The sequence below is a fragment of the Micromonospora sp. NPDC048930 genome (assembly GCF_043197935.1).
In the GTDB taxonomy this organism is placed as follows: Bacteria; Actinomycetota; Actinomycetes; order Mycobacteriales; family Micromonosporaceae; genus Micromonospora.
This window is the reverse complement of record NZ_JBICUB010000011.1, coordinates 110,874-219,456: the sequence shown is the minus strand read 5'-3', so window position 1 is coordinate 219,456 and position 108,583 is coordinate 110,874. Positions and strand designations below refer to the sequence as shown.

Annotated in this window: 105 protein-coding genes (1 of these 105 running past the window's edge); 59 read left to right on the top strand and 46 right to left on the bottom strand. The window is 73.4% G+C overall.

The genetic code is table 11. From position 1 onward, the window contains the following. Positions 1-344 precede the first annotated feature (344 nt). Both ACGFI9_RS26845 and ACGFI9_RS26840 read left to right on the top strand, forming a co-directional pair. The gene (locus ACGFI9_RS26845; RefSeq protein ID WP_393182153.1) at positions 345-1,025 is read left to right on the top strand and encodes a LysE family translocator; all 681 of its coding nucleotides are present in this window, start codon (positions 345-347) and stop codon (positions 1,023-1,025) included. A gap of 159 nt (positions 1,026-1,184) precedes the next feature. Beyond that, on the top strand, positions 1,185-2,018 hold the full coding sequence (locus ACGFI9_RS26840; protein ID WP_393182138.1) for a mechanosensitive ion channel domain-containing protein: 834 nt from the start codon (positions 1,185-1,187) through the stop codon (positions 2,016-2,018). Between the two features lie 23 nt (positions 2,019-2,041). Here the strand turns inward: ACGFI9_RS26840 and ACGFI9_RS26835 are convergent, their stop codons facing one another. The 3 genes from ACGFI9_RS26835 to ACGFI9_RS26825 form a co-directional block, all read right to left on the bottom strand. Then, positions 2,042-3,259, bottom strand: a complete 1,218-nt coding sequence (locus ACGFI9_RS26835) for a MalY/PatB family protein (protein WP_393182135.1) — start codon at positions 3,257-3,259, stop codon at positions 2,042-2,044. Between the two features lie 179 nt (positions 3,260-3,438). Then, positions 3,439-3,801: a hypothetical protein gene (locus ACGFI9_RS26830; RefSeq protein ID WP_393182133.1), complete on the bottom strand. Its 363-nt coding sequence runs from the start codon at positions 3,799-3,801 to the stop codon at positions 3,439-3,441. 25 nt (positions 3,802-3,826) lie between these two features. Next, the gene (locus ACGFI9_RS26825) at positions 3,827-3,997 is read right to left on the bottom strand and encodes a hypothetical protein (protein ID WP_393182131.1); all 171 of its coding nucleotides are present in this window, start codon (positions 3,995-3,997) and stop codon (positions 3,827-3,829) included. A gap of 100 nt (positions 3,998-4,097) precedes the next feature. On the opposite strand from ACGFI9_RS26825, the gene ACGFI9_RS26820 reads away from it, so the two are divergent. Then, positions 4,098-4,754, top strand: coding sequence for a TetR family transcriptional regulator (locus ACGFI9_RS26820; protein WP_393182129.1), 657 nt, complete (start codon positions 4,098-4,100; stop codon positions 4,752-4,754). Between the two features lie 12 nt (positions 4,755-4,766). Here ACGFI9_RS26820 and ACGFI9_RS26815 read toward each other — a convergent pair whose 3' ends face one another. The 3 genes from ACGFI9_RS26815 to ACGFI9_RS26805 form a co-directional block, all read right to left on the bottom strand. Then, the gene (locus tag ACGFI9_RS26815) at positions 4,767-5,393 is read right to left on the bottom strand and encodes a VOC family protein (protein WP_393182127.1); all 627 of its coding nucleotides are present in this window, start codon (positions 5,391-5,393) and stop codon (positions 4,767-4,769) included. Between the two features lie 31 nt (positions 5,394-5,424). Then, positions 5,425-6,183: a DUF1223 domain-containing protein gene (locus ACGFI9_RS26810; RefSeq protein ID WP_393182125.1), complete on the bottom strand. Its 759-nt coding sequence runs from the start codon at positions 6,181-6,183 to the stop codon at positions 5,425-5,427. Positions 6,184-6,298: 115 nt separating this feature from the next. Continuing rightward, entirely contained in the window at positions 6,299-7,357 is a 1,059-nt protein-coding gene (locus ACGFI9_RS26805) for a hypothetical protein (RefSeq protein ID WP_393182123.1), read from the bottom strand. Between the two features lie 212 nt (positions 7,358-7,569). On the opposite strand from ACGFI9_RS26805, the gene ACGFI9_RS26800 reads away from it, so the two are divergent. Further along, positions 7,570-8,094, top strand: a complete 525-nt coding sequence (locus tag ACGFI9_RS26800) for a MarR family winged helix-turn-helix transcriptional regulator (RefSeq protein ID WP_393182121.1) — start codon at positions 7,570-7,572, stop codon at positions 8,092-8,094. An 86-nt stretch (positions 8,095-8,180) separates the two neighbouring features. Here the strand turns inward: ACGFI9_RS26800 and ACGFI9_RS26795 are convergent, their stop codons facing one another. Beyond that, complete coding sequence (locus tag ACGFI9_RS26795; protein ID WP_393182119.1) at positions 8,181-9,371, bottom strand: MFS transporter; 1,191 nt, start codon at positions 9,369-9,371, stop codon at positions 8,181-8,183. 188 nt (positions 9,372-9,559) lie between these two features. Continuing rightward, positions 9,560-10,453, bottom strand: coding sequence for a DMT family transporter (locus ACGFI9_RS26790; protein WP_393182117.1), 894 nt, complete (start codon positions 10,451-10,453; stop codon positions 9,560-9,562). Between the two features lie 49 nt (positions 10,454-10,502). Between ACGFI9_RS26790 and ACGFI9_RS26785 the strand changes: the two genes are divergently transcribed. Then, a complete protein-coding gene (locus ACGFI9_RS26785; protein WP_393182115.1) occupies positions 10,503-11,906 on the top strand; it encodes a PLP-dependent aminotransferase family protein in 1,404 nt (467 codons plus the stop codon). A 15-nt stretch (positions 11,907-11,921) separates the two neighbouring features. Here ACGFI9_RS26785 and ACGFI9_RS26780 read toward each other — a convergent pair whose 3' ends face one another. Beyond that, complete coding sequence (locus ACGFI9_RS26780) at positions 11,922-12,332, bottom strand: MmcQ/YjbR family DNA-binding protein (RefSeq protein WP_393182113.1); 411 nt, start codon at positions 12,330-12,332, stop codon at positions 11,922-11,924. A 245-nt stretch (positions 12,333-12,577) separates the two neighbouring features. On the opposite strand from ACGFI9_RS26780, the gene ACGFI9_RS26775 reads away from it, so the two are divergent. From ACGFI9_RS26775 to ACGFI9_RS26765, 3 genes are all read left to right on the top strand, one after another. Beyond that, positions 12,578-13,693 (top strand): WD40/YVTN/BNR-like repeat-containing protein, encoded by a 1,116-nt coding sequence (locus ACGFI9_RS26775; protein WP_393182111.1) that lies wholly within the window; start codon positions 12,578-12,580, stop codon positions 13,691-13,693. Next, complete coding sequence (locus ACGFI9_RS26770) at positions 13,690-13,998, top strand: MoaD/ThiS family protein (protein ID WP_393182109.1); 309 nt, start codon at positions 13,690-13,692, stop codon at positions 13,996-13,998. The genes ACGFI9_RS26775 and ACGFI9_RS26770 overlap by 4 nt, the downstream gene beginning before the upstream one ends. A 143-nt stretch (positions 13,999-14,141) precedes the next feature. Continuing rightward, complete coding sequence (locus ACGFI9_RS26765; RefSeq protein ID WP_393182107.1) at positions 14,142-16,115, top strand: ABC transporter ATP-binding protein; 1,974 nt, start codon at positions 14,142-14,144, stop codon at positions 16,113-16,115. Positions 16,116-16,185: 70 nt separating this feature from the next. On the opposite strand, the gene ACGFI9_RS26760 is transcribed toward ACGFI9_RS26765, so the two are convergent. Further along, complete coding sequence (locus ACGFI9_RS26760; RefSeq protein WP_393182105.1) at positions 16,186-17,202, bottom strand: alpha/beta hydrolase; 1,017 nt, start codon at positions 17,200-17,202, stop codon at positions 16,186-16,188. Positions 17,203-17,481: 279 nt separating this feature from the next. Between ACGFI9_RS26760 and ACGFI9_RS26755 the strand changes: the two genes are divergently transcribed. Both ACGFI9_RS26755 and ACGFI9_RS26750 read left to right on the top strand, forming a co-directional pair. After that, positions 17,482-18,909 carry an RNA-guided endonuclease InsQ/TnpB family protein gene (locus ACGFI9_RS26755; protein ID WP_393182103.1) on the top strand — a complete coding sequence of 476 codons (1,428 nt, stop codon included), beginning with the start codon at positions 17,482-17,484 and terminating at the stop codon, positions 18,907-18,909. A 123-nt stretch (positions 18,910-19,032) separates the two neighbouring features. Continuing rightward, complete coding sequence (locus tag ACGFI9_RS26750) at positions 19,033-19,641, top strand: dihydrofolate reductase family protein (protein ID WP_393182101.1); 609 nt, start codon at positions 19,033-19,035, stop codon at positions 19,639-19,641. Between the two features lie 61 nt (positions 19,642-19,702). Here ACGFI9_RS26750 and ACGFI9_RS26745 read toward each other — a convergent pair whose 3' ends face one another. Next, entirely contained in the window at positions 19,703-20,092 is a 390-nt protein-coding gene (locus ACGFI9_RS26745; RefSeq protein WP_393182100.1) for a DUF2267 domain-containing protein, read from the bottom strand. A 226-nt stretch (positions 20,093-20,318) separates the two neighbouring features. Between ACGFI9_RS26745 and ACGFI9_RS26740 the strand changes: the two genes are divergently transcribed. Beyond that, positions 20,319-21,248 carry a diacylglycerol/lipid kinase family protein gene (locus ACGFI9_RS26740; protein WP_393182098.1) on the top strand — a complete coding sequence of 310 codons (930 nt, stop codon included), beginning with the start codon at positions 20,319-20,321 and terminating at the stop codon, positions 21,246-21,248. A gap of 32 nt (positions 21,249-21,280) precedes the next feature. Here the strand turns inward: ACGFI9_RS26740 and ACGFI9_RS26735 are convergent, their stop codons facing one another. Next, entirely contained in the window at positions 21,281-22,270 is a 990-nt protein-coding gene (locus ACGFI9_RS26735; protein WP_393182096.1) for a helix-turn-helix transcriptional regulator, read from the bottom strand. Positions 22,271-22,363: 93 nt separating this feature from the next. On the opposite strand from ACGFI9_RS26735, the gene ACGFI9_RS26730 reads away from it, so the two are divergent. Next, positions 22,364-22,762 carry a VOC family protein gene (locus ACGFI9_RS26730; protein ID WP_393182094.1) on the top strand — a complete coding sequence of 133 codons (399 nt, stop codon included), beginning with the start codon at positions 22,364-22,366 and terminating at the stop codon, positions 22,760-22,762. A 746-nt stretch (positions 22,763-23,508) separates the two neighbouring features. On the opposite strand, the gene ACGFI9_RS26725 is transcribed toward ACGFI9_RS26730, so the two are convergent. The 6 genes from ACGFI9_RS26725 to ACGFI9_RS26700 form a co-directional block, all read right to left on the bottom strand. After that, on the bottom strand, positions 23,509-23,784 hold the full coding sequence (locus tag ACGFI9_RS26725; RefSeq protein WP_393182093.1) for a hypothetical protein: 276 nt from the start codon (positions 23,782-23,784) through the stop codon (positions 23,509-23,511). A gap of 103 nt (positions 23,785-23,887) precedes the next feature. Further along, positions 23,888-25,108 carry a hypothetical protein gene (locus tag ACGFI9_RS26720; protein WP_393182091.1) on the bottom strand — a complete coding sequence of 407 codons (1,221 nt, stop codon included), beginning with the start codon at positions 25,106-25,108 and terminating at the stop codon, positions 23,888-23,890. Between the two features lie 51 nt (positions 25,109-25,159). Next, the gene (locus ACGFI9_RS26715) at positions 25,160-25,540 is read right to left on the bottom strand and encodes a DUF2267 domain-containing protein (protein ID WP_393182151.1); all 381 of its coding nucleotides are present in this window, start codon (positions 25,538-25,540) and stop codon (positions 25,160-25,162) included. Further along, entirely contained in the window at positions 25,431-25,853 is a 423-nt protein-coding gene (locus ACGFI9_RS26710) for a DUF2809 domain-containing protein (RefSeq protein WP_393182149.1), read from the bottom strand. The genes ACGFI9_RS26715 and ACGFI9_RS26710 overlap by 110 nt, the downstream gene beginning before the upstream one ends. Positions 25,854-26,040: 187 nt before the next feature. Then, complete coding sequence (locus ACGFI9_RS26705) at positions 26,041-26,769, bottom strand: peptidoglycan-binding protein (RefSeq protein ID WP_393182089.1); 729 nt, start codon at positions 26,767-26,769, stop codon at positions 26,041-26,043. A gap of 86 nt (positions 26,770-26,855) precedes the next feature. Further along, positions 26,856-27,194 (bottom strand): hypothetical protein, encoded by a 339-nt coding sequence (locus ACGFI9_RS26700; protein ID WP_393182087.1) that lies wholly within the window; start codon positions 27,192-27,194, stop codon positions 26,856-26,858. Between the two features lie 125 nt (positions 27,195-27,319). On the opposite strand from ACGFI9_RS26700, the gene ACGFI9_RS26695 reads away from it, so the two are divergent. The 4 genes from ACGFI9_RS26695 to ACGFI9_RS26680 all read left to right on the top strand — a co-directional run bounded on the left by ACGFI9_RS26695 (position 27,320) and on the right by ACGFI9_RS26680 (position 31,132). Continuing rightward, complete coding sequence (locus ACGFI9_RS26695; RefSeq protein ID WP_393182085.1) at positions 27,320-28,072, top strand: dienelactone hydrolase family protein; 753 nt, start codon at positions 27,320-27,322, stop codon at positions 28,070-28,072. 16 nt (positions 28,073-28,088) lie between these two features. Further along, positions 28,089-28,721, top strand: a complete 633-nt coding sequence (locus ACGFI9_RS26690) for a maleylpyruvate isomerase family mycothiol-dependent enzyme (protein ID WP_393182083.1) — start codon at positions 28,089-28,091, stop codon at positions 28,719-28,721. 340 nt (positions 28,722-29,061) lie between these two features. Further along, positions 29,062-30,405 (top strand): aromatic acid exporter family protein, encoded by a 1,344-nt coding sequence (locus ACGFI9_RS26685; RefSeq protein WP_393182081.1) that lies wholly within the window; start codon positions 29,062-29,064, stop codon positions 30,403-30,405. Between the two features lie 13 nt (positions 30,406-30,418). Then, positions 30,419-31,132 (top strand): RraA family protein, encoded by a 714-nt coding sequence (locus ACGFI9_RS26680; RefSeq protein WP_393182079.1) that lies wholly within the window; start codon positions 30,419-30,421, stop codon positions 31,130-31,132. Between the two features lie 8 nt (positions 31,133-31,140). Here the strand turns inward: ACGFI9_RS26680 and ACGFI9_RS26675 are convergent, their stop codons facing one another. The 12 genes from ACGFI9_RS26675 to ACGFI9_RS26620 form a co-directional block, all read right to left on the bottom strand. After that, positions 31,141-31,767 carry a response regulator gene (locus ACGFI9_RS26675; RefSeq protein ID WP_393182077.1) on the bottom strand — a complete coding sequence of 209 codons (627 nt, stop codon included), beginning with the start codon at positions 31,765-31,767 and terminating at the stop codon, positions 31,141-31,143. After that, positions 31,764-32,990: a sensor histidine kinase gene (locus tag ACGFI9_RS26670; RefSeq protein ID WP_393182148.1), complete on the bottom strand. Its 1,227-nt coding sequence runs from the start codon at positions 32,988-32,990 to the stop codon at positions 31,764-31,766. The genes ACGFI9_RS26675 and ACGFI9_RS26670 overlap by 4 nt, the downstream gene beginning before the upstream one ends. Positions 32,991-33,003: 13 nt before the next feature. After that, positions 33,004-33,450 carry an ABA4-like family protein gene (locus tag ACGFI9_RS26665; protein WP_393182075.1) on the bottom strand — a complete coding sequence of 149 codons (447 nt, stop codon included), beginning with the start codon at positions 33,448-33,450 and terminating at the stop codon, positions 33,004-33,006. Next, complete coding sequence (locus ACGFI9_RS26660) at positions 33,447-34,373, bottom strand: hypothetical protein (RefSeq protein ID WP_393182073.1); 927 nt, start codon at positions 34,371-34,373, stop codon at positions 33,447-33,449. The genes ACGFI9_RS26665 and ACGFI9_RS26660 overlap by 4 nt, the downstream gene beginning before the upstream one ends. Positions 34,374-34,454: 81 nt before the next feature. Further along, positions 34,455-35,264, bottom strand: a complete 810-nt coding sequence (locus tag ACGFI9_RS26655; protein ID WP_393182071.1) for a TIGR02452 family protein — start codon at positions 35,262-35,264, stop codon at positions 34,455-34,457. A 43-nt stretch (positions 35,265-35,307) separates the two neighbouring features. Continuing rightward, positions 35,308-35,703: a VOC family protein gene (locus ACGFI9_RS26650; protein WP_393182069.1), complete on the bottom strand. Its 396-nt coding sequence runs from the start codon at positions 35,701-35,703 to the stop codon at positions 35,308-35,310. Positions 35,704-35,717: 14 nt separating this feature from the next. Then, complete coding sequence (dinB, locus tag ACGFI9_RS26645) at positions 35,718-36,905, bottom strand: DNA polymerase IV (RefSeq protein WP_393182067.1); 1,188 nt, start codon at positions 36,903-36,905, stop codon at positions 35,718-35,720. Between the two features lie 54 nt (positions 36,906-36,959). Further along, positions 36,960-38,459, bottom strand: coding sequence for a GMC family oxidoreductase (locus ACGFI9_RS26640; protein WP_393182065.1), 1,500 nt, complete (start codon positions 38,457-38,459; stop codon positions 36,960-36,962). 68 nt (positions 38,460-38,527) lie between these two features. After that, entirely contained in the window at positions 38,528-39,448 is a 921-nt protein-coding gene (locus ACGFI9_RS26635; RefSeq protein ID WP_393182063.1) for an NADP-dependent oxidoreductase, read from the bottom strand. A 28-nt stretch (positions 39,449-39,476) separates the two neighbouring features. Next, complete coding sequence (locus tag ACGFI9_RS26630; RefSeq protein ID WP_393182061.1) at positions 39,477-39,980, bottom strand: DUF2231 domain-containing protein; 504 nt, start codon at positions 39,978-39,980, stop codon at positions 39,477-39,479. A 56-nt stretch (positions 39,981-40,036) separates the two neighbouring features. Next, positions 40,037-42,184, bottom strand: coding sequence for a glycogen debranching N-terminal domain-containing protein (locus ACGFI9_RS26625; protein ID WP_393182059.1), 2,148 nt, complete (start codon positions 42,182-42,184; stop codon positions 40,037-40,039). Between the two features lie 48 nt (positions 42,185-42,232). Next, entirely contained in the window at positions 42,233-42,973 is a 741-nt protein-coding gene (locus tag ACGFI9_RS26620; protein WP_393182057.1) for an ABC transporter permease, read from the bottom strand. Positions 42,974-43,085: 112 nt separating this feature from the next. Here ACGFI9_RS26620 and ACGFI9_RS26615 point away from each other — a divergent pair, with 112 nt between their 5' ends. Then, the gene (locus ACGFI9_RS26615; RefSeq protein ID WP_393182055.1) at positions 43,086-43,676 is read left to right on the top strand and encodes an NADPH-dependent FMN reductase; all 591 of its coding nucleotides are present in this window, start codon (positions 43,086-43,088) and stop codon (positions 43,674-43,676) included. 69 nt (positions 43,677-43,745) lie between these two features. Here ACGFI9_RS26615 and ACGFI9_RS26610 read toward each other — a convergent pair whose 3' ends face one another. The 4 genes from ACGFI9_RS26610 to ACGFI9_RS26595 all read right to left on the bottom strand — a co-directional run bounded on the left by ACGFI9_RS26610 (position 43,746) and on the right by ACGFI9_RS26595 (position 50,020). Further along, positions 43,746-46,940, bottom strand: a complete 3,195-nt coding sequence (locus ACGFI9_RS26610) for a penicillin acylase family protein (RefSeq protein WP_393182054.1) — start codon at positions 46,938-46,940, stop codon at positions 43,746-43,748. 197 nt (positions 46,941-47,137) lie between these two features. Beyond that, positions 47,138-48,223, bottom strand: a complete 1,086-nt coding sequence (locus ACGFI9_RS26605) for an endonuclease/exonuclease/phosphatase family protein (protein WP_393182052.1) — start codon at positions 48,221-48,223, stop codon at positions 47,138-47,140. Positions 48,224-48,320: 97 nt separating this feature from the next. Then, positions 48,321-48,734: a VOC family protein gene (locus ACGFI9_RS26600; protein WP_393182050.1), complete on the bottom strand. Its 414-nt coding sequence runs from the start codon at positions 48,732-48,734 to the stop codon at positions 48,321-48,323. 152 nt (positions 48,735-48,886) lie between these two features. After that, positions 48,887-50,020 (bottom strand): N-acetylmuramoyl-L-alanine amidase, encoded by a 1,134-nt coding sequence (locus tag ACGFI9_RS26595; protein ID WP_393182048.1) that lies wholly within the window; start codon positions 50,018-50,020, stop codon positions 48,887-48,889. Between the two features lie 317 nt (positions 50,021-50,337). On the opposite strand from ACGFI9_RS26595, the gene ACGFI9_RS26590 reads away from it, so the two are divergent. The 12 genes from ACGFI9_RS26590 (at position 50,338) to ACGFI9_RS26535 (ending at position 63,572) form a co-directional block, all read left to right on the top strand. Next, a complete protein-coding gene (locus ACGFI9_RS26590) occupies positions 50,338-50,781 on the top strand; it encodes a thioredoxin family protein (protein WP_393182046.1) in 444 nt (147 codons plus the stop codon). Between the two features lie 119 nt (positions 50,782-50,900). Next, on the top strand, positions 50,901-51,341 hold the full coding sequence (locus tag ACGFI9_RS26585; RefSeq protein ID WP_393182044.1) for a DUF4395 domain-containing protein: 441 nt from the start codon (positions 50,901-50,903) through the stop codon (positions 51,339-51,341). 455 nt (positions 51,342-51,796) lie between these two features. Beyond that, positions 51,797-52,909, top strand: coding sequence for a LacI family DNA-binding transcriptional regulator (locus tag ACGFI9_RS26580; RefSeq protein WP_393182043.1), 1,113 nt, complete (start codon positions 51,797-51,799; stop codon positions 52,907-52,909). Continuing rightward, positions 52,906-53,838 (top strand): carbohydrate ABC transporter permease, encoded by a 933-nt coding sequence (locus ACGFI9_RS26575; protein WP_393182041.1) that lies wholly within the window; start codon positions 52,906-52,908, stop codon positions 53,836-53,838. The genes ACGFI9_RS26580 and ACGFI9_RS26575 overlap by 4 nt, the downstream gene beginning before the upstream one ends. A gap of 1 nt (position 53,839) precedes the next feature. Further along, a complete protein-coding gene (locus ACGFI9_RS26570; RefSeq protein ID WP_393182039.1) occupies positions 53,840-54,679 on the top strand; it encodes a carbohydrate ABC transporter permease in 840 nt (279 codons plus the stop codon). A gap of 37 nt (positions 54,680-54,716) precedes the next feature. Further along, positions 54,717-56,012, top strand: a complete 1,296-nt coding sequence (locus tag ACGFI9_RS26565) for an ABC transporter substrate-binding protein (protein ID WP_393182037.1) — start codon at positions 54,717-54,719, stop codon at positions 56,010-56,012. A 2-nt stretch (positions 56,013-56,014) separates the two neighbouring features. Continuing rightward, positions 56,015-57,148, top strand: a complete 1,134-nt coding sequence (locus tag ACGFI9_RS26560) for an ADP-ribosylglycohydrolase family protein (protein WP_393182035.1) — start codon at positions 56,015-56,017, stop codon at positions 57,146-57,148. Then, positions 57,145-58,575 carry an ADP-ribosylglycohydrolase family protein gene (locus tag ACGFI9_RS26555; RefSeq protein WP_393182033.1) on the top strand — a complete coding sequence of 477 codons (1,431 nt, stop codon included), beginning with the start codon at positions 57,145-57,147 and terminating at the stop codon, positions 58,573-58,575. Before ACGFI9_RS26560 ends, ACGFI9_RS26555 begins: the two co-directional genes overlap by 4 nt. Further along, on the top strand, positions 58,572-59,507 hold the full coding sequence (locus tag ACGFI9_RS26550; RefSeq protein WP_393182031.1) for a ribokinase: 936 nt from the start codon (positions 58,572-58,574) through the stop codon (positions 59,505-59,507). The genes ACGFI9_RS26555 and ACGFI9_RS26550 overlap by 4 nt, the downstream gene beginning before the upstream one ends. After that, a complete protein-coding gene (locus tag ACGFI9_RS26545) occupies positions 59,504-61,510 on the top strand; it encodes a formylglycine-generating enzyme family protein (protein WP_393182030.1) in 2,007 nt (668 codons plus the stop codon). Before ACGFI9_RS26550 ends, ACGFI9_RS26545 begins: the two co-directional genes overlap by 4 nt. Before the next feature lie 52 nt (positions 61,511-61,562). Beyond that, positions 61,563-62,750 carry a CaiB/BaiF CoA transferase family protein gene (locus tag ACGFI9_RS26540; RefSeq protein ID WP_393182028.1) on the top strand — a complete coding sequence of 396 codons (1,188 nt, stop codon included), beginning with the start codon at positions 61,563-61,565 and terminating at the stop codon, positions 62,748-62,750. Then, positions 62,751-63,572 (top strand): HpcH/HpaI aldolase/citrate lyase family protein, encoded by an 822-nt coding sequence (locus ACGFI9_RS26535; protein WP_393182026.1) that lies wholly within the window; start codon positions 62,751-62,753, stop codon positions 63,570-63,572. It abuts the gene before it with no gap. A gap of 111 nt (positions 63,573-63,683) precedes the next feature. Here the strand turns inward: ACGFI9_RS26535 and ACGFI9_RS26530 are convergent, their stop codons facing one another. From ACGFI9_RS26530 to ACGFI9_RS26515, 4 genes are all read right to left on the bottom strand, one after another. Next, positions 63,684-65,171: an alpha/beta fold hydrolase gene (locus tag ACGFI9_RS26530; RefSeq protein WP_393182024.1), complete on the bottom strand. Its 1,488-nt coding sequence runs from the start codon at positions 65,169-65,171 to the stop codon at positions 63,684-63,686. Positions 65,172-65,753: 582 nt separating this feature from the next. Continuing rightward, entirely contained in the window at positions 65,754-66,380 is a 627-nt protein-coding gene (locus ACGFI9_RS26525) for an NAD(P)-dependent oxidoreductase (protein ID WP_393182022.1), read from the bottom strand. Next, positions 66,377-66,910 carry an anthrone oxygenase family protein gene (locus ACGFI9_RS26520; protein WP_393182021.1) on the bottom strand — a complete coding sequence of 178 codons (534 nt, stop codon included), beginning with the start codon at positions 66,908-66,910 and terminating at the stop codon, positions 66,377-66,379. The genes ACGFI9_RS26525 and ACGFI9_RS26520 overlap by 4 nt, the downstream gene beginning before the upstream one ends. Then, on the bottom strand, positions 66,907-67,305 hold the full coding sequence (locus ACGFI9_RS26515; protein WP_393182019.1) for a nuclear transport factor 2 family protein: 399 nt from the start codon (positions 67,303-67,305) through the stop codon (positions 66,907-66,909). The genes ACGFI9_RS26520 and ACGFI9_RS26515 overlap by 4 nt, the downstream gene beginning before the upstream one ends. Before the next feature lie 68 nt (positions 67,306-67,373). On the opposite strand from ACGFI9_RS26515, the gene ACGFI9_RS26510 reads away from it, so the two are divergent. Beyond that, complete coding sequence (locus tag ACGFI9_RS26510) at positions 67,374-67,964, top strand: TetR/AcrR family transcriptional regulator (RefSeq protein WP_393182017.1); 591 nt, start codon at positions 67,374-67,376, stop codon at positions 67,962-67,964. Between the two features lie 43 nt (positions 67,965-68,007). On the opposite strand, the gene ACGFI9_RS26505 is transcribed toward ACGFI9_RS26510, so the two are convergent. Then, positions 68,008-68,883 carry an RNA polymerase sigma-70 factor gene (locus ACGFI9_RS26505; protein WP_393182146.1) on the bottom strand — a complete coding sequence of 292 codons (876 nt, stop codon included), beginning with the start codon at positions 68,881-68,883 and terminating at the stop codon, positions 68,008-68,010. Positions 68,884-69,141: 258 nt separating this feature from the next. Between ACGFI9_RS26505 and ACGFI9_RS26500 the strand changes: the two genes are divergently transcribed. The 3 genes from ACGFI9_RS26500 to ACGFI9_RS26490 all read left to right on the top strand — a co-directional run bounded on the left by ACGFI9_RS26500 (position 69,142) and on the right by ACGFI9_RS26490 (position 70,924). Further along, on the top strand, positions 69,142-69,909 hold the full coding sequence (locus ACGFI9_RS26500) for an SDR family NAD(P)-dependent oxidoreductase (RefSeq protein ID WP_393182015.1): 768 nt from the start codon (positions 69,142-69,144) through the stop codon (positions 69,907-69,909). A 90-nt stretch (positions 69,910-69,999) separates the two neighbouring features. After that, positions 70,000-70,383 (top strand): DoxX family protein, encoded by a 384-nt coding sequence (locus ACGFI9_RS26495; protein ID WP_393182013.1) that lies wholly within the window; start codon positions 70,000-70,002, stop codon positions 70,381-70,383. A 76-nt stretch (positions 70,384-70,459) separates the two neighbouring features. Further along, positions 70,460-70,924 carry a nuclear transport factor 2 family protein gene (locus ACGFI9_RS26490; protein WP_393182011.1) on the top strand — a complete coding sequence of 155 codons (465 nt, stop codon included), beginning with the start codon at positions 70,460-70,462 and terminating at the stop codon, positions 70,922-70,924. Positions 70,925-71,051: 127 nt separating this feature from the next. Here the strand turns inward: ACGFI9_RS26490 and ACGFI9_RS26485 are convergent, their stop codons facing one another. After that, positions 71,052-71,978: a LysR family transcriptional regulator gene (locus ACGFI9_RS26485; RefSeq protein ID WP_393182010.1), complete on the bottom strand. Its 927-nt coding sequence runs from the start codon at positions 71,976-71,978 to the stop codon at positions 71,052-71,054. A 90-nt stretch (positions 71,979-72,068) separates the two neighbouring features. Between ACGFI9_RS26485 and ACGFI9_RS26480 the strand changes: the two genes are divergently transcribed. Together ACGFI9_RS26480 and ACGFI9_RS26475 are read left to right on the top strand one after the other, a co-directional pair. Then, complete coding sequence (locus ACGFI9_RS26480; RefSeq protein ID WP_393182008.1) at positions 72,069-73,340, top strand: MFS transporter; 1,272 nt, start codon at positions 72,069-72,071, stop codon at positions 73,338-73,340. A gap of 91 nt (positions 73,341-73,431) precedes the next feature. Continuing rightward, on the top strand, positions 73,432-74,331 hold the full coding sequence (locus ACGFI9_RS26475) for an SPFH domain-containing protein (RefSeq protein WP_393182006.1): 900 nt from the start codon (positions 73,432-73,434) through the stop codon (positions 74,329-74,331). Between the two features lie 88 nt (positions 74,332-74,419). On the opposite strand, the gene ACGFI9_RS26470 is transcribed toward ACGFI9_RS26475, so the two are convergent. From ACGFI9_RS26470 to shbA, 3 genes are all read right to left on the bottom strand, one after another. Beyond that, positions 74,420-76,039 carry an ATP-binding protein gene (locus ACGFI9_RS26470; protein ID WP_393182004.1) on the bottom strand — a complete coding sequence of 540 codons (1,620 nt, stop codon included), beginning with the start codon at positions 76,037-76,039 and terminating at the stop codon, positions 74,420-74,422. Positions 76,040-76,085: 46 nt separating this feature from the next. Continuing rightward, positions 76,086-77,000: a hypothetical protein gene (locus ACGFI9_RS26465; protein WP_393182003.1), complete on the bottom strand. Its 915-nt coding sequence runs from the start codon at positions 76,998-77,000 to the stop codon at positions 76,086-76,088. 76 nt (positions 77,001-77,076) lie between these two features. Continuing rightward, positions 77,077-77,655 carry an RNA polymerase sigma factor ShbA gene (gene shbA, locus ACGFI9_RS26460; RefSeq protein WP_393182001.1) on the bottom strand — a complete coding sequence of 193 codons (579 nt, stop codon included), beginning with the start codon at positions 77,653-77,655 and terminating at the stop codon, positions 77,077-77,079. 142 nt (positions 77,656-77,797) lie between these two features. On the opposite strand from shbA, the gene ACGFI9_RS26455 reads away from it, so the two are divergent. The 14 genes from ACGFI9_RS26455 to ACGFI9_RS26390 all read left to right on the top strand — a co-directional run bounded on the left by ACGFI9_RS26455 (position 77,798) and on the right by ACGFI9_RS26390 (position 93,072). Continuing rightward, entirely contained in the window at positions 77,798-78,844 is a 1,047-nt protein-coding gene (locus ACGFI9_RS26455; RefSeq protein WP_393181999.1) for an ABC transporter ATP-binding protein, read from the top strand. Next, positions 78,841-79,611, top strand: coding sequence for an MlaE family ABC transporter permease (locus tag ACGFI9_RS26450; RefSeq protein WP_393181997.1), 771 nt, complete (start codon positions 78,841-78,843; stop codon positions 79,609-79,611). Before ACGFI9_RS26455 ends, ACGFI9_RS26450 begins: the two co-directional genes overlap by 4 nt. Position 79,612: 1 nt before the next feature. Then, entirely contained in the window at positions 79,613-80,416 is an 804-nt protein-coding gene (locus ACGFI9_RS26445; RefSeq protein WP_393181995.1) for an MlaE family ABC transporter permease, read from the top strand. 2 nt (positions 80,417-80,418) lie between these two features. Continuing rightward, positions 80,419-81,696: an MCE family protein gene (locus ACGFI9_RS26440; RefSeq protein ID WP_393181993.1), complete on the top strand. Its 1,278-nt coding sequence runs from the start codon at positions 80,419-80,421 to the stop codon at positions 81,694-81,696. After that, entirely contained in the window at positions 81,693-82,727 is a 1,035-nt protein-coding gene (locus ACGFI9_RS26435) for an MCE family protein (protein WP_393181992.1), read from the top strand. Before ACGFI9_RS26440 ends, ACGFI9_RS26435 begins: the two co-directional genes overlap by 4 nt. Then, the gene (locus ACGFI9_RS26430; RefSeq protein WP_393181990.1) at positions 82,724-83,707 is read left to right on the top strand and encodes an MCE family protein; all 984 of its coding nucleotides are present in this window, start codon (positions 82,724-82,726) and stop codon (positions 83,705-83,707) included. Before ACGFI9_RS26435 ends, ACGFI9_RS26430 begins: the two co-directional genes overlap by 4 nt. Continuing rightward, positions 83,707-84,951, top strand: a complete 1,245-nt coding sequence (locus tag ACGFI9_RS26425) for an MCE family protein (protein ID WP_393181988.1) — start codon at positions 83,707-83,709, stop codon at positions 84,949-84,951. Before ACGFI9_RS26430 ends, ACGFI9_RS26425 begins: the two co-directional genes overlap by 1 nt. Further along, positions 84,948-86,348, top strand: a complete 1,401-nt coding sequence (locus ACGFI9_RS26420; RefSeq protein ID WP_393181986.1) for an MCE family protein — start codon at positions 84,948-84,950, stop codon at positions 86,346-86,348. Before ACGFI9_RS26425 ends, ACGFI9_RS26420 begins: the two co-directional genes overlap by 4 nt. Then, positions 86,345-87,580 carry an MCE family protein gene (locus ACGFI9_RS26415; RefSeq protein WP_393181984.1) on the top strand — a complete coding sequence of 412 codons (1,236 nt, stop codon included), beginning with the start codon at positions 86,345-86,347 and terminating at the stop codon, positions 87,578-87,580. The genes ACGFI9_RS26420 and ACGFI9_RS26415 overlap by 4 nt, the downstream gene beginning before the upstream one ends. Before the next feature lie 23 nt (positions 87,581-87,603). Then, positions 87,604-88,452, top strand: coding sequence for a hypothetical protein (locus tag ACGFI9_RS26410; RefSeq protein ID WP_393181982.1), 849 nt, complete (start codon positions 87,604-87,606; stop codon positions 88,450-88,452). A 17-nt stretch (positions 88,453-88,469) separates the two neighbouring features. Further along, a complete protein-coding gene (locus tag ACGFI9_RS26405; RefSeq protein ID WP_393181980.1) occupies positions 88,470-88,976 on the top strand; it encodes a hypothetical protein in 507 nt (168 codons plus the stop codon). 237 nt (positions 88,977-89,213) lie between these two features. Then, positions 89,214-90,857 carry a protein kinase gene (locus tag ACGFI9_RS26400; RefSeq protein WP_393181978.1) on the top strand — a complete coding sequence of 548 codons (1,644 nt, stop codon included), beginning with the start codon at positions 89,214-89,216 and terminating at the stop codon, positions 90,855-90,857. 53 nt (positions 90,858-90,910) lie between these two features. Continuing rightward, entirely contained in the window at positions 90,911-92,041 is a 1,131-nt protein-coding gene (locus ACGFI9_RS26395; RefSeq protein WP_393181976.1) for a hypothetical protein, read from the top strand. A 71-nt stretch (positions 92,042-92,112) separates the two neighbouring features. Further along, positions 92,113-93,072, top strand: coding sequence for a hypothetical protein (locus ACGFI9_RS26390; RefSeq protein ID WP_393181974.1), 960 nt, complete (start codon positions 92,113-92,115; stop codon positions 93,070-93,072). A 117-nt stretch (positions 93,073-93,189) separates the two neighbouring features. Here the strand turns inward: ACGFI9_RS26390 and ACGFI9_RS26385 are convergent, their stop codons facing one another. Beyond that, positions 93,190-94,206, bottom strand: coding sequence for a LacI family DNA-binding transcriptional regulator (locus ACGFI9_RS26385; RefSeq protein ID WP_393181972.1), 1,017 nt, complete (start codon positions 94,204-94,206; stop codon positions 93,190-93,192). A gap of 235 nt (positions 94,207-94,441) precedes the next feature. On the opposite strand from ACGFI9_RS26385, the gene ACGFI9_RS26380 reads away from it, so the two are divergent. The 4 genes from ACGFI9_RS26380 to ACGFI9_RS26365 all read left to right on the top strand — a co-directional run bounded on the left by ACGFI9_RS26380 (position 94,442) and on the right by ACGFI9_RS26365 (position 99,604). Then, the gene (locus tag ACGFI9_RS26380; RefSeq protein ID WP_393181970.1) at positions 94,442-95,761 is read left to right on the top strand and encodes an ABC transporter substrate-binding protein; all 1,320 of its coding nucleotides are present in this window, start codon (positions 94,442-94,444) and stop codon (positions 95,759-95,761) included. 82 nt (positions 95,762-95,843) lie between these two features. After that, complete coding sequence (locus ACGFI9_RS26375; RefSeq protein ID WP_393181968.1) at positions 95,844-96,785, top strand: carbohydrate ABC transporter permease; 942 nt, start codon at positions 95,844-95,846, stop codon at positions 96,783-96,785. After that, positions 96,785-97,687, top strand: coding sequence for a carbohydrate ABC transporter permease (locus ACGFI9_RS26370; RefSeq protein ID WP_393181966.1), 903 nt, complete (start codon positions 96,785-96,787; stop codon positions 97,685-97,687). The genes ACGFI9_RS26375 and ACGFI9_RS26370 overlap by 1 nt, the downstream gene beginning before the upstream one ends. Before the next feature lie 39 nt (positions 97,688-97,726). Beyond that, entirely contained in the window at positions 97,727-99,604 is a 1,878-nt protein-coding gene (locus tag ACGFI9_RS26365) for a beta-L-arabinofuranosidase domain-containing protein (protein ID WP_393181964.1), read from the top strand. A gap of 67 nt (positions 99,605-99,671) precedes the next feature. Here ACGFI9_RS26365 and ACGFI9_RS26360 read toward each other — a convergent pair whose 3' ends face one another. Further along, entirely contained in the window at positions 99,672-101,045 is a 1,374-nt protein-coding gene (locus ACGFI9_RS26360; protein ID WP_393181962.1) for a hypothetical protein, read from the bottom strand. Between the two features lie 213 nt (positions 101,046-101,258). On the opposite strand from ACGFI9_RS26360, the gene ACGFI9_RS26355 reads away from it, so the two are divergent. Together ACGFI9_RS26355 and ACGFI9_RS26350 are read left to right on the top strand one after the other, a co-directional pair. After that, complete coding sequence (locus ACGFI9_RS26355) at positions 101,259-101,924, top strand: alpha/beta fold hydrolase (RefSeq protein WP_393181960.1); 666 nt, start codon at positions 101,259-101,261, stop codon at positions 101,922-101,924. After that, entirely contained in the window at positions 101,882-103,363 is a 1,482-nt protein-coding gene (locus tag ACGFI9_RS26350) for a low temperature requirement protein A (protein WP_393181958.1), read from the top strand. Before ACGFI9_RS26355 ends, ACGFI9_RS26350 begins: the two co-directional genes overlap by 43 nt. Positions 103,364-103,424: 61 nt before the next feature. Here ACGFI9_RS26350 and ACGFI9_RS26345 read toward each other — a convergent pair whose 3' ends face one another. Further along, positions 103,425-103,871 carry an SRPBCC family protein gene (locus ACGFI9_RS26345; protein ID WP_393181956.1) on the bottom strand — a complete coding sequence of 149 codons (447 nt, stop codon included), beginning with the start codon at positions 103,869-103,871 and terminating at the stop codon, positions 103,425-103,427. 195 nt (positions 103,872-104,066) lie between these two features. Between ACGFI9_RS26345 and ACGFI9_RS26340 the strand changes: the two genes are divergently transcribed. The 4 genes from ACGFI9_RS26340 to ACGFI9_RS26325 form a co-directional block, all read left to right on the top strand. After that, complete coding sequence (locus ACGFI9_RS26340; protein WP_393181955.1) at positions 104,067-105,296, top strand: MFS transporter; 1,230 nt, start codon at positions 104,067-104,069, stop codon at positions 105,294-105,296. A 260-nt stretch (positions 105,297-105,556) separates the two neighbouring features. Continuing rightward, positions 105,557-106,318 (top strand): DeoR/GlpR family DNA-binding transcription regulator, encoded by a 762-nt coding sequence (locus ACGFI9_RS26335; RefSeq protein WP_393181953.1) that lies wholly within the window; start codon positions 105,557-105,559, stop codon positions 106,316-106,318. A gap of 55 nt (positions 106,319-106,373) precedes the next feature. After that, positions 106,374-107,747, top strand: coding sequence for an ABC transporter substrate-binding protein (locus ACGFI9_RS26330; RefSeq protein WP_393181951.1), 1,374 nt, complete (start codon positions 106,374-106,376; stop codon positions 107,745-107,747). A gap of 58 nt (positions 107,748-107,805) precedes the next feature. Then, positions 107,806-108,583: the 5' portion of a carbohydrate ABC transporter permease gene (locus tag ACGFI9_RS26325; protein WP_393181949.1), read on the top strand. It continues 155 nt past the right edge of the window; only the first 778 of its 933 coding nucleotides appear in the window; the start codon lies at positions 107,806-107,808; the stop codon falls past the right edge of the window.

The following is a 108,583-nucleotide window of genomic DNA, read 5'->3' as shown; positions in this document are numbered from 1 at the left end:
GCGCGGCCGAACGGGCCGACTGCGCCGCCGCACCCCGACCGAGCGGGTCAGTCCCGGTGAGCTGCCGATACACCGGCCAGCCCTGGATGAAGGTCCGCACACCCATCCCGGAACGCCCCATCCCCGCCGACGGAAGCTGACCACCTGAAGATATGGGCAGCCACCCGGCGCCCCTGGGCATCAGGGGAATTTCCCCCCGGGAGCGTGGCCCGGAGCGGTGGCGGCTGGCAACGCCGAGACCGGCGAGGACGTGGCGGGGCGTCGGCCGCGCTCGAACACCGGGTCGTCGCCCTGGAACCGACCGCCGGGTCACGCAGCCACCGGCGCCTGCACCCGACCTTGGCATCGACTGGGCCGCCGAGAAGGGACAGGATGTCCCCATGGATCTTGTTGCTTCCCTGCCCGCGTTCGTCGTCGCGGTCGTGCTGATCTCGGCGTCACCAGGTCCAGCGATGGCGTTGATCATGCGCCGCGCCGCGATGAAGGGCTTCTCCGGCGCCATCCCCACGGTGCTTGGCCTGGAAGCCGGCCTCTACCTCTGGGCGCTGTTCGCCGCCGCCGGGCTGGCCGCTCTGGTGGCGGCCTCGGAGGTCGCCTTCATCGTGCTCCGGGTCGTCGGCGCGGGATTCCTGCTGTACCTGGGCGTCAAGGCGTGGCGGACAGCGTGGCGCAGCCGCAGGGCCGGTACAGGTCTGGAACTCGACCACAGCGCACCATCGAGTCGTGGCTGGGGGAAGGCGTTCGGTGAGGGTGCCGTGGTGATGCTGGCGAACCCGAAGGCCGCCGCGTTCATGATCGCGTTCTACCCGCAGTTCGTTCCCGCGGACCGGCCCCTGTTCGCCACCACGGCACTCCTCGCGCTGCTGCAGGTCGCTGTCGAGATCGCCCTCTATCTCACGCTGGCGGCGGTGGTGGGGCGTGCGGGCGCGTGGTTCCGCCGGCCAGCGGTACGCCGTCGGCTCGATGCCGTCAGTGGGACCGTTCTCATCGCCCTCGGCCTGCGCATGGCGCTCGAGGCCCGGTAATCGTGGATCGCGCCGCGGACCGGCCCGCACCACCGTCGGCGGCCGGACGGTGGTGGGTGAGGCCGCCGCGGGCGTCAGACCTCGCGGGCGTCGGGTAGGGCCCCAGGGCGACGCGGGTAGGGTCGCTGCCGGCGATCGGCTGGTGGAGGGAGCGGCACGATGTGGCGGAATGCGGCCCGGGGCAACGGCGGGACAGCACACGCTCCCGGTCCCCTCGACCCGTCGCGCCTGTTCGAGCTGCGCGTGCGGCCCGACTTCCGCAGGACGGTGGTGTTCGGGCTGGTCGCGCTCGTCGCGCTGATCGCCGGCCACGGGGTCGGTGGGGTGCACGCCACCGCGATCCGCAGCCGGCTCATCGCGTACGGCTGTGCCGTCCTCGTCGGCGTCTTCGGCGTGGCCGGCAGCCGCACCGCCGCCCGTGAGGTGCACCGGATCGCCGTGGCGCGGGCCGGCGAGGTGGCCGGCACCCCGCTGCGGCTGGTGGTGCTGCTCGGGGGATACCTGGTCTCCGCCATCGTGGTGTGCGACCTGGTCAGCCTCGAACTGAGCCAGCTTCTGGTCGGTGGCGCGATCACCGGCATCATCCTGGGTCTTGCCGCCCAGCCGGTGCTGGGCAACCTGTTCGCGGGCCTGGTGCTGCTGTTCGCCCGACCGTACGTGCCGGGGCAGCGGGTCCGGGTGATGTCCGGCGCGATCAACGGCCCGCACGTCGGTGTCATCGTCTCGGCAGGACTGCTGTACACCGTGCTGGACACCGCTGACGGGCCGCTGAACATCCCGAACTCGTCCTTGCTCGCCTCGGCGGTCGGCCCGGCACCCACCGAGCCGAACCCGGCCGAGGATGACGTCCCCGCGACGATGCCCTCCGGCGCCGTCGCGCCGCCGACCCAGGACGGCGCCGTCCTCGCCACCGTCGTCGCGGGCGCCGAAGCCGGGGTCAGCAGCGGCGACGAGGCCAACCGCGGCAGCGACCGCCGGCACACCGACGCCTGACCCGCGGTCCCCGACTCCGCCGCCTACCCGTAGACCGCCCGGCCCATGCGGGTGACGGCCTCGGTGAGGATCGCGGGCGAGGTGGCGAAGTTGAGTCGTACGCGGCCCGCCCCGCCGGTGCCGAAGACGTGCCCGGAGCTGAGGGCGACCCGCGCGCGGTCGAGGAACATCTTCGCGGGCCCCGCGACGTCACTGGCCACGCCGGGTTCGCCGGCCGGCCGCTCGGTCGCGATGCCCAGCGCGGTGCAGTCCAGCCAGGCCAGGTAGGTGCCCTCGGGGCGGTGGTACGTCACCGACGGGAGGTGCTTCTCCAGCAGCGCCGCCAGGAGCGTGCGGTTGTCGTCGAGGCCGTCGAGGAGGAGGTCGAGCCACTGCCCTCCGGCGCGGAACGCGGCGGTGTGCGCGATGACGCCAAGGTGGCTGGGTCCGTGGCTGACCTCTTCCGGCATCCGCCGCAGGTCGGTGACGGCCTGCGGCCCGGCGATCGCCAGCGCGGCCTTGAGGCCGGCGAGGTTCCACGCCTTCGACGCGGAGGTCAGGGCGAACGCGTTCTCGGCGCCGGCCACCGTGAGGTACGGGGTGAACCGTGCCCCCGGGAGCGCCAGGGGCGCGTGGATCTCGTCGGAGATCACCCGCAGGCCGTGCCGGTCGGCCAGCGCGGCTACGGCCTCGAGCTCGTCCCGGCGGTGGACGACACCGGTCGGGTTGTGCGGGTTGCACAGCAGGAACGCCGGACGGCGGCCGCAGGCCCTGGCCCGGCGGAATGCCTCGTCGAGAGCGGCCGGGTCCATCCGCAGGTCGGGCGCGAGCGGGGCCTCGATCACCTGCCGGCCGGCGTGGCTGACGAAGGCGTAGAAGGGCGGGTACACGGGGGAGCAGAGCACCACCGCGTCGCCGGGGTCGGTCACCAGTCGGAGCACCTCGACGATGCCCATCATCACGTCGGGTACGACCGCGGTGTGGTCGACGCGGAAGGTGTGCCAGCCCCAGCGCCGGGCGGCGAACTCGCCGAGCGCCTCGGCGTACGCCGTCCCGTGGGCGTATCCGGTGTCACCGAGGTCGATCGCGCGGCGCAGCGCGTCGGCCACCGGGGGAGCGAGGGGTACGTCCATCTCGGCGACCCAGAGGGGGAGCACGTCGGGCGGGTGCATGCGCCACTTCACGCCGGTGCGTTGCCGGAGTTCGTCCAGTGTGAGCAGGGCGAGCGGATTGCGGTCGACGGAGGGGGTGGGGCTGGCCATGGCGCCCACCCTAGGCGGTACGTCGACGCCGTTCCGGCCCCGAGCCGGCATGGTGCGCCGGGTGATCAAACTGGGCCGGGCGACGGGTGGGCTGAAGAAGGCCGTCGGCGCGGTCGTGTGGCCGCAGCCTCCCGCACAAGCGGACGGAGTTCGCCGGGTACGTCGATTAACCGGGATTGTCAGCCGCCCAGCTGCCAGGTCAGCCCATCGCTGCCGATCCGGCTGATCAGCAGGACGGCCAGGATGGCCAGGTCCAGGATGCCGAGCACGACGCCGAGCCGACCGCCGAGGCGGCCGAAGCGGCCACCCCGTGGGTCCCGGGCGGCACGCAGGCCGAGCACGATGGCGAGTGGCCCGAAGACGATGTTGAAGATGAACATCCCGGCGCCGCCGAGCATGAGGGCCGCGGCGGCCCGTCCGTCCAACCTGGCCGGCGGGGTGGCGGAGGGTGCGGGCCGGCCGGGCGTGCGGGGTCGTTCCTGGGGGGACGGGCGCCGTCGCCCCTCGGCGGCGGCCGAGCGTTGCTGGGTCCGGACGGACACGGTGGCTCCCTTCGGCGTCGAGAGGTCAGCCTTCGCGGGCGCGGCGGCGGGCCAGCAGCCCGGTGCGACGGGTCAGGAACAGGACCACGCCGGCCACGAACCCGGCGGCGGAGAGGCAGAGGAAGGGCTGGTCGGCGAAGGCCGTGGTGCCGATGACCAGGACGGCGAGCCAGAGTGCGGCCATCATTCCGAGCATGCTGTCCTCCTTCCCGGAGGGACCGGGTGCGTGAACACTTGTTCACTGAAGCTGAGCGTAGGGGATCCGGACTATCGGTGCACGGGTGTTTACTGGTGACGTGGCCCATACCCGAGAAGGCGCCGAGGCCCGCGGCCGCGCACAGCGCAAGGAACTCACCCGCCAGGCGCTGCTGGATGCCGCCCTGCGACTCCTGGCCGACCGGGGTCTGAGCAGTCTCAGCCTGCGCGAGGTGACCCGTGCCGCCGGCATCGTGCCCGCCGCCTTCTACCGGCACTTCGACGACATGGGCCAGCTCGGGGTGGCCCTGGTCGAGCAGTCACTGGGCGGGATGCGCGGTGCCGAGCGCATGGTCCGGGTCGGGTTGACCGGCAGCGACGAACTGATCGAGCAGTCCATGGCGGCTCTCGTCGACGACGTCCGCCGCCACCCAGAGGGCTACCGGTTCCTGGCCCGCGAGCGGTACGGCGGGGTCGCCGTGGTCCGCCACGCCATCGAGGAAGAGCTTCAGCGCGGGGCCGACGAACTCGCCGCCGACCTGATCCACGACGACCTGAACGCCACCGCGGGCTACCTACGGGAGTGGCCGGCGGAGGACCTGCGGATGGCGACGGCACTCATCGCGAACCACATGTGGCAGACCGCGGCGGCGCTGCTCGAGGTGATCGACAACCCCGTCGCGACGGCGGCCCTGCGGGACCGGGTGACCCGCCAGCTCCGGCTGATCGTGCTCGGCTGTCGCAACTGGCGTGGCTGACCGGATCCGGACCTACCGGGGCGGCGCCGCCCCGGTCTGCTCGCTCACCATGTACTCCGCGTACCAGTCTGGCCAGTTCGGGTCCGTCTTGCCGGTGCGCTTCTCGTGCTCGCCGTGGGCCGCCGCCGCCCGCCGCATCGCGCCCGCCAGGTCGCTCGCGGAGCCGAACGAGGACCCCGCGGCGTCGACCCGCCCGGGAAGCCGGCTGGTGATCTCCTGCAGCAGCCAGGTGTTGCCGTCGGGATCGCTGAACGAGGCGCGTGAGACGTAGCTGCGACGCTCGGGATCCACGCCCGTGACCGGGCCGTCCGGGCCGGCGTGGTACACCTCGCTCACCGCGACACCAGCACCGACCAGCGTGTTCCGGGCCGCCTCGATGTCGGAGACGATGAGGTACTCCTTGGCCGAACCGGGTGCGGCCGCCGTCAGGTTCGGGCCGAACTGGACCGAGCACCCGGAGCCGTGCGGGGTGAACTGGATGACGCCCGGCGGCGTCCGGTCGAGCCGCCACCCGAGGCGTCCGTAGAACTCCTTGGCGCGATCGACATCCGAAACCGGGATGACGACCACCTCGAGCTTCATGTCGATGCTCTGGATGCTCGTCGTCCCGGTGTCGTCGCTCCGGACAGTCGGGCTCATCGTGGCCTCCCTCTGCCGTCACCAGCAGCTCTCATCGCGGTTCGGCGGCCACCTCGACCGCCGTGGCGCCGGTGATGGCCCGGTTCCCGTCGCGCTGCGCGTACCCGACCACCGCGGCCTGTCGAGGATCGAGATCCGGGGGCGTCTCCAGTTCCACCCGTCCGCGCTCGGTGTCCAGGCCCACCGACGTGAAGGCGCGCACCACGTTGTCCTGCCGCAGGGTCCGCCCGGCGTTCTCACCCCGGGCGACCTCGCTCACCAGGCCGCGTTCCACGACCGCGACGTTCAACACGGTTGGCGCCAGCGGCCGCTCGGTCTCGTAGTCCACCACCACCCGGTGCCGCCCGCCCGCGCCGTCGGCGGCGTCCGCCACCGACAGGGCCAGCGGTGTCGTGGCCGCCGTGGTCAGGGCGGCCGCGATCGTCGTCGCCGCCCGTCGGCGGTCGGAGCCGACGAACTCGACGGTGCCGTTGACGACCATCTGCGGGGTGTACAGCTGCCCGGAGCCGAAGGCCCGCGCGTACGCCTGCTGCCGGGCGCTGTACGCCGCGTCGCCGAACGGGTCGGGCCAGCCCAGGTAGTCCCAGTAGTCGACGTGAAATCCGAGGGCGAAGACGGGCTGCCCCTGCCTGCGGGCGTCGCGCTCGATCTCGGACAGCACTTCCTCCGCCGGCGGACAGCTCTCGCAGCCCTGCGAGGTGAACATCTCCACGACGGCGAAGCCGGCGCCCGCCGGTGGCGGATCTGGCGGCGGGAACCGGTTCGACCCGGTGCGCGATCGGTCCGTCATGGCGCCTCCCCTCCGTCAGCTACCGGCGGCCCTCCGATTCCCCGTTCCGCCGCGACCATGCCTCATCACCCCGTCGCCCGCGGCGGCGCTGGGCCCCGCGGTCGCGTGCCACCCGTCAGGCCGGTACGCCTTCCCCGGCCGCGGTGCGCCGTCGCGTCAGGCGGGGGCGCAGGCCGACCAGGAGCGCCGCGACGACGGCCCACAGCGCGAGCGTGATCAGCGGACCCGCCGCGTGCGCACCGTGGAAGTAGCTCAGGTCGGTGATGGCCCGCACCGCCGCGCCCGGTGGCAGGAGCGGGGAAACCACCCGGGCCGCGGCCGGCAGCAGATCGACGCTGGTGGTGGCGCCGCTGGTGGCGTTGCCGACGGTGAGCAGCAGCAGGGTGGCAACCGGAACTCCGATGGGCCCGAGGTAGGTGCCGAGCAGTTTGGTGGTGAAAGCGGCCGCGGCCGCCAGCAGCGTGAGGGTGAGGACCAGCGGGACGACCGGGGCCGGGACCGCTCCCAGGACGGGGCCGGCGATGATGGCTGCCACGCCGCCGATCGCCACGGAAGCCCCGGACAGCAGCCAGAACCGGTGGCGCAGGCGCAGGAGGCCGGCCAGGTTGAGCGCGTTGGAGGCGAGGACGAAACCGGCCAGGGTCACCCCGAAGGCCATGTAGAAGCCGGCCAGTCCCCGGGCGTCGAAGTGGGTCAGGGGGACGACATCCTCGATGGTGACGTGCTTGCCCGCACCGCTGGCGTAGGCGCCGACGAGATTCTTCGCGGCCGCCGTGGTGGAGGCGCCGTCCGCCCCCGCGATCTGCAGGCGGAGCTGGCCCGAGCCGTCGGTGCTGAGCGCGGCGACGACGTCGTGGTGTTCCAGTGCGCGGCGGGCGGCGGCCGGGTCAGCCGCCGGGCGGACCTCGACGCTGTCGCCGAGGGCCTGCCGTACCTGGCTGGGCAGGTCCGGTCCGGTCACCGCCATCGGGACCTGATGGGGCTGGGGGTCGCGCTGCAGGCCGACGTAGCAGCCGATGAACGCCGCCACGATGATCAGGGCGGTCAGGGTCGGCTGGAGCCAGGCCCGCGTGGGCGGCCGGCCGCCCGGGGCCCGGCGGGGCGTACGGGAGGGCTCGGCTGCTGCGGACGGTCTCTGCTCACGCTCGGGAGCGGAACGAACTGGCGTTTCCATGGCAGGGCTTTCTGGTAGGAGGCGAGGAGAGTCAGGCGGCGGCCGCCCAGGCGGGGCGGGATGCGGGACCGGTTCAGAACGACCTTCGCGAGCCGAATGACGGGCTGAGGCCATCGGCGAGCGCGCGGCGTGCGTGGATGCGCGCAGGAAGGCGGGTGCGTGGCCACGCCCCACAATACGAGCATATGCTCGTATCGGCCGGAGCGGCAAGGGTGACCCGAGCGGTGCCCTTCGGATTCCGGACACGCGCACATATCGTGTACAACAGTGGAGGAAAGGGGATCGTGATGGCGGCGTCGACGGACCTCGACGAGGTCTGCAACTGCCTGGCACTGCGCCGGGCCGCCCGGTACCTCACGGCGACCTACGACAAGGCCCTCGGCCCGGTGGGCCTCCGGGCGACGCAGTTCACCATCCTGAGAAAGCTCAGCGCGCAGGGGGAGATGACGATCAGCAGCCTCGCCGACCTGATCTCCATGGACCGTACGACGATGGCCACCAACCTCAAGCCGCTCGCGCGGGAGGGTCTGGTCACCGTCGAGCCGTCGACGGCCGACCGCCGCGCACGGATCGTCGCGATCACGCCGGACGGCCGCGCCCGCATGGCAGCGGCGCTGCCACTGTGGCAGGCCGCGCAAGCCCGCTTCGAGGAGAGGTTCGGCGCCGACGAGGCGAGCCAACTGCGCGCGTCCCTCGGTGCCGTCCTCCGTACCGGCTTCCAGCCCTGGGCCGAATGAGGCAGCGGTCCACCCACTGCTGTTCCTGGCCGGTCAGCCGGCGGCCCGCTCGATTTCCCCGCTCCTGCCAGCCCGGCCGCGACGGGTCAGCCGGGTGACCTCCCGCCGGCCCTGCTCAGTCCGGCCAGGGCGACCAGGGCGAGCAGGATGACGGCGACGGAGTACTCGTTGGCGGTCCGGGGCAGGCCGCCGCCGTGGACCACGAGGTAGCCGGCGATGACGGTGGGCAGGCCGAAGCCGACGTAGCAGACGATGTAGAGCAGGGAGAGCACGCCGGCGCGTTGGTGCGCCTCCGCGAGCGGCAGGACCGTCTTGAGGCTGCCCTGGAAACCGCCACCGAAGCCGATACCGCCGAGCGCGAGGCCGACGAAGAACCCGGGGATGGATCTCGCGGTGACCGAGAGCAGCGTGATGATCATGCCCAGGATGAGTGCGGTGATTCCGGTGAGCATCACGGCCCGCGCCGCGGCGTTGCGCAGCAGGACGATGGCGGCGGACCCGAAGAGGGCGAAGACGAAGACGACGAGGCCACCGGCCACGATCGAGGAGTTCATGAGGGCGCGCACGAGCGCCGGGCCGAGCGCGGCGAAGAAGCCGGCCAGCGCCCAGACCGCGAAGACCACCGGAGTCACGACCAACAGCGCCCCCCGCACGGCGCGGGGAGCCTTGATTTCCGGCCGGAGGCTCTGCAGCGCTCCCTTCATCGGCGTGACCGTTTCCGGCATCAGCGCGACCGCGAAGCCCTGGATCAGCAGGATGGCGAGCAGGACGACGTACACCAGTCGGGTGGGCGCGGGCAGGAACTGGATGAGCAGCGCCGAGAGCAGGGCACCGACCCCGGTTCCGATTCCGGGGGCGATCGAGTTGGCGAGCGTCCCGCGGGAGCGGTTGATGTCGAGCATCGCGGCACCGACGGCTCCGGTGGCGGCGCCGGCCGCGAGCCCCTGTACGACGCGGGCGGCCAGCAGCGCGGGCACGCCGTTGGCGAAGATGAAGATCAGCAGCGAGATCACCTGGATCGCGATCGCCACGAACAGGACCGGCCGCCGCCCGACATGGTCCGACAGCCTGCCGAACGTGAGCAGCGACGCCAGCACCGCGACCGCGTAGACGGCGAACACCGTCGTGGTCGTGACCGGCGAGAAGTGCCAGCGCGCCTGGTAGATCCCGTAGAGGGGGGTCGGGGCGGTCGACGCGGCCACGAAGGACACCAGGATCGAGGCGAGCAGGAACAGGGAGCCTTGCGGCGTGAGACGCCTCGATCGGACCATGGTCATCAGACGTGCTCCTCCGGTGAGCTGCGGGCGGCGGCCCGGCCGGGTCGGCCTGGACACCCGCCGGCCGACCGGCCGCAGCCGAGTACCCGATGCGCCCCCTCGCACGCGACACGCACCGGCCCGGTGCGCCGGTCCGCCGCGCGCCGGCGGCACCCGGCTCCGGGCGACCCGGGTGGGTGCCTGCCCGGTCAGGCCCGGCGCACCGCAGCCGCCGGGGCACTGGTGCGGGTGCGGGTGCGCTGGATCAGTACGACGCAGGCCAGCACCACCAGCGCCGCCGCGACCGAGGCCGGGGTGACCGCCTCGCCGAGCAGCAGCGCCGACCAGGCGAGCGTGAGCACCGGCTGCGCGAGCTGGATCTGGCCGACCCGGGCGATGCCACCGCGGGCCAGGCCGGCGTACCAGGCGAAGAAGCCCAGGAACATGGAGACCGCGGTGAGGTAGCCGAACGACGACCAGGCGACCGCGTCGGCATGCGGAGGGTTGGCGACCGCGGCGAGGATCGTGACGGGCACGGTGACGGGCACCGACAACAGCAACGCCCAGCAGATCGTGACGGCGCCGCCCAGTTCGCGGGCGAGCGCGCCGCCCTCGGCGTACCCGAGGCCGCAGAGCACGACCGCCGCGAGCAGGAACAGGTCGGGCAGGGACAGGGCGCCGTGCACCGTACCGCTTGCACCGAGGAAGAGGAGCACCGCCAGCAGTCCACCGGCGCTCGCCACCCAGAACAGCAGCGGCGGGCGCTCGCCGGCCCGCAGCACCGCGAACACGGCGGTCATGGCGGGTAGCACGGTGATGACGACCGCGCCGTGCGCGGAGGTCTGGGTGAGCAGCGCCAGCGAGGTGAACAGCGGGAAGCCGACGACGACGCCGAGCGCGACGATCGACAGCCGCCGCCACTGGCCGCGACCGGGTCGCGGCGCGCCGGTGAGTCGTAGGTACGCCCAGGCCAGCAGCGCCGCGCCGGCGGCCCGGCCGAACGCGACGAACCACGGGTCGAGCTGCTGCACCGCCACGCGGGTGGCCGGCAGCGACATGCTGAAGGCGAGCACACCCAGCGCACCGAGGGTGAGGCCGACCAACCGATCGGCCGTTATCGTGTTCGGGACAGTAGCGCTACTCTGATCTCTCATGAATGACGGTAACGCAGCGGATCGCGTTATCCAAGATCTGCGTCGGGCCGCGGCCGCCGCGGCCCCCGGCACGCAACTGCCCTCGGTACGCGAGCTGACCGCCCGGCACCAGGCCTCGCCGGTCACCGTCGCGGAGGCGATCCGGCAGCTGGTGGCCGAGGGGCTGATCGAGGCGCGACCCGGCAGGGGCACCTTCGTGGCCGCCAAACCGGACGAGCTGCGGGCCCCCGACCTGTCCTGGCAGACTGTCGCGCTCGGCCCCGGCCGGCCCGGCGAGGAGGAGATGCAGGCGCTACTGGCGTTGCCGCCGGCGGGCGCGATCCCGCTGTCCGGCGGCTACCTCGACGCGGATCTGCAGCCCGCCGCCGCGCTCGGCGCCGCGCTCGCCCGTGCCGCCCGGCAGCCCGCGTCCTGGCAGCGCGGACCGGCCGAGGGGCGCCCGGACCTGCGCGCCTGGTTCGCCCGGGAGGCCGGAACCGGGCTCCGCGCCGACGACATGGTGATCTGCCCGGGCGGACAGGCCGCGCTGTCGACGGCGCTGCGCGCGCTCACCGCGCCCGGCGACACCCTGCTTGTCGAGTCGCCGACCTATCTGGGCGCACTGGCCGCCGCCCGGGCCGCCGGCCTGCGGGTGGTGCCCGTGCCCGCCGACGCCGACGGCGTACGACCCGACCAGCTCGCCGCCGCGTTCGCCCGCACCGGCGCCCGGCTGTTCTACTGCCAGCCGCTCTACGCCAACCCGCACGGCGCGACCCTCGCCGTTCACCGCCGGGCACGGGTCGTCGAGGCCGTACGCGACGCCGGGGCGTTCCTGATCGAGGACGACTACGCCCGCGACCTCACCATCGACGGGCCGGCCCCGCCACCGCTGGCCGCCGACGACCTCGACGGGCACGTCGTCTACCTGCGCTCCCTGACCAAGTCGGCCGCTCCCGAGCTGCGCATCGCCGCGATCGGCGCCCGTGGCCCCGCCGGCGCCCGGCTGCGCGTCGCCCGGCTGCTCGACGACTTGTTCGTCGCCGGGCCACTGCAACAGGCCACGCTCGAGCTCGTCACCGCTCCCGCCTGGGCGCGGCACCGCCGCGCCCTGCACACCGCGCTCCGGACCCGCCGCGCGGCGCTCCTGACCGCGCTCCGCCGGCACCTCCCGGAACTCGCCCAGCAGCCCGTCCCGCGCGGCGGCCTGCACCTCTGGGTCCGCCTGCCCGACGGCACCGACGACGCCGCGGTGGCCGCCGCCGCGGCGGCCGAAGGCGTCATCGTCTTCCCCGGCCGCCCCTGGTACGCCGCCGAACCACCCGCCCCACACCTGCGCCTCACCTACGCCGCCGCCCCACCCGACCGCATGGACGAGGCCGTCCGCCGCCTCGCCCGCGCCCTCCGCGCGGGAACGAATCCCTAGCCGGCGGCAGCGGGGCTACGCGGGCCGGTCGACCAGGGCGACCAGCTTCTTCGGCGCCAGCACGCAGTAGCTCTCCGTGAGCAGTTCGGCGACCTCAGCCCAGTCGACGCCGTCGTCGAGCACCATGCCGACGACGTCGGCGCCCCAGCCCGGCTTGAAGAAGGGGTGGCCGCTGCCGACCAGTCCGGCGATCTCGTCGCCGGGCGACCGGAACGTCAGCACGCAGATCGGCTCGTCGGTCGCGGCAGCACGGGCGTAGGCGGCCTGGTGGTCGGGGTCGACCGTGAGCACGTGGGCGAACGTCCGGGTGCGGATCCGCCAGCGCGTCCCCACCCACGCCGGCTCCTCGTAGGTCTCCGGCAGCCCGAGACAGACGGGTCGGAGCCGGTGGAGGATCTCGGGCGGGACGTCTCCAGGGCCAGTCACGCGCCGGACGTTACCCGGCCCCTCCGACAGGATCCGCCCGGCGGAAACCGGACCCGCCCGTTCGTCCACGTCCCGGCCGGGCACGGCGTGTCGGTCGGGCGGTGGTGGAAAAACTGCTCGATTGTCGGTCCCAGGGGTGCCGAATCGTCGTACCGGAGCAGTAAGACGGACGGAGACCGATGAGTTTCGGCGTGGTGGACGGTCTTTCCCCACGGCATCGTCGAACGGAGCGGAGGGATGAGGACATGAGCGGTGTACGAGTGCTGGTCGGCACGCGCAAGGGCGCGTTCGTGCTGACGTCGGACGGCAGGCGGGAGCAGTGGACGGTCGAGGGGCCTCACTTCGGCGGCTGGGAGATCTACCACCTCACCGGGTCGCCGGCCGACCCGGACCGGCTCTACGCGTCCCAGTCCGGCGGCTGGTTCGGGCAGCTGATCCAGCGCTCCGACGACGGCGGCAAGACCTGGAACACGGTGGGCAACGACTTCGCCTACTCCGGCGAGGTCGGTGAGCACCTGTGGTACGACGGCACCCCACGCCCCTGGGAGTTCAAGCGCATCTGGCACCTCGAGCCGTCGCGCGACGACCCCGACACCGTGTACGCGGGCGCGGAGGACGCCGCCCTCTACGTCACCACCGACGGTGGCCAGAAGTGGACCGAGCTGACCGCCCTGCGGACGCACCCGACGGGGCCGCGGTGGCAGCCCGGCGCCGGCGGCATGTGCCTGCACACGATCATCCTGGACCCGGCACACAAGGACCGGATCTACGTCGCCATCTCCGCGGCGGGCGCGTTCCGCAGCGACGACGCCGGCGCCAGTTGGCTGCCGATCAACAAGGGCCTCCGCTCGGGAGAGATCCCCGATGAGGACGCCGAGGTCGGTCACTGCGTGCACCACATCACCCAGCACCCGTCCCGGCCGGACACGCTGTTCATGCAGAAGCACTGGGACGTCATGCGCAGCGACGACGCCGGTGCCAACTGGCGCGAGGTCAGCGGCGACCTGCCGTCGGACTTCGGGTTCCCGATCGCGGTGCACGCGCACGAGCCGGAGACGATCTACGTGGTGCCGATCAAGAGCGACTCCGAGCACTACCCGCCGGAGGGCAAGCTGCGCGTCTACCGCAGCCGTACCGGCGGCGACGAGTGGGAGCCGCTGACCAGGGGCCTGCCGCAGTCCGACTGCTACGTCAACGTGCTGCGGGACGCGATGGCGGTCGACGCGCTCGACCCGTGCGGGATCTACTTCGGCACCACCGGTGGCCAGGTCTACCACTCGGCCGACGGCGGTGACAGCTGGGCGCCGATCGTGCGGGACCTGCCGGCCGTGCTCTCCGTGGAAGCCCAGGTGCTGCCGTGATCCGGGTCGTCCTCCCGGCCCACCTGAAGAACCTGGCGCACGTCACCGGCGAGGTGCGTCTCGAGGTGACCGGCCCGGCCGCCGGGCCGGTCACCCAGCGCCTGGTGCTGGACACCCTCGAGGCGCGGTACCCGATGCTGCTCGGCACGATCCGCGATCGCCACAACGGCAAGCGCCGCGCGTTCATCCGCTTCTACGCCTGCGAGGAGGACCTGTCCAACGAGTCGCCCGACGCACCCCTGCCCGAGCGGGTCGTCGCCGGCGAGGAGCCGTACATCATCCTCGGGGCGATGGCCGGGGGATAGCCGAACGCGGTTCACCAACTCTGGCGCTAGGTGACCGGATGGCTACGCACCGATACTCTACGGTCGATGTCGGCCCCCGGGTGGTGGCGGCGGTCGGCAACCGAGGTGCCACGGAGCCTGGTCGACCTTGAGGAGGCGCCGGCATGACCGAAACCGCCATCCCCGACGAGCATCGCACCACCCCGCGACCGTCCACCCCGGCCCCGACCGAGTCGGTGCTGCCGGAGCTGCGGGAGATGTGGTGGGAGACGGGAGTGCGGGCCCGGGCCCAGGCCGGCCTGCTCGCCGTCTTCGCCGAGCTGCCCCGGCTGGTCTGGGCGGCGTACCGGATCAGCTGGCGGGCCGACCGGACCCGTACCGCCGTCGTGGGGGCCGCGACCGTCGGCGCCGGCGTGATGGCCGCGTTCGGGCTGCTGGCGACCCAGCAGGTGCTCGTCGAGCTGTTCGCCGGCGGCCCGACCCGCGACAAGGTGGTCGCCGCACTGCCCGCCCTCGCCGCCCTGGCCGGGGCCACCGCGCTGCGCGCCGGCATGGGCATCGCCACCGGGTACGCGCAGAACGGTCTCACTCCCCGGGTGAGCCGGGAGGTGGAGCGGGGCCTGTTCGAGACGAGCACGGCCGTGCGGCTGGAGGCGTTCGACGCGGACGCCTTCGCCGACGACATGGAACGCGCCTCCCGGGGCACCGACTCCGCGATCGGGCTGGTCCAGGCCGCGACGAACCTCGCCGCCGGCCTGGCCGGCCTGATCGCCGTGGCGGTCGCCGTCGCGGTCATCCACCCGCTGCTGCTGCTGGCCCTGCTGGTCGCCACCATGCCGAAGGCCTGGGCGTCGCTGCGGGCGGGCCACCTGCGTTACCAGACCTACACCGCCGGCTCGGTACGGCGACGCCGGCGATGGCTGCTGCACCGCCTGATGGCCGAACGCGTCTCGGCCCCGGAGCTGCGCTCCTACGGGCTGCGCCGGTTCCTGCTGGACCAGTACGACCGGGTCATGGGCGTGGAGACCGGCATCCAACTCGCCCTCGCCCGCCGGGTCACCACGACCACCGCCGTGGGGTCGATGATCAGTGGAGTGGCCACCGGTGCGCTGTACGTACTGCTCGGGCTGCTCCTCGTCGACGGGCAGATCCCCCTGGCCGCCGCGGCGACCTGCGTGATCGCCCTGCAGTCCGCGCAACGCTCGCTCGGCGTCGCCACCTTCCAGGTCGACCAGGTCTACACCGAAGGCCAGCACTTCAGCGACTACACCGGCTTCATGAGCCGCGCCGTCGCCTACCTGCCGGAGCAGGCCGGCGAGGCCGCACCGGCGGAGCCGCTGCGCGAGCTGACCGTCCACCACGTCAGCCTCCGTTACCCCGACCGCGACACCCCGGCGGTCGACGACGTGAGCCTGACCATCCGGGCCGGCCAGACGGTGGCCTTCGTCGGGGAGAACGGTTCCGGCAAGAGCAGCCTCGCCGCGATGATCGCCGCCCTGCGCCGCCCCACCGACGGTGTCATCTGCTGGAACGGGCGGCCGCTGGCCGACTGGGACGGCGACGGGCTGCGGTCCCGGATCGCCGTGGTGACCCAGGAGTACCACAAGTGGCCGTTCACCGCCGCCACGAACATCGCCATCGGCGACGTGGACAGCGACGCCCGGCAGGACCGCATCGAGGCCGCCGCCGCCCGGGCCGTCGCGCACGACATGATCGAGAACCTGCCGTACGGGTACGAGACCCTGCTCGACCGCACCTTCGCCCACGGGCACGACCTCTCCGGCGGGCAGTGGCAGCGGATCACCGCCGCCCGCGGATTCCTCCGCGACGCCGACCTGCTGATCATGGATGAACCGTCCTCCGCCCTCGACCCGCGCGCCGAGGACGCCCTGTTCCAGGCGATCCGCGACCGGCAGGGACGGGCCACCACCATCCTGATCACCCACCGGCTGGCGAACGTCCGCCACGCCGACCGGATCTTCGTCCTGCACGAGGGCGCCCTGGTCGAGGCCGGCAGCCACGACGAACTCCTGGCCGCCGGCGGCCGCTACGCCGACCTGTTCACCCTCCAGGCCGCCGGCTACGACGCCACCGCGAACGGCGGCCCCCCACGGCAGCGACCGCCCGGCGCGCCGTGACGGGGACGCCGATCCCGCCCGCCGGCGCCCCGCTGGTGACCCGGCTGGTCCCCAGCGGGGCGCCGGCACCCTACTGGTCGAGGGAACCGGTCGCGACGCCGCGCCCGGTCTCGAGCGCGTCCAGCAGCATCGGCAGGGCCCGGTGCAACTCCCGCTGCCAGTACGGCCAACTGTGGGTGCCCGGGCCGTAGAAGTCGGTCCGCACGGCGACGCCCTGCTCGCGCAGGTGCGCGACAAAATCGACGTTCTCCTGGTAGATGAGCGCCTCCAGGCCGCTGGTCTGCCCCGGCGGATCGAACGGCCCGCCGGCGGTGCCGTCGCCGCTGGCCACGAAGAGCGCGGTATGCCGCAACTGCTTCACCAGGTAGTACGGGTCGTGCTCCGCCCAGATGTCCCGCTGCGCCACCGGGTCGCCCCACAACGCGTACGGGTCCAGGCCGGTGCGGCCGAAGAACGGCAGCCAGTACGACGGGTCCCGCGACGGGTGCACGACCCCGCTGAAGGACGCCGCCGCACGGAACATGCCCGGGTTGCGGGCCGCGTACGACATCGCCCCGAACCCGCCCATCGACAGGCCGGCCACCACCCGCTTCGGGCCCGCGCCGTACCCGCGCTCGATGATCTGGCGCACCTCGCTCAGGTGGAACGTCTCCCAGGCCGGGGCCCCGCCCTGGCCGGCGTTCCACCAGTCGCTGTACCAGCCGGCTGCCCCGGCCTCGGGCATGACGACCAGGACGTCCCGGAGTTCGGGGAGGCTCGCCACGTCCGTGGAGCGGGTCCAGCTCACGTACGAGTCGCAGCAGCCGTGCAGCAGGTAGAGCACCGGCCAGTGGTCCCCGGCCGCCCGCTGCTCCCACCCGTCCGGCGTCAGCAGGCGCACGGTGGCGGCCCGGCCCAGTGCCGGCGACTCGATCGTGAGATCGACCAGCCGGGGGCCGACGGCCGCCTCCTGGACCACGTACGCGCCATCGGACGCCCGGACGGGGGCGACGTCGGCGGTCGCCGCGGCGGCCGGGGCCGCCGGCCCGGAGAGTCCGGCCATCGCGAGCCCGACCCCGACCACGATGCCGACGAATGATCTCCTCATGACTCCTCCTGACTGGGTAACTGGGCGGTCGTCATGGTTCATGTCGAAACACGTCGATCCTCGCCCGCCGGCGCGATGAGGCGGGGCGGCCCGCCGCAGGCCAGCGGTGAGCGCACAGGCGTGAGCGGCGACCGGCGGGTGCCGCTCGACGAGCGGAGCCATGAGCCCCGGCCACACCCGTCCGTCGGACCGGACGGGGCCGCCGGTCCCGGCCGTTTCCGCTAGTGCGGTGTCCACTAACGTTCGCCGGGTTGGTGGCCGTGCGGTTTTGTCGTACGGGTGGTGTTGGGTCGGGTTGTGGCTCGTCGTCGGGATCCGTCTGCGCCTCGGGTGGTTTATCGGACGGGGCGGGTGGCGTTGCGGGTGACGTCGGGGCAGCGGCGGCGGTGTTTCGGGTTGCTGCGTTCGGCTGGTGACGTGTGGGCGTGCGTGTTGGAGGTCAACACGTGGCGGCGCCACCGCCGTGACGCCCCGCTGAGTGGCTATGAGGAGTTGTGCCGGGAGCTGTCCGGGGCGGTGTCGGGGACTTTCGGCGAGCTGGATACCACGGGTGCCCGGTCGGTGTTGCGGCGCTTCTCCGACGCGTGGTTCGCGGCGGCGAAACGCCGTAAGGACGGCGACGTGTCGGCCCGGTTCCCGCGTCGGCGGCGCGGGTTGATGCCGGTGCGCTGGTACCACGGCACGTTCACCCTCGACGGGCGTCGGGTGCGGATCCCGGTGGCGAGAGGCTCATCGCCCTTGTGGCTGCGCCTGGCCAGGGAGGTGCCGTATCCGGTCGAGCAGGTCCGGTCAGTCACCCTGCTGTGTGAGGGTGGCCGCCTGTTTCTGGACGTGACCGCCGAGGTCCCGGTTACGACCTACCCGCCCGGTGAGGGGCCAGCCCCGGATCGGGTGGCCGGCGTCGACCTCGGGATCATCCACCCGTACGCGGTGGCCGGCCCGGACGGCGCCGGCCTGCTGGTGTCGGGGCGGGCGATCCGCGCCGAGCACCGGATGCACCTGGCGGATACGAAGGGCCGCCGCCGGGCGACGGCGGGGTGTGCGCCCAAGCCGGGGCAGCGGGGGTCGCGGCGGTGGCGTAAACACCGCCGCCGTGCCCGGCTGGTGGAAGGCCGGCACCGGCGTAGGGTCCGCCAGGCCCAACATGAAGCCGCCCGCACGGTGGTGTCCTGGGCGGTGGCGCAGCGGGTGGGTGTGCTGCACGTCGGGGACCCGCGCGGGGTGCTGGACAGTGACGCGGGACGGCGGCACAACCTGCGGCTGCGCCAGTGGCAGATCGGCCGGCTCCTGCAGGTCCTCACCGACAAAGCCGTCCTGGCCGGCATCACCGTCCACCTCGTCGACGAGCGCGGCACCTCCTCCACCTGCCCCGCCTGCCGGCGGCGGGTGCCGAAACCCCGCGGCCGGACCATGTCCTGCCCGCACTGCTACTTCTCTGGGCACCGTGACCTGGTCGCGGCCGCCACCATCGCCACCCGCAGCCCGGGCGGCGGACCCACCACCCCCACACCTGTCGTGGTGCCCGGGGTGGTCACGCACCGTCGAGCCGGACGACACCTCCCCGGTGCCGGCCAGTCCCGACGTGACCCCCGCCGCCCCCAACAAGCGGCGCGAGGATCAGGTGGCCCGCGGAGGCCCGCCCCACCAACCGGTCGGGAGTCGCTCGCCACACGGCGAGGATCCACAACGACATCGGAAACCCGGTGAACGTTAGTGGACACCGCACTAGCCTCCACCGTGGCGGCTGCCCTACCTCCGGGACGGCGTTCGACGAGCCACCGGCCGAGGCAGGCCGTCCAGGACGCACTCTGCGATCGGGGGAGAAGCACGATGAGGAAGATCGTCGCCGGCCTGTTCATCTCGCTCGACGGCGTCGTCGAGGCGCCCGACCAGTGGCACTTCCCCTACTACAACGACGAGATGGGCGCCGCCGTCGACGCCAGCCTCGGTACCGCCGACACCCTGCTGCTCGGCCGCCGCACCTATGACAGCTTCGCCGGGGCCTGGCCGGAGCGGGAGGCGGCCGGCGGGGAGGACGCGCCGTTCGCCAAGAAGCTCGGTGACGCCCGGAAGATCGTGCTGTCCCGCCGGCCGCTCGAGTTCACCTGGCGCAACTCCGAACAGCTGCGGGGCGACGTCGTCGAGGCGGTGACCGCGCTGAAGAACGAGCCGGGCGGGACCATCGGCATGAGCGGTTCCATCTCGGTGGTACGCCAGTTGCTGGCCGCCGGGCTGCTGGACGAGCTGAACCTGCTCGTGCACCCGATCGCCGTCCGCACCGGCATGCGACTGTTCGACGAGGGGGAGCCGCCGATCCCGCTCACCCTCGTCTCGGCGCAGCCCTTCGCGACCGGGGTGCTGAACCTCGTCTACGCCCCGGCCCCGCCGCCCGCCGAGGCCGGCTACGACGACGCCAAGGTCCACCTGCCCCGGTCGTAGCCCGGGGTGCCGGCGGTCCTCGGGCCACGCCCGGCCTGAGCTCAGCGGGTCCGGTGGCGGCTCAGCCGGACACGCCGGGCCGGCCGAACAGGGGCGCGTAACCGGACGGCAGTTGGGTCAGCACGTCGTTGAGTTCCCCGCCGGAGACGGCGTCGGCGATGGTCGACAGGACCGCGCTGGCGTCCCACTCCGCGGTGCGTTCCGTCGCGCCGGTGCCGTCACTGACCTTCTTGAGGAACTCCGTCACCCCGAACCGCCGGCCGCCGCCGTCCGCCGAGCCCAGGACGTCGCCCAGCTCCGCCGGCAACTGCGCCCCGAGCTGGCGCGCCTCGGCCGGCTCCAGCCGTTCGGCCAGACAGGTCACGACCACGCTGATGACCTGCTGCGCCTCCGCCGCGTTGTCGTACTCGCCCCGTTCCCGGACCCGCGCCACGAACTCCTGGTACTTCATCGCTTTCCCCCGAAACAGCCCACGCCCCACCGGCGGCCAGGGCCGGCCCGGTCGGTGCGCGGAGCGACGCCAGGCGTCCCACGACGCCACCGCGAGGGTGATCCTGACACGTCCCGCGCCGGAGCGTGCCCGCTTCGGCGGTTCCGCCGGGCCTTCACGCACGTGGGCGCCGTCGGCCGACGGTGAACCGTCCCGCGTGGCGCGGCGGCGGATAGGGTCGGAACCCGTGCGGACCAAACAGGAGCTGAGCGACGTCATCCGGCGCGACCGGCGCGCCGCGCTGGTGGTGAATGCCCACTCGCGTCGCGGCCGCCGGCTCTACCAGCGGGTCCACGACCGGCTGCGGGCGGCCGGCGTCACCCTGCTGCGGGCGTACCCGGTCGAGCAGCCCGCCGAGCTCGACCGGGTCCTGGCCGAGGCCGCCGACCTGGGCCCGGACCTGCTGGTCGTCGGCGGCGGCGACGGCACGATCGGCAGCGCCGCGCGGTTGCTGGCCCACCGCGACATCGCCCTCGGTCTGCTGCCGCTGGGCACCACCAACAACTTCGCCCGGACCGTCGGAGTGCCACTCGACCTCGACGCGGCCGTCACCGTGCTCACCGCCGGCAAGGTGATCGACGTGGACCTGGGCCTGATCGGCGACCTGCGGTTCACCAACCACGTCGGAATCGGGCTCTCCGCCGACATCATGCTCAGCGCGCCGCCCCGGTTGAAGCGGATCGTCGGTCGGCTCGCGTACCCGGCGACCGCCCTCGGGCTGCTCGCCCGGCACCGGCCGCTGCGGGTCACCGTCCGCGCCGAGGCGCGGGAACATGCCTTCACCACCCACCAGGTGTACGTGGCCAACGGCGGGTTCCACGCCGGCCGCCCGATCACCGCGGACGCCAACGCCGACGACCGGCTGCTGGTCGCGTACCCGGTGGGCGGGCCGACCCGGCGTGGCCTGCTGCGGGCGACGGCGCGCAACGCGGCGACCGGGCACCGGCGCACCCTGGGGGACGAGCCGTTCCTCGCCGTCCGCCAGCTCTGGTTGGAGACCGACCGGCCGGCACGGATCGAGGTGGACGGCGAGCCGTACGGGGAGACCCCGGTGCGTATCGGCCTGGACCCGAACGCGTTGCGCCTGATGGCGCCCGCGGACAGCCCGGACCGCTAGGTGTGCCATCTCATGGCATTGGTTCCTCGCTGTCAGGCTCGGCGGGCATAGAACGTGAGGCGATCGGCGAGCGCGATGACGAGGTCGCGGAGTTCATCGGGGCGCTCGATGACGAACGGCCGGTTGAGTGCGGCGAGTACCGGAGGCAACCAGTCGAGCCGCTCCGCCCGCAGCTCGACGCGCAGCCAGCGCTCGGTCGCCCGGTCCTCGCCGGCCGCGGATTCGTGCTCCTCCAGGCTCGCGACGCTGGCCGGAAGGTGGGCGCGGATCTGCTCAACTGTCCCGTGGACCCGCAAGGTCACCTCATGTTGGTACTCGGCCGTGGCGAACCCTGACAACACGCGCTGTGCCGGACCGGGACCCACTGGCGCTTCGAATGAGCCGGGCAGGGTCCGCGCGTCTGCGATGCGATCGAGCCGGAAGGTTCGGTCCTCGCCGATCTGGGCGTCCTTGCCCGTGACGTACCACCGGCCCGCATGGGCGACGATCCCGTACGCGTGCAGCGTGCGTTCGCTGCGCCGTCCGTCACGGTCGGTGTAGCGGATCGAGACCGGTCGGTGGTGGCGCACCGCATCGGCGATCGTGAGCAGGACCCCAGCGTCCGGGGTGTCGAACTCGCCGGGCTGATCCGTGAAGGCGAGAGCTGCCAGGAGTGTGTCGAGCCGACGGGCGATGTGCTTGGGCAGCACCCGCCGGATCTTCGCCGATGCCGTCTCGCTTGCCGTGTGCTGCGTCGTCGTCAACCCTGCTCGGCGGCCCGCGACCAGGCCGAGCAGCACGGCCAGCGCCTCGTCGTCGCTGAGCATGAGCGGAGGCAGGCGGTACCCGGGGGCAAGCCGGTACCCGCCGTAGCGGCCGCGCACCGATTCCACGGGCACGTCGAGGTCGATCAGCTGGTCCACATACCGGCGCACGGTGCGCCCTTCGACGCCGAGCCGGTCGGCGAGTTCGGCCACCGTCCGGGTGCCGCCCGACTGCAGCAGCTCCAGGAGTATCAGCACGCGGCCGGTGGGTCGAGGCATGTCCGCAGCCTAACGCGAATACAGGACCGATTCTGTCCACTATTTCTCCTAGCCTGCGACGTGCACGCCTCCAGCACAGCCAAGGAGATTCCCATGGACTTCGTCTCGATCCGCATCATCACCAGCGACGTAGCGCGCCTCGTCGACTTCTACGAGCGAGCCACAGGGGCGCGGGCGACGTGGGCCACCGAGGACTTCGCCGAACTCAAGACCACGGGCGCCACCGTCGCGATCGCCGGCACCCGCACGGTCCCGCTGTTCGCCCCGGGCTCTGCCCGCCCGGCGGACAACCACAGCGTGATCATCGAGTTCCTCGTCGAGGACGTGGACCGCGTTCACCAGAACCTGACCGGCTTCGTCACCGACTTCGTCAACGAGCCCACCACGATGCCCTGGGGTAACCGGTCGCTGCTGTTCCGCGACCCCGACGGCAACCTCGTCAACTTCTTCACCCCCGTCACCCCGGCGGCCATCGAAAAGTTCGCACGCTGACGCCACGCACAGCCGCTCACGCGGGAGCCCTGAGATCCCAGGGCTCCCGGTGAACGCGGCCGCCGAGTCCAGGAGCGCCACCAGCAGGGGACTTCGGAACGCATCGCTGACCCCCGAAGGACGTCTGCGCTTGTGCCTGCGGATCGACGCCGGACGTCCGATCGCGCGCGTCGCTGCGGGAGCCGGGATCTCCCGCCGCTGCCTGGCCAAGTGGTACGCCCGCTGGCGCGCACGACGAGAACGGCCTGCTCGACTACTCCTCCCGCCCCGCCACCAGTTCCGCCCGCACCCCTGAAGACATCTCTGACCTGGTGGAGGCGCTGCGGCGGCAGACCCCGCACGGACCAGCCCGGCTCGCCGCCGACCTGCAGCGGCTGCAGGGCGTCACACGCGCGCCGGCGACCGTGCACCGCATCCTGGTGAGGCGAGGACTCAACCGGCTCCGGGACCTCGATCCACCGACCGGCGAGCAGCTGCGCGAGGTCATCCGCTACGAGCACGACCTGTTCCACGTCGACATCAAGAAGCTCGGACGCATCCCGACCGGCGGCGGCCGGCGGATGCACGGCCTCAGCACCGAGTCCGCCCGCGCCTCCAAACGCACCGGTCCCGGCACCGGCAAGGTCGGATACACGTACCTGCATTCGGCGCTCGACGACCACTCCCGGCTCGCCTACACCGAGGCCCTGGACGATGAGAAGGCCGTCACCGCGCGGGGCCGGAACGTCCGCCGGGACCCGGTGGCGTCAGTCCCGGCGGTCCTCGTCCGGGAGGGGAATCTCCTGGTTCTGCTCCACCGCGTCGGCCGGGGTGAGGTCGTCGCGTACGGCGTGGGCCAGGTCGGTGCGGTCGCTCGGCGGCGCCAGCACGCCCTGCTCCGCCAGGTCGGCCTCGGACGCCTCCGGCACCGCGTCGGCCACCGTGTCCGGCGGGCCGACCACGGTCTCGTCCTGCTGCTGCTCCAGGGCGTCGGCGTCCGGCGGTCGGCGCAGCGGATCGGCCTGCTCGTCCCAGTCGGTCATCGCAGCTCCCTGCGGCTCCGGTCACGTACGCGGACGCGTTGCGTACCCGCCGCCGCGCCGGTCATGCGCGCCCGGCCCAGGTGGCACCGACCAGCCGGGGGGGTCAGAGCCGGCCGTACTGCTCGCGGAGCGTCGCCTCGACGGCGGCGAGGATGCCCGCCGGGCCCCCGTCGGCGCTGACAAGCACCACCACGTCACCCCGGTGGGCGACCGCGTCCACCTCGGCCCGGCCCTGCTCCTCGGCGCTGACCGCGGTCGCCCCCGGCAGGTCGGGGACCGCCGTCCCGCCCGGGCCGAGCACATCCAGGTAGGACTGCTGGAAGTCGTCGGCCGACTCCGCCGAGTCGAACCGGAGCAGGGTGACCGTCACCGTCGCCGAGTCGGGCCGGGTCCACGCGGTGCCGGCGGCGTGCCGGACGTCGCGCAGCTGCGCGGTCAGCAGCAGCGCGCGTAGGTCCCCACCGAGCGGCACGATCCGGGCGGCGTCGACGCGGTCGTTCGCGGCGGCCGGGGTGGCGGGCGTCGAGTCGGCGGGGCGGGCCACCAGCAGCGCGGGCAGGTTGCCGTGCCGGTCGGCGGGCCGGTGGGCGAGCTGCCAGATCACCGCCCCGAGCAGGGTCAGTCCGGCGACACCGGCCAGGACGGCCGCCGTCACCGCCCCCGGTCGACGCCACCACGGCACCCGCTCCGGCGCCCGGGCCCAGCCCGGCCGGGGAACGACGAGGGGACCCGGGCCGACCAGATCCTGCTCCTCGGCGGTTGCGGTGGTGGCGGCGGCCGGTGTCGGCGCCGCCGGATCGGGCGCGGCCGGGGCCGGTGTCGCCGTGACCGCCCAGACGGCCCGGAACACCAGCAGCAGCCCGAGCAGCGCGAGCCACGTGCCGGCCAGGAACTCCGTGTCGGGCTGGCCGGCCGGCGGGAAGCCGCTGGTGCGCACCGCGACGCCACCGGGCAGGAAGGTCAGGAACGCGGTGGCCGCGGCCAGCACCCCGGCGGCGATCCGCCCGGCCCGCCGCCACTGCGGCCGTACCCCGGCGGCGACCAGCAACGCCAGCAGCAGGACCCAGCCGACGTACAGGGGCGCCCGGGCGCCCGCCAGGTCACTCAGCGCGTACGTCCGCACCTCCGTCGACGGCACGCGGCCGAGCAGGCGGTCCTCGACGCTCTGCCCGGGGCGTACCGCCACCCAGGGCAGCGCGTGCGCGTTGGCCAGCATGATCAACCCGAGGATCGCCGTCACCACGGCTCCTGCCTGCCGGCGGCCGAAGCCGCCGGCGGGATCGGTGCCCGGCACGGTCGGGTCGACGGCGGAGGTGATCTTCACGGCGCCCATGATGGCAGCGCCGTGAGATTCCCGCGACCCCGAAAACCGGCGTCAGCGGGTGCGTTCCACGAACGGCGCGGTCTGGTCGGCGACCTCGCCGAACTCGCCCGGAAGCTGGGTGACCACCTGCCCGTACGCCTCCGGCGAGACGGCCTCGCGCAGGACGTCGAAGACGGCCGTCACGCCGTCCTTCGCCTGCGTCACGTCGACGTCGGCACGCCCGCTGACCCGTTCCACGAAGACGTCGAGCCCGAACCGCTCGGCGGTCTCCCCGGAGGCGAAGGCGTACGGCCGCAGACCCGCGGGGAGCTGACCGGCCAGGTCACGCGCCTCGCCGCCGTCGATCCGTTCCGCCAGGGTGGTCAGTGTCGCCCGGGTCAGCGCGGTCGCCTGCTCCGACGAGGTCCCGGTACGCTTCGCCACCAGGCCGATGAACTGGTTGTCGTCCATCGTCAGGGCCCTTCTCTCGGCTGGATGCCCGGACTTCCCCGTCAGCGCGCCGGCAAACGGGGAGCAGCGCGTGCAGGGCGACCAGGGGCACCACGCCGGCCGGGTACCAGAGCAGGTCGACCGGGTCGAACTGCACCCCGAGCACCAGCCGGGCCAGCACACTGCGCGCCGACAGCGCGGCCGGCACCTCGGTCAGCTGGAAGGTCTCCATCGCCCCGCACCAGGCGATCGCCACGAGTCCCGCCGGCACCGGCCGCGTCCGCGGGCGCAGGAGGAGTACGCCCGCGTATGTCATCGAGGCGTAGAGGGCCGTGCCGGAGTACTGCTCCAGCGGCCCGTCGGCCAGCGCCCGGACGGTCAGCGCCACCGCCAGGAACCCTCCCGCCGCCAGCAGCATCAGCAGCCGGAACCGGATCATCCCGCCGATGCTACGGCGACGGCGGCCCCGGGGACGCCCCGAGGCCGCCGTTTCCTTCGCCGGATCAGCGGTAGATGTGCACCGGCACGCCGACGCCGATGACCGACCAGAGTCGGTTCATCGCCGGGATGGGCACCCGGACGCAACCGTGACTGGCCGGGTACGCCGGCACGGACGTGGCGCCGTGCACCGCGTACCCCCGGTAGAAGTAGTTCGGCCGCCACAGCAGACCGAGGTCGCTCTGCCGCCAGCCGTCGATCCGCCGCTGGATCGTGTAGTTGCCGGTCGGGGTCGGGGTGCTGGCCTTGCCGCTGGAGGCGTCCAGGATCCGTACCACTGACCCCCCGCGCGCCAGGTACAGCACCTGCTTGCTCAGGTTGGCCTCGAGCGAGTAGCTGGTGTGCGTGTACTTCGGCCTCGGCACGACCGGGTGGTCGAGGGCGGCCCAGGTGCGCGGACCGACGATGCCGTCCCGGACCAGGCCGTTGACCTTCTGGAACGCGACCACGGCGTGGAAGGTGGACGGGCCGAAGATCCCGTCGACGCCGCCGACGTCGTAGTGCAGCGCGGTGAGCCGGCGCTGCAGGGTGGTCACCGCCGCGCCCCGGGACCCCTGCTTGAGGGTCGGGTGGCTGGTGGCGGCGAGCGTCACCGTCGTGACGGTGCTGGTGGTGGGCCCGGCGGCCGACGCCGGGGTGGCTGCCACGGCAAGGCCGGCGGCCACGAGGAGGGCCATCCCGAGCGCGGCGCGGGTGCCGGGGTGGCGGGTGGTGGGTGGTGAGACGCGAAGCATGGCCCCTCCCTTCGGGGATTCCTGCCTCGACGGTAGTTCCCGAAATCGAGGGTGTCTGCCCGTACGGGTCGTTTGTGGAGGGAAAGTCACGCGACCCGGGGAGTGGGCAGGATCGCCACGCGGTGTGCGGTTATGTCGCCGGTACGCTCCACCGACGGGGTGACGACTTCGGCCGTGCCCGCGACGGTGGCCGGGCCCGACCCGGTGTCGCCGTCGACCGGCGGGACGGCCGTGCCCGCCTGCCGCACCTCGGCGAGCAGGACCAGGAGCCGGTCCACGTCGTCCACCGGCATCCGGAAGGAGCCGCGGCACACGGTGCCGCTCCACAGCGACAGCACCACCGCGCCGCGGTCCGGGTGGAAGCTGACGCGCATCGTCCGGTCCTCGCCGCGCAGGTCGGTGAACAGGTCACCGAAGCTGGGCATCGGTCGCACCTCTCCCATCCACCCAGCATGCCCGTTCGGCGCGCCGGCGGAAAGGCCTCGACGTGCCGGCCCCCGGCAGCGGGAGTAGCGTGCGATGCGGTGCGCGCAGCGCGAGGAGGCCGGGAGTGCAGACGACGACCGTGGACGTGCCGACCGGCGACGGGGTGGCCGACGCCTACCTCGTCCGACCGGACGGGGACGGCCCCTTCCCGGGAGTGCTGGTCTTCATGGACGCGTTCGGGCTGCGCCCCCGGATGGCGGAGATGGCCGAGATTATCGCCGCACGCGGCTACCTGGTGCTGGTGCCCAACCTGTTCCACCGGTTCGGGCGGACGCCGCTGGTCGACCTCTCCGGGCTCGGCGACGAGGCGCAGCGCGGCGCCCTGTTCCAGCAGATCTCCCCGATGATCGGCGCGCTGACGCCGGACGTGATCGCCCGGGACACCGCCGCCTACCTGGATTTCCTGACCGCGCAGCCCGGCGTCGCGCCCGGCCCGGTCGCCATCACCGGCTACTGCATGGGCGGCACGAACGCCCTGCGGGCGATCGAGGCGCACCCGGACCGGATCGCCGCCGCGGCCGCCTTCCACGCCGGGCGGGTGGTCACCGACGCCTCGGACAGCCCGCACCTGGGCGTCGGCGCGGTCACCGGAGAGCTGTACTTCGGCCACGCCGACCAGGATCCGTCGATGACCGCCGAGCAGATCGCGACCCTGGAGAAGACCCTCGACGCGGCCGGGGTCACCTACACCTCGGAGGTCTACCCGGGGGCGCGGCACGGCTACACCCAGGCCGACACGCCGATGTACGACGAGCAGGCCACCGAGCGGCACTGGCACGCCCTGTTCGACCTGCTCGACCGCACCTTCCGCCGCTGACCCGCGGCGACCGTCCATGACCTCCGATCTGCTTCCGATGATCGCGGCCGAGCGACGTCGGATCGCCGACCTGATCGATTCGCTCACCCCCGAGCAGCTCGCCACGCCCAGCCTGTGCGGGGAGTGGACCGTGCAGGAGGTGGCCGGCCACCTGGCGGTGCCGTTCCTCGTACCGCAGTGGCGGTTCCTGCCGCTGATCCTGCGCTCCGGCTTCAGCCTGCACGCGGCGAACGCGCGGCTGGCCCGCGAGGTCGGCCGCCGGCCGGCGGGCGGGCTGGCGGCGGCGCTGCGATCCCACGCGGAGCATCCGCTGCGACCACCCGTGGTCGGCCACCCGGGCCAGCTCACCGACCTGCAGGTGCACGGGCAGGACATCCGCCGCCCGCTCGGCCTCCCCGGCGACCTGCACCCGGATCCGCTGCGGGTGTCGCTGGACTTCCTGGTCGGCGGTCGGGCGATCGGCTTCATCGACCGGCGGTGGATCGCCGGGCTGCGCTTCGAGGCCACCGACCTGGACTGGTCGGCCGGCGCCGGGCCGCTGGTCCGGGGCCCCGGCGAGGCGGTGCTGCTCGCGCTGACCGGCCGACGGGTCGTGCTGCCCGAACTCACCGGTGACGGCGTCGCGGTGCTGGCCGGACGCGGGACCTGACCGTACCCGGGACGGCGCGACCGCCTCACGTCGGCGCCTGGCTTCCGCCGCCGGGTACGCCCGCCACCAACCTGGACGAGCTGCCCGCCGGGTCGGCGCCGATCGCCCTGCGACTGGGGCCGCCGGTTACATATCAGGTCCCCGAGGACGGGGAGGGATATCCGGCCAGCATCCGCCGGATCTTCCCGAAGGAGCTGCAGCAGGCGGTCACCGCCGGTTCCGACCCGTCCGTCCGGGACCGGCTGCGGGAGCGGCTGCGCAGCCGGGCGACACCCGAACCCTCGCCTAGCTGAGCACAGAGGGGACGATTCACCCGCCCCAGCGCCGGGTAACCGCCGCCATGGCCGACGACCGCCGTACCGCCGACAGCGTCCGCTCGCCACTGGACCGGGTCGCCGCGCGGGGTGGTCGGACGCTGGCCCGGGTCCGTACGCAAGGTGGCGCGGCCGGGCGGCTGCGGCTGCGTCAACTGGAGATCACCACCGTCATCGCCGTGCAGTCGGGGCTGGCCGCCGCGCTCGCCGCCCTGCTCGCGCAGCGGGTGCTCGGGCCGGGCTCGCACGTCTTCGCGCCCGCCGCGGCGGTCGGCACCATCGCCACCGCCATCGGCCAGCGGGCCCGGCGTACCGTCGAACTGCTCGTCGGCGTCGGCCTCGGCATCGTGGTCGGAGACCTGCTGCGGTTCCTGCTCGGCACGGGGTCGTGGCAGACCGGGGTCGTGGTCACCCTGGCCATCGCCACCGCACTGCTGGTCGCCGGCCGCGGCGGTGCCCTGGTCGGCCAGGCCGGCGGTACGGCGGTCCTGATCGCCACCCTCGCCCCGGTCGAACCCGGCCTGGAGCTGCCCCGGATCTTCGACGCCCTGGTCGGCGGCGCGGTCGGCCTCGCCGTGGTGGCGCTGCTGCTGCCGGTCAATCCGCTGCGGGTGCTGGACCGCGCGGCCGAGCCGGTGTTCGCCGGCCTCACCGCGCGGCTCGACGCGATCGCGCACGCGCTGACCACCCGGGACGCCGACGCCGCGGTCCGCACACTGGAGGACCTGCGCGCGCTGGACGCCGACATCGGGCGGCTCAACGAGGCGGTCAGCGGCGCCGACGAGGTGGTCACCCTCGCGCCGGCCCGCTGGCGTCGCCGCGACCAGTTCCACCGGTACGCGCGGGGCACCAAGCACCTGGAGCGGCTGATCCTGTACGCCCGCTCGGTGGCCCGCCGCTCCGCGACCGCCCTGCAGTACGGCGAGCCGATCCCGCCGCAACTGCCCGACGCCGTCACCCGGCTCAGCGAGGCGGTACGCGAGCTGCGCCGGGAGTGCCGCGCCGGAGGCGAGGACCTGTCCGGCACCCGCCGGCTGACCCGGGAGAGCGCCGAGCTGGCCGGCCGGGCGTGGGCGCAGGGCGTCCGCACCTACGGCGACGGGATGGTCACCGACCTGCGTACCGCCGACAGCGAGCTGATCCGGGCCACCGGGTGCGACCCGGAGGACGCCAACCGGATGGTGCGCCGCGCGGCCGGCGCGGGGGAGGCGGAGCTGCGCCCGCCGGCGCGGGCGCGGATGCTCCGGCCCCCGCGGCACACCCCCCGAGAGCGGCACCGGACCCGGATCGTCCGACGCGCCCACCGGCACCGAACCGCGACCGCGGGCCACGGTCCGGAAACTGGCCCCTCCCGCGGCCGCCCCCGCTGACTACCGTCGGGCCATGACCATGGACCCGGACAAGCTGCGCGAGCGGTTCGCCGCCCTGACCACCGCCCACGTCGCCGACGCCTGCCTGCGGGCGGGCGTGCCAGTGCGCTGCGCACCGGCCGCGGTGCGGCCGGTGCTGCCCGGCGGGCGGGCCGCCGGGCGGGTGCTGCCGACCCGGCATGTCGGCAGCGTCGACATCTTCCTCGAGGCGATCGACCGGGCCGCGCCCGGCGACGTGCTGGTGGTGGACAACGGCGGGCGGGGCGACGAGGCGTGCGTCGGCGACCTGGTGGTGCTGGAGGCGCAGGCCGCCGGCCTGGCCGCCCTGGTGGTCTGGGGGCTGCACCGCGACAGCGTGGACATCCGGGCGGTCGGCCTGCCGGTGTTCAGCCTCGGCGCGACCCCCACCGGCCCGCAGCGCCTCGACCCCCGCCCCGCCGAGGCGCTCACCTCCGCGCGGGTGGGGCCGTGGACGGTCGGCTCCGACGACGTCGTACTGGCCGACGAGGACGGGGTGCTGTTCGTGCCGGCGGACCGGGTGGCGGAGCTGTTCGACCTGGCGGAGGCGATCCGGGACACCGAGCGGCGGCAGGCCGAGCGGATCCGGGCCGGCGAGCCGCTGCGGGCGCAGGTCGGCTTCGGGGCGTACCTGGCCGCCCGGGGGGAGAACCCGGCGTTGACCTTCCGGGAGCACCTGCGCGCCGTCGGCGGCGCGATCGAGGAGTGATCAGCGGGTCAGGCCCCCCGGGCGAACAGCGCGAGGCGCACCCGGTTGGGGCTGTTGGTCTTGGTCATCAGGCTGGTGATGTGGGTCTTCACCGTGGTGACGCCGATGTGCAGCCGCTCGGCGATCTCCGTGTTGGACAGCCCCTCCGCGACCAGGTTCAGCACGTCCTGCTCCCGGGCGGTGAGCCCGTCGACCGGCCGGGGCGTCTCGGCGCGCGCGTGCACCGCGCGCTGGACCAACCGCCGCAGCACCTCCTGACTGAACGGGCTGTCGCCGCCGGCGGCCCGGCGGATGCCGTCGAGCAGGTCGGCGGGCGGCGCGTCCTTGAGCAGGAACCCGCAGGCGCCCGCGGTCAGCGCGGGGTAGAGGTGGTCGTCGTCGCCGAAGGTGGTGAGCACCAGCACCCGGGTGGCGGGGCGGTCGGCGAGGACGCGGCTGGTGGCGGTGATCCCGTCGACGCCCGGCATCCGCAGGTCCATCACCACCACGTCGGGCCGCAGCCGCGCGGCGAGGGAGATCGCGTCCCGCCCGTTGTCGGCCTCGCCGACGACCTCGATGTCGGGCTGGGCGTCGCAGAGCATGCGCAGGCCCGCGCGGATGAGGTGCTGGTCGTCGACCAGCAGGACGCGGATCATGCCGGCTCCGTCGCGGCCGTCGTCGCGCGCTGGCCGGGTGCCGTCCTGGGCGGAGACTCGGTGCCGACCGCGGCCGGCAGGACCGTGCGTACCCGCCAACCGGCGCCGGTCGGGCCGGCCTCCAGTTCGCCGCCGAGCACCTCGACCCGTTCCCGCATGCCGGTGATGCCGTGGCCGCCCCCGGAGGGGACCGCCGCCGGCACCCACCCCCGTCCGTTGTCCGAGACCTCCCAGTGGACGGCCCCGTCGACCACCGACACCGCCAGCCGCGCCCGGGCCGACGTGCCGGCGTGCTTGGCCACGTTGGTCAGTGCCTCCTGGGTCAGCCGCAGGATCGCCATGCCGCGCACCGCGTCCAGCGCGCCCACCGCCGCGTCGACGTCGGCCTCCACGGTCACCCCCGCCTGGCGGGCCCGGTCCACCGCCGCGTCGAGCGCCGCCGGCAGCGCGGACGGCTCGATCGCGGTCAGCGCCGCGTCCCCGCGTACCCCGTCCGGGTCGCGCAGGACCGCGACCAGCCGGCGCAGGTCCGTCAGGGCCGCGCTCCCCGTGGCGTGCACGTCGTCGAACACCTCACCCACCCGTGGATCCAGATCCGTCAGCACGTGCCGTGCCACGCCGACCCGCAGCACCATCGACGCCACGTGGTGCGCGACCACGTCGTGCAGCTCGCGGGCGATGGCACTGCGCTCGTCGGCGCGCGTGGCGCGGCTCTCCAGCTCGCGGCGGCGCTGCTCGGCCGCCGCCCGCTCCGCGGCCTGCCGGCCCAGCTCACGGGTGGTCCGGATGACCAGCCCGAGCAGCAGCGGCACGCCGACCTCCACCGTCAGCCCGAAGACCCCGGAGGCGACGCGCCGGAGCGGATCGCCGATCGAGTCGGTCAGGTCGACGGCGGCCAGCAGCCCGGCAGCCAGCCAGATGGTCCGCGGCCGCCGGGCCTGCATGGTCAGCTCCAGCAGCGCGTAGCTGGCGCCGACCTGGTTGATCGTCGTGTCGTCGATCACCCAGAAGGCGACGGCCAGCAGCGTGGCCTGCCCGAGCAGGTTGAGCAGCGGCCGGCGGTGCAGGGCCAGCGCGCCGGCGAACGCGAGCACGGCCAGGACCCACTGCGCCGCCGCCGGCGCGCCGTCGTCCGGATGGCCGAAGACCAGGTAACCCACGCCGCTCAGGTCCAGCAGGAGCATCCGGGCGAGGGTGTCCCGCGCGTCGAACAGCCGCCCCATCCAGCCCACCCGATCAGCCTAGGGGGTGCGGCGCCGCGGCAGGAGCCGGCGCCCACCGGGCCCGGACTCCGAGGTGGACGGCGAGGCCGAGCGGTCCGAGCAGGATCGTCAGCAGCAGCACCGGCGCCATGACCAGCGCCGGCACCCCCCGTTCCCGGCTGTCGAGCCACATCCAGCGGCCGACGAACAGGTCGAACCCGACCATGTGCGCCCAGGCCGCCGCCGCGCCGTCCGCCGTGCCGAGCAGTTCGCGGACGCCGTCCAGGGTCGGCGAGGTCACGGCCGGCAGCACGTCGCCGAGCGCGGGGAGCACCAGGACCGCGTAGATCGCCAGGACCGGGGCCACGATCAGCGGCGAGCCGATGACCCTGGCGGTCACCGACCAGCGGGGCGCCAGGATCATCAGGACCCAGAACGGCGCGGCCACCGCGAACGTCAGGCCGAACAGCGTGTCCGTCATGCCGCCAGCACCAGTTCCGGTCGGCGCCGGCGGGCCAGCACCACGCCGGCGGCGGTCGCGGTGCCGGCCAGCAGGGCCGCCGCGACGGACAGGGTGAGCGCGTCGGGTCGCAGCAGCGGCTGCCCGCGCAGCGCCTGCCAGGTGAACAGCACGGTGAGCGCCCCGTACGCGACGCCCGCGACGACCAGCAGCCGCACCCGGGTCGCCTCGTCCAGGCGGGTGCCCCACCGGCTCAACAGGATCGCCAGCAGCGGCAGCGCCTGCAGCGCGTGCAGGCCGACGAAGTGCCCGATGCGCAGGTCGCCGCCGGTGGTGCTCCAGCCGACCAGCGGCAGCCCCGGCCCGCCGTCCGCGACGCCGACGCTGTGCGCCCCGGCCACGCCGTCGATCCCGGTGTCCGCGCCGGCCACCATCGGTATCGCCACCAGCATGCCCAGCAGGGTCAGCCCGAGCCCCAGGCCGACCGCGTACCGGCCGGGACGGTCGGCGATCCGCTGGCGTACCACCACGATGCCGATGACCAGATGCGCGACGAACAGCACCATGATGGCCATGCCCATCGTCCGCCACAGGGCGGCGTTCAGCGGGGTCGTCTCGTTGAAGTGGCTGGTCGTGCCGCGCAGCACCTGCCCGACGATGATCACCATTTCGACCACCCCCGTCGCGACGACGACGGTGCCCGCCCACTCGGCGGCCCGGCTGCGCCGGGCCAGCAGGGAGAGCATCCAGGCCAGAGTGGTGCCGTACACCACGAAGGAGATGGCGAACTTCAACGGCTTGAGCCAGATCGGCACGCCGGTGAGCACGCGCGGGTCGGTGAGGACCCCGACGGCCGCCACGACGGCGAGCACCGCCATCGCGGCGACGAAGAGCATCAGGGGGCGGTGCCAGTGGGCTGCCCGACGCAGTACGGAGGTAGTCATGTCTGTAGATGCTCGCCACCGCCCGCGCCGATCGCGCCCGACCGGAGGCCCCGGTTGCGGCCCGGGGTCGGAGCCCGTCTCCTACCCGGGGAGGAGGCGGGCCGCGAACGCCGCGTACGTGGGGCCGTCGGCCCGGTCCAGCACCGCGAAGGTGACCTGGTCGAACCAGCCCGCCGCGTCGGCCAGGGCCAGGTCGAACGCCTCCGCCACGGTCGCCGGGTCGTTGCGGAACACGCCGCACCCCCACGCGCCGAGCACCAACCGCCGGTGGCCGTACGCGGCGGCGACGGCGAGTACCCGCCGGGCCCGGGCCCGCAGGGCCGGCGGCACCCGGTCGACGTCGTCGGGCTGGTTGCTCCGCACCGCCCCGAGGTTGGGGGCGGCCGCGGTCAGGAAGGACACCGGGTGGGTGGCGTCGAGCAGCCGTCCCTGGTCGTCCCGGAACACCGGCACCCGGGGCGAGTGGATCACCCGGTCGCTGTAGCACAGGTCCCGCTGCTGGCGGTGGAAGTCGTAGAACTCGGGCACCGAGGCCAGGCAGGGGAAGAGCGCGGAGGCGCGGGCGATGCTCTCCTCCTGCGCCTGCGCCCCGGTACGGAAGCCACCGCCCGGGTTCTTCGCCGACGCGAAGACCAGCGCGGCGACCTTCCCGCCGGCGGCGAGCCGGCGGGCCGCGAGGAGGGTGCTCTCGCCGGTCACCTCGATCCGGGGCGGTCGGCCGCCGACCGGCGGGGTGTCCAGCGGCTCGTCGGGCAGGTGCAGGCGGGTGCCGGCGACCGCGGCGCGGACCGGGTCGGCGAGGTGGACGGTCTCGCCCCGGGCGTTGACGTACGTGCCGGCGTCGAGGATGTCCAGGGTGTCGCGGGCGATCGCCCGCAGTCGGGTACTCATGGTCCGCTGATTGTGCGGCGGCGGCCGGCTGCCGGACGACCGCTTATTCGGCGGGCAGGTGCTGCACGATCTGGATCGGGTTGCCGTCCGGGTCGGCCGTCCAGGCGATGAGCAGCCGGTCCAGCCAGACGTGCGGGGCCGCGATGGCCGGCGCGCCGGCGGCGGTCAGCTTCTCGTACGCGGCGGCGGTGTCGTCGGTCCAGAGGATGACCGCCGCCCGCTGGCCGGACGGCACCGGGTCCAGCCCGTGGTCGTCCCGGGTGGACGCCACCGACGCGATGCCGATCCGGTAGTCGTCCAGCATCAGGTCGACGTGGATCGGCTCGCCCTCGGCGGGCACCCGGAAGACCTCGGTGAAGCCGAGCCCGGCGTAGAAGGCGGCCGCCCGGGTCACGTCCTCGCTGAACAGGATCACCTGCGGCGTACGGAAGATCGACATCGTCGGACGGTATCTCAGTCCGGCAGGCGGGGCATCTCCAGTCCCGGGTCCCGGCCGAGCAGCACCGCCCGGGTCAGCGCCGCCGAGCCGAACCGGTCCCGGACCGCGTCGACGGCGGCGTCCAGTTCCATGCCCGGGTCGCGGGTGAGCGGCAGCGTCAACTGCACGTGTCCCTCGTCCAGGTTGCCCACCGACACCCCGATCAGCGTCACGCCCCGGGCCTCGATCTCCGGCAGCGCCGCCCGCAGCAGTGCCCGCGCCGCGTCAAGCAGCGGGCGGGTCTGTGCCGTCGGCTTGCCGAGGGTGTGCGCGCGGGTGGCCCGGGTGTAGTCGCCGAACCGCAGCCGCAGCGTCACGGTGCGGCCGGTGCGGCGGGCCGCGCGCATCCGCCCGGTCACCCGGTCGACCAGCCCGGCCAGCACGGCGTCCAGCTCGGCGGGGGAGTGGGGCCCGCCGCCGAGGGCGTGCTGGGCCCCCATCGAGGACCGCCGCCGCCCGACCTGCACCGCGCGGGGGTCCCGGTTGTGCGCCAGCGCGTGCAGGTGCCGGCCCGCCCCGGGCCCGAGCAGCGACACCAGCGTCGGCTCGTCCAGCCGGGCCACCTGGCCCACCGTCCGGATGCCCCGCTCGCGCAGCTTCGCGGCGGTCACCGGGCCGACGCCCCACAGCCGCTCCACCGGCAGCGGGTGCAGGAACGCCAGTTCCCGCTCCGGCGCGACGACCAGCAGGCCGTCCGGCTTGGCCACCCCGCTGGCCACCTTGGCGAGGAACTTCGTCCGCGCCACGCCCACGGTGATCGGCAGGCCGACCCGCTCGCGTACCTCCCGGCGCAGCGTCACCGCGATGTCGGCGGGCGGACCCACCAGGCGGCGCAGCCCACCCACGTCGAGGAACGCCTCGTCGATGGAGAGCCCTTCGACCAGCGGGGTGGTCCGGCGGAAGATCTCGAACACGGCCCGGCTCGCCGCCGTGTACGCGGCCATCCGCGGTGGCACCACCACCGCGTCCGGACAGAGCCGCCGCGCCTGCCGGCCCCCCATCGCGCTGCGCACCCCGCGCGCCTTCGCCTCGTAGCTGGCCGCGAGGACCACGCCGCCGCCGACGATCACCGGCCGGCCCCGCAGCCGGGGGTCGTCGCGCTGCTCGACCGAGGCGTAGAACGCGTCCAGGTCGGCGTGCAGGATCGTGGCATCGCTCGACACCCACACATGTTCGCACATGTGTTCGACAACCGGCGCTGACCTGCCCGTTCCTGCTCACCGTGCGGCGAGCCAGGCTGCGATCCGCTCGGCCACCACGATCGTGGACAGGTGGGTGTTCGCCGACGGGATGGTCGGCATCACCGAGGCGTCGGCCACCCACAGGCCCCGGATCCCGTGCACCGCGCCCCGCGCGTCGACCACCGCACCGCGACCCGGGTCGGGCCCCATCGCGCAGGTGCCGACCGGGTGGTGGTACGAGCCGACCCGGCTCCTGATCGCCCGGATCAGCCCGACGGTGTCCCCGTCCTCGACCGCCGGGCCGGGCGCGAGTTCGGCGCCCCGCACGAACCCGGCCAGCGGCGGGGTACGGCTGAGTCGGCGGGCATGCCGGACCGCCTCGACCATCCTGGCCAGGTCCTCCGGGTGCCGCAGGTGCCCGACATCGATCCGCGGTGCAGCGGCCGGGTCGGGGGACCGTAGGCGGACCGACCCGCGTGACCGCACCGCCAGCAGCCCGGCGACGACACCGAACACCCGACCGCTGGGGCTGCCGCCGTCCTCGAACGGCCCGACGGCGAACAGGTGCAGGTCCGGCGGTGCGTCGGGCGCCGCGCGGCTCGAGCGCAGGGTGAGCATCACCTGGAACCCGGGCCCCGAATCGTCCGGGCGCGCCGGCAGGTCCACCGCCACCAGCGGGTGGTCGACGAGATTCCCGCCGACCCCGGCGAGGTCGACCGCCACGGGGATGCCGACCGCACGTAACTGGGCCACCGGACCGATGCCGGAGCGCAGGAGAACCGCCGGGCTGCCGTAGGAGCCGGCCGCCAGGACGACCGTCTCCGCCACGACAGGGTCGCCGCTGGCGAGCCGGACACCGCGCACCGCGGACCCGGACAGCTCCACCCGGTCGACGAGGGCGTCCGCTCGGACGGCCAGGTTGGGCCGCTCCCGTGCCGCCGCCAGGTACGTCAGCGCGGTACTCATGCGCAGCGCGCCGTGGACGTTGCGGGGCGCGGCGCCGACGCCGAGCGCACCCGGCCGGTTGTGGTCGTCGACCAGCGGGTGACCGACGGCGACCGCGGCGTCGAGGAAGGCCCGCTGCAGAGTTGCCAGCTCCGCCGGTCGGCGGATCGGGACCGGGCCGTCGTGCCCGTGCCATGGCCCGCCGACGTCAGCATCCGCCTCGACGGCCCGGAAGAGCGGCAGCAGCTCCCGGAACGACCAGCCGGCGTTGCCGTGCCCGGACCACTGGTCGTAGTCCGCCGGCCAGCCCCGCAGCGCGAAGCAGGCGTTGGTCGCCGAGCAGCCACCCACCAGCCGTCCGCGGGGCAGCGAGATCACGCGTCCCAGTTCGTCCGGCTCCGACACGAAACCCCAGTCGTGGTCGGTGGTCGGTCCGGCGGCGTCCGCGATGTCGGCGGGGAGGTCCGGCACCGTCGGGTAGTCCGGCCCCGCTTCCAGCAGGAGCACCCGGCGGTCTCCGTCCTCGCTGAGCCGGGCCGCGCACACACAGCCGGCGGTACCGCCGCCCACCACGACGACGTCGTATGCCACCACCGCCCCCGAATCGTGACGCTTCCGCCAGCGCCCAACCGGGGCCGAACCTGTGGCGGTGTGGCCGGTCAGGGCACCGTGACGGCCAGCTTGCCCAGCGCGCCGCTGAAGTCGGCGAGCGCCTGTGGCACCTGGGTCAGGTCGTACCGGGCGGTGACGGGGACCCGCACCCGCCCGGCCGCGACGTCGTCGGCGAGCCGGTCCAGGGTCTCCCCGGTCGGGCTGCCCATGATCGAGGTGGCGGCGGGGTGCTGCTCCGGGCCGAAGCCGATGGTCGACGCCAGCCGCCCGTCGGCGGCCAGCAGCCCGGCCAGCGGCGCCCCGTCGCCGGCCAGGTGCACCACCGCCGACACGCCGTCCGGGGCGACCGCCCGGACCTGGGCGGCCAGGTCGCCGGTGTAGTCCACCACCTCCTCGGCGCCCAGGTCCCGGACGAAGTCGGTGGCGGCGCCCGGGCGGGCCGTCGCGACGACCCGCGCCCCGGCCGCCCGCGCGTACTGCACGGCTAGCGCGCCGACCCCACCGGTCGCGCCGGCGATCAGCACGGTGTCCCCCGGCCCGGGGGCGACCGCGCCCAGCGCGTCGAGCGCGGTGGCGCCGGCCAGCCCGAGCGTGCCCGCGGCCGACAGGTCGAGCCCCCGCGGCAGCCGGGTGATCCCGTACCCGTCGCCGATCGTCAGGTACTCCGCCCACGACCCGTCGCCCAGGTACGACCGCATGACCACCCCGAACACCGGGTCGCCCACCCGGAACGGGCTGGTGACGCCGCCGATCGCCTCGACCTCGCCGGCGAAGTCCTTGCCGAGCACCACCGGGTACCGGTACTCCAGCGCGCCGCGCATCATCCCGGCGGCCGCCTTCTTGTCGAAGCCGTTGACCGAGGACGCCCGCACCCGCACGAGCACCTCCCCGGGACCCGGGCTGGGCCGGGCCAGGTCGTCCCGGAAGGCCGGGGCCGCCCCCTCCGCGTCCAGCGTGATCGCCCGCACGGACCCGCTCCCTCCCTCGCCGCGGCCGTCAGACGCCGCGGGCGCGGGGCCGGCCGGCGGACCGGCGCAGCGAGCTGGGCGCGTTGACGCCCGCCTCGTCGCTCACGCTCACCCCGAGCCGCTCCACCAGCTCACCGCCGAGCCACCCGGTCACCCCGGCCAGGATGATGCCGGCGAAGCTGCAGATCAGGGCCAGCGCGTTCGGGTCCCAGTTGTCGGCGGCGCGGCGCACCAGCCAGCTCACCGCGAACAGCAGCAGCACCACCACGTTGCCGGTGCCGTGCACCGCGCCGACCCGCTTGGCCCGGGTACGGGCGGGGATGGCACTCCAGTCGATCAGGCCGAACACCCCGGCGACCAGCCCGCCGACGATGCCGGCGCCCATCGTGTACGCGGCCGAGATCTGGAAGCCCGTCCGGTCGGTGACCAGGTACAGGATGTCGAAGATCACCGAGGTGGCGAGCAGTCCCAGTGGAAACACGATCAGGATGGGGTGGATCCCGTGCCCCATCGCCTTCGCGCGACTCTCCATGCCGATCCTCCTGTCTCCCGCCCCAGGCCGGGGCCGGGTTCCCCACCGCGCCCGGACTACACCTGCCCGGTGGAGGAGATCGCCTGCCGCGGGGCCCGCCGGACCACCGCCAGCCGGTCGCCGCGCGCGCTCACCGAGGTCCGCCCGCCCCGCCGCCGCCGTACCGTCAGGTCGACCGTGGCCCGGCCCACCCGTACGCCCTCCAACCGCAGGTCCGGCAGCCACTCGGGCAGATGCGGATCGACGAAGATCGTGCGCAGCGGCGCCGCCGGGCGCAACGCCAGCAGCGCCTGGACCAGGGCGACGACCGCGCTGGCCGACCAGGCCTGCGGGGAGCACGAGTTCGGGTAGACCCCCGGGTGCGGGTGCGCCGGGTCACGGGGCAGCCCGCTGAGCACCTCCGGCAACCGGTGCTCCTCGAACAGCCCCGCCGCGGCGAACATGCCCTCGGCCAGCCGGTGCAGGTGCGGCCAGCAGCCGTACCGGGCCAGCCCCAGGCCGATGGTGCCCGCCTCCACCGGCCACACACTGCCCCGGTGGTAGCTGAACGGGTTGTACGCCGGGTGCTCGGCCGACAGCGTCCGCACCCCCCACCCGCTGAACATGTCCGGCGCGAACAGCCGGTCGGCCACCCGCACGGCGGCCGCGGCCGGCACGATGCCGGTGGTCAGCAGGTGCCCGTCGTTGGAGTTGGTCGAGCGCACCGGCCGCTTGTCGGGTCCCAGCGCCATCGCGTAGCAACCCCGGTCGGGCAGCCAGTACGCCCGGTGGAACCGGCGGCGCAGCGCCCGGGCCCGGGCCAGCAGGGCCACACCCCGGGCCGGATGGCCGGTCAGCGTGAACACCGCGGCGGCGTGCCGCAGCGCGGCGTACCAGTAGCCCTGCAACTCGCTGGTGGCGATCGGGTTGGGCACCACCCGCCCGTCCTCGTCGACGATCGCCGTGTCGGAGTCCTTCCACCCTTGATTCTTCAACCCCGTTCGGGACCGGCAGTGGTACTCGAGGAAGCCGTCCCCGTCGGGGTCGCCGTACCGCTCGATCCAGGCCAGCGCGCGCCGCGCGGTGGGCAGCAGCTCCCGTACGGTGTCCAGGTCGCCGGTCCAGGCCAGGTACTGCCCGAGGAAGACCAGGAAGTCCGGCGCGGTCGACCAGTCGCCGTAGTAGCCGTCGAACGGGTTGAGCCCGAGCACGGAGACCGGCCCCTGCCGCGCCTCGTGCAGCGGCTTGCCCGGCTCCTCGTCGCGCCAGTCGTCCAGCCGCCGTCCCAGGTGCCGCGCGTTGAGCCGCAGGCTGTCGCCGAGCATGGTCGGCCCGGCCAGCAGCGCCTGCCAGGACGCGGTCATCGTGTCCCGGCCGAAGATCTCCTGGTAGATCGGCAGCCCGGCGATGGGCGCCGCCGGCCCCTCCGGCTCGCCGAGCGGCAGCACGGTCAGGTCGTGCGTGGCGCACCGCCACGCCGCCGTCACGTCGAAGTTGCTGCTGCTCAACCTGGCCAGCTCCCCGACGAGCCGGGTCCGGGCGCGGGCGGCGGGGTCGTCGGGCTCGGCGAACGTCGCCGGGGGAGCGGTCAGCCGCGTTCCGTCGAAGATCGGCTCGACCAGCAGCTCCACGCGGGTGCTGCCGCGTGGCGGCACCGCCACCGCGACGGTGAACGCCCCCTCGGCGTACGTCACGGGAGCGTCGGCGCGGATCCGCACCGCGACCGCCCGGTCGAGGTCGTCGCGCAGGTAGGTCAGGCGCAGCTCGCCCGCCGCCGGGTCCCACCCGGCGCCGACGTCGCCGACCTGCAACCGGCGGCCCGTCTCCGCCTCGCTGGTGTCGGCGAAGTCCGCCGCGACCCGGATCTCCAGCCGGTACTCCAGCAGCTGGGAGGCGTAGCTGGCCACGGTGAGCCGGGTCCGCAGCCCCGCACCGACGAACCGCTCGGTCAACAGGTACGCCGCCCGCGACGGCAGTTCCTCCCCGTCGCCCAGCTCCGCGTACGACAGCTGGGCGTGGCCCCGCACGTTCGCCGTCGCGAACGGGACCGGCTCCCGCCCGTCGACGGTGATCCGCTCCCGGCTGAGCACCCGGGTGTTCCGCGCGAAGAAACCCTGCGGGTCCGTCCCGCCGATCCGGCCCCGCACATCGGTGACCAGGGTGCTCCACCCGCTCGCCACGTAGAGCAGGTCGGGCCGGACGCGCAGGTTGCGGACCCTGGTCATCGGGCGGCCTCTTACCCGTTGGCCGTCCCGGTACACCCGGGCCTCCCGTCAGTCGGCGGCCCGCGCCCGGACGATCAGCTCCACCGCGACGGCGATCGCCACCGCCTCCACGGCGAGCAGGGTCAGCAGGATCAGCAGCTGGGTCGCCCCGGCCCGGATCGGGCCGGCGCCGCCGAGCAGCACCCCGACGAACGCGCCCGGCAGCGTCACCAACCCGACCGTCCGGGTCTGGTCCAGCGCCGGGACGAGGGCCTGCCCGGCCGCCGGCCGGCAGATCTCCAGCGCGGCGTCGCGGGGGAGCAGCCCCAGGGCCAGGCCCGCCTCGTACTCGCCGTGCCGGGTGCGCAGCTCGTCGAGGGCACGCCGGCCGGCGAGACTGGTCGCGGTCATCGCGCCGCCGATCAGGATGCCGGCCGTCGGCAGCACCACCAGCGGCGTCGCTGGCAACGCCCGGCTGGCCAGGAGTACGCCGAGACTGGGCGCCACCCCGGCGGCGATGGCGAGCGGGGCCACCGCCCGCGGGCCGGCCGGCCCGATCCGGCGGTCCGCGGTGACGCTGGCGACGACGTACATGAGCAGGACGAACAGGGCGGTGCTCCACCAGGCGCGCAGCACCGCGACGATGATCAGCGAGACGGCGCCGAGCTGGACGGTGGCCCGGGCCGCCGCGGTGAGGACGGTCCGGCCCCGGCCGAGCCCACTGAGCCGGAGCACCGCCGCGCCGGCCAGGGTGAGCGCGGTGAGGGCGACGACCAGGGTCGGGCCCACCGGTACCGTGCCGCCGCTCACCCGATGATCGTATTCGTCACCGCAGCCGGCGAGCCGGTCTCCGTTGGAAGCCGCGCCGCCGGGGTATCCGCCGACGGCTCCGTAGACCGCAGGGCACGGAAGGAAGCACGGAATGACTAGAATCGGCATCATCATCGGCAGCACTCGTCCCGGCCGCAACGGGGAGACGGTGGCCCGCTGGGTCCACGACATCGCCTCGAAGCGCGGCGACGCCGACTACGAACTCGTCGACATCAAGGAGTTCAACCTGCCGCATCTCGACGAGATGGCGCCCCCGTCGCTCGGGCAGTACACCCAACCGCACACCCTCCGCTGGGCCGAGAAGATCGCCTCGTACGACGGGTACGTCTTCGTCACGCCGGAGTACAACCACTCCACCTCCGGAGCGCTGAAGAACGCCATCGACTTCCTCTACGCGGAGTGGAACAACAAGGCGGCGGGGTTCGTCAGCTACGGCAGCGTCGGCGGCACCCGGGCGGTGGAGCACCTGCGCCTGGTGGTGGCCGAGTTGCAGATGGCGGACGTACGCGCGCAGGTGGCCCTCTCGCTCTTCCACGACTTCGAGAACTTCAGCGTCTTCAAGCCCGGCGCGCACCAGGTGGATGCGGTGAACACGATGCTGGACCAGCTCGCGGCCTGGAGCGGCGCGTTGGCGACGCTCCGGGCCGGCACGACGATGGCGACACCGCAGTCCGGTACGTGACCCCACGGCGTGGGCGGCACCGACGGGGGCGCCGGAACGGCGTTCCGGCGCCCCCGTACGGCGCCCTCGTCACCTGGCGTACACCTCGAACTCGTAGAGCGAGAAGCCGTAGGAGGTGGCCCGTTTGACCCCGTACATCCGCACGTAGCGGGCGGTCACCGGGGCGAAGGTCATGTTGTCCACGCCGCCGTTGCCGGCCGTGGTGCTGAACGCGGTCTGCCAGGTGCTGCCGTCGGTGGAGACCTCGATCCGGTACGCGCTGCCGTACGCGGCCTCCCAGCGCAGCACCACCCGGTGGACCGTGCGCGCCGACCCGAGGTCCACCCGGATCCACTGGTTGTCGTTGTAGCTGCTGCCCCAGCGGCTGCTCAGGCTGCCGTCGACCGCCTTGTCCGGGGTGTAGCTGGTGAGGAACTGGGTGCTGGAGGCCGTCGCGGCCCGCCCCTGGGCCAGGTTGGTGACGTCGTCGCCCCGCCGGGCCGGGAAGGAGACGACCTGCTGGTAGGTGGGGCGGTTCTGCCAGGCGATCAGCGGGTGGGTGATGCCGCCGAGCCCGGACTGGGCGATCGTGTCGGCGCACCACTGGTCGCCGGCCCCGCAGTGCGAGTCACCCGGGTAGACCGTGGTGGCGGGCAACGCGGCGGCCTGGCCGAGCGCGTCGAGCAGCGCCTGCCGGCAGGCGCTCAGGCTGCCGTTGCCGCAGTACGTGCGGCCGAGGCCGCCGGCCACCGGCTCGCCGAGCACCGCGCGGATGTCCTTGTCTACGTAGCCCCACCAGCCGTACTGGAACGACGAGCCCTTGTGCGGCTGGCCGTGCAGCGCCCAGACGGCGGTGCCGTCGCGGCCGCCGTTCTGGCCGCCGGAGGGCGCCTCGTTGACCTCGATGGCGTCGACCAGCGCGCCGTAGAGGTCGCCGCCGAGGCCGGGCCGGAACTGCGCGGCGGCCAGCAGCGGCCACCAGGCGTCGAAGATCCGGATGGCGTCGGCGTGCTGGTAGACCTTCGACCCGGGGCTGGTCTCCACCCGGCGGGCGCCGGCCTGCCGCCAGGCCTGGAGTTTGCTGACCGCGTCGGCCAGGGCCGGGTCGGTGACGGGCTGGCTGGTCAACACCCGCAGCAGGTTGCCGAGCACCTCCTGGCCGCGCAGGTCGGTGACGGCGGCGTCGGCCATGATCCGGACCACCGCGGCCCGGTCGAGCTTGCCCTGGGCGAGCGCCGCGCGCACCCGGCCGTCGAGCAGGTCACCGCGGTGCACCGCGCCGAAGCTGAAGTTGCCGTCGGCGGCGCCGTAGTCCTTCGCCTGCTTGTTGTTCCAGCTGACGTAGTAGTCCTGGTTCACCGACTGCGGGTGGGCGCTGGTCGGGGTGTAGGTGGCGGTGTTCGTGTCCGGATTCCAGCCCTGCCACTCGTACGCCGGGTCGGCCCGGGTGGGCAGGTTCGGGTCGGCGCCGGACGGTCGGACCGGGTTGGACCCGGAGTTGTAGTACGCCGCCTCGGTCGAGTTGACGTAGAACCAGTTGAACGCGTACCCGACGTCGGCCGCGGACTGCTGGAACGCCGCCGCGGAGCCCATCGCCGCCGGGTCGTTGTACGCCTGGAAGCCGATCGCCGAGTCGGCCTCGTGCCGGTACGTCGAGCGCAGCTTGGTGAAGGCCACCGGCTGCCCGTTCACCAGGCCCCGGTAGGAGACGAGGCCGTACTTCGTGCGCAGCGCGCGCAGCGTGTACGAGCCGGCCGGGGTGGAGTCGGCCAGGCTGGGCGACCAGGAGTTGGTGTGCTCGATGACCTCCATGGCCAGGCACTGGCCGTGGTAGAGGTAGCGGTTCGACTGGAGGGTCGGCGCGCTGCCGTCGGTGGTGCACAGCGGCGCCGCGTACGTGTCGGTGAGGTCCTGGCTGGCGGAGGTGGCGCTCCAGGCGTAGTCCTGGCCGCGGCCGAGCAGCACGTAGAGGTTGAGGCCGGCGAAGGCGGCACCGCGGGCGCTGACGCCGGGGCCCTGCAGCTCCTGGAGCATGAGCAGCTGCGGGGCGAAGTAGCCGGTCTGCGGGCCGAACACGGCGATCGGGTTGCCGCTGGTGGTGTGCCGGCCGGAGACCACCACGGCGTTGGACATGCCGTGCGCCTTCACCCCGGCGAGCCCGCTGAGCAGCCCGGTGGTGGTGGTGCCGCCGCTGCCGAGCGTCGCGGTGCCGGCGGAGCCGGTCTGGTTGTAGACCAGCGGCTCGGCGGTGACGGTGCCGGCGTCGGGCAGGGCCACGCTGGGCGCGTTGTCGGGGGCCGCGCCGTACGGGAAGCTCTGCCCGTCGTGGAGGGTCAGCACGGTCTCGGGGTCGTTCTGCTGCCGGAACGCCTGCCACACCCGGTCGCCCTCGGTGGCGCCGTACTTGGCGCGGGCGGCGATCCGGACCAGCGCGGACTGGATCTCCGAGCCGCCGCCTCCGCCGAAGAGCCCGCCGATGACGCCGGCGGTGGCGATCAGGTCGGTCATGGTGAAGTGCGTCGGCTTGCCGGCGCCGGTCAGCACGTACTCGCCCGGGTAGTTGTCGTCGGCGATCGACTTGTCGATGTAGGCGTTGACGCCGGCGATGTAGGCAGCGACATCGTCGTAGAGCTGCTGGCCCCGGGTGCCCTTCTGGCGCAGCGCGTCGACCTGGGCCTGGAGGTCGGCCTCCGTGTACGGGGAGTTGGCCCAGATGCTCTGTTCCAGATCCCGGTTGCCGGGGGCGCCACCGGCGAACGAGGTGAGGGTGCCGCGCCCGGCGTGCCGGAGCAGGTCCATCACCCAGAGCCGGTCCTGGGCCCCGGCGTAGCCGGCGCCGTACATGGTGCCGGAGCGGGTGGTGCCGGTGATGTGCGGTACGCCGGTGGCGGAGTCGCGCACGATGGTGACGTCGGAGCGGGGCTGGATCCGGCTCTCCACCTGCGCGTCGGGGACCCCGAACGAGGCGTCGTTGTAGAACCGGGCGATCTGTTCGTCGGTGAGGCCGGCGTAGTTGTAGACCAGGTTGGCGTACTCGTCGAGCTGGTCGCTGGAGTGCGCCGGGCGGGTGCCGAGGGCCTGGTGGGCCAGGATCGCGGCGAGCGTGGCGTTGCCGTTCTCGCCCGGGGGCAGGATGTCGGCGCACTGGCCGAGGCAGTAGTCGTTGGGGGCGAAGGTGGTGGCGGCGAGCGCCGGTGACGGTGGGACGACCGTCAGGGCGCTCGCCGCCGCGGTGAGGGCCGCGGTCAGGGCGGCGAGCCGGCTACGGGTGGTGGGACGGGGCATGGCGGATCCTCCGGGGGTGCGGAGTCGGGCCGGGGTCACGCCCGGCTGCCGCTGTGCCGACGTCTCGCCCTCCGCGCCCGGGCGTCACACCCGGAGGTGAGAGTGACTCATATCTACCTGCGGGTAATGATTGATGGAGTTCCATGCATCGGGATAGGTGCCGTTCACCACGCGCCAATGCCGACGTTTCGCCTCGATCAGGACAGTGCGAGCACCGCCTGGTGACCCAGGTGGTCCGACGCCCACCGGCCGTCGGGGGTCTGCCGAGAAGTGCCGAACACCTCGCTGGCCACCGGCGTCACCGGGCCACGGAACAGCACCATGTCGATCCGGTGCTCGACGTCGTCGGCCGGCTCGGTCAGGTCGTCGCCCAGCCCGGCGGTGTAGCCGGGGTCGCCCGGGTGCAGGATCGGCCAGCTGTCGACCATCCCGCCGGCGACCAGGGCGAGGTAGGCGAGCCGGTTGTTCGGGTCGGGCAGTTCGGGCCCGCTGTTGAGGTCACCGACGAGGAGCAGCCGCCCCGGCACGTCGAGCGGCCCGCGCAGCAGTTCCTGCGCCTGCAGCAGCCGTACGCCGGGGTGGAACGCCTCCAGGTGGGTGTTGACGAACCGGAAGGTGTCGCTGCCCAGCACGGCGTCCACGGCCGTCCAGCCCCGGGTGCTCGTGGCGCTGCCACCGGTGGCGGCGAGCGGGAAGACCAGGTTGTTGACGAAGTTGGCGGAGGAGGTGGCGGTCACCTTGACCCGACCGCCGTGCCGCACCAGGATCACGTCCCGCATCGTGAGCCGGACGTCCCGCAGGTACGGCGCCCCGGCCGGGGCCTCCAGGTCCGCCTCGTCGCGCACCACGGCGACGTCGTACGGGTGGCCGGACTCGGCCAGCTCGGCCATCAGGAGCGCCAGGTAGTCGTACCGGACCTCGGTGGCCGGGGCCGGGTCGCCGATCGGCCCGGTCCGCCACAGTGCCACCTCCTGGAGGCCGACCAGGTCGGGCTTGCGCTCGCGGATCTCCTCGGCGATCAGCCGCGCCCGGGCCGGGAAGTCGACCAGGTCCACATGGCTCAGCAGGGCCGCGTTGGCGGCCAGGAACGCCGGCAGGGTCGGCGCGGCGATCGACGGCGTGAGGTCTCCGCCCAGGTAGAGGTTGCGGGTCAGCACGGCGACCTTGGGCCCGGCCTCCGCGTGTGCGGGCGGGGCGATGAGCCCCAGGCTGGCCACCACGACGGCGGCCGCGGTGGCCAGCCTGACCAGGCGTCGACGAGGTGAGCGGGTGCTGCCGTCCATGGCTGAGGTCCTCTCCGGCCGGGTCCGCGGATCTGCGTACGCTAGCGCCGGTGGGACCACCGTGGACACCGCCGTTCGGGCGACCCGCTCCGGGCGGTCAGGCCTGCGGCTGGCTGATGTTGACCAGCCAGGCGATGCCGAACCGGTCGACGCACATGCCGAACTCGTCGCCCCACACCTGCTTCTCCAGCTTCATGGAGACGGTGCCGCCCTCGGAGAGCCGCTGCCAGTAGCCGCGCAGCTCGTCGCCGTCGTCTCCGCTGAGGCTGATCGCGATGTTGGTCCCCGGGTGGTATTCCATTTCCGGCGGGGTGTCGGACGCCATCAGCGTGTATCCGCTGTCGGTCTCCAGTTGCGAGTGCATGACCTTGTCGGCCACCGACGGATCAGGGTTGCCGAACTCGCCGAAGGTGCTCAGCGTCAGGTTGCCGCCGAACACCTGCTGGTAGAACTCCATGGCCTGCCGCGCGTTGTCGCGGAAGCTGAGGTACGGGTTGAGCCGAGACGCCATTGTGCGACCCTCCTTCGTCCTTGACGAGGGCCATCGTCGCAGCCCGGTACGACAGGGACAACGACGCGTGACGGGCGAGTCGCATTGGGTCTCGGACGGGATGCGGTGGAGGTGGCGCCGTTGCCACCTCCACCGCCTTCCCCGCCGGTGCGTCAGTCCATCTGGAACGACTGACGCACCACACCCCCCACCAGGGCGCACCAGGTGGTGGTGCTGACCTTGCCGTTGGCGTCCAGACCGTGCAGTTCCTGCAGGTCCTTGAGGGCCTTCTTGGTCACGTAGTCGTACTCGCCGGTGAGGGCGACGTCGGCGTAGCCCTTGGAGTTGAGCATGAACTGCACCGCGGTGACCGGGATCCCGGTGGCGTCCTTGTCCAGCTCGGGCGCGAGGGTCTCCCAGGTCGGCGCGGTCAGGGTGGCGTCGATGTCGACCGGGATGCCGTTGCGCGCCTGCCAGTCCTGCACGGCGGCGACGGTGGCGGCGTCGAAGACGCCGGTGACCGGGACGGTGTAGCCGCGGAAGGTGAGCAGGTACTGCGCCACCTTCACCACCGGGCCGCCGACGAAGCGCCAGATGTCCGGCCAGCGGCGGGCCGGCACGTCGGCCAGGTCGGTGCCGAGCTTGGCGAAGACCCGGCGGCGCAGGGCCGGGAACTCCCGGTAGAACATCGCGCCGGGGCACAGGGTGGCGCGAAAGTCCCAGTGGCCGAAGATGTCGTGGGCGTGCAGGCCGTACTGCTGGCAGATGGTGGTGCAGAGCTTCACCAGGGTGGTGAGCAGCTCCTCCGGCGGCGTCTCGGTGACGTACGTGCCCTCGTTCTCGATGCCGATCGCCCGACCGTTCTCGCCCGGGCAGTGCGCCGAGATCATCTGGCGGTCACCGGCCCGCAGCCGCTCCAGACTGCCGTGCCGGCCCTCGGTGACGTAGCCGCCCCGGCTGACCGTGAAGTGCTGCCCGGTGTCCGACCAGTGGTTCACGTCCATGTGCAGGTCCTGGCAGTCGCGGGCCAGCTGCTTGGCGTGCTCCTCGGAGTAGTCCGTGCTGTTCGGGAACGCCATGTGATGCACGATGATCTTGTTGGTGGGGATCGCGCTGATCGACAGCGGGTCGGCCGGCGGGCGGGCGCCCCACTCGTCGCAGCTGATGATCCAGTCCAGGTCCGCGCCGGGGTCGGCCTGCGCCGCGGCCGGGAAGGCCAGCTCGCTCCCGACGACCGCGACCGCGGCGGCGCCGAGTCCGGCCCGCAGCAGGGTACGGCGGTCCAGCTCGGGGTGGTCGAAGTGCATGTCATCTCCTTTGTGGCCAGCCAGGGCGGCCCACGACGGCACGCGGCAACGGGCGGCGGCCCGTCCCCGGCGTCCTGAAAAGGAACTCCAAGAACCGCGCGTGGTGTGGAGGATATTGCCAGGAGGGGTCGAGCGCTAGAGGGTGAGCCGGATCGATGCGGACGGTGCGCAGTGGAGCGCCGACCCTGCCCGGCCGATCCGCCGACCCACCGATCCCGCCTGTCAACCGAGCATTCCGATCCGATGGACAGGTGATCTGCGTCCGACCCGCGGGACGGCCGGGTCGGGGCGGCCGCTCGCTGTGGCACCCTTGACCGGTGCGAAGCCCCAGCGTGACCGGCGTGCTCGTGGTGCTGGCCGCGATCGCGCTCGCCGGTCTGCTCGGCTGGTGGTGGCGCCGCCGCGACGGCCGGCTACGCGCCGTCGCGCCCGGTGACGATGTGGCGGGTGCCGCGCTGGCCGGGGTCGGCGTACCGGCGGGCGCCGTCACCCTGGTGCAGTTCTCCGCCCCGGTCTGCGCGCCCTGCCGGGCCACCCGCCGGGTGCTGGAGGAGGTCCGGGCGGATGTGCCGGGCGTCCACCTGGTGGAGGTCGACGTCGAGGAGCACCTGGACGTGGCCCGGGCGCTCGACGTGTGGCGGACCCCGACCGTGCTGGTGGTCGACGCGGCGGGACGGGTCGTCCGGCGTGCCTCCGGCCTGCCGGCCCGCGACGACCTCCGGGCGGCGCTCGCCCCGCTGGTCACCGGGGTGCGGCCGTGACCGGCGTCGCGTTGACCCGGCGTCGGGTGGTGGACCACGGCCGGCTCGCGGCGAGCCTCTGTGCTCGGGTCCGTCCCGCCTGACCGACCGACCCTCGCTTGCCCAGAAACGGAACGCGCATGTTGCTCGACCCCCGCGGGCCGCGGTTCGCCGCCGTCCTCACCACCGTCGTCCTCGCCGTCGCCCTGATCACCGGCTCGGGGTTGCTGGTGCTCGCCCAGGCCGTGATCTTCGCGGTGACCGCCGCGAACCCCCGGCTGGGCCCGTACGGCCTGCTCTACCGCACCCTGGTGGCGCCCTGGCTGGGGCCGCCCGCCGAGCTGGAGCCGGCGGCCCCGGTCCGCTTCGCCCAGCTCGTCGGCCTGGTCTTCGCCGGCCTCGGGGCGGCCGGCTGGCTGGCCGGCGTACCGGCGCTCGGGCTGGCCGCCACCGGCGCCGCGCTCGCCGCCGCCTTCCTCAACGCCGCCTTCGACCTCTGCCTCGGCTGCGTCAGTTACCTGGCGCTCTGCCGCCTCGCCGGCCGTCCCCTCGCCGCCCGGGTGCCCGGCCCGACCCGCTGACCCCGGGCGGTGGCGCCCCGCCGGCGCCACCTGCTGGCCGTCGTCCCTGCGTGTCGATGGGCCGCCGTGCGCCGCGTCCTTGCCGCCGGTCGCGCCGGTCGTGCCGGCCGTGGCGCGGCGGGAGCAGCGGCAACTCCTCGCGTGCCCGGTCGGCCGCCGTCCGCCGCGTCCTTGCCGCCGGCCGTGCCGGCCGTGCCGTGCCGTGCCGGGAACAGTGGCAACTCTTCAGCGACATGTCTCAGAGACATGTTTATGCCTGTCAGACATGTCGCGCTGAAGGAGTGGGCCCGGGAGACGGGCTCACGGTCCGTAGCGCGAGGCATCTCGACGCGGACGAGCAACGGTCCAGCTCACGCCCGCTTGGAAACGTTTTCGTAACGAGCCCTTGACCTGACCGTCGAGTCGGGCGCAGACTCCCGGAAACGTTTACAGCAGATCAGTTGGAGGTGCCGGGCGTGGGTCGTAAACGTTTACAGGAGTCGGCCGACGGCCGGCCCACCGTGCACACCGTCGCCGCCCGCGCCGGCGTCTCCATCGCGTCCGCCTCGCGGGTCCTCAACGGCGTCGGCGGCAGCCCGGAGACCATCCGTAAGGTGCGCGAGGCGGCGGCCGAGGTCGGGTACGTGCCCAACGCCATCGCCCGCTCGCTCCAGTCCCAGCGCACCGGCCTGGTCGCCCTCGCCGTCGAGGACATCGGCAACCCGGTCTACGTCGAGATGATGCGGGCCATCGAGTCGGTGGTCGCCGCCTCCGGCCGGCAGTTGCTGGTGCACGCCACCGGCGGGCAGATCGGCAACGAGACCGCGCTGCTGCGCCGGCTCGCCCACCGCTACGTGGACGGGATGATCGTCTCCCCGATCCGGGTCACCGACGACCACCTCGCCGCGCTGGTCGACAGCCCGGTACCGGTGGTGGTGGTCGGCCAGCTCCCGGCGGACGCGCCGGTGGACAACGTCCGCACCGACTCGCGTACCGGCGTGGGGCTGGCCGTGGACCACCTGGTCGCGGCGGGACGGCGGCGGATCGGCTTCGTCAACGGCCCGCTCGACACCGTTCCCGGCGCCGCCCGCGACGCCGGTTTCCGGGCCGCCCTGGCCGCGCACGGCATCGACCTCGACGAGCGCCTGATCGAGGTCGGCGACTTCCGGTACGCGGCCGGCCGCGCCGCCACCGAACGGCTGCTCGCCCGGGCCCGCCCCGACGCGCTGGTCTGCGCCAACGACCTGATCGCCGTCGGCGCGCTGCACGCCCTGCTCGCCGCCGGCCACCGCGTCCCCGAGGACGTGGCCCTGGTCGGCATGGACGACACCGAGCTGGCCCGGATGATGTTCCCGCAGCTGTCCAGCGTCTCCCTCGGCTCGGCCGAGCGTGGTCGCCGCGCCGCCGAGCTGCTGCTGCAGCGGATCGCCGACCCGACGCTGCCGCCGCGCCGGGAGCAGGTCGCGCCCAGCCTCGCCGTGCGCGCCTCCAGCGCCGCCGTGCCCGACGCCGCGCCGATGTTCCTCCCCGCGACCGGCCCGGCCGGCGCGGACCTGCCCACGCCGCGTACCCCGGAGGTGACGGCATGACCACGGTGGCCGAACGGCCCGACGTCGCCCGCGCCGGCGGGCCCCGCCCGGCCCGGTCCCGCTCCGACCGGCTCGGCATCTACCTGCTGCTGCTCCCTTCGCTGCTGCCGATCGTGGTGCTGTCGGTCTTCCCGCTGGTGCGCGGCATCTACCTCGGCTTCACCGACGCCCGCGCCGGGCGCAACGTCGAGATCAGCTTCACCGGGCTGGCCAACTACCGGGAGCTCCTCGGCGACGAACTGTTCTGGAACTCGTTCAAGATCGGCCTGCTCTGGGCGGTCGGGGTGACCGTGCTGCAGTTCCTGCTCGCCCTGGGCCTGGCCCTGCTGCTCAACCAGCAGCTGCGCTTCCGCGGCCTGGCCCGGGTGCTCGCCGTGGTCCCCTGGGCGATGCCGCCGGTGGTGGTCGGCATCCTGTGGAAGCTGGTCTACCACCCCGACGCCGGCCTGCTGAACGAGTTCTTCCACCGGGTCGGCGCGGACCCGCTCCGCACCAACTGGCTCGGCGACTTCAGCACCGCCCTGCCCGCGGTGATCCTGGTGGGCGTCTGGGCCGGCATGCCGCAGACCACCGTCGTACTCCTGGCGGGGCTGCAGGGCGTGCCGCGCGAGCTGCACGAGGCGGCCGCAGTCGACGGGGCCAGCACCTGGCACCGCTTCCGCAACGTCACGCTGCCCGCCATCGCGCCGGTGATCGTGGCGATCACCTCGCTGGACTTCATCTGGAACTTCAACTCGTTCGGCCTGGTCTACGTGCTCACCGCGGGCGGGCCGGGCGGCAAGACCATGCTGCCGATGCTGTTCGCCTACGAGGAGGCGTTCCGCTACGGCAACTACGGCTACGCCGCCGCCCTCGGCAACGTCATGGTCGTGATCATCGTCGCGCTGCTCGCGGTCTACCTGCGACGGCGACTGAGGGAGGCGAACTGACATGTTCGGAAAGCCGACCCGCACCGGGCGGACCCTGCAGTACGTCGCGCTGACCGGCTACCTGATCTTCCTCGGGTTCCCGCTGGTCTGGCTGCTGTCCACCGCGTTCAAGCCGCCGCGGGAACTGGTCCAGCTGCACCCCACGCTGATCCCCAGCAACCCCACGGTGCAGAACTTCGTGCAGGCCTTCACCGAGCAGCAACTCGGCCGGGCCGCGCTCAACAGCCTCCAGGTGTCGCTCGCCTCGGCGGTGCTCACCGTGCTGGTCGCGCTGCCCGCCTCGTACGCCCTCGCCCGGTTCCGCACCCGGCTCGGCACCGTCGCGCTCGGCTGGGTGCTGCTGTCGCAGCTGTTCCCGTTCGTGCTGCTGATCATCCCGATCTTCCTGATCCTGCGGCAGGTCGGGCTGGCCAACACGCACGCCGGACTGGTGCTCATCTACGTGGTCTGGGCGCTGCCGTTCGCACTGTGGATGCTGCAGGGCTTCGTCCGCAACATCCCGCGCGACCTGGAGGAGGCCGCCGCCGTGGACGGCGCCACCCGGCTGCAGGTGCTGCGCCGGGTGGTCTTCCCGCTGCTCGCGCCGGGCATCGTGGCGACCGCGCTGTTCTCCTTCATCTCCGCCTGGAACGAGTTCTTCTTCGCCCTGGTGCTGGTCAAGACGCCCGAGCTGGCGACCCTGCCGGTCGCCCTGGCCCGGTTCGTCGGCATCGAGGGCACCGCCCGGCTCGGTCCCCTGGCGGCCGGCTCCCTGCTGGCCACCCTGCCCAGCCTGATCTTCTTCGCGTTCATGCAACGCCGGCTCTCGTCCGGGTCGCTCGCCGGCGCGGTCAAGGGCTGAACCACACCCCCAACCCACCACCAAGGAGGAATCCCCCATGCTCCGTAGCAGATTCCGTCGACTCGCGGCGGCCGCCGCAGTCGCGGTCGTCGGCCTCGGCGCCCTCACCGCGTGCGGTGACGGCGGCGGCGACGACGAGGCGTCGTCCGGCCCGGTCAAGCTGCGCTTCCTCAGCCTGGCCTGGCAGAAGGAGTCGCTGCAGGCCAACAAGGACCTGGTCGCCAAGTGGAACAGCGAGCACCCGGACATCCAGGTCGAGTACGTCCAGGGCGACTGGAACTCGATCCACGACCAGCTGGTCACCTCGTTCGAGGGCGGCGACGCGGCCGACATCGTGCACTACGAGGCCTCGGCGATCGGCGAGTTCAGCAAGCAGGGCTACCTGACCGACGTCTCCAAGCTGCTCAGCGACGACTTCAAGAGCCAGATCGACCCGGGCGTCTGGGACACCGCCACCTTCGACGGCAAGGTCACCGGCGTGCCGTTCCTGCTGGAGTCGCAGGTCGTCATCGCCAACAAGAAGCTGCTCGACGCCGCCGGCATCGCCGTGCCGCCGGCCGACGGCGGGTGGACCTGGGACGAGTTCCAGGCCAACGCGCAGAAGCTCACCAAGCCCGGCCAGTACGGCGTGGCCTGGGCACTCAAGTCGCCCACCAACCGGGTGCTGAACCTGGCCCTCAACTACGACGGCAAGTTCTTCTACACCGAGGGCGGCAAGACCGAGGTCAAGGTCGGTGACGCGGAGAAGGAGGTGCCGAAGCGGATCCACGACATGCTCTACACCACCAAGTCGGCCTCCCCGGAGGCGCTCGGCATGAGCGGCGCGGACACCCTGCCCGGCTTCTTCGGCGGCAAGTACGCCATGCTCCCCGGCTCGGTCTCGCTGCGTCAGCAGATGGTCGAGCAGGCGCCGGCCGGCTTCGAGTGGGTGACCCTCCCGCCGGTCAAGGGGCTGTCCAGCAAGCAGGCCGCCAACCCGCAGACGCTGTCCATCTCCGAGGACAGCAAGCACAAGAAGCAGGCCGCGCAGTTCATCGAGTGGTTCCTCAACCCGACCAACATGGCCGCCCTCGCCAAGGGTGACTGGCTGGTGCCCACCGGCAAGCAGGCCAACCAGGAGCTGGTCAAGCTCACCGAGGGCAAGCAGGGCTGGGACGTCGCCGCCGACAGCGCCGCCGACCTCACCGTCGCCCCGTTCCAGAAGGCCGACGGCTACCCGGAGTGGAAGACCAAGTACGCCACCCCGGCCCTCCAGCAGTACTTCGCCAACAAGATCACCCTGGACCAGCTCGCCACGCAGCTGGTCGACGGGGGCAAGCAGGTTCTGAGGTAACCATGTCACTCTTGCTCGACACGTCGGTCGGTTGCCTCGTCGGCGCCGCGGTGGGCGACGCCCTCGGCGGCGCCACCGAGACGGCCCTGCCCGAGCAGATCCGTGCCCGCTTCGGTGGCTGGGTCGAGGGGATCGTCGGCCCGTACCACAAGGACTGGGCCACCGCGCGGCCACTCGCGCCGTACCACAAGGGCGACGGGCACATCACCGACGACACGTTGATGACCCACGCCCTGGTCCGGGCGTACGCGGCCAAGCGGGACCACCTCGACGCGTACGACGTGGTGGAACTGCTCGTGCCCGACCTGATCGAGCGGGTGGTGTACATCCCGGACCTGGAGCGGGAGGGGGTGACCTTCCACCGGCTGGCCGCGGCCGAGCGGTGGCTGGTCACCCGCCTGCACCACGCGCACGCCGACCCCCGCGAGGCCGGCGTGGGCAACATCGTCAACTGCGGCGCCGCCATGTACATGGCCCCGGTCGGCATCGTCAACGCCGGCGACCCGGCCGGGGCGTACGCCGAGGCGGTGGAGATCGCCGGGGCGCACCAGCACAGCTACGGGCGGGAGGCCGCGGCGGTGTTCGCCGCCGCGGTCGCCGCCGCCGCGAGCCCCGGCGCGGGCGTCGACGACGTGATCGCCGCGGCGCTCGACCTGGCCCGCGACGGCACCCGCGCCGCCATCGACGCGGTGGTCAAGGAGGCCCGCGGGTACGACGACTGGAAGGCGGCCATCCCGGCGCTGCGCGCCGCCGTCGCCCCCTACGACACGGTGGGGGAGGAGTACCGCAGCCCCGGCCTGGGCGCCCGCCGCCCGAGCCGGCTGCACGCCATCGAGGAACTCCCCGTGGCGCTGGGCATGCTGGTGGTGGCCGGCGGCGACTACCGCTCGGCGGTGCTCGGCTCGGTCAACTACGGCCGGGACGCCGACTCCACCGCCACCATGGCCGGCGCGATCGCCGGCGCGCTCGGCGGCGCCGCGGCCGTGCCGGCCGAGTGGTCGGACACCGTCGCCGCCGCGTCCCGCACCGACCTGGTCGAGCCGGCCCGGGTGCTCGCCGAGGTGGCCACCGAGGTCTTCCAGCGCGACCGGGACCGCTTCGCCCACCGCGCCGAGCGCTTCGGCGGCCTGACATGAGCGCAGCGGGCGACGCCCACGGCGCGCCGACGGGTGCCGGCGCGCCGGCACCCGCCGGCCGCGAGCTGCGCCTGACCTGGGTGCAGCCGGAGGACCTGCTGCCGCACGAGCTGGCCGCCAGCGCCGACGAGGGCCGCGACGTCAGCGACCTCGCCGAGCGGTGGGCGGCGGCCGGCGGTGACGTCACCGCCCCGGTCAGCGGCGCCTCACCGGTGCCGGCGTCGCCCGAACTGCGCGCCCTCGCCGTCGCGCTGCTGGACGCCGCCGACGCCCGGCCCGCGCCCGACGCGGCAGCCGAGCCGGCCGACCTCGACGCCGTCCGCAAGAGCTGGCCGGACGCCTGGCAGCTGCCCACCCGGGTCGACCGGGACCGGCTGCACGGCGCCTGGCTCGGCCGGGCCGCCGGCTGCCTGCTCGGCAAGCCGGTGGAGAAGATCCCCCGTCACGGGATCCGGGAGATCCTCTCCGCCACCGGCCGGTGGCCGCTGCGCGACTGGTTCACCGCGCAGGGGCTGCCGGCCGAGGTGGCCGCCCGCTGGCCGTGGAACCGGCGCAGCGCCCCGACCAGCCTCGCCGAGAACATCGCCGGCATGCCCGAGGACGACGACCTCAACTTCGCGCTGCTGGCCCTGCGCATCCTGGAGACCCACGGGCCCGGCTTCACCAGCGCCGACGTGGCCCAGGCCTGGCTGGACTGGCTACCCGCCGGGCGGGTCTTCACCGCCGAGCGGGTCGCCTACCGCAACCTGCTGCTCGGCCTCACCCCGCCGGACACCGCCCGCCGGCACAACCCGTTCCGGGAGTGGATCGGCGCGCAGATCCGCACCGACGTGTACGGCTGGACCAACCCCGGCCGCCCCGACCGGGCCGCCGAGGCGGCCTGGCGCGACGCCGCGGTCAGCCACGTCCGGGCCGGGGCGTACGGGGCGATCTGGGTGGCCGCCCTCGCCGCCGCGGCACCCGTCGCCGGCACCGTCGACGAGGTGCTCGACGCGGGCGAGTCGGTGCTGCCCCCGGGCAGCCGGTTCACCGCCGCGATCCGGGAGGCGCGCGCCCTCGGCGCCGGCAGCGACGACTGGGAGAGCATCGTGGACACCCTCTACGCCCGGCACGGGCACCTGCACTGGGTGCACGTGCGCAACAACGCCGCCCTGGTCGCCGCGGCCCTCGCGTACGGGCGGGGGGACCTGGAACGGTCCATCTGCGCCGTGGTGAGCGGCGGCTGGGACACCGACTCCAACGGCGCCACCGTAGGCGCGGTCACCGGGGCGCTCACCGGCGCCGCCGGGCTGCCCGGACGCTGGGTCGCCCCGCTGCGCAACCGCCTGGCCAGCAGCATCGCCGGCTTCGACGGCATCGGCTTCGACGAGCTCGCCGACCGTACCCTCGCCCTGGCCCACGCCGCGGCCCAGCGGAGCGCGGCATGAGCGCCCGGGTGGTGGTGGTCGGCAGCGCCAACCTGGACCTGGTGGTCACGACGCCGCAGCTGCCCAAGCCGGGCGAGACGGTGCTCGGCGACGACTTCCGCACCGTGCCCGGTGGCAAGGGCGCCAACCAGGCGGTCGCGGCCGCCCGGGCCGGCGCGGACTGCGACTTCGTCGGCGCGGTCGGCGCCGACGAGTTCGGCACGCTGCTGCGGGACAACCTGGTCGCCGCCGGCATCGACGTGCGGGGCCTGCGCACCGTCGACGGGCCGTCGGGCGTCGCGCTGATCGCCGTCGACCACGCGGCGGAGAACTGCATCGTGGTCGCCCCCGGCGCCAACGCGACCCTGACCGCCCTCGACGACGCCGACCGGACCGCGGTCGCCGCCGCCGACGTGCTGCTGCTGCAACTGGAGGTGCCGCCGGCGGCGGTCGGCGAGGCCGCCGGCGCGGCCCGCGACGCCGGCACCGCGGTGGTGCTCAACGCCGCCCCGGCCCGGCCGCTGCCCACCGAGCTGCTCGACCTGGTCGACGTGCTGGTGGTCAACGAGCACGAGGCCGCCGTCGTCGCCGGGGTGTTCACCGACGAGCCCGCCGCGCTGCTGGACACGCTGGTCACCCTGGTGCCCCGGGTGGTGCTCACGCTTGGCGCGCGCGGCGCCGCGTACGCCGACCGGGACGGCACCCGGATCGACGTCCCGGCGCCGAAGGTCGACGCGGTCGACACCACCGCCGCCGGCGACGCGTTCACCGGCGCCCTCGCGGTCGCGCTGGCCGAACGCGGCGGCCTCACCGCCGACACCGCCACCGCGGTGCTGCGCTGGGCCTGCGCCGCCGGCGCAGCCTGCGCGCAGCGTCCCGGCGCGTCCACCGCGCTGCCCGAGCGGACCGCCATCGAGGCGCTCTGCGCCGCCACCTACGGAGGGGCCAAGTGAGCGAGCGACCCATTGCGCTCAGCAGCGGGGCGCCCCGCGCCGCCGCCGAGCGAACCGTGAGCTTCAACCCGTACGTGCCACGGCCGATCGACCGGCCGACCGAGGTCCCGCTCGGCCCGCACGCCGACCTGACCACCCTGGACGAGGCGAAGATCTTCGCCGCCCCCGACGATCCCGCCGACTGGCCCGTCTGGCGGGAGCAGCTCACCCGATGGCGCGCCGCGGCCCGCGCCCGGCTCGGCTACACCGGCGAGCACTACGACGAGATCGCCGGGGACTGCTTCACCGTCTGCCTCGCCTGGCTCTGGGACGAGACCCTGTACGACCACGACCGGGGCGTGTTCACCGTGGAGGCGTTCCTCGACGCCGCGCGGCGCGACTTCGGCGGCTTCGACGGCATCGTGCTCTGGCACGCGTACCCGGTGATCGGGCTGGACGAGCGCAACCAGTTCGACTGGTACCGCGACGTGCCCGAGCTGCCCGAGGTGGTGCGCGCGTTCCAGGCCCACGGTGTCCGGGTGTTCGTCGACTACAACCCGTGGGACACCGGCACCCGCCGCGAGCCCGGCGCGGACGCCGAGGAGGTCGCCGCGCTGGCCGCCACCCTCGGCGTCGACGGGGTCTTCCTGGACACCCTCAAGGAGGGCGCCGGCGAGCTGCGCAAGGCGCTCGACGCGGTCCGCCCCGGCCTGGTCCTGGAAGGGGAGAGCCGGGTACCGCTGGCCCGCATCGCCGACCACGCCATGTCCTGGGCCCAGTGGTTCGCCGACTCGGACACCCCCGGCGTGCTGCGGGCCAAGTGGTTCGAGCGCCGGCACATCCTGCACCACACCCGCCGCTGGCACCGCAGCCACCTCGACGAGCTGCACTCCGCCTGGCTCAACGGCTGCGGCGTGCTGGTCTGGGAGAGCGTCTTCGGCGTCTGGGTCGGCTGGAACGACCGGGACAAGGCGGTGCTGCGCGCCATGCGCCGCATCCAGGCCAGCCACGCCGCGTGGCTGCGGTCCGAGGACTGGGTCCCGCTCGCCGACCACCCCGGCACCGGCCAGGTGTACGCGTCCCGCTGGACCCACGACGACCGGCCGCTGTGGACCGTGGTCAACCGGGGCGCCGACCACGACGGGCCCTGGCTGGTCACCGACCCCCGCTCGGAACGCTTCGTGGACCTGGTCACCGGCGCCGAGCTGACCGTCACCGAACTCGAGGACGGCCGGGTCGCCGTCGGCGGGCCGCTGCCCGCCGGGGCGATCGCCGCCGTGGTCGCCACCGACGCCCCGGTGCCCCGGCACGCGCCGCCGACCGGCGACCCGTCCTTCCCGGCCCGCTCCGCCGTCCGCAGCCGTACCCCGCAGGCGCGGCTGGCCGCCCTGCCCGACGGCATGGCCACCGTCGAGGCCGGCCGCCGCGAGCTGACCGTCCGTCACCGGGTCCGGGAGACCGGCCTGTACGGCGAGGCCCCCTACGTCGACGAGTGGAAGCCGCTTCCGCCCCGGCTGCACCACACCGGCACCCTGCACCGGACGGTGTCGCTCGGCCGCTTCGCCATCGACACCCACGAGGTCACCCACGGCCAGTACGCCCGCTTCCTCGCCGCCACCGGCTACCGCCCCGTGCGACCGGAACGGTTCACCGCCGGACAGGGCCGGGTCGACGCCCCGGTCACCGGCGTCGACCTGGCCGACGCCCGTGCGTACGCCGAGTGGGCCGGGCTGCGGCTGCCCACCGAGGACGAGTGGCAGGTCGCCGCCGAGGCGGGACTGCTGGTCCGGCGCGAACCCCTGGTGTGGAACCTGACCGAAAGTGAACACAGCGACGGGCGGACCCGGTTCGTCATCCTCAAGGGCGGCTGCGCGTACCGGGCCGAGGGCTCCGACTGGTACCTCGACGGCGGCCCACAGCCTCCCGAGGTGTCGGTGAAGCTGCTGCTCACCGGCGCCGGCCTCACCCGCTCCACCTCGGTCGGCTTCCGCTGCGCCGCCGACCTCCCGGAGGAGGCACGGTGAGCGCGAGGAGTGAGCTTGCGAGCCCCGCAGTCGTGAACGGAAGGCAAGCACGGTGACCGCCCCGCTGCACGGCATCAAGGTGGTCGACCTGGCCACCCTCTTCGCCGGCCCGCTCGCTGCCGCGTTCCTCGGCGACTTCGGCGCCGACGTGATCAAGGTGGAGCATCCGGCCAAGCCCGACCCGTCCCGCGGCCACGGCCCCGCCAAGGACGGCATCGGCCTGTGGTGGAAGGTGCTCGGCCGCAACAAGCGGACCGTCACCTGCAACCTGTCCGACCCGCAGGGCGCGGCGCTGCTGCGCCGGCTGCTCGCCGACGCCGACGTGCTGGTGGAGAACTTCCGCCCCGGCACCCTGGAACGCTGGGGCCTCGGCCCGGACGAGCTGCACGCGATCAACCCGCGGCTGGTCATCGCCCGGATCAGCGGCTTCGGCCAGATCGGCCCGTACGCGCCCCGGCCCGGCTTCGGCACCCTCGCCGAGGCGATGAGCGGCTTCGCCGCCGCCACCGGGGAACCGGACGGGCCACCCACCCTGCCCCCGTTCGGCCTCGCCGACTCGGTGACCGCCCTCGCCGCCGCGTACGCGGTCATGCTCGCCCTGCGCGGCCGGGACCTGACCGGCCGGGGCCAGGTGGTCGACCTGGCCATCATCGAACCGATCATGGCGATGCTCGGCCCGCAGATCACCTGGTACGACCAGCTCGGCTACGTCCAGCCCCGGCTGGGCAACCGCTCCAACAACAACGCTCCCCGCAACACCTACCGCTGCGCGGACGGGCGGTGGGTGGCCGTGTCCACCAGCGCGCAGAGCATCGCCGAGCGGGTCATCCGCCTGGTCGGCCGGCCCGAGCTGGTCGACGAGCCCTGGTTCGCCACCGGCAGCGGCCGCGCCGCGCACGCCGACGAACTCGACGCCGCGGTCGGCGCCTGGGTGGCCCAGCGGGACCGCGACGAGGTCGTCGCCGCCTTCGAGGCCGCCCAGGCGGCCGTCGCCCCCGTCTACGACGTGCGCGACATCCTCACCGACCCGCAGTACGCGGCGCTCGGCACCGTGGTCACCGTCCCCGACGAGGAGCTGGGCGAGGTCCGCATGCAGAACGTGCCGTTCCGGATGTCGGCCAGCCCCGGCGAGATCCGGCACGCCGGCCGCCGCCACGGCCAGGACACCGACGCGGTGTTCCGCGCGCTCGGCCTGTCCGACGACGAGCTGGCCACGCTGCGGAAACAGGGGGTGATCTAAGTGCTGCTCACCTGGCTCTACGTGCCTGGCGACCGGCCCGACCGGTTCGCCAAGGCGGTCGCCTCCGGGGCCGACGCGGTGATCCTCGACCTGGAGGACGCCGTCGTCGCCGGACGCAAGGCGTACGCCCGCGAGGCGGTCGCCGAGTTCCTGACCGAGCCGCAGCCGGTGCCGGTCCAGGTCCGGGTCAACGAGCTGGCCGGCCCGGACGTCGACGCCGACCTGACCGCGGTCGCCGGGGCACCCGGGCTCGCCGGGCTGCGGCTGCCCAAGGTGGAGTCGGCGGCGGCCGTCGCCGCCGTCGCCGCCCGGGCCGACGCCCCGCTGCACCCGTTGATCGAGTCGGCGGTGGGGCTCGAGTCCGCGTACGCCATCGCGGGCGCCCACCCGGCGGTGGCCTCGCTCGGGCTCGGCGAGGCGGACCTCCGCTCCGACCTGGGCGTCGCCACCGACGAGGGCCTGCTCTGGGCCCGCGGCCGGATCGTGGTCGCGGCCCGCGCGGCCGGCCTGCCGCCGCCGGCCATGTCCGTGTACGCGAACGTCACCGACCTCGACGGCCTGGCCGCCTCCTGCGCCGCCGGGCGGCGGCTCGGCTTCCTCGGCCGGGCGGCCATCCACCCGCGCCAGCTCCCGGTGATCGCCGAGGCGTTCCGCCCGGCCGACGGCGAGGTGACCCGGGCCCGGGAACTGCTCGCCGCGGTCGCCGAGGCGCAGACCCGCGACTCCGGCACGGTGGTGCTGCCGGACGGCCGGTTCGCCGACCGGGCCATGGTCGCGGCGGCCCGCCGCGTGGTCGACCTCGCCACCCGCTACGCGGCCTGACCAGGCCGTCGCCCGCACACGGACGGCTCCACGGGGAGGCCCGGGCCACGGGCTTGATCGCCGATGTGACCCGGGCCTTCTTCCTACCGTCGCCGAGCCGAGCCAACGACCTCAGGGCCCGGCGCTCACCACACCGCTCTCGTCGACGAGGAACTGACCGCTCGCGGCCCCGTTGAAGGTTCCACTCCTGATCCACTCGATCAGCGCCGCCTTGAGCGTGGCGTGCGGACCGGCCCAGGGGGCACCGGGAGTGCCACCGTAGGGTGTGCCCGAGGCCGGGGTGCAGCGGTGCCCGGAGCAGCCTTCGAGGAGCAGCGCGTGGCTCGCGCAGGCCACCTTCACCAGCACCTTGTTCGTCATCGAGGTGGGGAGGGCGCCGTAGATGGTGCTCGCGTTCGCCACCGACGTCGTCGTGTCCTCGACACCGTGGACGACCAGCGTGGGTGGCGTCAGCTGTCCGGCGACCATCGTGTTCCAGCCGTAGCTGGAGAAGACCGGGCTGCGGGCCAGGCCGGTCGGGTGCGCCGGGTCGGTCCCACCCCATTGAAGGCCCGTGGTCTCTTCCTCCAGCACCTGTGTCCAGAGCTGACCGGGACTGCCCGGGACGACATGACCGGTGCAGGCGGTCTCGCGAGCTGCCGGCATCTGCCAGGTCGCGGCGACACCCGCGGCGTCGTAGACGTGCAACGGGAAGGTGGCCCAGCCCGACGGCGGCGCGATCTCCTCGGTCGAGTTGTTGAGGAACAACGACGACAGGAACACGATGCGGTTGACCTTCGCGATGTACTGGTCGGTGTGGGGGAGGAGCGGGTTCGGGTTGGCCGCGTACAGCGTCCGGGCGATGTGCTGCCCGCCCGCCGAGTAGCCCACCAGGGTGACCTTGCCGTCCGAGGGCTGCGCCCGTGCGATGGCGTCGTCGATGACCTGCCGGATGTCGCGGACGAAGGTGTCGACCCGGGCGAACCGCAGGTGACTGGAGTGCGCCCGCCGCTGTCCGCCGAGCGGGTTGGTGAACAGCAACGTCGGCGTCCCCTGCTGATCGAGGGGGAAGGCCGGAACATGGGTACGGTCGCAGCCCTCGGCGTACAGACAGGTGCCGTCCGACTCATAGGGCCGCAGGCTCGCGTTGCCCGGATCGTTCAGGCCGTGGTCGAAGCGCGTCGAGCGCCCGTAGCCGAGCAGGTTGGGGGCGAAGGTGTCGACTCCCGCCCGGGCGAGTGCCTTCTGCACGCTGAGCTCTACGCCCTCGGGGGTGGGCTGGCGCAGGTCGAACACGGGCGGCCCGTACACGCTGCGGCCGTGGATCAGCACCGCGGCCCGGTTGGGCACCGAGTGGCACTTGCCGTGGGCGTACACCGGCTGCACGCGGTGCACCTGCAGCTCGGCCGAGAGCCCGTCGAACTGTGCGTCGGGCATCAGCCCGGCAGGCACCGTGAACGGCAGCCAGTGATCGCTGACCTGCACGTCGGTCGGCGCCTTGTCACAGGCCGCGGCCAGGGAGACGCCGGTGACGGCGGCCACGGCATTGGTGGCAGTCAGCGCGGTTACCGCGAGAATGGTGACTGCCGCCCTTCCCAGTGCGCGTTGTGGTCTGGACATGGGGACTCCTTACCTCGGTGTGGCTGCGCGGGCTCGCGCAGCCGTGACACCTGCCCGCGCCTCGCTCGTTCGCGAGGGCGGGGCGCGGGCATGCGAGCAGGATGAAATGGGCCGCGACGGGCGGCCGGCGCTCGGTTGCGTGAGATCGGATGTTCCTGGGATGCGAAGTGTGCATCCACCAGGGGGTGATGCGGCTTCCGCGGATCGGGTCACGATGCGCGCCGAGCGGCATCCGTGGTCAGCGCCCTCCGCCGGTTATGGAGCCCGCGGAAGGTGTGGCCGACGCTGACGGCGTCACTGATGCTGCTCGCGTCGCTATGACAAGTCAACGCCGGAACTTCGCACCAACTGGCTGATGGGGTGCCAGTGGCCAAGTGCTGCATTCGGGTCAAGAATGAGAAGGTATTGACTTTGTCGCTTCTCTGATCTCTGCCCCCAATGGACAGAAATGCGGAAATGGCCCAACAAAGCGCCACGGCGAGACAAGCTGCCAGCTCAATCCGAAATCTTGTCAGGCTGTCGTCGAGGTGTCCATCTTGGCGGCCCGGTCTCCCGGACATTGGGCAGGCGGCGACGCCCGGCTCAGTACGCGACCGCGACCACCCGCCCCGGCGCCGACTCGACGCAGCGCAGGACGACGTCGGACAGGTCGGCCCGGGATAGGCGCAGGCCGCCCCGTACGTTGCGGTCGACCGCCGTCCGGTACGTGCCGGTGGCCGGCCCGTCGGTCAGCCGTGGCGGGCGCACCAGCGTCCAGTCGAGCCCGCTGCCCCGGACGATCTCCTCGGTCCGTCGCATGTCGGCGAACGAGTGCCGCAGCAGGGCGGAGAGCAGCGGCTTGAGCAGGAACCGGACCAGGGGCCCGTCCCCGGCCGTGGTGTGCCCGGCCGCGGTGACCACGACCAGCCGGCGTACCCCGGTGTCCCGCATGGCGGCCACGACGGTGGCGGTGGCGTCGCCGCGGACGGTGGTCGGCCCGCGGACCGCGCCGGGTCCGAGCAGCGACACCACGGCGTCGCAGTCCCGCACGGCGGCGGCCACCGCGGCCCGGTCGGTGACGTCCGCCGGCAGCACGGTGACGCCGGGGGCGACGACCCCGAGCCGCGCCGGGTCGCGGACGACGGCGACGACCTGGTGGCCCGCGGTGGCGGCCCGCGCGACGAGCAGCCGGCCGGTGCCTCCGCTGGCGCCGAACACCGCGAGCCTCACGGCCGGCCCCGTCGGCGGACGGTGACGACCACCAGCAGGAGGACGAAGGCGAGCAGGGCGGCGCCGGTACGGACGTTGTTGAAGATCTCCCAGCGGTGCAGGATCGCCGCGTGGTCCGGGGGAGCGCCCTCGACCGCCCACACCTTGATCTTCGCGTTGATCGGCACGTTGCCGAACCGGGTGACCACGAACGAGGCCAGCACCAGGGTGGCGGCGACGGCGGTCAGCCGGCGGGCCGTGCCCCGGGACAGCACCGCGAGCACGGCCAGGCTCAGCACCGACAGCCCCATCAGGGACTGCATGACGGGCCCGTTCATCCGCATCAGCGCGACGTGGAAGGTGAGCCGCACCTCCAACGGCACCGCCTGGAACGCCTGCACCACGTTGAGCGCCCCGTAGCCGAAGGCACCGGTCAGCAGCCCGGTGCTGAACAGGGCGACGGCCGTGACCAAACGTCGCCGGGCGCCGTCCCGGCCGTCGTCGCGGGTGACCGCCGCCGCGTCGGCGGTGGCCTGGGCCGGGCGGGTCACCGCCGCTCCTCCGCCCCGACGATCCGGGTGAGCTGGTCGATCCGGCGGAGCCGGCCGTCCGGGGCCAACCGGCCGAACATGTGGATCTCGGTGACGACGGGGCGGCCGCGTGCCAGCGCGATCAGCGTGTAGCGGGCCGCCACCTGGTCGCCGCAGACCAGGGTGTCGTGGACGTCGACCTCGCACTGCGTCACGGTCCGCCGGACGGGCCGGGCGTGTGCCGTCAGGCGCTCCCGGTCGAGCTGCAGCCCGTCGCTGTACCAGGCGATGTCGGGGGTGTGGTAGCGGTCCGTGACCACGCCGGGATCCTCGTCGCCGAACGCCATCTCCTGCACGTACGACCGCAGGTAGTCCGCCAGGTCGTCGCGCGGGGTGGAGGGTGTCTCGGTTCGCATGGCGCCCCTTCGATCGTTAACTCTGACAGTGATGTCAAGGCTAGAGGTCTTGGGTAGCCTTGACAACCGTGTCTGAGCAAACTTCTCCCGAGCGTCGCCGCCGGGTCCGCGCGGAGGCCCGTCGCAGCATCGCGGCCATTCTGGACGCGGCCATCCAGGTGCTCGGGGATCGGCCCCAGGCCACCATGGAGGACGTCGCCACCGCCGCCGGCCTCTCCCGGCAGACCGTCTACGCGCACTTCCCGTCCCGCGAGGCGCTGATCACCGCCGTCTACCAGCGGATGACCGACGAGGTCCTGGCCGCCCTTGACGAGGCCGACCTCGACCAGGGGCCGGCTGCGGAAGCGTTGCTGCGCCTGCTGCGGGTCAGCTGGGGCGCCTTCGACCGCTACCCGACGCTTCCACCGCCGCCCGGCGCGGCGGACGTCGAGCTGCACCAGCCGATCTTCGACCGGCTCACCCGCCTCATCCGCCGTGGGCAGCGCGCCGGCGAGTTCGACCCCGACGCCACACCCGGCTGGCTCTTCGCCGCGACCATCGCGCTCGGCCACGCCGGCTGGGCGGAGGTCGTCGCCGGCCGGATGTCCGCCGCCGACGCGGCCGCCGCGGTGCAGGCCAGCATCCTGCGGGTGTACGGGGCGAAGCCACCCGCCGCCTGACCCCCTCCCGGGCCGGTCGGCGTCATCCGACCGGTGTTCGGCGTCAGCGGCTCACCGCGATCTCCCGCTCGACCCGGGACAGCTTCTCGGGATTGCGCACCGCGTACAGCCCGGTGATGAGCCCCTCGTCGATGCGCACCGCGATGACGGCGTCGACCTCGTCGGTGAACCGGAGAATCAGCGCCGGGTGGCCGTTGACCTGCGCCGGCTGCAGCGACGCCGCGGCGAGCTTGCCCAGCCCGGCGGCCAGCAGGCGGGCCACCCGCTCGGCCCCCACGACGGGCCTCGGCACGGCCTGCACGACTCCGCCACCGTCACCGAGGAAGACGACGTCCGGTGCGAGCAGGTCGAGCAGGTGCTGCAGGTCGCCCGTCTCGACCGCCCGCCGGAACGCCTCCAGCGCGTCCCGGGTCTCGGCCGGAGAGACGGCCCCGCGCGGTCGGCGCGCCGCGACGTGTGCCCGGGCCCGGTGGGCGATCTGGCGGACCGCGGCGGGGCTCTTGCCGACGGCTTCGGCGATCTCGTCGTAGGCCAGATCGAATACCTCGCGCAGCACGAACACCGCCCGCTCGGTCGGCGCGAGCGTCTCCAGCACCAGCAGCATCGCCATCGAGACGCTGTCGGCCAACTCGACATCCTCGGCCACGTCCGGCGCGGTGAGCAGCGGCTCGGGCAGCCAGGGGCCGACGTAGGACTCCTTGCGGCGGCGCAGCGTACGCAGCCGGATCAGCGCCTGGCGGGTGGTGATCCGGACCAGGTACGCCCGCTGGTCCTGCACGGTGTCGAGGTCGACGCCCACCCAGCGCAGCCAGGTCTCCTGCAGGACGTCCTCCGCGTCGGCGGCGGAGCCGAGCATCTCGTAGGCGACGGTGAACAGCAGGTTGCGGTGGGTGAGGAACGCCGCGGTGGCGGAGTCCATGCCGTCCCCGCACGTGAGCGTCTCGGCCGTGTCCGTCATTCGCTCGCTGCGGTCGCTCATAGCTGGCTCCTGCCTGTTCGCCTTCGATCCTGCACCCACCAGACACCGGTCCCCGCCACCGTGTGACACCCGGGATCGGTGGCTCGCATCACACCACCGGGCTGTCACACGGCCCGGAGCGCTGGCATCTCCATGGCCGTAGGCACGCCGCGCGAACGATCCGCGCGGCAGGCAACTCCCACGAGCAGGAGCCTGGTTGTGAACGAGCAGACCACACCGCGACCGATCGCCTTGATCACGGGGGCGAACAAGGGGATCGGCCGCGCGACCGCCGAGCAGTTCGCCGCGCTGGGCATGACGGTCCTGATCGGTGCCAGGAACCCGCGGCACGGCGAGGAGGCCGCCGCGGCGGTACGCGCGGCCGGTGGCGACGCGCACGCGGTCACCCTGGACGTCACCGACCCGGCCACCGTCCTGGCGGCCGCGAGGCGGGTCGAGGAGCGTTTCGGTCACCTTGACGTGCTGGTCAACAACGCCGGCATCTCCGGTGCCGGCCAGGCCGCTCCCTTGGACGTCCGCGGGCAGGTCCCGAGCAGCGCCGACCTGGACATCGTCCGGGCGGTGTTCGAGACCAACGTCTTCGGGGTGATCGCGGTGACCAACGCCATGCTCCCGCTGCTGCGGCGGTCACCGGCGCCGCGCATCGTCAATCTGAGCAGTGACGCCGCCTCGCTGACCCTCACCAGCGACCCGGACGGCCGGTTCGCGGGGCTGCCCCCGGTGGCCGCGTACGCGCCGTCCAAGACCGCGCTGAACGCGCTGACCGTGCAGTACGCCAACGAGCTGCGCAAGGACGGCATCCTCGTCAACGCCGCCGCCCCCGGCTTCTGCGCCACGGACATCAACCAGCACACCGGGCACCGCACCGCCGCGCAGGGCGCCGAGGTCGTGGTGCGCCTGGCGACGCTCGGCGCGGACGGACCCACCGGCGGGTTCTTCGGCGAGGACGGCCCGATCCCCTGGTAGCGGTCCGGTGAGCAGACCGACCACCGGGCCGAATCCGCCCCGGACACCCGATTCGACGGAAATCGCCGACTACCCTGCAAGGAGAACCTGATGAACCTCGCACTGTGGATCGTTGCCGGACTGCTGGCCGCTGTCCTCCTGGTCAGCACTTCAAAGATGGTCGTGCCCAGGGAGAAGATCGCCGCCGTGGGCCACGCCGGGGAGTGGGTCCTGGACTTCAGCCCCGGCGCCCTCCGGGCCATCGGAGCGCTCGAACTCCTGGCTGCGGTGGGCCTGATCCTGCCCGCCGTACTCGACATCGCGCCGGTGCTGGTGCCGGTGACCGCTGTCTGTGTGGCGTTGCTGTTCGTCGGCGCGGCGACCATGCGCCTGCGCCGTGGCGAGAAGGTGACGATCGTGCCCGACCTGATCTATCTCGCCCTGGCCGTCTTCCTGGCCTGGGGCCGCTTCGGCCCCGAGTCCTTCACCGGCTGACCGAGCGCGGCCTCCGGCCATCCCCGACCCGCGACAGACCCAGGCAGCCGTGAGCAACGACCTTAAGGAGAAACCCATGAGTGACTTTCAGAGCATCGCGGATCGCGTCGAGATCGAGGCGCTGCGCGGCGAGTTCACCGACGCGGTGATGATGCGCGACTACGACCGGGTCGCCTCGCTGTTCACTCCGGACGGCGCGCTGCGGATGCCCAACATCCCGGTCGAGCTCCGCGGCCAGGAGGCGATCCGCGCGTGGGGCGAGCGGGTACCGGAGCTGGTGGACTTCCTGGTGCAGAACACGCACCCGGGCACGATCGCTCTCGACGGCGACACCGCCTCCGGCCGTGCGTACATGTCGGAGCTCGGGCGCGCCCGCGACGGCCGCGGCGGACTGAACTACGCCATCTACCACGACCGCTACCGGCGCACCGGCGACGGCTGGAGGTTCACCGAGCGCGTCTACGAGGTCCGGTACGAGGACAGCACGCCGCTGGCGGGCTCGCCGCCGCGCCGGGCCGCCGACCCGGAGCGGGGGCGGTGACCACCGGCGGTGTCCTCCTCGTGCCGGCGCCCGCGGCGACTGGGCCCACCTCGGGGCTGGCGGTCGGCCGCACGGCCTTCGCCTCGCCCACCGCCGGTTGGGCACCTCTCGGCGGGCCGACGGCGGCTCAGGACGGCGCTGCGGCCCAGTTCGGTGTCCACCTCCCGGTGCCGCCCGGGGGCGACGCCACGGCGAGGTGCCGGCGGAGGGCGGTGAGCCCGGGGTGCTTGTTGTCCTCGCGCCAGAGCAGCGAGTGCGGGTAGACCGGGGTCGGGTCGCGCAGCGGAACGCGCCGCAGTCCGTACTGCGTGGGCCAGAGGAGCCGGGCCTGCGCGCCGACCAGGGTGGCCACGGCGGGGGAGTCGGCGATCACGTCGAACAGGGCCTCGGTGCCGAAGTTCGGCCCGTCCCCGTCGATGGTCAGCCCGAACGCGGCGGCGAGGTCCTCGTAGTAGGCGGCCCACTCGGTGCCGGTGGCGATGCCGGGTATCCAGATCCGGTGCCCGACGAGGTCGGCCGGCGTGACCGCGGGGGCGCCGGCGAGCGGGTGCGCCGGACCGGTGAGGAGTTGGAGCGGTTCGTCGAGGACCCGGGTGGCCGCCACGCCGTCCGGGAGCGGCCCGGTGACGGCCCGGAAGGACGCGTCGATCGTGCCGGACCGGACGGCGGAGAGCGCCTCGGCGATGTCGACCAGGGCCACCACGTCCAGTGCGATCCCGGGGTACGCGCGGTGGAAGTCGCGGAGCAGGCCGGCCGGGGCGATCCGCCGGCCGATCACGTCGACGCGCAACGCGCGGCGGCCGGGGCGTACCGAGGCGGCGGCCCGCTCCTCGGCCAGCAGGAGGCTGCGGGCGTGCGGCAGGAACGCCTGCCCGTCGATGGTGAGCCGGGCACCCCGCGCGGTACGGGTGAACAGGCGTACCCCGAGTTCCTTCTCCAGGGCGGCGACCCGTTTGGAGACGGCCTGCTGGGTGATCGACAGGTCGGCGGCAGCCTCCTGGAACTGCCCCGTGTCCGCCACCGCGACGACGGTGCGTACGGCGTCGAGGTCCACGGCCACCGACCCTAACCGCACAACCGGTCGTTGTGGCTCGCCGGGGGAGCGGTTGTTTGATCAGCGGCCCGGCCGTTCGCTTGGCTGCCCGTGGTCGACGTCGGGTTGTTCGAGGGACGGGTGGCGATGGGGCGGTCGCTGGGGCGACGGTTCGGGTGGCTCTGGGCCGCGTACACGGTCAGCACGGTTGGCAGTTGGCTGGCGTTCGACGCCTTCCCGCTGATCGCGGTCGTCGTGCTGCACGCCGGTCCGACCGAGGTGTCGGTGCTGGCCGCGGCGGGCCTGGCGGTCGGGGCGGTGGTCGCGGTGCCGCTCGGCCCGTGGGTGGAGTTCCACCGCAAGCGGCCGGTCATGGTGGCGATGGACCTGACCCGGTTCGCCGCGGTGCTCAGCGTCCCGGCCGCGTACGCGCTCGGCCGGCTCTCCTTCGCCCACCTGCTGCTGGTGTCGGTCGTGGTCGCCGCGGCCGGCATCGCGTTCCGCGCGGCGTCCGGCGCCCACCTGAAGGCGCTCGTGCCGTCGGCGGACCTGCTCGTCGCGAACGCCCGGTTCGAGTCGACCACCTGGACCGCCACGGCGCTCGGACCACCGCTCGGCGGCGCCGCGATCGGGCTGTTCGGCCCGGTGACGACCGTGCTGGCCGACGCGGTCAGCTACCTGCTCTCGGCGGCCGCGATCCGCGCGATCGGCGGGCGGGAGCCGCGGCCCCGGCGGGCCGACCCGGCGCGGTCGCGCGCCGGCGACCTGCTCGGCGGCTGGCGGCACATCCTGACCCACCCGACGCTGCGCCCACTGTTCCTCAACGCGGTGCTGGTCAACGGCCTGATCCTGGCGACCTCGCCGCTGCTGGCCGTGCTCATGCTCGGCCCCCTCGGGTTCGCCCCCTGGCAGTACGGCCTGGCGTTCGGCGCGCCCTGCGTCGGCGGGCTCATCGGCTCGCGGCTGGCCCGCCGGCTCGTCGCCCGGTTCGGCGCGTACCGGGTGCTGCTGGTCGCCGGGGCCGCGCGGGCCGGCTGGTCCGTCTGGCTGGCCCTCGTCCGCCCCGGCCTCACCGGGCTGGTCCTGGTGATCGCCGTGGAACTCGGGCTGATCACCTGCATGGGGGTGTTCAACCCGGTGCTCGCCACCCACCGGCTCGCGCACACCGACGACCGGCTCGTCGCACGTACCCTGTCCGCCTGGTCGGTCGGCAGCAACGCCGCGGTCGCCGCCCTGACCGCGCTGTGGGGGCTGCTGGCCGCCGTCACCGGCGCGCGTGCCGCGATCGCGCTCGCCGGTCTGCTCCTCCTGGTGACCCCGGTCCTGCTGCCCGGCGCCGCCCGGGCGGCGCGGCGCGAACGGGAACTCGTGCCCAGCGCCTGACCGGTGCGGGTCGGGATGTGCAGGCGTGAACGCCGGCGGAACGGGTAGGCGCGCCGCCGGGAGGCGGGTGCCTCCGGGATCGAGGGGGACCATGGGAGCCGCCGTCGCCATCGCGCTGGTCATCGTCGTCGTGCTCGTGGTGCTCGTGCTGTCGTTGAGCATCCGGCTGGTGCAGCAGTACCAGCGGGGTGTGGTGTTCCGGTTCGGCCGGGTGCTGGAGCGCATCCGGCAGCCCGGCTTCCACCTGATCATCCCGGTCGCCGACCGGATGGTCCGGGTGAGCATGCAGACCACCGTGATCGGGGTTCCCGCACAGGGGGTGATCACCCGCGACAACGTCACCCTCACCGTCGACGCGGTCGTCTACTACCGGGTGGTCGACCCGGTGAAGGCGCTGGTCAACGTCCGCGACTACCCGTCGGCCGTGCTCCAGGTCGCGCAGACCGCGCTGCGCTCGGTGATCGGCAAGGCCGACCTCGACACCCTCCTGAGGGACCGGGACCGGATCAACGCCGAACTGAAGGCGGTCATCGACGCGCCGACGGAGAAGCCGTGGGGCCTGCTCATCGAGCGGGTCGAGGTGAAGGACGTCTCGCTGCCCGAGGGCATGAAGCGGTCGATGTCCCGCCAGGCCGAGGCCGAGCGGGAACGCCGGGCCCGGGTGATCGCCGCCGACGGCGAGTTCCAGGCGTCCCGCCGGCTCGCCGACGCCTCCCGCGCGATGGCGAACACGCCGGGGGCGTACCAGCTGCGGCTGCTCCAGACCGTGGTGGACGTGGCCGCGGAGAAGAACAGCACCCTGGTCATGCCGTTCCCGGTGGAACTGCTGAAGTTCTTCCAGGAGTTCGCCGGGCGGGGCCGTGCCCAGGCGACGGCTCCCGGCGGGCCGGGGCCGACGGAGCAGGCCACGCCGGTGGGACCGGTGCTCGGCCCGGTCACCGAGAGCGTGGCGGCGGCCGCCGAGGGGGACGGGCGCCGACAACAGCGGTGACGGGACGGCGGTACGTACCGGCCGGGCCGCCGACGGGAACGGCCCCCCAGTCGAGCGGGTGCCGCCGCGGGGGCCGGGCGGCGGTGGATCAGGCGCCGCCCGGAGCGGCCACCGGCGTAGCCACGCCGCGCTGCTCCGGCACGGCCACCGCCGCCGGCTTCGGCAGGGTGAAGACGAACCGGGCGCCCCCGGTGTGCTCGTCGTCCAGCCGCAGCGTCCCGCCGTGGTACTCGACGATCTTCTTGCAGATGGCCAACCCGATCCCGGTCCCGTCGTAGCTGCCCCGAGGGTGCAGCCGCTGGAAGATCAGGAAGATCTTGTCGGCGTACTGCGGCTCGATGCCGATGCCGTTGTCCGCCACGGCGAACGACCAGCCGGCCGCCTCCTCGGTGACCTCCACCCGGATCCGGGGCGCCCGGTCGCCGCTGCGGAACTTCACCGCGTTGCCGATCAGGTTCTGCCACAACATGGTGAGCAGCGTGGGATCGCCGTGCACCACCGGCAGCGGGTCGCTGACGATCTCCGCTCCGGCCTCGGCGATCGGCCCGGACAGGTTCGACTCGGCCTGGGCCAGCATCTCGGCCAGGTCCACCTCCCGGTCGTCGCCGTACACCCGGCCGATCCGGGAGAAGGCCAGCAGGTCGTTGATCAGGTTCTGCATCCGGGTCGCCCCGTCGACCGCGTAGCCGATGTACTGGCGGGCCCGCTCGTCGAGCTGCTCCGCGTAACGGCGCTGGAGCATCTGGCAGAACGACGCCACCTTGCGCAACGGCTCCTGCAGGTCGTGCGAGGCGACGTACGCGAACTGCTCCAGGTCCTCGTTGGAGCGGCGCAGCTCGGCGGCCTGCTGTTCCAGCGCGTCCCGGTGCCGCCGGCTGGTCTTCAGCGCGTCGACGACCCGCTGCCGCATCGTCTCCACGTCCACGGTGAGCCGGGCGATGTCGGCCGGACCCTCCGGGGAGAGCCGGTGGTCGAAGTCGCCGCGGGCGACCTGCCGTACCGAGTCGCCCAGCCGGCCCAGCGGGCGCAGCACCGTCACCCGGACCAGCGCCGAGATGACGATGCTGGACAGCAGCAGGGTCGCCAGGATCGCCACGAACAGCACGTCGCGCAGCGCGCGGGCGTGGTCCAGGTCGGCCCGCCCGGCCGCCTGCACCCGGTCCAGCCGCGCCTCCAGGGCGGTCAGGGCGTCCCGGGCGGCGTCGGACGCGAGCCGCGCGCGCTCCACGATCGGGGCCAGCTCCGTCGGCGTCGACCCGGCCCGGCGGGCCGCGATCAACCGGGTCGGGTAGTCGGCCCGCCAGCGGTCGGCGAGCGCGAGCGCCCCGTCCAGCTCACGGCGGGCCTCCGGCTCGTCCGCGAGCAGGTCGCGGGCCCGCCGCGCGGTCGCGCCCTCGGCGGCCACCCCCTCCTCGTACGGCCGCAGCAGCGCGGGATCGCCCGTGATGACGTACCCCCGCACCGCCGCCACCTGCTCCAGCAGACCGCTCTCCAGCCGGCTGACCGCCGTCCGGGCGGGGGAGATCCGGTCCGCCAGGCGGTTGGAGACCGCCGCGGTGTGCGACAGCGCCGCCGCCCCGACCGCACCGCCGGTGAGCACCAGCACGGTCATGGCCATCATCATCACGCTCAGCCGCCGGGTGGTCGTCATCCGCGACCGTCGGCCCTCGGTGGCGGTCCCGCCCGCCGCGGGTGCGCTGCTGCTCACGGCAGCACAGTAACCGAGTGCCGGGAATGTGGCGCGGAACGTCGTGTCAGTCGAGCAGGCCGCCGCCGGTGGGCAGCGGCAGCCCCGGCAGCAGCGGCGACAGGGACGGCAGCGGCAGATCCGGCAGCGGCAGCAGCGGCCCGCCGCTGCCCGGTGAGCTGCTCGGGCCGGTGGAGGTGGTCGACCCGGAGGGCCGCGGCCGGGGGGCGGACGCCCCGCCCGACGAGGGACGGGCGGCGGGGGTGGTCGGGGTGGCGGGCGCGGACGGGCTCGGTGCGGTCGACGGCAGCGGCGCCCGGGCCGCGGCGAGGTCCCGGGTCAGCGCGTCCAGGTCGGCCCGTAGCCGGGCGACGGTGGCCCGGTCGGTGACGTCGGCGAGTTCCCGGCGGGCCTGCTCGACGAGCTGTCCCGCATCGTCCAGGCGGCCGTCGGCCAGCGCGGCGCGGGCCCGGGTGATCAGCTCCTCGACGTCGCGGACCTCAGCCTGCTGCGGATACAGCACCTTGGTCAGCGACCAGAGCGGGCTGCCCGGCCCGGCGGTGCGGCTGCTCACGCCGAGCCCGGCAGCCAGGGCCAGCAGCGCGACGGCGGCCGCCGCGAGGCGTACCGTCCAGGGCCGGTGCCGGCGGGCTGACCGCGCGGCGGACAGCGGAGTCGGCGCCGTCACCTCGTCCTTCGCCGCCGGCTCCGGCAGCGAGCCGGTGGCCGGCGCGCGCCCGGCGCTCGACGCGGGCAGCGGGACGATCGCGGTGGGCGCGGCGTCCGGCGCCGCCGGCCGCACCGGGGCCGGGGCGGGAAGGTCGTCGGTGAGGTCGGCGTGCCAGGCGGCGAGCAGCGCGGCCACCGAATCGCCGGCCGGCGCGGGCTCGCCCCGGCCGAGGGCGTCGAGCAGCAGGTCGTCGCGGGCAAGGACGTCCAGGTCCATCGCCTCCTCACCGCCGCCCGGCGTGCGCTCGCTCATGTCGTCGCCTCCCTACGGTCGGCGACGCCATGAGGCACCGACGCACTGAGCTGGCCGATTCGCTCGCTGCGCTCGCTCATGCCGCCACCTCGTCAAGGGAACCCTCGGCAAGGGTACGGAGCCGGGTCAGCGCCCGGGACTGGGCCATCCGCACGGCGGCCGCCGTCATCCCGACGATGGTGCCCACCTCATCGGCGGAGAGGCCCACCGCCACCCGCAGCAGGATGATCTCGCGCTGGACGTCGGGCAGCCGGTCCAGCAGGGCGGACAGCCGCCGGGCCAGGTCCGTCGAGACGGCCTGCTGCTCGGGCCCGGGCGCCGCGTCGGGCTGCTCCAACGGGACGTCGGTGGGGGTGACCGCGGCGTCCCGGACGGCGGCGCGGTGCGCGTCCGCGACCTTGTGCGCCGCGATGCCGTACACGAACGCGGCGAAGGGGATGCCCTGCTCCTGGTAGCGGTGCAGCGATCGCAGGACCGCGAGGCACACCTCCTGGGCCACGTCGTCTGCGGTGGTGTACGCCCCGCTGACCCGCCCCAGCCGGGCTCGGCAGTATCGCACCAGCCCTGGACGCACGTCGGTGAGCAGCGCCGCTGTCGCCGCACGGTCACCGTGGACGGCTTGCCGGACCAGCTCCGGATCGACTGCTCGGATCATGAGGTTGCGAGACACCTTCGTTACCGACGGGTTAAGCGCACCGTACTGAAGCCGAGGGGTTTCCGCACCTATTGCGTTCGGTAGTGGGCCGGCGCCGCAACGAAGTCGACAGGAACGTGTTGCGAACGGGAGCTCTCCCGCGATGTCTCTGTCGAACGAGGCGATGGGAGGGTTGATGGGCGTCGAGGTGGCCGTGCAGGGGCTGACCAAGTCCTTCGGTGGTCAGCCGGTATGGTCCGACATCTCCCTGACCCTGCCGGCGGGCGAGATCTCCGTACTGCTGGGACCGTCGGGCACGGGCAAGTCCGTGTTCCTGAAGACACTGGTCGGCCTGCTGCGGCCCGACCGGGGGGACATCTGGATCGAAGGGCAGAACCTGCCCCGCCTGTCGGAGCGGGCCCTGTACGAGGTGCGCAAGCTGTTCGGCGTGCTGTTCCAGGACGGCGCCCTGTTCGGCTCGATGAACATCTACGACAATGTGGCCTTCCCGCTGCGCGAGCACACCCGCCGGTCCGAGTCGCAGATCCGCGCGGTGGTCACCGAGAAGCTGGAGATGGTCGGCCTGGTCGGGGCCGAGAAGAAGCTGCCCGGCGAGATCTCCGGCGGCATGCGGAAGCGGGCCGGCCTGGCCCGCGCGCTCGTCCTCGACCCGCAGATCATCCTCTTCGACGAGCCGGACTCCGGGTTGGACCCGGTCCGCACCGCCTACCTCAACCAGCTCATCATCGACCTCAACCAGCGCACCGAGGCGACGTTCCTGATCGTCACCCACGACATCAACACCGCCCGGACCGTGCCGGACAACATCGGCCTCATCTACCACGGGCACCTGGCCATGTTCGGGCCCCGCGAGATGCTGCTGTCCAGCACCGAACCGGTGGTCCGGCAGTTCCTCAACGCCCAGCGGATCGGCCCGATCGGCATGGCCGAGGAGAAGGACGCCGACGAGTTGGCGGCCGAGGCGGAGTCCGGGGTGGAGTTGCCGCCCCTGCCGCCCATCCCGCTGCAACTGCCCCCGTCCGACGGGCTGCCCCGCCGCGCGGAACGTCCACCGGGACAGTGGTGCCGCGAGCACGGCGTCACCCCGCCGCCGGGCTCCTTCGCGGGCCGCTCGGACGGCGAACGGCCCACCATCGACCTGGGTGCGCACCTCGCCGCCGACGGCCGCCAGCGGGAGGTGGCCGGATGAGCGCCCCCGTCTCCGCGGTACGCGGCTCCGGCGAGTTCTTCGCGTTCTGCGCGGACACGCTGCGCGGGCTGGGCCGCCGGCCGGTGCAGGTCCGCGAGTTCGTGCAGCAGGCGTGGTTCATCAGCTCGGTGTCGATCCTGCCCGCCGCGCTGGTGTCGATCCCCTTCGGCGCGGTCATCGCGCTCCAGCTCGGGTCGCTGGTCCGCCAGCTCGGCGCGCAGTCGTTCACCGGCGCCGCCTCGGTGCTCGCCGTGGTCCGCGAGGCCGGCCCGATCGTCACCGCGCTGATCATCGCCGGCGCCGGCGGCTCGGCGATCTGCGCCGACCTCGGGTCCCGCAAGATCCGCGAGGAACTGGACGCCATGCAGGTGCTCGGCATCGACCCGGTCCACCGCCTGGTGGTGCCCCGGGTGCTCGCCTCGATGCTGGTCGCGGTCCTGCTCAACGGGCTGGTCAGCGTCGTCGGGGTGAGCGGCGGCTACGCGTTCAACGTGGTGCTCCAGGGCGGCACGCCCGGGGCGTACGTGGCCAGCTTCCAGGCCCTCGGGCAACTGCCCGACCTGCTCGTGGGCGAGGTGAAGGCGCTGCTGTTCGGGGCCGCCGCCGCGCTGGTCGCCTGCTACAAGGGCATGCACGCCAAGGGCGGACCGAAGGGCGTCGGCGACGCGGTCAACCAGAGCGTGGTCATCACCTTCATGCTGCTGTTCGCGCTGAACTTCCTCGTCACGGCCGTGTACTTCCAGGTCGTCCCGCAGAAGGGAAGCTGAGATGACCCCGCTGCGGCACCTCGACGACCTCGGCGGCCAGCTCGCCTTCCACCTGCGCGCCCTCGGCTGGGCGCCGCGGACCCTGCGCCGCTACAAGCGCGAGGTGATCCGCCTGCTGGCCGAGATCAGCTTCGGCTCCGGCGCGCTCGCCGTGCTCGGCGGCACCGTCGGCGTCATCTGCTTCCTCACCTTCTTCACCGGCACCGAGGTCGGCCTCCAGGGCTACCAGGCGCTCGACCAGATCGGCAGCAGCGCGTTCACCGGCTTCGTCTCGGCGTACTTCAACACCCGGGAGATCTCCCCGCTGGTGGCCGCGCTGGCCCTGTCCGCCACCGTCGGCTGCGGGTTCACCGCCCAGCTCGGCGCGATGCGGATCTCCGAGGAGGTCGACGCCCTGGAGGTGATGGGCGTGCCCTCGCTGCCGTTCCTGGTCACCACCCGGATGATCGCCGGCTTCATCGCGGTCGTCCCGCTGTACGTGATCGGCCTGCTGGCCAGCTACCTGGCCACCCGGACCATCGCGGTCGGCTACTTCGGACAGTCCGCCGGCACCTACGACTACTACTTCCACCTGTTCCTGCCGCCCGAGGACGTGCTCTGGTCCTTCGCCAAGGTGCTGGTGTTCAGCGTGATCGTCGTGCTGGTGCACTGCTGGTACGGCTACACCGCCCAGGGTGGCCCCGCCGGCGTCGGCGTCGCCGTCGGCCGGGCCGTCCGGACCGCCATCGTCGCGGTGAACGTCGTCGACTTCTTCCTGTCCCTGGCCATCTGGGGCGCCACCACCACCGTCCGGATCGCGGGGTGACCATGCGACACCGTGTCCTCGGCATCGTCTTCATCGCCCTGCTCACCGCGGCGCTGACCGCCTCCGTGCTGCAGTACCGCAAGGCGTTCACCCCGGTCGACCGGATCACCCTGCGCGCCGACCGCGCCGGCCTGCAACTCCTCGAGGGCGCCGACGTGAAGGTACGCGGCGTGGTGGTCGGCGACGTGCGCTCGGTGCGCAGCGACGGCGGCGGCGCGGTCATCGGGCTGGCCCTCGACCCGGCCACCACCGACCGGATCCCCGCCGACGTGACCGCCCGGCTGCTGCCCAAGACCCTCTTCGGCGAGCGGTACGTCGAACTCGTCCCACCGGCGAGCAGTACCGCCGGGCCGATCCGCGACGGGGCGGTGATCGACCAGGACCGCAGCCGCACCGCCGTGGAGCTGGAACGGGTGCTCGACCAGGCGCTGCCGCTGCTGCAGGCCATCCGCCCCGACCAGCTCGCGGCCACCCTCGGCGCGATCTCCACCGCGCTGGAGGGGCGCGGCGAGCAGCTCGGGGCGAACCTCGCCCGGCTCGACGCGTACCTGCGGCAGCTCAACCCGCAGCTGCCCACCATCGCCGAGGACGTCCGCCAGCTCGCCGCCGTGCTGGACAGCTACGACGCCGCGCTGCCCGACCTGCTCGCGCTGCTGCGCGACGTCACCGTGACCGCCGGCACGGTCAGCGACCAGCGCGCCCAGCTCGCCGCGTTCCTCGCCGACACCACCGACACCGCCGACACCACCCGGGTGTTCCTCGACCGGCACGGCGACCAGCTGATCCGCCTCGGCCAGGTCAGCCGCCCGGTGCTGGAACTGCTCGCCACCTACGCCCCCGAGTACCCGTGCCTGGTCCGCGGGCTGGTCGCCCTGCAACCGCGGGTGGAGGAGGTGTTCGCCGGCGGCCGGATGCACATCACCCTCGAGGTCACCCGCGACGGCGGCCGGTACGAGCGGGGCCGCGACGAGCCGACCTACGGCGCCCACGACGGCCCCAACTGCCGGCACCTGTCGAACCCGCCGGTGCCCGCCCCGGAGGTGCCCGTCGCCGACGGCTACGACTACGGCGGCACCCGCACCCGTCCGCTCCTGCCCGTCGGCCTGCCGGCCGGCCCGGCGGCGCCCGCCCCGATGGGGCAGGCCGGCACCACCGAGGAGCAGGCCCTGGTCAAGCCCCTGGTCGCCGGGCTGACCGGGACACCCCCGGTGGAGGTTCCGGACATCGCGGTGCTGCTGTGGGGGCCGCTGCTGCGCGGAGCGGTGGTGAACGCCCGATGACCGGGAAGACGACCTCCGCACTGGTCAAGCTGCTGGTGTTCGCCGCCGTCACGCTGCTGGCGACCGGGCTGCTCGCCCAGACCCTCGGCGCGTTCCCGCCCGACGGGGTCACCTACCGGGCCCGGTTCACCGACGTCACCGGCCTGCTGGCCGGCGACGACGTGCGCATCGCCGGCGTCCGGGTCGGCAAGGTCACGGACATCGCCGTGGTCGACGACACCGTCGCCGAGGTCGCGTTCACCGTCGACCGGGACGTGCCGGTGGCCACCGGCGTCCGCGCCGCCGTCCGCTACCGCAACCTGGTCGGGCAGCGCTACCTGGCGCTCACCGAGGGGCCGGGCGACCGCCGCCCACTGCCCGCCGACGGGCTCATCCCGCTCACCCAGACCAAGCCGGCGCTGGACCTGACCGTGCTGTTCAACGGCTTCCGGCCGCTGTTCACCGCGCTCAACCCCGACGACGTCAACAAGCTCGCGTACGAGATCATCCAGGTCCTGCAGGGGGAGGGCGGCACCGTCGCCAGCCTGCTGCGCCGCACCGCCTCGCTGACCAACACCCTCGCCGACCGGGACGCCGTGATCGGCCGGGTCGTCACCAACCTCAACCAGGTCCTGGGCACCCTGGCCGGTCACGACCGCGAGCTGGACCAGAGCGTCACCCAGCTCCAGCAGTTCGTCTCCGGGCTGTCCGCCGACCGCACCGCGATCGGCGACGCCCTGGTGAACCTCGGCGAGCTGACCGACACCACCGCCGGGCTGCTGCGCCAGACCCGCCCGCCGCTGGCCGCCGACGTCCGGGCCCTCGGCGACCTGGCCGGCACCCTGGACCGCAACGCGGCCGTCATCGACTCCACCCTCGGCCGGCTGCCGCAGCGCTACGAGGCGCTGACCCGCGTCGCGTCCTACGGCTCCTGGTTCAACTTCTACCTCTGCGACTTCGACGGTCGGGTGGCCGTCGCCGGTCAGCCGCCCCTGACCACCCCCGGCGTCAGCGCCACCGCCGCCCGCTGCGCCACCGGAGGCAGCCAGTGAAACCCTTCCGCGAACGCAACCCCGTCGTCGTCGGCGTGGTCGGCCTGGCCGTGATCGTCGCCGCCCTGCTCGGCGCCTTCCAGCTCGACCGGATCGCCGCGCTCACCGGCCGCACCTACCAGGCCGCCTTCCACGACGCCAGCGGGCTGGCCACCGGCAACGAGGTACGGGTGGCAGGGGTCCGGGTCGGCGTGGTCACCGCCGTGGAACTCGCCCGCGAGGCCCCACCGTACGTGCGGGTCCGGTTCCGGGTCGACGACGACGGCGTACGCCTCGGCCGGGACACCGGCGCCACCATCCGGATCAAGACGGTGCTCGGCCAGAAGTACCTCGCGCTGTCCCCGGCCGGGCCGGGGAAGCTGCCCGAGGACGCCCAGATCCCGCTGGCGCGCACCGCCGCCCCCTTCGACGTCGTGCAGGCCGTCACCGGGCTCGCCGACACCCTCGACAAGGTCGACACCGACCAGCTCGCGCAGGCCTTCACCGTCCTGTCGGACACCTTCGCCGACACCCCGGCCAGCGTCACCACCTCACTGACCGGGCTGTCCCGGCTGTCCCGTACCGTCGCCAGCCGCGACGCCGAGCTGCGGGCGCTGCTCGCCCGCGCCCGCACCGTCACCGGGGTGCTCGCCCAGCGCGACGAGGAGTTCCGCAAGCTGGTCACCGACGGGGAGAAGCTGCTCGCCGAGGTCAGCCGCCGCCGGGACGCCATCCACCAGCTCCTCGTCGGCACCGACCAGCTCGCCACCCAGCTGTCCGGACTGGTCGCCGACAACCGCACCCAGCTCGAACCGGCGCTACGCAAGCTGCGCGACGTGGTGGCCATCCTGCAACGCAACCGCGACGACCTGGAGCAGACCATCCGGCGGATGGGACCGTTCGTCACCGCCTTCGCCAACGTGGTCGGCAACGGCCGCTGGTTCGACTCGTACGTCGACGGGCTGCTCCAGCCGTACCTGCCCACGACGGGAGGACGCTGATGCCCGGTCCCATCCAGCGCTGGCGACGCCCGCTCGCCGTGGCCACCGTGCTGCTCACCGCCATCGCCGCCGGCGCGGTGGCGTGGCGCCACGAGACACCCGAGCGGCGGGTCGTCGCGTACTTCACCCGGGCCGTCGGGGTGTACCCCGGCTCGGACGTCCGGGTGCTCGGCGTCCGCGTCGGCGAGGTCGAGAAGGTCGTCCCGCAGGGCCGCACCGTCCGCGTCGAGATGCGCTACGACCCGGCGCTGCGGGTGCCCGCCGACGCCCAGGCGCTGATCGTGCCGCCCAGCGTGGTCAGCGACCGGTACGTGCAGCTCACCCCGGTGTTCACCGGTGGGCCCAGCCTCGCCGACGGCGCCGAGATCCCGCTCGCGCGGACCGCCGCGCCGATGGAGATCGACGACATCTACCAGGCGCTCGACGAGTTCAACAAGGCCCTCGGACCGGAGGGCGCCAACGCCGACGGCGCCCTGTCCGGCCTGGTCGCCACCGGCCGGGCCAACCTCGACGGCAACGGCCAGCACCTGCACGACACCCTCGACGGCCTCTCCCGCGCGTTGACCACCCTCTCCACCGGGCGCGGCGACCTGTTCGGCACGGTGGCCAACCTGCAACGCTTCACCACCACCCTCGCCGAGAGCGACGCGCAGGTACGCCGCTTCAACCAGCAGCTCGCGGACGTGGCCGAGCAACTCGCGGGGGAGAAGGAGGAGCTGGCCGCCGCCCTGCGCAACCTGGCCACCGCGCTGGCCGAGGTCACCACCTTCGTCCGGCAGAACCGGACCGCGCTCACCGGCAACGTCACCGCGTTGGCCGACATCACCCGCGTGCTGGTCCGCCAGCAGCAGGCGGTCATCCAGATCCTCGACGTGGCGCCGCTGGCCCTGGGCAACCTCAACCTCGCGTACAACTCGCGGTCGGGCACCCTCGACACCCGTGACAACGCCCTGGGCCCGTACGACCCGGTGACCTTCGTCTGCTCCCTGATGGTGGCCCAGCTTCCCGCCGCCGAGGTGCCGGCGAAGTGCACCGCGCTCGCGCAGACCCTGCACGCCCAGGGCCTGCCCCTCACCGATCAGCTGCGCAAGCTGCTCAAGCTGCCGCCCGGCGCCCCGGTGGCCGGCGGGTCCTCACCGGGGTCCGCAAGCTCCCCCGGTGCGCCGACCGCCGACGAGGCGCCGGGCGGCTCCTCCATCACCAGCGACCCCACCCTCGGCGGCATCCTGCGAGGCCCGGCATGAGCGCCCGTCGGCTTCGCCTGCTGGCCGCCGCGCTGACCGTGGCGCTGCTGCCCACCGGCTGCGGCCTGCCCGACATCGCCGACCTGCCGCTGCCCGGCGGCAAGCCGGCCGGCGCGGGCTACACCGTCACCGCCGAGTTCGCCGACGTGCTCGACCTGGTGCCCCGCGCCGCCGTCAAGGTCGACGACGTCACCGTCGGCACGGTGGAGAAGATCTCCCTGTCCGGCTGGCACGCCCGGGTCCGGCTGCGCATCGACCGCGCGGTACGGCTGCCCGCCAACGCCACCGCCGCCGTACGCCAGAGCAGCCTGCTCGGCGAGAAGTACGTGACGGTGTCGCCGCCGCCCACCGAACCGGCCCGCGGGCGCCTCGCCGACGGCGACCTCATCCCGCTGTCCCGCACCAGCCGCGGCGCCGAGGTCGAGGAGGTCCTCGCCGCCCTCGGCCTGTTGCTCAACGGCGGTGGCCTGGCCCAGATCCGGACCATCAACGAGGAACTGGGCCGTGCCCTGGCCGGCCGCGAGGCGGACCTGCGGGACACCCTGACCCAGCTCGACACGTTCATCGGCGGACTCGACCGGCAGAAGAACGACATCGTCCGGGCCATCGACGCGCTCGACCGGCTCACCGGCCGCCTGGCCCGGCAACGCCAGGTCGTCGGGGACGCGCTCGCCGCCCTCGACCCGGGCCTGACCGTCCTGGCCGGCCAGCGCGCCCAGCTGACCAGGGCGCTGACCGCCCTCGGCCAGCTGGGCACGGTCGGCACCCGGGTGGTCGAGCGCAGCCGGGAGGACACCGTGGCCGGCGTGAAGGCCCTGCAACCGATCCTGGAACAGCTCGCCCGGGCCGGGGACGACCTGCCGAAGTCGATGGACTTCATGCTGTCGTTCCCGTTCCCGCCCAACGTCACCGGGGCGATCGTCGGCGACTTCGTCAACCTCTCCGTCACCGCCGACCTGGACGCGGCGAGCATCCTGTCCAACCTGCTGGCCGCCGCGCCCGCCCCGGCCCCGCGGGCGCCCCGCACGACGACGCCGACCGGGCCCCGGCCGCCGGTCACCGGCCCGGCGGTCCCCGGCGGCACGCCCGGCGTCCCGCTGCCCGAGCTGCCGCTGACGTGCCTGCCGGACCTCAAGGACCTCCTGACCCCCTGGACGCCGCCGAAGGAGTGCGGGCTGCCGGAGGGGTGCCAGCTACTCAAGCCCGGCTCGACGGTGCCGATCGGGGGCCTGCTGCTGCCCACCGGTGTGGTGCCGCCCGGCACCGCGTTCCCCGCCGGCACCGAACTGCCGGACGGCACCGTGCTCACCGCCGACTGCGTGCTGCCGGTCACCGGCGCCATCACCGGCCAGATCGGCGGCCTCACCGAGGTCCTGGGTGGAGGGCTGATCCCGTGATCGGACGGACCGCGAAGCTCCAGTTCATCGCCTTCGTGCTGGTGAGCGTCCTCGGCGTCGGCTACGTCGGGATCCGCTACGTCGGCCTCGGCGACCGGCTCCTCGGCGCCGGCTACGTGCTCCACGTCGACCTGGCCCGCGCCGGCGGCCTCTTCGCCAACGCGCCGGTCACCTACCGCGGCGTGCCCGTCGGCCGGGTCACCGCCGTCGGCCTGCACGGCGACGGCGTCCGCGCCGACCTGCGCATGGACCGGGGGGTACGGATCCCCGACGCGCTGCGGGCCGTGGTCACCCAGCGCTCGGCGGTGGGGGAGCAGTACCTCGACCTGCGTCCCGACCGGGACGGCGGCCCCTACCTCGCCGCCGGCGCGGTCATCCCGGCCGACCGGACCGGGCTGCCGCTGGCCCCGGAGGCGCTGCTGACCAACCTGGACGCCCTGGTCCGCTCGGTCGGCCCGGACGACCTGACCGTGCTCATCACCGAGTTGGGCACCGCGTTCGAGGGCAACGAGCAGGCCCTCGCCCGGATCCTCGACTCCGGCGACGCCCTGCTCGCCGAGGCCGACACCCGGCTGCCCGAGACGCTCGCCCTGATCCGGGACGCGCGTACCGTGCTCACCACCCAGGCGGAGTCCGCGGCCGCGCTGCGCCGCTGGTCGGCCGGGCTGGCGCAGCTCGCCGCCACGCTCCGCGCCGCCGACCCCGACCTGCGCCGGCTGCTCGCCGCCGGGCCGCCGGCCGGCGCCGAACTGCGGGCCCTGCTGCGCGGCCTGGAGCCGGACATCGGCACGCTGCTCGGCAATCTGGTCACGGTCAACGGGATCGCCGCCCGGCGGCTGCCCGGCATCGAGCAGCTCCTGGTGGTCTACCCGATAGCGGTGGCCGGCGGGTTCACCGTCACCCCCGGCGACGGCACCGCCCACCTCGGCCTGGTGGTCAACGTCAACGACCCGCCGTCCTGCGTCTACCGCGGCGGCGGCACGAAGTGCGGCGCGAACGACCGGGCCGCCGGGGCCAGCGTCCGCGGGGCCGGCAACGCGCCCCGGCCCGGTGGCAGCGATCCGGCGCCGCCCGGCCCGGACCCGGCGGCCGGCACCGGGTACGACCCCGCGACCGGCCTGGTGCTCGGCTCCGACGGCCGCCCGTTGCAGTTCGGCGGCACCGGCGGCCAGTACCGCACCGCCGGTGACCAGTCCTGGAAACAGCTGTTGCTCGCCGGCCTGACCCCGTGACCGGCGTACCGGAGGAGGTGGCGGTGCCCAGCCGCAGGAACACCACACTGAAAGTGATCAAGGGCGCCCTGTCCGGTGGCCCGGCCCCGGCGCGCCGCCGCCTGGTCAGCCGTCCGCTGCCCCGACCGGCCGAGCCGATCGAGCAGGTGCTGGGACGCCTCGACCGGGAGCCGGTGAAGGACCCCGTCGAGGCGGGCGACCTGACCGTCGTCGGCGACCCCGCCGAGGTCGAGGACCTGCCCGACCCGCACCGCGGGCCGGCCACCGTGGACTCCGACGCCGAGGCGGACGCCGGCCCCGAAGCCGATTCGGACGCCGAGCCGGACGCCGCCGTCGACGCCGGCGGGAAGACGAGCCGCTCCGCCCCGGCCGCGCCCGGCGCTCCCGCCCGCGGCCGCGCCCTGGTCGCGCTGCTGGTCGTGCTGCTGGCCGCCGCCCTCGCCGGCGCCGGCGTCTACGGCCACCGCTGGTACGTCGACCGGGCCACCGACCAGGCCCACCGGGAGGCCGTCGCCGCCGCCCGGCAGGCCGCCGTCAACTTCGTCTCGGTCAGCGCGGCCAGCGTCGACCGGGATCTGCAGCGCGTCACCGCCGGGGCCACCGGCGACTTCAAGGACGAGTTCACCCGTGGCCAGGCCCAGGTGCGCGCCGCCGTGGTGGAGAACAAGGTGCAGTCGCAGGGCAGCGTGCTGCGCGCCGGACTGGTCTCCGGGGACCGCCGGCACGCCGTGGTGCTCGTCGCGGTCGACGCCACCGTGAAGAACGCCAAGGCCCCCGACGGCCGCCCGTCGCACTACCGGATCCAGCTCGATTTGGTACGGGACGACGACTCCGGCGAGTGGCTGGTGTCCAAGCTCCAGTTCGTCGGCTGACCGACAGGAGACAAACCATGCGTGTTCCCTCCGTGCTGCGCCGCCGCCCCGCCCGGCCGCGCCCCGTACCCCTGCTCGCCGTCGCGGTCGTGCTGGCCGCCGCCGTGGCCCTCGCCGCCTGGTACGGCGACCACCGCGCCGGCCAGCGCGACCAGGCCGTACGCCAGGCGCTGGCCACCGCGCCGGCCGCCGCGAAGGCCCTCTTCTCGTACGACTACCGCACCTTCGACGACAGCGTCGCCAACGGCCGCACCTTCGCCACCGGCGCCTTCGCCGAGGAGTACGCGCAGACCACCGCCGCGCTCAAGTCGACCGCCACGAAACAGCAGGCGGTGGTGCTGGCCGAGGTCTCCGCCACCGGCGTGGTCAGCGCCGACCAGGACCGGGTGGAGCTGCTGCTCTACCTCAACCAGTACCGGCGCAACGTGACCACGGCGGGGGAGAAGGTCGACCAGAACCGGGTGGTGCTCACCATGGTCCCCGTACGCGGGGAGTGGAAGGTGGTCAAGGCCACCGCCATCTGACCGGGGGTTGCCCGGGTCTGCTACCAGTGGCGGCGTGTCCGTAACCGACCACGCGCCGACCGCTGCGCCCCGCCCCGATGCGACCGTCCCCGAACCCGGACGGCACCCCGAGTCCGGGGTCGCCGACCGGACAGCGGATGCGTCCGTTGCGCCGGTGGACGGCAGGTCCACCGCGACCAGAATGATCAGCGACACGGGGGTCGACACCCGTCCCCGGATCGCCGTGGAGTGTTTCGCATGAGCGGCTGGCAGCTGTCCGGCTACACGCCCGTCCGTCGGCTCGGCGCCGGGGCGTCGGGCAGCGTCATGCTCGCCACCCACGACGCCACCGGCACACCGGTCGCCATCAAGTACCTGGTCCGCGCCATCGGCGACGACCCGTCCTTCCGGACCGCCTTCCGACAGGAGGCCCGGCTGCTCGGGGAGATCGACGATCCGCACGTCTCCCGGCTGTACGAGTACGTCGAGTCCGCCGAGGGCGCGGCGATCGTCATGGAGCTGGTCAACGGGGTGTCGCTGCGGCAGATGCTGCGCGAGCACGGCCCGACCACCCCCGAGTCCGCGCTCTGCGTCCTCAAGGGATCCCTCGCCGGGCTGGCCGCCGCGCACGCCCACGGCGTCGTGCACCGCGACTACAAGCCGGAGAACGTGCTGGTCACCGGCGAGGGGCTGAGCAAGCTCGCCGACTTCGGCATCGCCATGCCGATCGGCGAAGGCTCCGACACCACCGTCTCCGGCACGCCCCGCTACATGGCGCCGGAGCAGTGGACCGGCGCCCCGGCCGGCCCCGCCTGCGACATCTACGCGGCCACCGCCACCTTCTTCGAGTGCCTGACGGGCCGGCCGCCGTACGAGGGGCAGAACCTGTTCGCCCTGCGCGAGCAGCACGCCTCCGCGCCGATCCCCACCGACCCGGCCCCGGTTCCGGTGCACGAGCTGCTCCGGCACGGCATGGCCAAACGACCCGCCGACCGACCGCAACCCGCCCAGGTCTTCCTCGACCTCCTCGACCGGGTGGCCGGCGACGCGTACGGCCCGGAGTGGGAGGAGCGCGGGCTGCGCGAGCTGGTCCGCCGGGCGGCGCTGCTCGCCGCGCTGTGGCCGTTCCCGGACGGCGCCGGCGGGGCCACCAGCCTGGCCAGCACCGCGCTCGGCACGGGCACCGATCTGGCGCGCAGTCGGCGGGGTCTGCTCCGCCGTGGTCGGAAGCGCAGCGCGTTGGTCGGCGGCGCCCTCGTCGCGGCCCTGGTGGCCGGCGGCACCGGCTACCGCTACGCCGCCCACGACGACCCGGCGCTCGCCAGCGGCCCCGGCCCGGCGGCCGCCGACCCGACCGGGACCCCGGGCGCCACCCCGACCGATGTCCCGACGTCGACCCCCACGCCGAGCGCCTCGCCCACCCCCACCCCGTCGGCCAGCCCGACCGCCATGCCCAGCCGGTCCCGCTCTGCCGCGCCGACCCGCCCACCGGTACGCACCAGCTCGCCACCACCCCCGACGACCAGCACCACTCCGCCGCCCCCGCCCGACGTCACCGCCCCGACCGTCGGCGGCGTCAGCGCCAGCCCGAACCAGCTGTCCCCGGGGGTGTGCTCCTACGGCTACCGGAGGAGCACGGTCAGCGCCACGGTGACCGACGACCGCAGCGGCCCGACGGCGCTGAAGGTCAGCTTCCGGTACACCCTGGAGGGCGTCACCTCGACCGTCCCGATGAACTCGACCGGGCAGGGCGGCTTCGAGGGAACGCTCGGCCCGCTGCCGACGCCGAAGGACGTCACCCGGATCCCGATCTACGTCACCGCCGTCGACGCCGCCGGCAATGCGGCCACCTCCGCGTCGCCGACGTACGTGACGCTCTACCGAGACTGCCCGATCGGCTAGGAGAACGACGTGCCCGCTGCCCAGAGCCCCATCACGATCCAGGGACGGCTCGCGTGACCCGCCCGGAGGAGCCCACCGAGGCGCTGCCCACCCGGGCGATGCCGCCGGTCACCGACCCCGGGGCCACCGTCGACCTCGACCGCACCGTGGCGCTCGGCGGCGCCGGACCCACCGCGCACCTCGCCGCCACCGACGCCACAATCCACCTCGGCGCCGCTCCCCATCTCGACGCGTCGGACGCGACCGTCCACCTCGCCGGGCCTGACCGCACCGCGGACCTCGCCTCGCCCGACGCAACCGCCTACCTCGGTACGCCGGACGCCACGGTGCACCGGGCCGGACCGGGCCGGACCGCGCATCTCGGCGCGCCGGACGCGACGGTGCACCTGGCCGGGGCCGACCGGACCATGCACCTGGGCTCGCCGGAAGCGACGCCGAACCCTGGGGCGACCGACCGGACCGTCACCTTCGGCCCGGCGGACGCCGCCACCACGCACTTCGGTCCGCCCGGCACCGCCTCCGCGCCGCCCGGCACCGCCTCCGGGCCGGCCACCTCGGCGTTCGGCGGTCCCACCGTCGCCCCGACCGGGCCGGCCACCTCGGCGTACGGCGAGCCGACCGGCGCGTACCCCCAGGGCGCGGCGCAGCCGGGGACGGCGGGCGTCCCCGCGCAGCCGGCGCCCGGCGGCGAGGTGCGCTTCGGGCCCGGCGTGCCGGCGACCCCGCCGGACGCCCCCGCCTGGCCGACCGCCGCCCCGGCGCGGCGCCCGCGCCCGCTGTGGCGCCGGGTGGTGTCGGTGCTCTCCACCCTGCTGACCCTGGCGCTGGTCGCCGTGGTCGGCCTCTACCTGTGGGAGCGGCTGCGCCCGCTCGAAGTGGAGGGCGTCACCGTGGCCGTGCCGCAGCCGGCCGGCGACCGCTGCGACGTCACCGTCGACGTGGTCGCCACCGTGCGCACGAACGGCCGCAGCGGGGTGATCCGCTACCAGTGGTTCCGCTCGGACGCGCCACCGGGCGCCCTGCTCAGCGAGCGGGTCGGCCGGGGCCAGCGGAGCGCCACCCTGACCCTCAGGTGGACGTTCAGCGGCGCCGGCGCGACCACCGAGACCGCCACCGTCAACATCATCGAGCCGTCGCCGGTGCAGGCCGGTACGCAGGTCGCCTACCGCTGCCGGCGGGGCTGACCGGGTTTCCCGGACGGGCGGGTCGGGTACGTCCGAAACGGACCGACCTGACCTGTGCGTGGAGGCCTTCGATGAGAGACAACTTCGGGAACGCGGTGGGCGACGCGTTCCGTTCGGTGATGCTGTTCCTGCCCAAGGCCGTCGCCTTCGTCGCGATCCTGGTGGTCGGCTGGCTGATCGCCAAGGCCGTGCTGAAGATCGTGGACAAGGTCCTGGAGCGGGTGCACTTCGACAGGGCGGTGGAGCGGGGTGGCATCAAGACCGCCCTGGCCCGGTCCCGGTACGACGCCAGCGACATCGTCGCCAAGCTGGCCTACTACGCGGTGCTGCTGGTCACCCTGCAGCTCGCCTTCGGCATCTGGGGCCCGAACCCGATCTCGGACCTGATCGCCGGCGTGATCGCCTGGCTGCCCCGGGCGTTCGTGGCCATCGTCATCGTGGTCGTGGCCGCCGCCATCGCCAAGGCGGTCAAGGACATCATCTCCAGCGCCCTGGGCGGCCTGTCCTACGGCCGGATCCTGGCCAACATCGCCTCGGTGTTCATCCTCGGCCTCGGCGTGATCGCCGCGCTCAACCAGATCGGCGTGGCCACCACGGTCACCACCCCGGTGCTGATCGCCGTCCTCGCCACCGTCGGCGGCATCCTGGTCGTCGGGGTCGGCGGCGGCCTGGTCCGGCCGATGCAGAGCCGCTGGGAGAATTGGCTGGCCCGCGCCGAGGAGGAGTCGCGGACCATCGCCACCCATGCCCGCGCCTACCAGGCGGGCCGGCGGGACGTCGAGGCGCGGCTGAGCGAGCCCTCCAGCCCGTACGCCGAGGCCGAGCTGACCCAGCCGGTCGCCCGGGACACCGACGCCGACCGCACCCAGGTGGTCGCCCCGTCCGGTTCGGCGGCGCCCACCGCGCAGCCGTACGCCGAGTCCGAGCGCACCCAGCCGACCATGCCGCGCCAGCCCGCGGCCGAGCCGGCGGCGGACAACGAGGCCACGATGGTCCTGCCGCCGGTGGACGCGGAGAAGTACCGCCGCTGACCGTCCGTGTCACGACCGGGGCGGGCCCGACCGGGTCCGCCCCGGTTCACGTCGAGGGGCCGAGGTCGACCACCGCCGATGGCCGCACCGGGTGGCCTCGCCCGAGGATCGTGCCGATCACGCCATCTCGGTGGAGTGGCGGGTGACGAGTCGGCACGGCAGCCGCCGCACCCCTTGCTCCAGCGGGTGGCCCTCGATCGCCCGTAGCAGCTTTGTGGCGGCGACGTGCCCGAGTTCGCTGAGGTTGAGGTCGACCGTGGTGAGCGGCGGACGGCTTGCCTCGGCCATCACCTCCCAGTTGTCAACTCCGACGACCCCAACCTCCTCCGGGACCCGGCGGCCCGCCTCGCGCAGGGCGTCCAGCACGCCGCGGGCGATCTGGTCGCTGCCGCAGAAGACACCGTCGAACGGCTCGCCGCTGCGCATGAGGATGGTGGCCGCCTCGCGGCCCCAGCGTTCGCTCCACTCACCGACCAGCGGTTGGCCCAGCACGAGCGGCGCGCCGGCATCGGCCAGGGCGGTTCGGGTCCCAGCGATGCGGTGCCGCGTCGCCAGGTGCCGCTCGGGGCCGGTGACGTGGGCGATGCGACGCCGGCCGGTGGCGATCAGGTGCGCCACCGCGAGGATGGCACCTTGCTCGTCGTCGTGCACCACGGAGAGGTCTTCGGGGTCTTCGGACTGAGCGAGGGCATAGACGACCGGGACCGGCAGGTCGCGGCCGAGCGACGGCCGCGGGTCGCTGGCCCGGCCGGTCACGATGATGCCGTCGACGCGGCGGCCCAACAGCGTACGCAGGTAGTGCTGCTCGCGGATGGGGTCGCCGCGCCCGTCGCAGAGCAGGACGGATATCTGCCCGGCACCGAGCGCGTCCTCGGCGCCGAGCATGACGGGGATCGTGAACCGGCCGAAGCTGTCGGTGGTCAGCACGCCCACCGTGTACGTGCGACCATCGATCAGGCTGCGGGCCAGCAGGTTGGCCTGGAAGCCGAGCCGCTGTGCGGCGTCCAGCACCCGCTGGCGGGTCTCCCGGCGCAGTTGGCCGTTGCCGTTGAGGGCCTTGGAGACAGTGCCCGGGGAGACACCGGCGAGGGCCGCCACGTCGGACACGGTGACCGTGCCACGTCGCTTCGTCACGGTTGCCCTCCCCGCTCGCCCAACTCCGGTCCCGCGTGCTCCGGCGTGTCCCGCTCAGCATGAAGGATGCGGAAAAGTTTCCGCAATACCTCGACCATAACTGATGCGCTGCACGCCGTTGACGTGCATGTAGCACGCGCTTAGTCTCGGAAAACCTTAGCCGTGAGGCCGGGCTGATACGGAAATGTTTCCGGCTGGCGGCGCGAATCCTGGTTCCCGACTTCAGGGAGAAGGCATGGCACCTCGGAGGGATCGGCCCATCCCGCGCGCCGGGAGCCGCCGGCGCCGCCTCGCCGGCGTCGTGGCCGCGATGGCTGCGACGGCAATCGTGCTGGCGGGCTGCGGCGGCGGGTCGAGCGGCAGCGGCACGCCTGACGGCGGCGCGACGCTCACCATGTGGGCGCGGTCGGCCATCGACGTCTTCAGCAAGCGCCTGGTCGACGAGTACAACAAGACACACAAGAACAAGGTGAAGCTGACGATCATCCCGAGCGACAGCTACCAGCAGAAGGTGGGCGCGGCCGCCGGCTCCAACAGCCTGCCCGACATCCTCGCCGCGGACGTCGTCTACGCCCCCAACTACGTCAAGCAGGGGCTCTTCCGGGACATCACCGCCGACATCAAGAAGCTGTCGTTCTACGACAACCTCGCCAAGGCGCACATCGAGGCCGCCAGCCGCGACGGAAAGATGTACGGCGTACCGAACAAGGTGGACTCCTCGCTGTTCCTCTACAACAAGGACCTCTACAAGAAGGCCGGCCTCGACCCCGAGCAGGGTCCGAAGACCTTCCAGGACGTGTACGAGCACGCCAAGGCGATCCGGGCGCTGGGCGCCAACACCTACGGCTTCTACTTCCCGGGCAACTGCTCCGGCTGCAACGCCTACACGATGTTCCCGTACGCGGTCGCGGCCGGGCACCCGCCGTTCGCCGACGACGGCCACAAGGCCGATTTCGACAATGGTGCGTTCGGCGAGACGCTGCGGCTCTACCGGAAGATGGTCGAGGAGAAGATCGCCCCGAGCGGGGTGAAGACCGACGACGGCGCCAACTGGACCGCTTCCTTCCTGGCCGGCAAGGTCGGCATCCTGCCCGCCGGCTCGTTCCTCTTCGGCGACCTGACGTCGAAGGCGAAGTTCGACTGGGGCGTCGCCGGGCTGATGGCGCCGGACGGGAGCAGGACCGCCACCTTCGTCGGCGGGGACGTGCTCGGCATCACCGCATCGTCGAAGCACGCGACCCAGGCCTGGGACTTCGTCTCCTGGACGCTGGGGGAGCAGGCGCAGGTCGAACTGGTCGCCAAGTACGGCGACCTGCCGGCCCGCACCGACCTGGCGGGCAATCCGTACTCGTCGAAGGACCCACGGGTGAAGGCCACCGTGGAGGGACTGGCCAACGGCTACACCCCGGCCGTCCTGCCGTACGGCGAACTGATCAACAACTCCAACGGACCGTGGCTGGTCGCACTGCGGGAGGGCATCTTCGGCGGCGATCCGGCCAAGGCGCTCCAGCAGGCCCAGTCCCAGATCCAGTCCAAGGTGGACGCGTCGTCGTGACAGTTGGCGGGTGGGCCGGCGCGACGTCGGGCTACCCGCCAACCGCATCGGACAAGGTCCCGGAAGGAGAGGAGGAGAGCGGATGGCGACGATGACCGCCGAACGGCAGGCGGTGGACGCCCCGACGCCTGCCCCGGCGACGCGTGCCACCTCGCGGGTGACGCGGCGACCGCTGACCGGCATGCTCTTCGTGGCGCCCACCGCGGTAATCGTCGCGGCGCTGTTCGTGGTGCCGCTGGCGGTGCTGGTCTACATGTCGTTCGCCGACTGGCCGCTGATCGGTTCGCCGACCCCGAACGGCCTGGAGAACTACCGGAAGATCGCCGACGACGAGCTGTTCCTCGGGGCGATCACCTTCACCCTCGTCTACACCGCGATCACCACCGTGGTGGTCTTCGGAGTGTCGTTCGTCCTGGTATGGATCTCGAACAGTCCGCGGCGTGGGTCGACCTTCTACCGGACCGCGTTCTTCCTGCCGTACGTCGTCGGCACCGCTGCCGCGGCGCTCATGTGGTACATCGACCTGAACGACCAGATCGGGGTCTTCAACCAGATCCTCCAGGCCGTGGGAATCACCGACGGGCCAGCCGGCTTCCTCGACACCCCCGCCAAGGCCACCTTCTCGGTGGTGGCGATGGTGGTCTGGAAGTTCATCGGCTTCCAGGTCGTGGTGCTGCTGGTCGGCCTCCAGTCGATCCCCACCGAGCTGTACGAGGCGGCCCGCGTCGACGGCGCGTCGACCTGGCACCGGCTGCGGTACATCACCATCCCGTACCTACGGCCCACCCTCGCGCTCCTGCTGATGCTCTCGATCACCGGGTCGCTGCTCGCGTTCGACCAGTTCATGGTGCTGACCCGGGGTGGGCCGGACAACGCCACCGTCACCCTGGTCTACGCGGTCTACAACGCCGCCTTCAGTTCCTTCGAGCTGGGCAGCGCCGCCGCGCTGTCGATGGTCCTGCTGCTCGCCCTGGTCGTGCTCAACATCGTGCAGCTTCGACTGCTTCGAAAGCGGGAAAGCTAATGGCAACGATCAACCTGAACCGCCCGGACCGGCGGCGCTTCGCTGGGCCCCGTACCAGCGGCAAGCTGGCGCGGGCGGCCTCGACCGGCGGCTTCCACCTGATCAGCGGCGTGCTCACCCTCGCCTTTCTCTTCCCGCTGCTGTGGGCCCTGCTCAACTCGGTGAAGGGTCAGGCCGAGGCCAACCAGCAGCCGCCGACCTGGTTCCCGCGGACCTGGTCGCTGGAGAACTACCGGGGCCTGGCCAGTTACGGAGAGGGGATCGGGACGTACCTGTTCAACAGCCTGGTGCTCTCCGGGCTGACCGTCGCCGGCACCGTCGTGGTGTGCGCGCTCGGCGGGTACGGCTTCGCCCGGTTCGAGTTCCGCGGCCACAAGCCCCTCTTCGGGCTGACCCTGGCGATCCTCATGGTGCCGTACGCGACGATCCTGCTCCCGCTCTACATCGTGCTCGGCAAGCTGGGGCTGCAGAACAGCGTGGTCGGCCTCGCGCTGGTGCTGGTCATGTTCCAGCTGCCGTTCGGCATCTTCCTGATGCGCAACAGCTTCGAGTCGGTGCCGCGCGAACTGGAGGAAGCGGCGATGGTCGACGGCTGCTCGACATTCGGCGCGATGCGCCGGGTGGCCCTGCCGATCGTCATGCCCGGGCTGGTGACCGTGGGGCTGTTCGCGTTCCTCGCCTCGTGGAACGAGTTCCTGGCGCCGCTGATCTTCCTCAACGACGGCACCAGGTACACCTTGCCGATCATGCTGGTCAATGTCCGCTACGGCGCGTACGGGATCGTCGACTACGGGGCGCTCCAGGCCGGCGTGGTCATCGCGATGGTGCCGTGCCTCGTGCTCTACCTGCTGCTCCAACGCTTCTACGTCAGCGGCATCGTCAACGGCGCGCTGCGCGGCTGACCCCTTCGTTCCCTCACCCCTCTGCAAAGGACGCCGACTGTGACCTTCGCCAGCACCGACCGCGCGGCCCGCGCCGAGTTGCCGTTGGGTGCGATCCGGCCCACCGGCTGGCTCCTCGACCAGCTCCGGCTCCAGGCCGCCGGCCAGACAGGGCAGCTCGACGAGATCTGGCCGGACGTCGGCATCGACAGCGCCTGGCTCGGCGGGACCGGCGAGGACTGGGAGCGCGGACCCTACTATCTCGACGGCCTGCTGCCCCTGGCGCACCTGCTGGACGACCCGACGCTGCTGGCCAAGGCGCAGAAGTGGATCGAGGCCATCCTCGCCAGCCAGCGTGCGGACGGCCAGTTCGGCCCGGCCAGCAACGACGACTGGTGGCCGCGCATGGTGGCGCTCAAGGCACTCACCCAGCACGCCGACGCGACCGGCGACGACCGGGTCGTACCCTTCCTCCAGCGCTACTTCCGGTACCAGCTCGACCACCTGCCCGGCCGGCCGCTGGCCAGCTGGGGTCGGATGCGCGGCGCCGACAACGTGCTGTCGATCCTCTGGCTGCACCGGCACACCGGCGAGGGCTGGCTGATCGACCTGGCCCGCCTGATCCTCGACCAGACCGCCGATTGGCAGGCGCACCTGGTCGGCGGCCTGACCCCCGGGCCGACCAGGATCAACTCGCACCTCAACCACGGGCCGAACGTCGCCATGGGGCTGAAGACGCCGGCCGTCCACTTCCTGCTCGACGGCGACGAGGCGCACCGGCGCGGCACCGTCGAGGCGCTGGCCAACCTGGACCGCCTGCACGGCCAGGTGCACGGCACCTTCTCCGGCGACGAGTGGCTCGCCGGGCGCGACCCGCATCACGGCGTGGAGAGCTGCCAGGTCGTCGAGTACCTGTTCACCCTCGAGCAGATCGCCCGCATCTTCGGCGATGGTCGGTACGGGGACCTGCTCGAACAGGTCGCCTTCAACCTCCTGCCCGCGCTCGCGGACCCGCACATGCTCGCCCACCAGTACCACCAGCAGGCCAACCAGGTGCTGGTGTCGGTCGCCCAGCGGGACTGGACCTTCAGCGGCGACGATGCCAACGTCTTCGGCCTCGAACCGCACTTCGGCTGCTGCACCGCGAATCTGCACCAGGGCTGGCCCAAGCTGGTCCGGTCGCTGTGGATGGCGACCCGCGACGGCGGGCTGGCCGCGGTCGCGTACGCGCCGTGCACGGTCAGCGCGGCCATCGCCGGCACCACGGTACGGCTGGACGTGCAGACCTCTTACCCGTTCGAGGAGACCATACGGATCACGGTCGCGGCGGACGAGCAGGTCGAGTTCCCGCTCCTGCTGCGGGTGCCCGCCTGGTGCTCGCGGGCCACCGCGACCGTCAACGGCGCTCCGGTGCCCCTGGAGATCGACGGTACCGGCCACGCCACCGTACGGCGCCGCTGGTCGACCGCGGACGAACTGGTGCTGACCCTGCCACAGGAGATCCGGATCGTGCCCCGCGACCGGGGCGCCGTCGGGCTCCAGCTCGGCCCGCTGGTGCTCGTGCACGCCGTCGCCGAAGCCTGGCGCCCGGTGCCGGGCGCGCCCGGTCTCGCCGAGTGGGAGATCACCCCGCGCAAGTCGTGGAACTTCGGCCTGCGACTCGGCCCCGGGCGCGACGTGTCGCAGCTGCGGGTCAGGCGCCGGCCGGTCGGGCCGGTCCCGTTCGCGGTCGGCGCGGCGCCGGTGGAGGTACGTGCGCTCGGCTCCCGGTTGCCCCAGTGGCAGTTGGCGCTGAACTCGGCCGGGCCGCTGCCGGAAAGCCCGCTCGCCTCGAACCTGCCGATCGAAGAGATACGTCTGCTGCCGTACGGATCAGCCCGGCTGCGCGTCGCCGAACTGCCGGTCATCGAACCGGCCCGGCACGTGACCGGTGACTGACGCCGTCGGCTCTGGTTGGCGCCGTCGCGCGTCGCCCCGAGCCATCGACACGGAGGGGTGCTGGACCTCAGTCTTCGAATCTGACGGCGGGGTGGCGATGGCCGTGCTGCGCGAAGAACCGGTCGAGTTCCGTCAGCGACAGCGGCTCGGGGATCGGGTGCCGGGCGGGTATGGCGCGCAGGGCCGACTGGTAGCGGAAGAAGGTCGCGAGGTCGCGCGGGTAACGGTCCGGATCCACTCCGGCGAACGATCCCGCCACCCGGGCATGGTCGAGCACCGCCTTCCACCGGTCGACGCTTGCCAGTCCCACGGATTCCACCCCGTGACTGAACAGCATGAGGTGCAGATAGTCGTAGGCGTCCGACTGCTGGAGATAGCGGGTGAGGGCATCTGCCGAAGGCTGGACGGGGAAGGTGCTCCAGTACGGCACGCACCCGGTCCGAAGAGCCCACCAGGGCTCGACGAGCATGAACGACTCCACCAGCAGGCGGTCGGCCGGCAGGCCGCGCCGTCGGTACCACCAGCGGTACAGATCCGCGATGAGCGGGCTGAGGTCCTCGGGGTCGTCGAAGATCAGTCGCCGTACCTGATAGCCGTGCCGGCGGGCGAACGCTCGGGCGTGGTCACGTAGCGCCGGTTCGAACCCCCACTCCGCCTCAGGACTCTCGCCGTCGGGCGCCGGCGCCTCCCATCGGGTCTGCTCGATTCCGTAACCGCGTAGGTATGCGGCTATCCGGGGATCGCCCTCGTGGTACTGCGACGGCTGAAGTCCGCCAACGGCACCGAACTGGAAGACGTGTCGTTCGCCGACCCGGGTGGTGGGCCATCGCCGGGTGCACTCGGCGAGCAGGAGAACGCCGCCGGCGTCGAGTCTCTGGGTGAGGAACCGCTCGTACGCGGGTCCGAGCCGGGTGCGTTTGACCCGAAAGTAGGCCATCCGCTGCGACGTCAACCGATCCTGGTTCGGATCATGCATGTGGTGCAGGACGAAGTGGGGGTTGTGGGCCAGCAGCGCCTGGGCGGTGGCGTCGAAGGCGTGTACGGCGCGCATCGGATCATCCGGGGGGACCTGCCGTTGACGCAGCGGGAGCAGGAGCGTCTGGGGCAACCACGCCATACCGAGGGCCGCGCACAGATGCACGAGCGCTCCACTGGACGAGCCGACGGCGACCGCCGGATACCGACGCTGCGGGTAGAGACCGGCGATAGCGGCGGCGACGTCCTCGATGTCGAGGGCCGCCAGGTGCGCGGCCGGCCGCGCCTCGGCTCCGCTGGCCAGCCGGTAGATCGTCTCTCTCAGCCGGACCGGAAGCCGGTTCGCGGCGACCGCGAGCGGACGCAGCAGGCGCCCCGCCGGGCTGCCCAGTGGTGGGGTGCCGCGGTGGTGCAGGTAGCGGGCGGTGGCCACCACCATTGCCGAAGCGGAGTCGAACGCGGCCACCTCGCGGGGCAGTTTCATCTCACCTCCCGCCGGCGTCTACCCCGAAAGTCGTCCGGTACGCACGGTTCCGTCCGTGACGGTCGGGTAAGCCCGAATATGCGGAAGAAGGGGCACCCGTACGCGCCACCGTTTCCGACGGACGTGACGACCTCGTATCACGACGGTCGGCTGGGTCGGATGCGCAGCCGGGCGGTCGGCGAGCCGCGATCGGATGTGCCCGAGCTGGTGCTCGTCCAGGGCATGGGGGTGGCCGACTACCTGATGCCGGGGCTGGGCGCTCTCGGCGAGTGGACCCGGGCTCACCTCGTCGAACTACCCGGATTCGCCGGCAGCGGTGACCCGCCGCACGAGCTCAGCGTGGCCGAGTTCGGTGCTGCGGTCGCGGAGTGGCTCGCCGCCCGGCGACTCGGCCCGGTGGTGCTCGCCGGCCACTCCAGCGGCACTCAGGTTGCCGCGCAGGCTGCGGTGGGCCATCCCGATGTGCATGGTGTCGTCCTGGCCAGCCCCACGGTGGATCCGGTCGCGCGGGGCCCGCTGCGTCTGTTCATCCGCTGGCGCCTGGACGGGCGCCGGGAGCCACCGGGGCTGAGCCAATCACATCGGCCCGAGTGGAAGCGGGCAGGGCTCGGGCGGATGCTGCACCTCGCACGCGCACATCTCGACCACACGATCGAGGTACCAGTGCGCCGTCTCGAGGTTCCGCTCCTGGTCATCCGCGGACGCGACGACGTGATCAGTACGTCCCGGTGGGGCCGCCAGTTGGCCGCCGCACCGCCCACGGGCGAGTACCTCGAAGTCGCCGGCGCCCACACCTTCCCGTGGCTCGACCCCAAGGCGTGGTCGGAACCGATGCGTCGCTTCGCGACCAGGCTCGACTGATCGTCATCGGCCCGCGGAACCGTGCGCGGTGTCCTGTCGGCGTAGCCGACCGCGACCGTGTCACAGGAGGTGCGGGTGTCGGCCAGCCAGGTAACACCTCAACCGGCACTTTCACCCATTTCACCGAGTTCGTACCTGCCCGGCTGAAGAATGAGTCGGTGACCGATGGACGGGCCGGTGGCCGGCGGACCGGACGTGGCCGGCGAAATCGGCAAACCCCTGGTCAGAAAGAGGTAAGGGCAGGCAGCGCCGCGGGAGATACCCGTCGGGCGAACTTCCTGGAGTTGTTCTTCGACCTGGTGCTGGTCTTTGCCTTGTCGGGAGTCGTCTCACGGGTCGCGCCGGACCTGTCCGCCGACACCTTCACCCGGCGGTGGGCGGGGCTGTTGTACGTCCTCGTGCTGGTCCTGCCGATGATGTGGCTGTGGACCACCACCGCCCACATCACGAGCCGCTTCGACCCGCGCCGGCCGGCCGCTCAGGCGATGGTGCTGTTCACCGCACTCGGCGTGGTGTTCATGGCGTCGTCGTTGCCGTACGCGTTCGTGGCACGCGGCTACGCGTTCGCCGTACCGTACGTGGTTCTTCAGGTGGGGCGACCGTTGTTCCTCATCTCGCTCCGGCGGGATCGTGCGCAACGAGCCCTCTACACGCGGTCGGCGATCTGGTTCACCGTATCGGCCGTACCGTGGCTGGCAGGCATCCTGGCTCAGGGCGGGTCCCGAGTTGGTCTGTGGGCGCTGGCCATCACGATCGACCTCGTGGCGGCCCGCTTCTCCTGGCCGGTGCCCGGCATGAGCCGGCAGTCGGACAGTGCCTGGGATCCCAGCAAGACCCATCACCTCGCCGCCCGGTACGAGCAACTCCTGCTGATCGCACTCGGCGAGACCGTGCTGTCACTGGGGATCACCTACACCAACACGCCGGTGTCACTGGTCACGACGCTGGCTATGGTGGTCGGCTTCGCCACCACGGTGCTCCTGTGGCGGATCTACTACTACCGGGCGGGGCAGGTGCTGCCCGAAGCCGTCGACTCAGCCGGAGACCGGGTCAGAGCCGGCCGGAACGTCGGGCGTGCCCACGTGCTGATGGTCCTGGGCATCGTGCTCGTGGCGACCGGCTACGAGATCGTCGTGACCCACCCGGGCGGCCACGTGCGCCCAGCCTGGCTGGCCACGATCCTCGGCGGGCCGATCGTCTTTGTCATCGGCCGGATCGGACTGGAACGGGTGGTCTTCAACCGGGTCTCCCCGAGCAGGCTCATCGGCATCGCGGCCTTGACGGCCGTGGCACTGCCGCTGGCCTTCACCACCCCGTTGATCGCGGCGGCAGTCGCCCTCGTGGTACTTCTCGGTATGGCCCTGGCCGACGCCCGACACGCCTGGGGTCTTCCACTGGAAGCCCCATCGCCGGCCACCGCCCGGCCGAAGAGAGGCTGACCCCGCAGAGCCACTGGCACTGGCCAGCTAGCCCCGGTTTTCACCCGAGGCAGCCAGGGATTCAGGTCGGCTGCCCCTCCAGCAACGCCTTCAATCTCGCCAGGTCCTTCCGGTTCGCGCGGCGCATCGCGCCGGCGAGAACGGGTGCGGCGATCGTCGCGAAGCCGCTCGGCTCACCGCGGTTGCGCAAGGTCATCCGGGTACGCTCCGCGCCCTGCGGCGCCCACTCGTAGGTGGTCTCCATCGGGAACGGGCCCTCGGCGGTCCGCATCACGAGCCGCTCGTCGGGCACCAACTCGACGATCTCGTACGTGTAGGCCAGCCGCCGCCCGAGGAAGTGCGCCACGAAGGCGACCCGGGAGCCGACCCGCGCCGGCGGCGGCGTCCGCCACTCGACCGACCTGATGTTGACGTACCAGGCGGGGGCGTTGGACGGGTCGCCCGCGTACGCGGCCACCTCGCCGACCGGGCGATCGATGGTCACCTCGGACAGCACATCCACCGGCATGACATCCCCCTTCGGTCCGGTCGCTCCATCGTCGCAGCCGGCGCGCGGCGATGTCGCGGGGCCGCACGATCGGTCAACGCCGGTTAGCATCAGGCGCATGACCTGGCGATGTTGATCCTGCCCTAGAGGTCGAGGCCGCGGGCCGCCGCGGACGCCGTACGTCCGGTGTCCGTCTCGTCCCCGTGGGAAGGCCTCATGATCGTCACTCCTACGCGCGTAGCCGCGACCCGCCGGCTGGCGGCCACGCTCTACGGCTACGCGTTCCTCACCGACTTCGTCCTGCTCTACCCGTTCTACGTACTGCTGTTCGCCGACACCGGGCTGTCGGTCGGGCAGATCTCCTCGCTGTTCGTCATCTGGTCGGCGACCGGCATCGTGCTGGAGGTGCCCTCCGGCGCCTGGGCCGACGCGGTGTCCCGCCGGCTGCTGCTCGTCCTGGCCCCGCTGCTGCCCGCGGTCGGCTTCGCCCTCTGGGTGCTCGTCCCGTCCTACCCGGTGTTCGCCGTCGGCTTCGTGCTCTGGGGTGCGGGTGGGGCGCTGCGCTCCGGCGCCCTGGAGGCGCTGGTCTTCACCGAACTCGACCGGCTCGGCGCCGCCGACCGGTACGCCCGCCTCATGGGCCGGGCCCGCACCGCGGACGTGGCCGCCGCGGCGGCCTCCGGGGCGGTGGCCGGGCCGGTCTTCGCCCTCGGCGGCTACCCGGCGGTCGGCGTGGCCAGCATCGGGGCCTGCCTGCTCGCCGCCGTCGTCGCCACCCGGTTCCCGGAGCACCGCCCGGCCCCGGCCGAGGCGCCCGCGCCGGTCACCGTCGGACCGGGGACGGTCGACGGGGACGACGAGCCCGGGTGGCTGGCCAGCCTGCGCGCCGGCCTGGTCGAGGCGCGGGCCGACCGCACGGTACGCGGGGCCCTGCTGCTCGTCCCGGCGGTGACCGCGGTCTGGGGCGGGCTCGACGAGTACACCGGGCTGCTGGCCCGGGACACCGGCGTCGCCGAGGCGACCGTGCCGCTGCTGCTCCTGCTGCTCTGGGCGGGGATGTCCGCGGGCGGGCTGCTCGCCCCGGTGGGGGAGCGGCTCACCGCCGTCGGGTACGCGGGCCTGCTGGTGCTCGCCGCCTCGGCGCTGGCGGCGGGCGCCCTGGCCGGCCGCCCGATGGGGTTCGTGCTGCTCGCGGTGGCGTTCGCGGCGTTCCAGCTCGCCACGGTCCTCGCCGACGTGCGGTTGCAGGCCCGCATCACCGGCGCGGCCCGGGCGACGGTGACCTCGGTGGCGGGGATGGCGACCGACCTGACCATCGTCGCGTTCTACGCCACGTACGGGGTCGTGGCCGGTGCCACCGGCAACGGGGTCGCGTTCGCGCTGGCCGCGGTGCCGTACCTGGCGGTGGCGCTCTGGCTGGTGGCGCGCCGGCCGGCGGCGCGCTGAGCGGCCCGCTGCCGGAGCCGGCCGGCTCCGGCAGCGGGCCGGCCGGTGCCCGACCGGGCGGTCCGGGTGGAGATCGGGCACGCCGCTGCCGCAATCGGGCGGCCGAAAAGCGAGAGATGCGCCGTCCATTCCGTTTTCCGCTGCCCGTTCGGTGCCGGAACCCGGCAGCAAATACACCGCATTACCCCAGATGTGACCGTCGTCACGCCCGTTTGCCGGTGTTAGAAAAAGAGGCACGAGCGCGCGGGAGGAGGTGCCAGGTGGACGCGGTAGAGCGCAGACACCACATCCTCACGCTGGCTCGGCGCCAGGGCGACGTCGACGTGCAGAAGCTCGCCGCCGACCTGGGCGTCGCACCGGAGACGATCCGGCGTGACCTCAGCCTGCTGGCACAGCAGGGTCTGGTGCGCCGGACCCACGGCGGCGCGTACCCGGTGGAGACCGCGCGCTTCGAGACGACGCTGGAGAGCCGGACCACCCGGTTCGTCGTGGAGAAGCGGCGGATCGCCGCCGCCGCGGTGGAGCACCTCGGCGACGCGGAATCGGTCTTCATCGACGAGGGCTACACGCCGCAACTGATCGCCGAGGCCCTGCCCACGCACCGGCCGCTCACCGTGGTGACCGCCTCGCTGCACACCGCGGCGGCGCTCGCGGCCTCGCCCAGCCTCACCGTCCTGCTGCTCGGCGGCCGGGTGCGAGGCCGCACCCTGGCCACCGTCGACCACTGGGCCACCGCCATGCTCAGCGGCTTCGTCATCGACCTGGCGTACGTCGGCGCGAACGGGATCTCCCGCGAGCACGGGCTGACCACGCCCGACCCGGCGGTGGCCGCCGTCAAGGCGAAGGTCATGGCGGTGTCGCGGCGGGTGGTGTTCGCCGGGGTGCACACCAAGTTCGGCGGCCACAGCTTCTGCCGATTCGGCGACGTCGGGGACGTCGACACCATCGTCACGGACACCGCGCTGCCGGCGTCCGAGGCGCACCGTTACTCACTGCTCGGCCCCGTGGTGCTGCGCGTCTGAGCGTCCGGGCCGACCCGTCTCCTCCACCACCACACCACCACCATGGAGGTTCGCTGTGTCCAGAACACGGTCTCCTCGCCGATGGCACGGCACACTCGCCGTCGCCCTCGCGGTCGGCCTGACCGCGACCGCCTGCTCCGGAGCCGGCGGCGGCTCCTCGTCGGGCGGCGGCAGCGGCGGCAAGACGATCACCGTGCTGATGGTCGGCAACCCGCAGATGGAGGACCTGGCCAAGGTCACCGCCGACAACTTCACCAAGCAGACCGGGATCACCGTGCGGTTCACGATCCTGCCGGAGAACGAACTACGCGACAAGGTCACCCAGGACGTGGCCACCCAGGGCGGCCAGTACGACGTGGCGACGATCGGGGCGTACGAGGCGCCGATCTGGGCCAAGAACGGCTGGCTGCACGAGCTCAGCTCCTACGCCGACGCCGACCCCGGCTACGACGAGGGCGACCTGCTCAAGCCGATGGTCGCCTCGCTCTCCGGCCAGGACGGCAAGCTCTACGCGGCGCCCTTCTACGGAGAGTCCTCCTTCCTCATGTACAACAAGGAACTCTTCGCGGCCAAGGGCCTGACCATGCCGGAGCGGCCGACCTGGCAGCAGGTGGCCCAGTTCGCCGCGAAGCTCGACGACAAGAAGGCCGGCGTGGCCGGCATCTGCCTGCGCGGGCTGCCCGGCTGGGGCGAGCTGTTCGCCCCGCTGACCACCGTCGTCAACACCTTCGGGGGCACCTGGTTCGAGAAGGACTGGACACCGAAGGTGAACGCGCCCGAGTTCACCGAGGCGACGAAGTTCTACGTCGACCTGGTGCGGGCCCACGGCGAGGCGGGCGCCCCGCAGGCCGGCTTCACCGAGTGCCTGAACACCTTCGGTCAGGGCAAGGCGGCGATGTGGTACGACGCCACCTCCGCCGCGGGCACGCTGGAGGACAAGAGCGCGAGCAAGGTCGCCGGCAAGGTCGGCTACGCGTACGCGCCGGTGAACAGGACCAGGTCGTCCGGCTGGCTCTGGGCCTGGGCGCTGGCGATGCCGAAGACCACCAAGAACGCCGACGCCGCCTGGAAGTTCATCTCCTGGGCCACCGGCAAGGAGTACGAGAAGCTGGTCGGCTCGTCGCTCGGCTGGTCCCGGGTGCCGGCCGGCAAGCGGCAGTCCACGTACGCCATCCCCGAGTACCGGCAGTCCGCCACCGCCTTCGCCGACCTCACCCTCAAGTCGATCCAGGAGGCCGACCCGGTCAACCCGGGGGTGCAGCCCCGTCCCGCGCTCGGCGTGCAGTTCGTCGGCATCCCGGAGTTCGCCGACCTCGGCACCAAGGTCTCCCAGGAGGTCTCCGCCGCGATCGCCGGCAGCACCACCGTCGACAAGGCGCTCGCTGACGGCCAGCGACTGGCCGAGGGCGTCGCCAAGGAATACCGGTAGCCGCCGGCCGGGGCCGGTCGACCGCCGGCCGGCCCCGGCCCTGCCCCGAGGTGGTCCCATGACCCAGACCGTCACCGCCGGCGCGGGCGCGGCACGCCGGTGCACCGTCAGACCCGTCCCCGCCGCCGCGCGGCAGCGCTGGACCCGCCGCGCCCCGCTGCTGCCCGCCCTGATCTTCGCCATCGTGGTGACCCAGATCCCGTTCCTGGTCACCCTCTACCTGTCCACCCTCGACTGGAACGCGCTGCGGCCCGGCCGGCGGGCCTTCGTCGGCCTCGCCAACTACGGCCAGGTGCTCACCGACGCCCGGTTGCGGGCCGCCCTGCTGAACACGGTGGTGCTCACCGCCGCCTCTGTCGTGCTCTCCGTCCTGCTGGGCCTCGGCCTGGCCATCCTGCTCGACCGCCGGTTCCCCGGGCGGGGCGTGGTGCGTACCCTGCTCATCACGCCGTTCCTGGTGATGCCGATGGCCGCGGCGCTGCTGTGGAAGCACGCCATCTACAACCCGTCGTACGGCCTGATCAACGGCATCGTGGGCGGCAGCACCGACTGGGTGTCCCGGTACCCGATGCTCTCGGTGGTCACCACCCTGGTCTGGCAGTGGACCCCGTTCATGATGCTGATCATCCTGGCCGGGTTGCAGAGCCAGTCGCTGGAGACGCTGGAGGCCGCCCGGGTCGACGGCGCCGGCCCGTGGCAGACCTTCACCCGGGTGACCCTGCCCTACCTGCGTCCGTACCTGGAGCTGGGCGCCCTGCTCGGCTCGATCTACCTGGTGCAGACCTTCGACGCCGTCTTCACCATCACCCAGGGCGGGCCCGGCACCGCCACCACCA

What these genes read in the sequence shown, in the direction of transcription:
- ACGFI9_RS26760 (WP_393182105.1), bottom strand. Translation starts at nt 17,202, where the DNA reads ATGAGGAGATCATTCGTCGGCATCGTGGTCGGGGTCGGGCTCGCGATG.
- ACGFI9_RS26530 (WP_393182024.1), bottom strand. Translation starts at nt 65,171, where the DNA reads ATGTCCAGACCACAACGCGCACTGGGAAGGGCGGCAGTCACCATTCTC.
- ACGFI9_RS26345 (WP_393181956.1), bottom strand. Translation starts at nt 103,871, where the DNA reads ATGCCGGTGGATGTGCTGTCCGAGGTGACCATCGATCGCCCGGTCGGC.
- ACGFI9_RS26605 (WP_393182052.1), bottom strand. Translation starts at nt 48,223, where the DNA reads ATGGACGGCAGCACCCGCTCACCTCGTCGACGCCTGGTCAGGCTGGCC.
- ACGFI9_RS26775 (WP_393182111.1), top strand. Translation starts at nt 12,578, where the DNA reads ATGAGCGGTGTACGAGTGCTGGTCGGCACGCGCAAGGGCGCGTTCGTG.
- ACGFI9_RS26840 (WP_393182138.1), top strand. Translation starts at nt 1,185, where the DNA reads ATGTGGCGGAATGCGGCCCGGGGCAACGGCGGGACAGCACACGCTCCC.
- ACGFI9_RS26505 (WP_393182146.1), bottom strand. Translation starts at nt 68,883, where the DNA reads ATGGACTCCGCCACCGCGGCGTTCCTCACCCACCGCAACCTGCTGTTC.
- ACGFI9_RS26665 (WP_393182075.1), bottom strand. Translation starts at nt 33,450, where the DNA reads ATGACGGACACGCTGTTCGGCCTGACGTTCGCGGTGGCCGCGCCGTTC.
- ACGFI9_RS26710 (WP_393182149.1), bottom strand. Translation starts at nt 25,853, where the DNA reads ATGACATACGCGGGCGTACTCCTCCTGCGCCCGCGGACGCGGCCGGTG.
- ACGFI9_RS26380 (WP_393181970.1), top strand. Translation starts at nt 94,442, where the DNA reads ATGGCACCTCGGAGGGATCGGCCCATCCCGCGCGCCGGGAGCCGCCGG.
- ACGFI9_RS26550 (WP_393182031.1), top strand. Translation starts at nt 58,572, where the DNA reads ATGAGCGCCCGGGTGGTGGTGGTCGGCAGCGCCAACCTGGACCTGGTG.
- ACGFI9_RS26625 (WP_393182059.1), bottom strand. Translation starts at nt 42,184, where the DNA reads ATGACCAGGGTCCGCAACCTGCGCGTCCGGCCCGACCTGCTCTACGTG.
- ACGFI9_RS26705 (WP_393182089.1), bottom strand. Translation starts at nt 26,769, where the DNA reads ATGCTTCGCGTCTCACCACCCACCACCCGCCACCCCGGCACCCGCGCC.
- ACGFI9_RS26730 (WP_393182094.1), top strand. Translation starts at nt 22,364, where the DNA reads ATGGACTTCGTCTCGATCCGCATCATCACCAGCGACGTAGCGCGCCTC.
- ACGFI9_RS26475 (WP_393182006.1), top strand. Translation starts at nt 73,432, where the DNA reads ATGGGAGCCGCCGTCGCCATCGCGCTGGTCATCGTCGTCGTGCTCGTG.
- ACGFI9_RS26595 (WP_393182048.1), bottom strand. Translation starts at nt 50,020, where the DNA reads ATGCACTTCGACCACCCCGAGCTGGACCGCCGTACCCTGCTGCGGGCC.
- ACGFI9_RS26600 (WP_393182050.1), bottom strand. Translation starts at nt 48,734, where the DNA reads ATGGCGTCTCGGCTCAACCCGTACCTCAGCTTCCGCGACAACGCGCGG.
- ACGFI9_RS26815 (WP_393182127.1), bottom strand. Translation starts at nt 5,393, where the DNA reads ATGAGCCCGACTGTCCGGAGCGACGACACCGGGACGACGAGCATCCAG.
- ACGFI9_RS26700 (WP_393182087.1), bottom strand. Translation starts at nt 27,194, where the DNA reads ATGCCCAGCTTCGGTGACCTGTTCACCGACCTGCGCGGCGAGGACCGG.
- ACGFI9_RS26565 (WP_393182037.1), top strand. Translation starts at nt 54,717, where the DNA reads ATGCTCCGTAGCAGATTCCGTCGACTCGCGGCGGCCGCCGCAGTCGCG.
- ACGFI9_RS26570 (WP_393182039.1), top strand. Translation starts at nt 53,840, where the DNA reads ATGTTCGGAAAGCCGACCCGCACCGGGCGGACCCTGCAGTACGTCGCG.
- ACGFI9_RS26655 (WP_393182071.1), bottom strand. Translation starts at nt 35,264, where the DNA reads ATGAGTACCCGACTGCGGGCGATCGCCCGCGACACCCTGGACATCCTC.
- ACGFI9_RS26560 (WP_393182035.1), top strand. Translation starts at nt 56,015, where the DNA reads ATGTCACTCTTGCTCGACACGTCGGTCGGTTGCCTCGTCGGCGCCGCG.
- ACGFI9_RS26810 (WP_393182125.1), bottom strand. Translation starts at nt 6,183, where the DNA reads ATGACGGACCGATCGCGCACCGGGTCGAACCGGTTCCCGCCGCCAGAT.
- ACGFI9_RS26555 (WP_393182033.1), top strand. Translation starts at nt 57,145, where the DNA reads ATGAGCGCAGCGGGCGACGCCCACGGCGCGCCGACGGGTGCCGGCGCG.
- ACGFI9_RS26835 (WP_393182135.1), bottom strand. Translation starts at nt 3,259, where the DNA reads ATGGCCAGCCCCACCCCCTCCGTCGACCGCAATCCGCTCGCCCTGCTC.
- ACGFI9_RS26795 (WP_393182119.1), bottom strand. Translation starts at nt 9,371, where the DNA reads ATGACCATGGTCCGATCGAGGCGTCTCACGCCGCAAGGCTCCCTGTTC.
- ACGFI9_RS26615 (WP_393182055.1), top strand. Translation starts at nt 43,086, where the DNA reads ATGACTAGAATCGGCATCATCATCGGCAGCACTCGTCCCGGCCGCAAC.
- ACGFI9_RS26340 (WP_393181955.1), top strand. Translation starts at nt 104,067, where the DNA reads ATGATCGTCACTCCTACGCGCGTAGCCGCGACCCGCCGGCTGGCGGCC.
- ACGFI9_RS26390 (WP_393181974.1), top strand. Translation starts at nt 92,113, where the DNA reads ATGAGAGACAACTTCGGGAACGCGGTGGGCGACGCGTTCCGTTCGGTG.
- ACGFI9_RS26455 (WP_393181999.1), top strand. Translation starts at nt 77,798, where the DNA reads ATGTCTCTGTCGAACGAGGCGATGGGAGGGTTGATGGGCGTCGAGGTG.
- ACGFI9_RS26400 (WP_393181978.1), top strand. Translation starts at nt 89,214, where the DNA reads ATGAGCGGCTGGCAGCTGTCCGGCTACACGCCCGTCCGTCGGCTCGGC.
- ACGFI9_RS26370 (WP_393181966.1), top strand. Translation starts at nt 96,785, where the DNA reads ATGGCAACGATCAACCTGAACCGCCCGGACCGGCGGCGCTTCGCTGGG.
- ACGFI9_RS26630 (WP_393182061.1), bottom strand. Translation starts at nt 39,980, where the DNA reads ATGGAGAGTCGCGCGAAGGCGATGGGGCACGGGATCCACCCCATCCTG.
- ACGFI9_RS26745 (WP_393182100.1), bottom strand. Translation starts at nt 20,092, where the DNA reads ATGAAGTACCAGGAGTTCGTGGCGCGGGTCCGGGAACGGGGCGAGTAC.
- ACGFI9_RS26680 (WP_393182079.1), top strand. Translation starts at nt 30,419, where the DNA reads ATGACCATGGACCCGGACAAGCTGCGCGAGCGGTTCGCCGCCCTGACC.
- ACGFI9_RS26490 (WP_393182011.1), top strand. Translation starts at nt 70,460, where the DNA reads ATGAGTGACTTTCAGAGCATCGCGGATCGCGTCGAGATCGAGGCGCTG.
- ACGFI9_RS26805 (WP_393182123.1), bottom strand. Translation starts at nt 7,357, where the DNA reads ATGGAAACGCCAGTTCGTTCCGCTCCCGAGCGTGAGCAGAGACCGTCC.
- ACGFI9_RS26465 (WP_393182003.1), bottom strand. Translation starts at nt 77,000, where the DNA reads ATGAGCGAGCGCACGCCGGGCGGCGGTGAGGAGGCGATGGACCTGGAC.
- ACGFI9_RS26425 (WP_393181988.1), top strand. Translation starts at nt 83,707, where the DNA reads ATGCCCGGTCCCATCCAGCGCTGGCGACGCCCGCTCGCCGTGGCCACC.
- ACGFI9_RS26650 (WP_393182069.1), bottom strand. Translation starts at nt 35,703, where the DNA reads ATGTCGATCTTCCGTACGCCGCAGGTGATCCTGTTCAGCGAGGACGTG.
- ACGFI9_RS26440 (WP_393181993.1), top strand. Translation starts at nt 80,419, where the DNA reads ATGCGACACCGTGTCCTCGGCATCGTCTTCATCGCCCTGCTCACCGCG.
- ACGFI9_RS26825 (WP_393182131.1), bottom strand. Translation starts at nt 3,997, where the DNA reads ATGCTCGGAATGATGGCCGCACTCTGGCTCGCCGTCCTGGTCATCGGC.
- ACGFI9_RS26515 (WP_393182019.1), bottom strand. Translation starts at nt 67,305, where the DNA reads ATGCGAACCGAGACACCCTCCACCCCGCGCGACGACCTGGCGGACTAC.
- ACGFI9_RS26660 (WP_393182073.1), bottom strand. Translation starts at nt 34,373, where the DNA reads ATGACTACCTCCGTACTGCGTCGGGCAGCCCACTGGCACCGCCCCCTG.
- ACGFI9_RS26420 (WP_393181986.1), top strand. Translation starts at nt 84,948, where the DNA reads ATGAGCGCCCGTCGGCTTCGCCTGCTGGCCGCCGCGCTGACCGTGGCG.
- ACGFI9_RS26405 (WP_393181980.1), top strand. Translation starts at nt 88,470, where the DNA reads ATGCGTGTTCCCTCCGTGCTGCGCCGCCGCCCCGCCCGGCCGCGCCCC.
- ACGFI9_RS26735 (WP_393182096.1), bottom strand. Translation starts at nt 22,270, where the DNA reads ATGCCTCGACCCACCGGCCGCGTGCTGATACTCCTGGAGCTGCTGCAG.
- ACGFI9_RS26610 (WP_393182054.1), bottom strand. Translation starts at nt 46,940, where the DNA reads ATGCCCCGTCCCACCACCCGTAGCCGGCTCGCCGCCCTGACCGCGGCC.
- ACGFI9_RS26495 (WP_393182013.1), top strand. Translation starts at nt 70,000, where the DNA reads ATGAACCTCGCACTGTGGATCGTTGCCGGACTGCTGGCCGCTGTCCTC.
- shbA (WP_393182001.1), bottom strand. Translation starts at nt 77,655, where the DNA reads ATGATCCGAGCAGTCGATCCGGAGCTGGTCCGGCAAGCCGTCCACGGT.
- ACGFI9_RS26670 (WP_393182148.1), bottom strand. Translation starts at nt 32,990, where the DNA reads ATGGGGCGGCTGTTCGACGCGCGGGACACCCTCGCCCGGATGCTCCTG.
- ACGFI9_RS26445 (WP_393181995.1), top strand. Translation starts at nt 79,613, where the DNA reads ATGACCCCGCTGCGGCACCTCGACGACCTCGGCGGCCAGCTCGCCTTC.
- ACGFI9_RS26690 (WP_393182083.1), top strand. Translation starts at nt 28,089, where the DNA reads ATGACCTCCGATCTGCTTCCGATGATCGCGGCCGAGCGACGTCGGATC.
- ACGFI9_RS26750 (WP_393182101.1), top strand. Translation starts at nt 19,033, where the DNA reads ATGAGGAAGATCGTCGCCGGCCTGTTCATCTCGCTCGACGGCGTCGTC.
- ACGFI9_RS26435 (WP_393181992.1), top strand. Translation starts at nt 81,693, where the DNA reads ATGACCGGGAAGACGACCTCCGCACTGGTCAAGCTGCTGGTGTTCGCC.
- ACGFI9_RS26685 (WP_393182081.1), top strand. Translation starts at nt 29,062, where the DNA reads ATGGCCGACGACCGCCGTACCGCCGACAGCGTCCGCTCGCCACTGGAC.
- ACGFI9_RS26725 (WP_393182093.1), bottom strand. Translation starts at nt 23,784, where the DNA reads ATGACCGACTGGGACGAGCAGGCCGATCCGCTGCGCCGACCGCCGGAC.
- ACGFI9_RS26575 (WP_393182041.1), top strand. Translation starts at nt 52,906, where the DNA reads ATGACCACGGTGGCCGAACGGCCCGACGTCGCCCGCGCCGGCGGGCCC.
- ACGFI9_RS26585 (WP_393182044.1), top strand. Translation starts at nt 50,901, where the DNA reads ATGTTGCTCGACCCCCGCGGGCCGCGGTTCGCCGCCGTCCTCACCACC.
- ACGFI9_RS26450 (WP_393181997.1), top strand. Translation starts at nt 78,841, where the DNA reads ATGAGCGCCCCCGTCTCCGCGGTACGCGGCTCCGGCGAGTTCTTCGCG.
- ACGFI9_RS26375 (WP_393181968.1), top strand. Translation starts at nt 95,844, where the DNA reads ATGGCGACGATGACCGCCGAACGGCAGGCGGTGGACGCCCCGACGCCT.
- ACGFI9_RS26765 (WP_393182107.1), top strand. Translation starts at nt 14,142, where the DNA reads ATGACCGAAACCGCCATCCCCGACGAGCATCGCACCACCCCGCGACCG.
- ACGFI9_RS26785 (WP_393182115.1), top strand. Translation starts at nt 10,503, where the DNA reads ATGAATGACGGTAACGCAGCGGATCGCGTTATCCAAGATCTGCGTCGG.
- ACGFI9_RS26675 (WP_393182077.1), bottom strand. Translation starts at nt 31,767, where the DNA reads ATGATCCGCGTCCTGCTGGTCGACGACCAGCACCTCATCCGCGCGGGC.